This is a genomic window from Brevibacterium yomogidense, from assembly GCF_016107685.1.
GTDB classification, from domain to species: Bacteria; Actinomycetota; Actinomycetes; order Actinomycetales; family Brevibacteriaceae; genus Brevibacterium; species Brevibacterium yomogidense.
The window spans coordinates 1-112,884 of sequence record NZ_JABASY010000004.1 but is presented as its reverse complement, the minus strand read 5'-3'; the positions used below and the strand labels follow the sequence as shown (position 1 = coordinate 112,884).

Here is a 112,884-nt window from a genome sequence, read left to right as displayed (position 1 = left end):
CGCGGACGCAGAGGTCTTCGAGATCTTCCGGGGCGAGGAGGACAGGGTCGGACGAACCACAAGACGTCATGCCGGCCACGCTATCGGACCCTCTTCACCTCGCAGCCTGTGGTTTCACGAGATGACACAGGCAGCGATAGCGCAGTCGCCGATCGCACCCTGTTCCGCTCCCCTTCTGCTTCGCGATCGTTCGCGGGTGCTCACACGAGGGCGCAGCCGTTCAGGAGGGCGGCCGCACCTGCGACGTGGACTCCCGCGCCGGCGACGGTCATGGGGGCTGCGAACACCGCGAGCCCCGCAGTGGGCCACCGCCGAGGCCGTGCATCCGCGCCCAGCAGAGACCGCACCCTGGCGCTGGGGCCGGTTGCGTCCGAGGAGTGCCACGGACCGCTGCCCAGAGCGAACAGCACCCCGGCGGACGGCACGTCCGCTCCGGAATGGGAAGACGCCGCTGTTCCAGGACACGCGGCATCGTCCTGCAGCTTCACGAGTGCGCTCACCAGCGCCGTGGTGCCCGCCTCTCGCAATGCACCGGCATCGGCGTCGATCTCGAGGAGCTCGAGGATCATCCGCGTGCACGCGGCGAGGAACGGCACCCAGCGAAGCGGTGCGGTCACCCCTGTCGCGACTGCTGCGATGAGGTGGTGACGGTGGGCCAGGTGCACCGTTTCGTGTGCGACGACGGCGCGCAGCTCGTCCTCGTCGAGGAGTGAGAGGGCACCGCGCGACAGCGTGATGCCTCCACAGCGGGCCGGCAGTGCGAACACGAATGTTGCCGGGGAGTCGACGATGCGCACACGGACACCTGCGATCGTCACTGGCGTGCCCGCATCTGCCGCGGACCCCGACGCGCGGCAGACACGGGGACTCCGCACCAGGAGCTCTCGGAGGACCGACACCGCGATCGTGGCGAGCACCAGTGCGGAGGCTCCCAGCAGGACCGCACTGGGCACGCCCGCGTGCAGAGGTTGGGAGGAGAAGGGGTTGGCGGCGACGAGACACTGCTGGCACACCGCACCCGCAGCACCCGGGACGAGTGCCGGACCGGACACGGCCCACGCGATCGCTGGTCCCACAGCCGCCAGGCCGATGATCCAGGCGGCCGCGAGCGCACCGATCACTGCGATCGCCGCACGCGGATGCCCAGCGAGGTGTGGACGTGCCGCCGCGAGCACGACCGGACCGACGACGCCCATCACGATGAGGGCGACGAGCAGCAGGACTGCGAGCCCCAGCGCACCGGTCATGTCAGCGCCCCTGCCCTGGTTCGCGCGAACTGAGTTCGTTCGACACGGGTCTGTGCGTGCTGGGAGCTCCGTCGCCGGACTCCAGTAGGTCGTGTTCCTGTCCGCCGGGCTCCTGCGCATCGTTCCCGTGTCCGCCGGATTCCTGCGTGCGGAGGTAGTCCTTGAGGAGGTCGATGTCCTCAGCGGACATCGAATCCGCGAACCGCAGGATGGTGGCGGACCGATCCCGGCTGGCCTCCAGCACTCCTCCCATGACGGCGGCGTCGTGATCGGCACGGCTGAACAGCGGCTCGTACAGCGACGACCGGCCGTCGCGCCGCGTCCTCACGTACCGCTTCCGCTTGAGGTTCGACAGAACCGTCGCGATCGTCGTGTACGCGGGGTCGGTGGGCAGCAGGTCGATGACCTGCCGCACGGATCGTGCCCCGTGGTCCCAGAGGATCTCCAGCACCTGCCTCTCCAGCGGGCCCAGCGGCTTCGGTCCCCGAACTCTCAGCTCTTCCCCGTTCATCATGTCGCTCATGCTGTCGCGAGCATCCGTCCTCTTGTCTCCACTCACACCCTCCTGCCTCTTCACGCCCGCGCCTCCGACCGCTGCGGCACGGAACAGACGACGCGTCCCTGCAGTCGCCACAGCAGAGCGACCCCCGTGAGGCCGATCGCAAGTACCGCGAGGACCGGCTGCAGCGGGGCGAAGTAGGTGAGGGCTCCCGTGTAGCCCAGCGCCAGGAGCGCGATCTTGTTGCACACCGGGCAGCCCACCGCGAACCACGCGAGGACCGTCCCGACCGTTCCCAGGCCACCACCGCGTGCTTCCGTCACGCCGCCATCCGCCTCGGCCACGCCGTCATCCCCTTTCGTTGCGCCATCAGTGTCAGTCGCGTCACGCACGTAGGTCGCGGCGAGCATCCCGGTGAGGACCGCCATGAGGACGAGCACGGGGACGTCCCACCAGACCGGTGGCACGTCCCGTGCGAAGAGCGTGTTGGGGATGAGGACGGTCGCCACGCCGATGAGCACGCCCACGAGCACCGCCACACCAGCTGCCACCAGGGTCTGGCGGGTGGTCCACAGGCGCAGCCCCAGGAGCACTGCGTGCCCGTCGATCCTCCACACGTCGTCCCCTCTCGATCACGATGCAAGCGGTCATGAGGCATGCAGACCGGCAGCCTCGCACCTGGTACGCATCCTCGTTCGACTATGCATGTTAGTCGACTATGCGTCATAGTAGACACCGCGGCTCACGCGCCGCCCCACTCTCCGCTGTCCCACTCCCCCGAACCCTCCAAGGAGTCCTCCTTTGCCCGCACATGCTCCCCGCACCGGCATCGGTCGCTGGTGGATCCCCGTGACCGTCGTCCTCGCCGCCGCGGCCCTCATCCTCACGATCCTCGTGGTGAACAGCGGCTCCGATGACGACGGCGCGACCGCCTCGCCGGAAGGCGGCGGCACACAATCCGCGGAATCCGAGGGCTCCGGATCGCAGGCGCGCGACGCCGCATCGGAGGTGCAGGGCCCGGAGCAGGGCGCGTTCACGGAGGCGGAGACGCGCGACGAGGACGACGTCCAGGCGATCGGGCCGGTCGACGCCCCCGTCGCGCTCGTCGTCTTCTCCGACTACCAGTGCCCCTACTGCGCGGAGTGGTCCCAGGAGACGCTGCCCACGATGATGGAGTACGTCGAGGACGGCGACATGCGCATCGAGTGGAGGGACGTCAACGTGTTCGGCGACGCCTCGGAGCAGGCGGCGAAGGCCGCCCACGCCGCGGCCCTCCAGGATGCGTACTGGGAGTACCACGACGCACTCTTCGCGGACGGCGAGCACCGCCCGGAGAGCGGGCTCACCGCGGACGCACTCACGGACCTCGCGGACGACCTCGGGCTCGACACGGATCGGTTCCGTGAGGACATGGATTCCCAGGAGACGCAGGAGACGGTGGAGGCGTACGCGCAGACGGGCCTGGACCTGGGCGCGTTCTCCACCCCCACCTTCCTCGTGGGCGGCGAACCGATCGTCGGCGCCCAGCCCACGGACGTCTTCGTCGACGCCGTCGACACGGCACTCACCGCGCAGGGCTGAGTCTCCCGTGGACATCGGTTTCGTCAGCGCTTTCATCGGCGGCGTCCTCGCTCTGCTGAGCCCGTGCGCGGCGCTGCTCCTGCCCGCGTTCTTCGCCTCCACAGTGGGCGCGCGCACACGACTGCTGCTCCACGGTGCCGTCTTCTACGTCGGCATGCTCGTCGTGCTGGTCCCCCTGGGAATGGGCGCGGGCGCGCTGGGGTCCCTCTTCACCGCCTACCGGACCCAGATCGTCCTCGTCGCCGCCCTCGTGCTCATCGTGCTGGGGGTCGTCCAGTTCCTGGGGTTCGGCTTCGACCCTGCGAAACTGGTCCCCGGCGGGGACGCGGCACGCACTCGCACTGCGCAGGCGGGCGGCATGACGAAGACGTTCCTCCTGGGGGCGACCAGCGGCGTCGCCGGCATGTGCGCCGGCCCCATCCTCGGCGCCGTCCTCACTCTCGCGGCCGCACACGGCGACGTCGTCGGGTCCGCCGTCATGCTGGCGGTGTACGGCGCGGGCATGGTGGTGCCGCTGCTCGTGATCGCAGCGCTGTGGCAGCGGATCGGCGGACGTGGGCGGGCGCTGCTGCGCGGACGCGAGGTCACCGTCGCGGGTCTTCGCCTCCACACCGTGTCGATGGTCACCGGTGCGCTCATGATCGTCGTGGGGATCGTCTTCTGGACGACGAACGGGCTCGTGTCCGTCCCCTCGTTCGTGCCCACGGACCTCCTGGCGCGACTCCAGTCGTCCGACCTGCTCACGAGTACAGCGGCGGACATCGTGGCGGTCCTCGTCCTCGCCGCCGTCGCCCTCGCCCTCTGGTTCACGCACGACCGACGCCGGCAGCGCACGCGCACCGCCACGACCAGCCCGGAAGGAACACCCGATGACCTCCGCTGACACGCCCAGTCCCGGACGCCGCCGCGTCCGCACCGCGCTGGCCACCGCGATCACCGCCGCCGTCACGCTCACGGCCTGCACGACCGGCGCCGAGGCCCCGGAACAGACCGCGGACCAGGACACCGGGCAGGGCCCGGGGCAGGACTCAGGCCAGGACGCGGGCCAGGACGCGGCAGCCGTCGAGGGGCTGGACCGCGAACCGCACACCTCCGACGAGGAGCTGCCCGCTGCGGACACCTCGGATCTGCAGGTCCCCACCCAGTTCGACCAGCTCGTCACGGTCGAACCCGCCTGGGACCTGCCGGTGCAGCGTGGCGAGGACGTCTTCCTGTCCGCCCAGCAGACGGACAGCGCCCTCGTGTTCCACGCCGTCGATTCCACGGGAACGGTCCTGTGGACGGCGGAGCGGCCGCTGGCGTGCGCCGGTTTCGTCGTCACCCGGGACGCCGACGGAAGAGACCTCGCGGTCCTCACCGACGCCGAATCCTCCGACGACGACTCCTCCGACGACGACGCTTCCCACGAGGTCTCCGTCGTCACCGCCAGCGCCTACGACCTGCGCACCGGGGAACCCGCGTGGGGGCCCGTCGAGGTGCCCGGCCCGCACGTGGGCCCCGGACTCGTCTTCGAAGCACCCCCGGAGGGCTTCATGGGCGACTCGGGAAGCGCGGTCGCACTCGACCCGTCGACAGGAGCCGTGCTCGATGAGGGGTCCAGTCGCGTGCTCGGTGAGTACGACGGCACGATCGTGCGGGTCGGGGACGATGCGGTGACCGGCACCTCGGGCGCGGACGACGGGTGGGAGACACCGCTCGCGGAGTTCGACGGAGATGCCTCCTCACTGGAGGCCAACCCGGCAGTGGGCGCCGACGGGCTGGCACTGCTCGACACGGGCGACGGGGCGGGTCCGCTGCTCGACCTCGGCACCGGGGACGTGCTCGCCGACGACGTGCACGACGTCGCCCGCGACGCCGCATCGGGCACCACCGGCATCCTCGACGCGGACGGCCTCACGGTGCTCGACGGCGGCGGTGAGGAGCAGCTGGCGATGTCCGTGCGGGACGGGACGACACTCGAAGCCGTCGTGGGCGTCCTCGTCTACCTGCGCGATGGCAGCGCCGTCCGCGTCCACAACGGCATCACCGGGGGCATCGCCCAGGCGTACGCCCAGGACGGGACGGGCGCGGTCGCGGTCCCCCACCTCGTGACCGAAGCGGGCACGGGGACGCTCACCGCCGGCAGCCGCACCCTCCTCTCCACACAGCGCGTGGTCGAGGAGCAGGACTGACGAAGGCGGCCGGCCCCCTCCTTCTCAGGGAACCGACCGCCTTCGTCGTTCGTGGATGAGCCCCGCGGACGGCGCTCTCACACCTTCGTCACCTCTTGACGCGGACCACCATTGTCGGCGCTGCCGAATACGGCAGGACGGACTGCGAAGTCGACCCCAGGAGCAGGCCCGCGAAGCCGCCGCGGCCTCGGGAGCCGATCACCAGGATGTCGCACGTGTCCGACGCGCGGACCAGGACCTCCGCGGGCTGGCCGTCGAACAGCGTCCACCGCACGTCCAGGTCCGGGTGCTTCTCCTTGAGAGCCAGGCGGGCCGCTTCGAGCTTGTCGGTGCCCTCCTGGATGAGGCGGTCCAGATCGCCCTGGGACGGGATCCACTCCGGACCGATCACGGTCGTCGTGATGACCGCCTGGATGTGCAGCGGCGAGTTCCGTCGGACCGCGATGTGCGCGCCCTCCCACAGCGCCGGCGACTCCTTGCCCAGCGCGTCGACCCCCACGACCACCTGGCCGGAGTAGTCGATGCCCGGGACCGTGTCCGTCTCCTCCGTGCGCTCGATCGCACCGCCCACACTGCTGTGGACCGGACGGGACGAGCTGGGGCGCGCCTCGCGGTCCGACTCCGGCGTCCACCCGACGGGGACGACGATGGTGGGGCACGCCGAGTGCGCCGGCAGCGCCGACGACACCGTGCCCAGCAGCCGCCCGGCGAAGCCGCCCTTGCCGCGCGAGCCCACGACCGTGAGGCTCGCCTGCTTGGACTCCTCGACCAGCACGCCCGCCGCATCGCCGATCTCGATGATCGCCTCCACGGGAACGTCTGCGGCCTTCACCTCTGCCGCCGCCTCCTTGAGGATCGTCGTGACGGACGCACGGACCGCCGAATCGTCGATCGGGACGTAGGAGACGTCGATGGTCGCCGCGGCGACGCTCGGCACCGTGTAGGCGCCCACGATCCGGATCGAGCGCCCCAGCGACTTCGCCTCGCCGATCGCGAAGCGGAGGGCGTTGCGGCTGGCGTTGGATCCGTCGACACCGACGACGATCGCCTGAGGGTCCGCGACCTCCGTGTTCTGGTTGTCTGCCATCTCTCCTCCTCCGTTTCGCCGCACTGCGGGCGCCGCCGGTGCGTCGCCCGCTCTGCGTGCGGGGCCGTTGTGACTCACAGTACCGGCCTGTCAGCGGGGTGCGGGTCGTGCCGCCACCATGTGGCCGACCGACATTCGAATCGTGACACACACTGTAAAGCGAAACACTGGATGATCAGCAAGGATACTTGTAAACTGGTGGTTCGACCGAAGAAGGAGACATCATGGGTATCCTCGCTTTTCTACTTCTTGGACTCATCGCCGGCGCCATCGCGAAGGCGATCCTTCCGGGACGCCAGGGCGGTGGCTGGATCGGTGCGCTGATCTGCGGAGTCATCGGGGCGATCCTGGGTGGCTGGATCGGCGGCGCACTGTTCGGTGAGGGAGTCGACGCCTTCTTCTCACTGAGCTCGTGGCTGCTCGCGATCCTCGGTTCGCTCATCGTGCTGGTCGTGTGGGGCTTCATCTCCCGCGCGATGGCCAGGGACTGAGTCGCGGGCTCTGCCCGGGGCGCCTGTCGCGCGCCCCGCGGAAGCCGCCTGAACTGGGGCGCGTCGGTGCGGACTATGCACCGGCGCGCCTCTGTCATTCAGGCAGCCGTCGCCGAGGCGCTGGTCGCCTTCCGCGTGTCCGCTCCCCATCCGGAGCCCACGAGGAAGGGCCGCCACTCGTCGACCGGCTCCTCGAGCTCGCGCAGCCAGAACCGGCCCACCCGCGGAGGTGCCGGGGTGAACCGCAGCCTCCACCCCATCTCCTCGGGCGTGCGGTCGCTCTTGTCGCAGTTGCAGGAGCGGCAGCACGCGACGAGGTTGGTCCAGGAGTTCGCTCCGCCCCGCGACCGCGGCAGCACGTGGTCCACCGTCGTGGCGTGCCCGCCGCAGTACGCGCAGAGGTAACCGTCCCGTCGCAGGACCCCACGCCGGGACAGCAGGACCTTCCGTCCCCGCGGCGGCTTCACGTACCGGGTGAGGATGATGACCGATGGGCGGTCGAGAACCACGGACGCGCTGCGGATCGGTGCGGCCTCGTCCGCCTGCAGGACAGCGGCCTTGCCGGTGAGCACCAGGATGACCGCCCGTTTGAAGGACACGACGGACATCGGTTCGTAGCCGGCGTTGAGGACGAGGGTCTTCACGACACACCTCCGATGCTGCGCGGACGCGCGTGAATGACGGAACGGTGCCGCGCGTGAGCGCGGCACCGTTCCTTGGGGGTCTCTGCAGTGCTGAAGAGAGGGGATATCGCCTCTGGGCGTATCCCCTCGACAGGTATCGCGTGGGGGCGTATCTCTTCCGCGCCTGTCACGGCAGCGCGGATGGTCATGGGCACAGGCCGATCAGCGGACGCACGCACTCCTCGGAGTGGGCGCCCCGCCGGCATCGTCGCCGACCGTGGTCGTGATCGCTGGCCCATCACACCTCCTGGACTCACTGCCACAAGAGTAGGCCCAACTCGGCACGATATGGAATCGATCCGGATCGTGTCGTGAGGAGAGCGCATCAGTGAATGCAGAAAGCACCCGTGTCCCGTCCGGACCTGGTGGACGGTGTGCGAGTGCTTTCTGGAGGCGATGCCGATTCGGTTGCTCCGCGTCAGAGCGCGCGGCGCCGGATCGTGATCAGAGAACGCGGATGTAGGTGACGCTTCCCATCCACGAGTGGCTGCGGTACGAGGTGCCGGAGGACGGCGATCCTGCGTCGTACATCATGCCGTTGCCGGCGTAGATGCCCACGTGGCCGGGCTTGTACACGATGTCGCCCGGGCGTGCTTCCGAAGCGGAGACGACCGTGCCGGCGCTGCGCTGCCCACTGGAGTTGCGGGGCAGATTCACACCGACCTTGCTGAAGACGAAGGAGGTGTAGCCGGAGCAGTCCCAGCCGCTGGGGGTGGTCCCGCCGTACACGTAGGGCACGCCCGTGTACTGCTTGGCAACGGCGATGACCTGTTCGGCCTTCGAGCCGTCGGGCAGTGCGACGTCGCCGCCTGCCTTGGAGTCGTCCGACTTCGACGAGTCGGAGGAGTCCGAGTCCGACTCCGAGGATTCGGAGCTGGAACCCGAGTTCGAACCCGAGTCCGCGTTCGAGGACACGGCTTCCGGCGTGGGCTCCGGCTCAGGCTCCGGAGCCTTCGTCGCGGTGACGTTGGAGACGGAGGCGGAACCGACGACGGACGCGTCGTCCTCTTCTTCGTCTGCCTCCGGGATGACCGTCTTGGCCTGGTTCACGAAATCCGTGGTGGGCGTGTTGTCCGCCTCTGCGGTGACAGCCGCTGCTTCGTCTTCGCCCTGGCCCATGGCGGGCAGGGTCGCGGTGACGACAAGTCCGCCCGCTGCAGCGACGACCGCTGCGCGGCGACCGACGACGCCGTAGTTGGCGCTCAGCGCGTCGGTGAGTTCAGTGAGCGGGGTCTTCACGCGGGTATCTGCCGCGCGACGCCCATGCTTCTTCGTTGCCACGATGTCCTCTCCACTTCCTACAAGGTGTCGCACTGAGCTGGAGATGCCCCGTCCGTGTGGACTGTGCTGCCGGCTTCCCGGTTCCTCGCCGCCGCTCAGGTCCTGTCTCAATCCGTTCACGGGTGCGGCGTGCGGAACCCGGATCGGACCACCCCCTTCCGGGGGCGCCTCGACAACTGTAAACGATCGGCAACGCCATGTCACATTTGGATCACGGAACGTGTCTCAGCTGCCACGGAAAGCTCTCGCGAGATCGATATAACTGCAGGTGAGAGTCATGTTTCGTGAAATGTAACTGATGTAACGAGATTGTGTGTCAGCGTGTCACGAACACGAAAGCGGCGGTCTCGGACGGCAGATCCAGCAGGTCCGACGACCCTTCCGCGCGGATGCTGACGTAATCGCCGTCCGACTCCGCGTGCACGACCGTCCCCGGCATGATCCCGGTCTCCTGCAGCTGCGCCAGCAGCTCGATGTCGACCTGCAGGGGCTCTGCGAGCCACGAGATGGTCACGGTCTGCGCACCGCCGGACTTCACCGCGCGCGTGAGCGCGAGCGCCTCCGGGACTGCCGCCGCATCCGTCCCCAGCTCTTCGAGGGCGGGGATCGGGTTCCCGTAAGGGCTGGTCGTGTGCTCCGGGAGGATCGACAGCAGGCGCGTCTCGACCTGCTCGCTCATGACGTGCTCCCAGCGGCACGCCTCGTCGTGGACCAGCGACCAATCCAGTCCGATCACGTCCGCGAGAAGCCTTTCCGCAAGACGATGCTTGCGCATCACATGGGTCGCGAGTTCGCGTCCTTCGTCGGTGAGTTCCAGGTGCCGGTCCTCGTCGACCACCACCAGACCGTCGCGCTCCATCCGTGCGACCGTCTGCGAAACCGTCGGCCCGGAGTGCTCCAGGCGTTCGGCGATCCGCGCGCGCAACGGCACGATTCCCTGCTCCTCAAGCTCGATGATCGACTTGAGGTACATCTCTGTCGTGTCGATGAGGTCGTTCACGTCTCACGCTCTCTTCTCGCAGTTCCGACGAGTCGTCGGCAGTCCTCGCGTCCCCCTGTGACAAGGGCGGACGCACCCGCTTCCATTTTAGGCGGGAGCGCTCGGTTCGGGTACTCAGCTCACCCTGACCACCCCACCGCACGGACCGAGGGCCGCGACCGGAACACAGCATTCCCGACCGCAGGATCACCTCGCCACCGACCGGCCGGATCACCTCGCCCCTGATTGCGCGACCGCGCCCCTAGGGCTGCAGACGCACCGCCGACCACGCGCTCGCGTCGTCCAAGGGGGCCGGCCTGCCGTCACGGCTCGTGAGCAGGAACCTGTCGTGCATGCGGTTGAGCCGCCCCTGCCAGAACTCGATCTCGTACGGCTGGACGCGGTAGCCGCCCCAGTGCGGCGGTCGCGGGACCTCCTGGTCGGCCCACCGCGCCTCGAGGTCCTGCACGCGCGCGTCGAACTCGCCGCGCCCGCGGATGGGCTGCGACTGCTCCGATGCCGCCGCCCCGATCTGTGACCCGCGCGGGCGCAGCGCGAAGTAGTCGTCGGACTCCCGCCCGCTCACCTGCGTCGCCACCCCGCGTACACGCACCTGCCGCTGCATGTCGTGCCACGGGAAGACGAGCGCCACCAGGGGGTGCGCTGCGATCTGCCGCCCCTTCGCGGACAGGTAGTTCGTGTAGAAGACGAACCCGCGGGCATCGAAGCCCTTGAGCAGGACGATCCTGGCGGCGGGACCCGCATCGTCGTCGGTGGCCACCACCATCGCGTTGGGCTCCCCCAGAGCCTCACCCGCCTCTTCGTACCAGCGGGTGAAGATCCCGTGCGGGGTGTCGGCCGGGAGCTCCAGGTCCACGTCGTCGTACTCCACGCGCTGCCGCGCCAGGGCAGACATCGCATCCCGGGCGGCGCGAGGAGTCGCCTGCATCTTGTCGTCCATGGCACTCACGCTACTCCTCGCGCCCCGCACGCTGGGATCACAGCGCGCGGCCCCACATGCGCCCTTGTGAATTAATACCCCCCGGGGGTATAGTCGGTGTATCGACGAAGGAGATGTCCAGAGTGAGTTCCGAGCACACACAGCACGACGACCGGCGCCCCGTGAGCCATGAGGCCCATGGTGGTCACGGCGTTCATGCGGACCACGAAGAGCACAGCGGCCACGCCGGTCACCACGACCACGGCGGGCACGGTGGCCATGCTGGCCACGACCACGGCGACCACGTCGGTCAGTTCCGGCGACTGTTCTGGATCATGCTCGCACTGGCGATCCCGGTCGTGGGGTTCAACCCGATGTTCGCCGACCTGGTCGGCTACCCACTCCCACAGTCCGCTGCGGTGTGGTGGGTGTCGCCCCTCGTGGGGACGGTCATCTACGTCTGGGGCGGTCAGCCGTTCCTCACCGGTGCCGTGTCGGAGATCCGCTCCCGTCAGCCGGGGATGATGCTGCTCATCGGACTCGCCATCACGGTCGCGTTCCTCGCCTCCTGGGGTGCGACCCTCCGCATCCTCGATCACGGGCTGAACTTCTGGTGGGAGCTGGCCCTGCTGGTGGTCATCATGCTGCTGGGGCACTGGATCGAGATGCGGTCCCTGGCGCAGACCACCTCCGCGCTCGATTCCCTGGCCGCGCTCCTGCCCGATGAAGCGGAGAAGGTCGAGGGCGACGACGTCATCTCCATTGCACCCGGCGACCTGATGGTCGGGGATGTGGTGATCGTGCGGCCGGGCTCAGCCGTCCCGGCGGACGGTCGGATCATCGACGGCAGCGCGTCGATCGACGAATCGATGGTGACAGGGGAATCGCGAGCGGTGCGCCGCGAGGTCGGGGACCAGGTCGTCGCCGGCACCGTCGCCACCGATTCAGGGCTGCGGGTGGAGGTGACCGCCACGGGCGACGACACGGCTCTGGCCGGGATCCGAAAGCTCGTCTCCGATGCGCAGGAATCGTCGTCACGCGCACAGCGGATCGCGGATACCGCAGCCGCGTGGCTGTTCTGGTTCGCCTTGGGCGCGGCCCTGCTCACTGCCGTGGCGTGGACCCTGCTCGGGACACCGGAGGACGCCGTCGTGCGGACCATCACGGTGCTGGTCATCGCCTGCCCCCACGCCCTGGGGCTCGCGATCCCCCTGGTCGTGTCCATCGCCACCGAACGCGCCGCCCGCGCGGGTGTGCTGGTGAAGGACCGGCTCGCGCTGGAGTCCATGCGCACGGTCGATTCCGTGCTCTTCGACAAGACCGGCACGCTCACCCTGGGTGAGCCCACGGTCACGGGCGTGCACCCTGCAGAGGACCGTCGAGAGGACGAGGTGCTCGCCCTGGCGGCCGCCGCCGAGGCCGACAGCGAGCATCCGCTCGCCCGCGCGATCGTGAGAGCCGCGGAAGCACGCGATGTGGACGTCCCGCGCTCGGCCGACTTCTCCTCCTCGCCCGCCGTCGGCGTGAGAGCGACCGTCGACGGGACGGTCGTGGAGGTGGGCGGTCCCTACCTGCTGGACCAGCACGACCGGGAGGAACTCCCGATCGCGGATCAGTGGAGGAGTGAGGGTGCGATCATCCTGCACGTGCTCGCAGAGGGTCGGGTCATCGGCGCGCTGCGGTTGGCCGACGAGATCCGGCCGGAATCACATGACGCCGTCAACGCCCTGCACGCCGAAGGGGTCCAGGTCGTCATGATCACCGGCGACGCGCAGGCGGTGGCCGACACCGTCGCGGAGGACCTCGGAATCGACCGTGTCTATGCGGGCGTCCGACCGGAGGACAAGGCGGCCAAGGTCGCCGAGCTCCAGGGCGAGGGCAGGCGTGTCGCGATGGTCGGCGACGGCGTCAACGACGCTCCCGCACTGGCGCAGTCCGATGTCGGCATCGCGATCGGCGCCGGAACGGATGTGGCGATCGGATCGGCCGGTGTCATCCTCGCGAGCTCCGATCCCCGTGCGGTGCTGTCGGTCTTCGAGCTCTCCCGGGCCAGCTTCCGCAAGATGAAGCAGAACCTCTGGTGGGCCGCCGGCTACAACCTGCTCGCCGTTCCGCTGGCCGCCGGAGTGCTCGCTCCGATCGGGTTCGTCCTGCCGATGAGCATCGGAGCGATCCTCATGTCCGCGTCCACCGTCGTCGTCGCTCTCAACGCGCAGCTGCTGCGCCGGCTGGACCTCGCTCCTGCCGCACGCACCGCCGGAGCCCTCGGCACGGCGACGGGTTCCGGAGGGGCTGACCCCCTGAGAGTCTGACCCCCTGAGAGTCTGACGCCCTGAGGGCCTGACGGCTCTTGAGGAACAGCCGACGGGCCATTCGGCCCGCACGGCTGCTCCTCGAGACGCCCCTCAGCTCGGGCGGTGCGGCAGGTAGATCTCCTCGAACATCCGCTCGCCGAATTCGCTCAGGTCGACAGGATCGGTGGCGAAGTCCTCCGCGAACGCGGTGTAGTCGCCGGAGTCCACATGCCCCTCCTCTTCGGCGATCCCCGACCAGGTGTCGTATGCCTCGTCGAGTCGGGACGCGACGTCCTCACCGTCGAAGGCCGAGGACCCGACGGTCTCCTCCCGCAGGCCGTCGATGGCGTCTGCCAGCGCCGCGTTCGCGTCGTCGTCCAGCCGCGCGATGTCGCCGCCGTGCTCGTCGATCTTCCCGATGGCGTCCGCAGTGAACGCGACCGACGCCTCGAGGCTGCGCGCGTTGGACTCCGCGTAGGCGTCGAAGATGAGCTGCTGCGCTGCGAGCGGCAGGTTCGTGTAGCCGGGGCCGGCCACGACCGCCGTGGGGCTGCGCCCCCAGGCCGAGTCCTCCGGGAAGGTGACGTGCGGCGCCACTTCGAGGAATCCGTATTCCGAGCCGATGCGCAGACCTCCCAGAGTGCAGTCGATCGTGTTGCGCTGGAGCGCTTCGTAGGCCTCGACGAACTGCATCGACACCGGGGAGGCACCCAGGCCCTCCACGATCGCCAAGTCCGCGGCGGAGCCCACGCGGATCTGCTTGCCCTTGAAGTCGTCGAGGCTCGTCACCGGGTCGGTGCACATGAGGGCGTTGGACGTCTCGAACATGACCGGACGCAGGACGGTCACGCCCATGGCCTCGTAGTTGTCGATGATCTCCGGGGTGTTCCACGCGACGTCCATCATCGCCGCGGTCGTGGCGATCTCCGTGACATAGGGGCTCGCGGGCTTCGACGGTGCGAGGTTGATGAGCTCGTTGACCGCCTCGTACTTGCTGGGGGTGTAGATGGGGATCTCCACGCCGATGTCGATGCGACCATCAGCGACCGCCTCGGTCACGTCGTCGAACGCCGCCACGGCCTGCCCCCACACCGGTTCGAGCGTGATCGCACCGCCGGACACCTCGTGGACCCGATCGACGAAGAGCTGCTCCGCCTCCCCCGTGTGTCCCTGGCTCGACTGGGCACCGGGCTGGTAGGTGAGGGTGACGGGGTCCATGTCCGCCAGCGCCTCCTGATACTCCTCCGGCGATGCGCCGTAGTCCACCCCGGCACCAGCGCCGGCGTCGTTGCTGGACTGCGCTGCGGACCCGGCGCACCCGGCCAGTCCGGTGAGGGCTGCGACGCTCAGCACCGCAAGCGTCCGCGTCATCGGTCTCTTCACAGGATTCTCCACTCGTCTTTGAATGTGTGCGTACGGGTGCGAAGCCTCCCCAGCGCCCATGCTGTGAGTGATTCTCACCACGCCGAAAATCTACCACGCTTTATTGAACGTCCGATCAGTCGACCTTCTCCTCTCTTCCACTGTCACGCTCCGGGCGCCGCTCCCGGATCCCACGGCTGCACCCGCCCCGCGCGCGGCACCGCGCGCGTCGCATAGGATCGCCCCCGTGAGCACTGATACCGCAGACATCGTGATCCCCGACGACCTCAAGCCCACTGACGGACGGTTCGGCGCAGGGCCCTCCCGCGTGAGGCCCGAGCAGATGGCGGCCCTGTCCGCCGCCGGCCCCGCCCTCATGGGCACCTCCCACCGTCAGAAGCCGGTGAAGGAACTGGTGCGTCGCGTCCGGTCCGGTCTGGGCGAGCTCTTCTCCCTGCCGGACGGCTACGAGGTGATCCTGGGCAACGGCGGTTCCACCGCCTTCTGGGACGCCGCGGCCTTCGGTCTGGTCCGCAGCCGTGCCTCGCACGCCCAGTTCGGCGAGTTCGGCTCGAAGTTCGCGAAGGCGACGAAGGTCGCACCGTTCCTCGAGGACTCCCTCATCGTCGACGCCGCACCGGGCACGGCGGCCCTGCCGCGGGTGGATGCCTCCGCGGACGTCTACGCGTGGCCCCACAACGAGACGTCCACGGGTGTCGCGACGCAGATCCGGCGCCCCGAAGGCATCGCGGACGACGCGCTCGTCGTCATCGACGCGACGTCCGGTGCGGGAGGCCTGTCCGTCGACATCGGTGAGACGGACGTCTACTACTTCGCCCCGCAGAAGAATTTCGCCTCCGACGGCGGCCTGTGGGTCGCGGTCGTCTCTCCCCGTGCGATCGCACGGATCGAGGAGATCGCCGGTTCGGACCGCTGGATCCCCGAATCGCTCAACCTGCTGACGGCGCTCGAGAACTCCCGCAAGGACCAGACGTACAACACGCCTGCCGTCGCCACGCTCGTCCTCCTCGCGGAGCAGATCGAGTGGATGAACTCCCACGGCGGGCTCGCGTGGGCCGCGGCTCGCACAGCGGAATCCTCCGGGCTCGTGTACGCATGGGCGGAGGCCTCACCTGTCGCGACCCCGTACGTCGCGGACCCCGCAGATCGGTCGCAGGTCGTGTGCACGATCGACTTCGACGACACGGTCGAAGCGGCGCGCCTCGCCGCGGTGCTGCGCGCCAACGGGATCGTCGACGTCGAGCCGTACCGGAAGCTGGGCCGCAACCAGCTGCGCATCGCGACCTTCACGGCCGTCGATCCCGCGGACGTCCGCGCGCTGCTCGCCTGCATCGACCACGTCCTCGCGCAGTGGGGCACCACCGCCTCATGACACCGGCCCGGAGCTGAGTCTCAGGTCCGGGCCTTCGCCACCCGCACGGAAAGGGCCGGCCACTGCCAGCGAACTGGCGGTGGCCGGCCCTTTCGCGTGCTCCGGCTGGGCGCTGCGCCTCCTCAGACGGTGACGAAGTGGTGGATGACGGTGCCGGCGAAGACGGCAAGTGCCACGGCGGCGCAGCCGAACTCGATGAGGATGCCGATGCCGGCCGCCTTGAGTGCCGCCCAGCTGGAGTTCCACGCTTCGCGGGCGTCGCCCAGACGCTGCCATTCGGCGGCCCACAGGCCCACGACGAACCCCAGGAGCAGTCCGATGACGGGAACGACGAAGAAGCCGATGACGGCCAGCAGCCCACCGAACAGCAGTGACCGGTTGGGGATGCCGCGCTCCTTGAGCCTGCGGCCTGTGAGCACCCATCCGGCCGCCATCCCCAGCGCGACGAGGACGGTGATCGCGGCGAACGCGGTCCACCCCGTCCCCGTGCCGATGACGATGGCCCACACCAGTGCGGCGACCGCGATCGTGGCGGACCCCGGCAGGATCGGGACGACGATGCCGACGATGCCGACGAGCATCGCCAGTCCTGCGAGCACGGTGGCGATGATGTCTGGGGTCACGGGGAAGGGCTCCGATCGGATTGCCGTGAGAGGGGCGGTGGCCGTGCGGTGGGTGGTCGTCGCCGGAACGCACGCCGTGTGGTCGGTCGTTCGGGAGTCTACGGGGGTGGGCTGAGCGCTCCCAGCGGTCTGCGGGGACTCTCCCACAATGTGATGGAGATGTGACGTGCAAGTGAGTCTGACCGATCGGCCGAGCACGACCGTCCGTTCGGCCGAGGCCCCGGTGCTCCCGACCCGCGACGATCGACAGTGCACAGCCGTTGAGATCCGGAAGGACACCCCATGAAGAAGGTCATCATCGCACTCGTCGTCGCCTGCTCCCTCATCGCCGGAGCGATAGGCGTCGTCGTCATCGCGGAGTCGCGTGCCGGTGCAGAACTCGAGTCCCGGGTCACCGCTTTCCTCGACGACTGCGGCACCGCGCCGTCATCGATCGACGTCCGCGGCAGGCCCTATATCCTCTCCGCAGCGCAGGGACACGTCGACCTCACCTACGTGGACCTGGCTCCGGCGGCCGGGACGAACAAGGACCAGCTTCTCGTCCACCGGCTCGTCGACGGCGAAGCCGACCGCCTCACCCGCTTCGTCACGTTCGACTACCCCTCCTCGGATGCCACTCCCGACCCGAATCCCGACGGCTCCTACTCCGAGGTGGCCACTCTCGACGACAGGAAGGTGACGTTCTCCGCCGCGACCGATGACACCACCGTGCAGATGCTGGCCGATGGTCGCCCGGCTAGTGAGATCGACCTGCCGCAGCGCGCGTCAGTCCGGGGCGTCGCAGCCACCGATCAGGGAGTCCTCGTCGAAGTCGAGTACGCCTCGAGCAGCTGCCGCTGAGGCGCTGCGGGCGGAGCTAGGCTGAAGGCCCATGAGACGACTCCTCGCGTGGCTGTGGCTGATCCCGGTGCCCCTGGCATTCGGGCTCGACGTGCTCATCAGCACGGGATGGCTGTCGATTGCAGGCATCGTGCTCGCAGCGGCCGTGAGCCTGCCCGTCCTCATCCGCGTCCAGCGCGGACACACGCAGCCCCGTTCACTGCGGTGGGCCGCCCTCGGACTGCTCCTGGCCCTGGTCCCGGTGATCGCTGCGGACACGATGAGCCTCACGGCGCTGTGGCTGAGCCTCGTCACCCTCGCCATGCTCAGCCGCCTCGCCTCGGGTCCGGCGACGACCGCGCTCCTCGTGGTCCTCGCCGTCGCGAACGTCCTCGTCCCGGCTCTGCTGCCGGACGGTCTGCTCTTCGGCCTCGCATACACCACCCTGATCATCGCCGCCGTGTCGATCGGTCTGATGCTGCGCTTCACCGATCGCTCACTCGCCGAGAGGAAGGCCACGGCCGCAGAGGCGGAGCGCCGCCGCATCGCCACCGAACTCCACGACGTCATCGCCCACGAGGTGACCGGGATCGTCGTCCTCGCCCAGGCCGCCTCCCGCAGCGACAATGCGCAGCTGACCTCCACAGCGCTGCAGAAGATCGAAGAGTCCGGTGCGCGGGCCCTCGACGAGATCCGACGACTCGTGTCCGATCCCCTCAGGGAAGCCGCCTCCCGAACCCCGATCGCGACGAGCCCACAGGCGCTGCGCGACCGTGTCGAGGCCTACGGCGGGCAGGCGACGCTCTCGTTCGACACCGGTGACGTCGATGACGAGGCCGTGTGGCCGGCGCTCGACCGTGTGCTCGTCGAATCTCTCACGAATGTGCGCAGACATGCGGGACCCGACGCACCGGTGACCGTCAGCATCGTCACGCGCGACGATTCGCCGGGCACCCTGACGATGACCGTGACCAATGAGCGGGGATCCGGCGGGATCGGTGCCGGCAGCGGAACCGGGCTGAGCAGCCTCCGCACGCGGGTCGGCCACCTGGGCGGGACGATCGAAGCCGGACCCGCAGACGGCGGCTGGGTCGTCCGGACCGCGCTGCCGCTGACGACGAGGACGAGGGGAGACGAACAATGATCACAGTCGCCGTGGTGGACGACCAGGAGATGGTGCGGATGGGATTCTCCCTCATCCTCGACGCCGCAGACTCGATCCGAGTCATCGGACAGGCCGCCGACGGTGCCGAGGCGATCGACCTGGCCCGGCGGGAGAAGCCCGACGTCGTGCTCCTCGACATCCGCATGCCCCGCCTCGACGGGCTCGCCGCCCTGCCGAAGATCACGCCGTACTCGAAGGTCATCATGGTCACCACGTTCGACGATGACGACTACGTCGATGCCGCACTGCAGGGAGGTGCCAGCGGCTTCCTGCTCAAGGACGCCGGAGCGGACCTTCTCATCGCCGGGGTCAGGGCCGCGGCGAACGGCGACGCCCTCATCTCGCCGTCGCTGACCCTCGACCTGCTCAGACGGCGCAGCTCGACTCCGGCTCGTCAGGCCCATGCCGTGGAGAGGCTGAGTGCGCGGGAGGTCGAGGTGGCGAAGCTCGTCGCCGACGGGCGGACCAACCAGGAGATCTGTCAGGAGCTCTATATCTCTCTCGGCACCGTCAAGACGCATCTCGGCAGCATCCAGGGCCGCCTCGAGGCGCGCAACCGGGTCGAGATCGCCGCTCGGATGTGGGAATCGGGGGCGATGGATCGGCCGAATGGCTGACCCCCGCCGATGACTTTCGGCCCCACGGCCGATGGCACGGGCACCGTCAGAACGACACGATGGTTGTCATGAGCACACAGATGACACCTTCTCCTCACGCAGCCCCGCGCCGCCGCATCGTCGCCCTCGACGTCGTCCGCGGCTTCGCCCTGTGCGGGATCCTGCTGGTCAACCTGCCACCCATGATCCGACTGGGCGCCCTCGACGCCCAGGGGGATCCGCTGGCCTTCTTCAGGTTCTACGAGGACTTCGTGCAGAACCGCTTCTTCCCGATCTTCTCCTTCCTCTTCGGCATCGGGTTCGGACTGATGTGGCTTTCCGCCTCCGCACGCAGCCCGCGGCCTCGACTGGCGCTGCTCCGCCGCTTCCTGTTCCTCGCCGTGATCGGCATCCTCCACCAGCTGCTGCAGCCGGGCGAGGCCCTGCTGCCCTACGCCCTCGCCGGAATCGTCGTGCTCCTGCCGGCGACGTGGATCCCCGAGCGTCTGCTCGCGCCGATCGCCTCGGTCATCGGCGCTGTCCTCCTGGCGTTCGGCGTCCTCAGCGGGGGCGGCCCGGCCCTGATCCCGGGGCTGTTCCTGCTCGGCTTCGCCATCGGGTGGAGTGGGTTCGTCCGCTCGGTGCTGGACCATCCCGGCCGTCTGGCGCTGGTGGGTGGCGGGGCACTGGCCGTCTCGGTCATCGGCTTCGCGACGACCGACTACCTGACCCGTCAGATCAACCAGTGGATCAACGCGGGACTGGGGATCGCGATGGCGCTGGTCTACGTCGTGGTCATCCTCCTGCTACTGCGCACCCCCGTGAAGAAGCCGCTGCAGGCGGTGTTCTCCCCGCTGGGTCGGATGGCGTTGAGCAACTACGTCGGGGCCACGATCCTGATCATCGCCGTGAAGCTGTTCCTGCCGGACCTCAGCCGCTTCGACTCCCACGGCGGCTATGTCGCGGCACTGGTCGTCTGCCTGGGCATCCTCGCTCTGCAGGTGGTGGTCTCGCGACTGTGGCTGCACCGCTTCGGTCAGGGCCCGCTGGAGAAGCTGTGGCGCCGCGTCACATGGGGGCCCGCGGCACGGGCCACTCATCCGTCCACGCGTGAGTCGAGCCCAGCCATCGAGCGATGAGGCTACGCCGGTTCGCCCCTGCGCTTGCGCCCGTCGTAGCTCAACCGGATGAACCGCCGGGAGCGGCGGACGTAGTGGACACGCATGTTCTTCGCCGACACCATCCACAGCACGCCGATGAGGAACCCCACCGCGCCCGAGGCCGCCCCCACTCCCAGCGCCGCCCGCGGCCCCAGCAGGTCCGCGATCCATCCGGCGAACGGGGCTCCCAGCGGTGCCCCGCCCAGGAGCACCGCGGTGTAGATCGACATGACGCGGCCACGCACACCGGCCGGTGTCGTCGACTGCACGTACGCGTTCGCGGACGTGAGCATGGTGATGGCGGACAGCCCGATCGTCGTGAGCATGAGCGCGAACGTCCAGTAGTCCGGCATGACGGATGCCGCCGCGCACGCGGCGCCGAAGGCCCCGGCACCCCAGAAGATCACCCGCAGCCGGGGTCTGTCCCTGCGCGCAGCGAGCAGCGCCCCACTCAGTGAGCCGACCGCGAGGACGGAGTTGAGGAGGCCGAATGCACCCGCGTCACGGCCGAACTCCACACGCGCCATCGTCGCGGTGTAGATGCTGAAGTTGATGCCGAACGTGGATACGACGAACAGCACGGCCAGGACGACGAGGATGTCGGGCCGGGTGCGCAGGTAGCGGAAGCCGCCCATGACACCCCGGCCGGGGCCTCGGCGGAGGTGTGCGGCGGGTGAGTGCAGCGTCGAGCGGTCCAGGGACAGGAGGACGCTCACGGTCGCGGCGAACGCCAGCCCTGACAGCAGGAAGACCGTGGAGGCGCCGGCGGCCGCGGTGAGCACACCCGCGACGGCGGGGCCCAGCATGCGGGCGCTGTTGAAGGAGGCGGAGTTGAGGGAGACGGCGTTGGTGAGCAGCCGCTCCCCCACGAGTTCGGACACGAACGCCTGCCGGGCCGGTGCGTCGACCGTGGCGACGATCCCCAGCGCCAGCGCGAGCAGGTACACGTGCCACAGGGCGATGACGCCCGTGACCGTGAGGGTGAAGAGGATGAGCCCCATCGACCCCAGCAGGATCTGCGTGATGAGGAGCAGGCGGCGGCGCTGGAAGCGGTCCGCCAGGGAACCGGCGACGGGGAACAGGACCAGCTGCGGCCCCAGCTGCAGGGCCATGCAGATGCCCAGCGCGGTCGCGTCCTCGTCCGTGAGCTGGGTGAGGACGATCCAGTCCTGGGCCGTCCGCTGCATCCAGGTGCCCGTGTTGGACACCAGGGCGCCGCCGAACCATTTCCGGTAGTTCGGTTCGGCGAGCGACCGGAACATGGAGGTCATCCGCGGGAGTGCGCCTCCTCGGGCTGGCTCGCGAACTCCACGACATCCAACGATTCCGAGAAGTCGTCGATGACGGCCTGCGAGGGTGCGCTGGACCGCTGCTGCACGTCCGTCTCCGAATGCGCGCCGCAGCCTGCGTCCAGTGCGACGATGCGCCCGTCGAACGGGGCCCACTTGTTGGCGCACACACCGAACTTCGTGCGCATGCTGCCGGCGATCGGCAGGAGGAACCCGCACGTCGAGCACTGGCCGCGGGCCTGGCGGGCGAATTCGCCGCGAGGCCCGGCATCGGAGTTCTCCCACCGCTTCGCGGCGTTCTCGATGCCCTCGCGGGACAGGACGCGCGCGCGGCCCAGGCCGAACTCGTAGTTCGGGACCTGGTCGATGTCGTCGCCCGGGTGCACGTCGACCTGTTCGAGGCCCAGCTCCAGGTTCGGGTCGGAGTCCGCCTTCGGCAGGACGTCCTGCGGGCCCATGTCGCCGGGCTCCACCCGCTCGTCCCACGGCACCCAGGCGGGTGCCACGAGGGCGTCGGCGCCCGGCAGCAGCGCTGTTTCGCACACGGTCGCCTTCTTGGACCGGGGTGCGCGGGCCAGCACGGCCACCCAGTGCCACCCGCGGTAGGCGGGGTTCGTGCACGCGAAGCTGTGGGTGGCGAGTCGCGTGTCTTCGGCGACGGCACCCAGGTGGGAGCCCACCTCGGTCTCACCGGCGACCTCGACGATCGCGGCACGTGCGATGTCCACGGCATCCGCGAGCACGGTGTCGAGGACGGGGACGGCAGGCTTGCGAGGCTGCCGCTTCTCACGGGACGCAGGCGGCTGCGTCGCCGACACCTCGGCGGCATCGGTCCGTGTCGTCTTCTGCGGGGCCGTCGCTGCGGGCGGGGCCTCCGTCAGGGACGCCAGCCAGCGGTCGAACAGTCCGGACATCAGCCCTCCAGGTCGTCTGCGATTGCGCGGAGCACTTCCGCCACGCGGTGGGAGTGTCCACTGTCAGGGTACCGTCCACGCCGCAGTCCGTTCGACGTGTCGTCGAGCAGCTTGATGACGTCCTCGATCATCGCGGCGGTCTTCTCCGGGTTCCTGCGGATGCGGGCCGGGGGTTCCTGGATGTGGGCCTTGAGGACCTGCTTGCCCTTCCGGCCGTCGACGATGTCGAATTCCAGTTTGGTGCCGGGCTTCACCTCGGCGCCGTCGGGCAGGGCGGAGGAGTGGAGGAAGATCTGTTCGCCGTCCTCTGCCGTGACGAAGCCGAACCCCTTGCTGGCGTCGAACCACTTCACGCGTCCAGTGGGCATGTCGTTCCTTTCACGAAGGCGCGGGGCGCATTCGATTGATCGTGTGGGGCGGCCTCCTCTGTGAGGAGACCGCTGTCCTGAGAGGGGCGCGCCCGGTGGGCTGCGAACGACCTCTGTGGTGCTGCTGGGGTGGACCTGCTGAGAAGACCGCAGTGCTGCTGAGGCGTCCGGTCCTGCTGACGGTGCTGCCGTCGGTCCTGCTGTCCGCGCGGAGGTCAGGCCTCGACGCGCGGGTGCTTCAGACCGTGCTGCGGCTGCGGCGGAGGATGCTCTGCACCAGCACCGCCACCAGCAGGAGGAACGCGAGCGGCAGGAGGATCATTCCCGCCCAGGTGAACACCGGTGCCACCGTCGCGCCTGCCAGCCCGACGATGACGACGAGCGTGAGGCTCGCCAACCCGGCCACCGCGAGCACTGCCGCGATGATGCCGAGGACGGCACCCGGGGGTCTCTGCGTCTGTGCTGCCATCGGGCACCTCCTTCTCCTGCCGACCAAGAACCCCCACCATGATAGCCCCGACTACCATGGGGAGGATGCCCGAGTCGCCGTCCTTCGCCGCCTGGCTGCGCACCGCCCCGGAACCGTGGTTCCGGGCTTTCGCTGCGACCCGCGCCGATCTCCTCCGCACCGATGTGACGGATGTCGCACGGCTGGCCGTGCTCGCAGCCTCCCGTGCCGCAGTCGCCCGAGGTCTCGAATCCCTCGACGCCTCCGCGCTGCGGGTCGTCCACCGCGCCGCCGTCCTCGCCCGCGTCAACCCCGCCGTCGATCGTGAGGAGCTGCTCGACGCCGCACTCGGCGACGCCCCGCAGTCTGTTGCTGACCGGGAGACTGGTGCCGGTCGGACGTCCGCACCCGAGGCCGCACTCACCGCCGCGATCCACGCCGGCCTGCTCTGGCCGGCGGGCGGGGACGGGGACCCGGCCGAGGCCTCGGCGTACCGGGTGCAGCCGGAGGCCGGCGGGCTGCTGCCGGTCACCGCTGCCGAGCGTGCCCACTCCCCTCACTGGGCGACCGCGACGGATCCGCGTCCGCTGGCGACCTCCCCCGTGTCCGCCGCACTCCTGGAGAACGCGCAGGGTGCCGGTGCCGCGGCTGTGACCTCGCTGGCCCTCACGGTCGTCGCGGAGTTCGGGCGTCGAGAGGTCTCGCAGCTGGTGAGCGGCGGGGTCGGCAAGCGGGAGGCGCAGGCGCTGGCCCGTGCCGCGGGGACGGAGCCGGGGCGGTTCACGCTGCTGGTGGAACTCGCGTCGCACCTGGGGTGGCTGGCGACGACGCGGGACCCCGCGGACCCGCAGTGGAAGCCCACCGCGGAATTCGATACGGCAGCGGCCGCTCCCCGCGAACAGGTGTGGGCGGACCTCGTCACCGCCTGGCTCACGCATCCCGTGGACATCGCGCACGTCCTCGCCGGCACGACCCCTGCGGGCGAGCGCATCCACCTGCTGGGTCGCGACGATCACGCGCGGACCGCGTTCGGCGGCTTCCCGGCCTCGCGCCCGCAGATCCTCACGCTGCGGAAGCTGGTCCTCGTCGCGCTCCTGCGGGAGGGGCGGCCTGACGCACGGACCGGAGAAGGAGAGGCGAGCGCGCACGGCGCGGAGGCGAACGCTCCGCGAGCGGCCGCCGCTGGTACCGGTGCCGGAGGAGCCTCTGGCGCCGGCCGGGACGTCCACGACGACCAGCACACCGCCGGCCGTGCTGTGCGCACGCAGGACCTCGTCGGACTGCTGGGCTTCACCCACCCGCTGCTGTCCGCGGTGCGCACCGATGAGATCGACCAGGTGCTCGACGAAGCCGAGGCGTTCGGGCTCACGGCGTCCCCGCTGGGCTCCCCGGATGCGCACGCGCTCACCCCGTTCGGCCGCAGCCTGGCCACCTGGGTGGAGGAGCACGACGACCCGTTCGATGTGCTCGGTGTGCGGGACGGACTCGACGCGGGCCCACCGCTGCCACTGCGGGAAGCTGTGGCCGCGCTGCTGCCCCCGCTGGAGACCAGGGTGACCCTCCAGTCGGACCTGTCCGGGGTGGCGTTCGGCCCACTCGACCACGAGGTGCGGATGCGCCTGGAGCGGATCGCGGACATCGACACGCGAGGGCAGGGCAGCGTCTACCGCTTCACCGACGAATCCATCACGCGGGGCCTGCGGGCCGGGGAATCGGTCGAATCGATCCTCGCCACGCTGGCGGAGCTGTCCGAGACCGGCGTGCCGACGACGCTCGAGCACATGGTGAACGCCGCCGGCTCCCGCCTGCACCGGGTGCGTGTGGCGCGCGCCCGGTCCGTCATCGTCGTCGACGACCCGACGGATCTGGACGTCCTGCTGGACGATCCGGCGGCCGTTGCGATCGGTCTGCGGCGGCTGGCCGCCACCGTCGCGGTGGCCGACGCATCGTCGGACCGGGTGAGCGTCCTCCTCGAGACGGAGGACCGCCCCATCCTGCGGGTGGACCCCGGCGCCGAGGACGCCGTCGGCACCCGTGCCCCCGTCCCCGCACTCGCCTCCCCCACCACCACCCGCACCACCCGGGTGCCCGCGTCGCGGATCCCCGCCCACATCGACGCGCTCGTCACTCAGCGCGTGACGGGCTCCATGCGCCGAACATCCACGCAGGGGACGCGGGGCACGACGGCGCAGAGCGGCCGTGGCGCGGGCGGGGCGGGACAGACGGGAGCGGCAGGTGCTGCGGCCTCGGCGGGGATGACGGCGTCAGCGGGGATGGCGGCCTCGGCGGGGAATACCTCCGGCTCCGGCGCCGTTGGTCCGGATGCCGCGCAGAGCGCACTCGGTGACACGCAGTCGGTGCTCGCCGAACTGGGCGAGGCCGCAGCAGTCGCCGCGCCGGTCGACCTGGTGGTGACTACCTCGGACGGCACCCACCGCACCGTGCGGCTGGTGCCGCAGGTGGTGCAGGCGGGCCGGGTCATGGGACGCACCGATGCAGGGAAGGCCCTGCGGGTGTCCGTGTCGCGCATCGTGCAGGTGCGCCGGTCCGGTGGGCGCGGCTCAGGCGAGTAGGACGACGAAGGGGAACACCGCGGATGACGCGTGACGGACAGGGACATGTGGCCACGAGAGGACCCCTCATCGTGCAGTCCGACAGGACGGTGCTGCTGGAATCCGATCACCCCGACGCCGCCGAGGCAGCGATCGCCATCGCCCCCTTCGCCCAGCTGTCGAAGACACCCGAGCACGTCCACACCTACTCGATCACGCCGCTGGGACTGTGGAACGCCCGCGCATCCGGCCATGACGCGGAATCCGTCGTCGACGTGCTGCTCGACTACGCGAAGCACCCCGTGCCGCACGAGCTGCTGCTCGACATCGTCGACGTCATGGACCGATGGGGAGTCCTCACCCTCAACCGCTCCCCCGTCCACGGACTCGTTCTCGAGACGACGGACACGGACCTGCTCGACAGACTCCTGGAGCAGCCGGACATGGCGGGGAAGACCGGGACACGGATCGATGCCTCGACGGTGACGGTGCACCCGTCGGAGCGCGGCGAACTCAAGCACGTCCTCCTCCGCCTGGGGCACCCCGTCGCGGACCGCGCGGGCTACGTCGACGGCGAAGCACACGAGATCGCCCTCGCACACGAATCGCACGTGGAGGGGGCGCGCAACGGTGGCCCGGGGGACGGCGCGTCCGGTGACGGGGCCCCCGGTGACGCAAGCGGCGCCTCGGGCAGTGGGAACGGGGCCGGCACCTCCGGCGACGGGGGTGCGGGGACTGTGGGCGGCCTCGGGGGCGGTGCTGACAGCGACGGCAGCGGCACCGAGGGGCTGTCCTGGTCGCTGCGGCCGTACCAGCAGCGGGCCGTCGACACGTACCTGGCCGGCGAATCCGGTGTCGTCGTGCTGCCCTGCGGGGCGGGCAAGACGATCGTGGGGGCGGCGGCGATGGCGAAGGTGTCGACGACGACGCTCATCCTCGTGACGAACTCCGTGTCCGCGAAGCAGTGGAAGACGGAACTGCTGCGGCGGACCACGCTCACAGAGGACGAGATCGGCGAGTATTCGGGGACGGTCAAGGAGATCCGGCCGGTGACCATCGCGACCTACCAGGTGCTCACGACCCGCAGGAAGGGGTCCTACCTGCACCTCGAGCTGCTGGACGCGCGCGACTGGGGACTTGTCATCTACGACGAGGTGCACCTGCTGCCTGCGCCGGTGTTCCGGCTGACGGCGAGCCTGCAGGCCAGACGACGGCTGGGCCTCACCGCGACGCTGGTGCGGGAGGACGGCCGCGAGGACGAGGTGTTCTCCCTCATCGGGCCCAAGCAGTTCGAGGTGCCGTGGAAGGAGATCGAGCGCGACGGGTTCATCGCGTCCGCGACCTGCCACGAGGTGCGCGTGCCGCTCGCGGCGGACATGCGGCGGATCTACGGTTCGGCGGAAGGCGAGGACCGGTACCGTCTCGCAGCGACCGCCGACACGAAGGTGCCGATCGTCCGTGAGCTCGTCGCCGACCACCCGGAGTCGCAGATCCTCGTGATCGGGCAGTACATCGACCAGCTCGAAGAACTGGGTGCGGCACTGGACGCACCGGTGCTCACCGGGAAGACGCCGGAGAGCGAACGCGAACAGCTGTACGCGGACTTCCGTGCCGGCCGGGTGCGGGTGCTCGTCGTGTCGAAGGTCGCGAACTTCTCCGTCGACCTGCCCGAGGCGTCCGTCGCGATCCAGGTGTCCGGCGCGTTCGGCTCCCGCCAGGAGGAGGCCCAGCGACTGGGGCGGATCCTCAGGCCCAAGGCCCACGCGGAAGCCGCCACCTTCTACACCGTCGTCACCGCCGACACCGTCGACGAACGCTTCGCCGGCCACCGCCGCCGCTTCCTCACCGAACAGGGATACGCGTACACGATCGAAACACGGTGAAGGTGGGGGCGGCAGCTCGCTCTTCCGAGACGCGTGCCGTCGGCTTTTTCGAGAAGCGTGCCGTCGGCGGCACCCTTCGGTCAGCGGTCCAGTTGGAGGCGCACCCACGCGGTCCAGACCACGAGGACGGAAGCGAGAGCACACGCACCCGTGAGCGCAAGTTGCACCGGGGTCACAGCCGCGCCCCCTGACATCGCCCAGAGCGCGGGCGCCGCCAGAGGCATCCAACCTCCTGCGCCGATGAGCGCTCCCACCTGCGCGATGACCACCAGTGCAAGAGTGCTCCCGACAGCGGCCAGGACTGAGCGAGCGACGGTGGCGACCCATGCGACCGGGATCGCGATCGCGGCCGAGAGCATCGCCAGCGCCCAGAGCCGCCCCAGCGCAGCCCACGCATCACCGCTGGGCGGACCGTAGCCGAACAGAAGCCCGAGGATGAGGACACCCAGGGCGAGCGCAACGCTGACGAGGGACGCCCAGACCGCGTAGACGGCCAGCTTCGCGAGTGCGATGCGGCCACGGCTGATCGGCAGCGCGAAGAGACCCGTGATCGTGCCGTCGGTGAACTCGCGACCGAATATCCAGGCCAGGACGATCCCGAAGCAGAGGACAGCGACGACGGCGGTGATCTGTGCCGCGCCGGCCAACAGGCCTTCCCAGTCCAGTGCGGCAGCGGGCCCGGCCTGGGCGATGAGTTCGGCGTTCCCACCGGCGATTCCCCAGACGATCCCTCCGAGCAGAGCGAACATTCCGCCCACCACGGCGAGTGTGGCGACCACCCCGACGAGGGAGCGAGTGAGTTTGAGCGCCTCGACACGGATCGCAGCAATCATCGTGCGCTCTCCGCAGCGTCGCGCTGCTCATCGTCGTGGCGGATGCGCTCGAAGAAGACTCGTTCGAGATCGCTTCCCGCGGTATCGAGTTCCCCGATCAATCTGCCGGCATTCATGAGCAGCACACGATCAGCGATCCGCGAGACTTCGTCGAGGTGGTGGCTGCTGACCACGATCGCCGCGCCTTCCTGTGCGCGTCGGGTCAGCTCTTCGCGCAGCAGGATCACCGAGGCGGGATCGAGGGAGTTGCTCGGCTCATCGAGCACGATCACCCGAGGATCGTGCTGGAGCGCCGCAGCCAGACCGACACGCTGTCTGTTTCCCAGCGACAGGCGACGCACCCGGCAGTCCACGACCCCGCTGAGCTTCCAGGTCTGCACGGAGTCGTCCACACAGTCCGGTGCGCCGTGGAGCAGGCGGGAGATGTGCAGGTTCTGCCGCACCGTCAGCTCGGGATACGCCAACGGCACCTCTATCAGCGCGCCCACCTTCGCCCACAGGCGAACAGGCATCGCAGCCAGCGGGTGATCAAAGAGCCGTACGGTGCCGTGCTCGGGGCGGACCATTCCGAGCGCGAGGCGCATCAGAGTGGTCTTCCCCACCCCGTTCAACCCGATCAGCGCCACGATCTCGCCCGGCTCGACCCGGAACGTCAGGCCGGCGACACTTGCCCCTCCCCGGAACCTGAAGCCGACGTCTGCGAAGCTGAGCACGTCACTCACCTCCCAGCACGTCGAGCGCATCGTCCAGGGCACCGACGAGCGCTCCCGGCTCGCTGCGCGCCCAGCCCAGCAGCGCGGCACTGAGTCCGGAGATCATCGCGGTCGCAGCGACCTCTGCGGAGGCAGCGACGACACCGCGGCTGGTCAGTGCCTCGACCAGTGCAGCGACCGTCGCTTCGCTGTTGCGTTCGACTGCCCCGCGAAGACTGTCCGCCTCTGCGATGATCCGCAGACGGGCACGGAGCTCATGAGTTCCGTCGGCATCGACGTCAGCCCACGCCTGCCGGATGCCTGCAGCCAGCGCCTGCATCGGCGGCTCATCGATGGGCCGTGTCCGCACCGCCTCCGCCATCACCGGGTCGAAGGGGTCGGCCAGCAGCAAGGCCTCCTTGGACGGGAAATGCCGGAACAGGGTCATCTCGCTCACCCCGGCTCGCTCCGCGATCCGTGCTGTGGTCGTCGCGTCGTACCCATGAGCTGAGAAGAGCTCCACCGCAGCCCGACTCACCGCTTCATGCGTCCGATCCCATCGCCCCATAATCAAATGTTAGTTACTAACATAGTGAATGCAAGAAGTCCTCCTCGCCCGTATCCTTGCAAGCACACTGCGAGCCCTACGACCCGCACGCCGATGCGGCGAAAGAGGAGACCGACGTGAACGGTGAGGAACTGCACGACTTCGCACGGGAGAGTGCGCTGGAACTGCCCGGCGCCTCGGCGGAATGGCCGTTCGGACCGGAGTACGAGGTCTTCAAGGTCCGGGGCAAGGTGTTCCTCATGCTCACCCACGTCCCCGAGAACAGCACGGGCTACGGCGTGGACGACGAGTTGCGCGGCCAGGCGGTCATCACGCTCAAGGCGGACCCTCAGGACTCCGAAGCACTCCAGCAGGAGCATCCGCAGGTCACTCCGGGCTACCACATGAACAAGCGGCACTGGATCAGTGTGGCGACCGGCGGCGCCGTAGATGAGGGATTCGTGCGCGAACTCATCGCGGAGTCCTACCAGCTGGTCGTCGGTACGCTTCCGGTCAAACGGCGCCCCTTCGGGTGGGACTCCCCGTTCTGAGGCATGCACTGATCGCCCCCGGCTGACCACCCGCGGTCGACGACCCACCGATCTGAATCACCAGCTGCCGCCCCGCGGTCGACGACCCACCGTCTACTGGTTCGAGACGCCGTGCTCTGCGGGGTGGTCTCGAACCGGACGGCGGTGTGTCGCCGGGGGCTCGTCAGCCGAGGCCGCCGGATCACCCAGGGCCTCACCCGCAGGGCCCGGAAACCCTCTCGCGGGGTCACTCACACCACCCGTGCCCGACTCCTCCGCGCCACCCGCCTCCGACTCCTCCACCTCGACGATGGTGAGTGGCCCTGTGGCGGGGTCGGACAGCAGGACCGCACGCCGCTGGACGCGGCGCTCCTGCCGCACTTCGCCCCACTTGATGAAGACCACTCCCACCACGATCCCGATGCCGCCGTACATCTGGATGACGGACGGCAGTTCGGCGACGACCAGCCACGCGACGATGACGGAGAACGGCACTTCCGTGAGGTTCACGAACGAGCCCACGGTGGCACCGACCATCCGCAGCCCGAGGATCCCGCACACGTACGCCCCCACGGTCATGAAGACGATGACGAGGATCGGGACGACCCAGCTGTACGGCTCGGTTCCCAGATCGACGTCCCCGGTGGAGAAGTCCGCGGGGATGATGCCGGTGAGCAGGACAACGACGACGACGGTCGTGCCGACGATCATCCCCAGACCGGTGAGGGCGACGGGTGGGATGTCGACCTCGACCTTCGCGGACACCAGGAAGTAGCTGGCGAGGCACACCGCCGCGCCCAGCGCGAACACGACCCCGAGCGGCGACAGGGCGCTGCCCCCCGGGTCCAGGACCAGCATGAGCCCCACCAGCGACACCGCCATGCCGATGAAGGTGACGGTCGCCGGCCGGATGCGTGTGGTCGCCCACAGCCAGAACACGATGAGGAGCGGCGCGGTCATCTCCAGCAGCAGCGCGACGGCCACCGCCAGATGCTCGACGGCCAGGAAGTACAGGAGCTGCACGCCGGCCATCGACACGACGCCGTAGGACACGACCGTCCGCCACCCGCGCACCACTTCCCTCCAGCGCCCCCGCAGACCGATGACGGTCGGGACGAAGAGGACCAGCGCGCACCCCAGCAGGCGCAGCAGCACGACGGAGCCGGGAGTCCACCCTGCCGCGTACATCGCCTTCGCGAACGGGCCCGAGGCCGCGAAGAAGAACGCGGACAGCAGCACCAGGCCGAAGCCCATGACGGTGCGGTTCATGGCTCAGAGCTCCTTCGACGGTAGGGGCGGCACGGGACGATCGGGCGGGCCGACCCGCCAGGGGTGACGGTACTGCCGGGGATCACGGCGTGAGCGGGTTCTACTGGCGGTGCGACCGGGGACGCAGCTGAGGGGATGCGGCCCGGAGACGACGACACCGCAGTTTTCCTCCCATTGCACATGAGCACCAAGTCACGAGTCAAGTGCGTGACGGTCCTTACATGCGCGCTCGAATCATGTCATCATCGACGGCATGGCCCTCTCCGTCCACACGCAGTCGATCCTGCGACTCATCGCCCAGCTGGCGAATTCGGACATCGACGGCGAGACGATCTCCACGCAGTCCGATGTCCGAGCCCTCGCACAGGCCCACTCCTTCTCTCCGCCCATCCGCATCACCGGCTCGGATGTCACCGAACTCCGCTCACTGCGCACGCGGCTCCGCGCGGCACTCGTCGAGCAGAGCCCTCCCGGCGCGGTCGATTCCAGTGCCGGCACCATCACCGACTCCGACACGGTCACCGACTCCGACAGCGAGAAGTCCACCGGCGACTCTGCCCCACGCGACCTGCGCGCCTCACTCACTGCCAAGGCGGCGCAGCTGGCGAACGAGCTGTTCCGGGAGACGCACACACTGCCGCAGCTGCAGAAGCACGATCAGTGGGACTGGCACCTTCATGCGGTGCCGAACGAATCGGGGATCGCCGTGCGCGCGGCTGCCGACATCGCGATCGCCCTGGCGGACGTGGTCATCGACGATGAGGTGTCGCGATTCGGCACGTGCGCGGCAGAGGCCTGTGACGCGCTCTTCGTCGACCTGTCGCGCAACCGCTCGAAACGCTTCTGCGACCGCGGCAACTGCGCGAACCGCACCCACGTCGCCGCCTACCGCGCGCGCCTGACCGAAGAGGACGCACACGCCTCGTAGGACAGACGAGCCACCTGGAACTCACTGCGCAGTTTCCGATTTGAGTGCATCGTCTGTCACCGATGTCCTGAGGCAGAACTGTCACCGATGTCCAGCGACATAACAGGTCAGTGCACTGTCCACTCAGCCACGAAGATGCGCACTCAGCCGGATGACGGCCCACCCGCGCACCCACCCGCGCACTCACTGACATGCGCACTCACCCACCACCCGCCCGCGCACTCACCCACCACCTCTCCGAGGATTTCCGTATTCGTCCTGCTCGCCGCTCCGGTTCATCGTTACGCTGGAGACATGGCACTCCTCGGATTCGCAGCACTGCCGGCACTCCTCATGATCGCGGGGATCGTTCTGGCGATCGTCAGCAGCACCTGGTGGCTCGTGCTCGCGGGGGTGGGCCTGGCGCTGCTCGTCGTCGCCGTCGTCGACTTCGTCCAGCCGCGCAATTCGATCCTGCGCAACTTCCCGCTGCTGGGCCACGGCCGCTTCATGCTGGAAGAGCTGCGCCCCATGATCCAGCAGTACTTCATCGAGCGGAACTGGGACGGCAAGCCCTTCGACCGGGATGCCCGCGCCCTCGTCTACGACCGCGCGGACGGCCGCCCCTCTGTCAAGAGCTTCGGCACCGAACTGGAGGTGCGCCAGCCCGGCTACGAATACCTCACCCACGCGATCGCGCCAGCACCGGTCGCCACGGAGGAGCACCGCGTGCGGATCGGCGGCAGTGACTGCACTCAGCCGTACGACGCGAGCCTCTTCAACATCTCCGCCATGAGCTACGGCTCGCTGTCCGTCAACGCCGTGCGCGCGATGAGCGCCGGGGCGGCGAAGGGCGGGTTCCTCCACGAGACGGGGGAAGGCGGCCTCACCTCCTACCACCTGGACAGCGGCGCAGACATCATGTGGGAGTTCGGCAGCGGGTACTTCGGGTGCCGCACACCCGACGGCGACTTCTCCCCGGAGACCTTCCGCGAGAAGGCGCTGCTGCCGCAGGTGAAGATGATCAACGTGAAGCTGTCGCAGGGGGCGAAGCCCGGCCTGGGCGGCGTGCTCCCCGCACCCAAGGTGACGGAGGAGATCGCGCAGATCCGCGGGGTCCCCGCGTTCCAGGACTGCATCTCCCCTCCCGGGCACTCCGCGTTCACGACACCGCGCGAACTCATGCAGTTCATCGGGCAGCTGCGGACCCTGTCCGGCGGGAAGCCGGTGGGCTTCAAGCTGTGCATCGGCACACGGGTGGACGTCCTCGCCATGTGCAAGGCCATGCACGAGACGGGAATCCGCCCCGACTTCATCATCGTGGACGGCTCGGAAGGCGGGACCGGCGCGGCCCCGCTGGAGTACCAGGACCACATGGGCACCCCGCTCACGGAGGGTCTCCACATCCTGCACAACGCCCTGGTGGGCGCGAACCTGCGCCATGGGATCAAGCTGGGGGCCGCCGGCAAGATCGCGAGCGGCCACGACGTCGTGCGACGCCTCATCCAGGGCGCGGACTTCTGCATGTCCGCCCGCGGGATGATGATGGCCGTCGGCTGCATCCAGGCGCAGAAGTGCCACACGGACCACTGCCCCACCGGCGTCGCTACCCAGGACCCCCGCTTCTACCGTGGCCTCGACCCGGTGTCCAAGGGCGAGCGCGTCTACCGCTATCACCGCGCCACCGTCACGGAGGTCGCGCAGATGATCGCGACGCTGGGCGCACACGGTCCGGAGGATCTGTCCCGCACGATGCTGCGGAGACGCATCTCACAGACCGAGGTCGTCTCCTACGCGTCCCTCTACAACTGGCTCGAGCCGGGCGAGCTCCTCACACAGCCCCCACGCGGTTGGGCCTATGACTGGGACGCCGCGGATCCCGACCGCTTCGGCGCCGCACCGGTCCCCGTCACCCCCGCGGCAACCCCCTCGGGACGACAGTGATGGACGACACAAACGCATACAGCTTGGATCCAGGCGACTCCCAGACTCGGTCGTCACACTGAAAACATGACGACGCCACGACAGAACTCCACGCCCGACGTCGAAGCGACCCTCCTTGTGGTCGACGACGAACCGAATATCCGCGAACTCCTCTCGACCAGCCTCCGCTTCGCCGGCTTCGATGTCCTGTCGGCCGCGAACGGGACCGACGCACTCCGCATCGCGGAGCAGAAGGACCCGGACCTTCTCGTCCTCGACGTCATGCTCCCCGACATGGACGGCTTCGCGGTGACGCGCCGCCTGCGCCAGGCGGGCAAGCACATCCCCGTCGTGTTCCTCACCGCACGCGATGACACCTCCGACAAGATCACCGGCCTCACGGTGGGCGGCGACGACTACGTGACGAAGCCGTTCAGCCTCGAAGAGGTCGTCGCCCGCATCCGCGCCGTCCTCCGCCGCACGCACAGTGCGGAGGACGAGGAGTCGGCGGTCATCGAGGTCGGCGAACTCGAACTCGACGACGACACCCACGAGGTGCGCCGCGGCGGGATCCTCATCGACCTGTCCCCCACGGAGTTCAAGCTGCTCCGCTACCTCATGCTCAACGCGAACCGCGTGCTGTCGAAGTCGCAGATCCTCGACCACGTGTGGGAGTACGACTTCGGTGGGGACACCGGGATCGTCGAGTCGTACATCTCGTACCTGCGCCGCAAGATCGATGTCGCCCCGACGTCGGACGAGGCGGGCAACCCGATCGAGCTCGAGTGGACCCCGATGATCCAGACGAAGCGCGGTGTCGGCTACATGCTGCGCACCTCGGAATCCAAGTGACCACTTCGTCCCCGCGGGTGGCTGATCGCAGGACGGAGCGCACTGCTCGGTGATCCGACACATCAAGCGCCGCCGTCGCGTGATCTGGGAGGAGTGGTCGCTCACTGCGAAGCTCCTCACGATCATGATGACGCTCATGCTCGTCGTGCTGTCCGGCACGAGCGCCTGGGTGCTGGAGAATCTGCGGTCGAGCCTCATCGACCGCACGGATGCGCAGCTCATCCAGGCGTCAGAGGCGCTGGCGATCCAGGCGGCGGAGACCGTCCTCACCCCGTCTCCCCTCGCCAGTTCGGCGGATCGGTCGCCCACTGAGGACTCGCTGCGGCAGCTGTTGCCCGGCACCTATTACGTACAGTTCTACGACGGCGACGGCGACGAGGTGTACCGGCCGGTCGCCCCCATCGACGACAATCAGCCCCAGCTGCCGGTGATCGACGATCAGACGGTCTCGTCGCTGCGTGGGGTCCCGTTCACGACGGACGGGTCCGAATCGCAGTGGCGCGTGCGTGCCCTGCGGGTGGAGAACTCGCAGCTGCTCGTCGCGATCGCGGTGCCGTTCGATCAGGACATCGACGCGGTGGGCGAGCGCGCCCGCAACACGGTGCTGGGCATCGGGATGCTGGCGCTGGCCCTGGTCGCCGGGGTGGGCTATTTCGCGATCACGAACACGTTCCGCCCGCTGCACGACATCGAGAACACCGCGTCGAAGATCGCGCGCGGCGACCTCTCCCAGCGGGTGCCGACGTATCCGTCGAACACGGAGCTCGGCAGGCTGTCCGCAGCACTCAACACGATGCTCGGCCATATCGAGGACTCGTTCGACGGCCGCAAGCGGTCGGAGAAGCGGATCCGCCAGTTCGTGTCCGACGCCTCCCATGAGCTGAGGACGCCGCTCGTGACGATCCGTGGGTATGCGGAGCTGTACCGTCAGGGGGCTCTCACGGATCCGGACCAGGTGGGTCAGGCGATGCAGCGGATGGAGTCGGAGGCGAAGCGGATGACCGTCCTCGTCGAGGACCTGGTCCAGCTGGCGCGCATGGATGAGCGCCGTCCCACGGAGATCGGTCCGGTCGACATGACGCAGCTGGTGCGCGACGGCGCCGCGGATGCGGTCGCGCAGGCCCCCGACCGGGACATCAGCTTCATCGGCCTGGACGGGGAGGATGCACCGCAGACGCCCACCATCCTGGGTGCGGAGGCGCGTCTGCGGCAGGTCGTCGTCAATCTCGCCGGCAACGCGGTCCGCCACACGACGGAGGGCTCCGCGATCGAATTCGCGGTGGGCGTCGTCGGTGTCCCGCAGCAGGAGCAGGACGCGGCACCCGCTGCGGATGCCGGCCGTCCGGAGGAGAAGAAGAAGGACCGCCGGGGCTTCGTCGGCGTCCCGTCCTTCCTCCGGCTCCCCACACCCTGGAGTCCGAAGCCCGCCGCCGAGGCCCCCAAGACCCCCGCCGGACAGGACCGTCCGCAGGGGGACCCGTCGGCGCCCTCAAGCGCTTCGGGTCCCGCGGGCGCGGCCCCTCACCCCGGCACGACCGCACGGCCGGGTGCGGCCCGAGCGGGTGGGGCTGCGGCCTCGGCGACGGGGTCGACCATCGTCGGGGGCACGCCCGGCGACGAGCCGTCGCAGGCGATACCGGCGGGCGGACTCACGCACTCGAACCCGTTCGTCACGGGCCCACTCGAGCTGGGCGAGGACCTGTCCGACTTCCCGTACGGGCGGGTGCGGTTCGAGCTGCGCGACCACGGCGAGGGGATCGCCCCCGAACACATGCACCGGATCTTCGAGCGGTTCTACCGCCTCGACACGTCGCGCACGCGCGACACGGGCGGATCCGGTCTGGGCCTGTCGATCGTCAAGGCGATCGTCGAATCCCACTCGGGGACGATCACCGTGCACCACACACCCGGCGGCGGCGCGACCTTCCGTGTCGACCTGCCCGTCCCCGGACCGGATTCGGTCCGCCGACCCATTGCCCACGCTGCACCGCAGTCCACGTCTCGAAAGGACATCCCATGAGTCAGCCCACGGAACCGACGCGCCCTGCCACCCCGCGCGGTCCGGGGGATCCGGCTCCCGGTCGTCGTGTGAGCGACTCACGGCACACGTTCCCTCAGGACGCGCCGGCACCGCCGTCCGCGCCGCCTCCCTCGACAGCGTCCTCGTCCGGGACGGGGGGCCCCGCGTCATCCGAGGCGGGTTCGTCCGCGGCCGGGTCGTCCGCGGCCGGGTCGTCCGCGGCCGGGTCGTCGGCCGGGTCATCGGCTGCGGGGTCGCCGGTCGGATCGGCCGGCACCGGCGCGACCGGTGCCGGCCCGTCTGGCAGCGGTGCGACCGGGTCAGGTGCGACCGGGTCAGGTGCGACCGGGTCTGGTGCGTACGGGTCCGGTGTTAGCGAGTCCGGTTCCAGCGGGTCCGGGACGGGGCCGACCCCGGGTGATGGCGCTGGTCCGGACAGTGCGGCGCGCAGGCAGCCGCCCATCGTCCCGCAGATCGGCGCGGCCTCCGGTGCGAGCACTCCGGCCGTCGGCTCCAATCCCTACGGCCCCGCTGGTGCCCGCTACGTATCGGATGCGCCGCCACCGGCAGCGGGCCTCGCCACCGGGGCGATCCCGCGCGTGGCGGAAGTCCCACAGAGCGCCCCGCAGCAGCGTCCGGGCGACCCTCACGGCGGCGGGCACGCCGCTGCGGAATCGGAGTCCCACCCCGCCGCGCAGCACGCGCAGGCAGAAGGCGGACCCGCGACCGGCCCGATGCCGTCACCCACGACAGCTCATCATCCCGGTGGTGGCCAGCACGGTGGCGGCCAGTTCGGCACTGGCCACCCGGGCGGGGGCCAGCCCGGAGGAGGCCAGCCCGGAGGAGGCGCGCAGTCCGCCGGCTACCCCGCCGCGGGCGCCGCTGCCCACCCCGCGCAGAAGATCCGCCGCCGAGGCCCCGGCTGGGCCGCGCTCATCATCGCCGCTCTCCTCGCGGCGATCGTCGGTGCGACCGTGGGCGGCGGTAGTGCGTGGCTCCTGTCGAGTGACGTCTCACCCGTCGCCTCACAGCCGTCGGAGGACGCACCGCAGCAGTCGGACAGGTCGATCAGCAAGTCGACGGAGACTCCCGATTGGGCCCAGATCGCAGACCAGACCACCCCGGGCGTCGCCGCGATCCAGGTGGCGGTGGGCGGCGAAGTCTCCGGACTGGGCTCCGGTTTCGTCTACGACGACCAGGGCCATGTCGTCACGAACAACCACGTCGTCGCGCCCGCGGACACGGACGACGGCGAGGTCCAGGTCGTCCTGGCCGACGGCAGCATGATCGGCGCGACACTCGTGGGGCGCAACCCGGAGACCGACGTCGCAGTCCTCAAGCTCGACTCGCTTCCGGAGGACCTCACGCCGCTCCCCATCGGTGCGTCAGCAGACCTCTTCGTAGGAGATCCCGTCATGGCGCTGGGCAACCCCCTGGGGCTCGCGGACACCGTGACCACCGGGATCGTGTCCGCGCTGGATCGGCCCGTGTCGACGGAGAACATCGGCGACGTGAGCGAGCAGGAGGTCGCGATGACGATCACCAACGCCATCCAGACCGATGCCGCGATCAACCCCGGGAACTCCGGCGGTCCGCTGGTGAACGGCAACGGCGAGGTCGTCGGCATCAACTCCTCCGCCGCGACACTGTCCGACCCCACCTCCAGCGAGGCACAGAGCGGTTCGATCGGGATCGGCTTCGCGATCACCGTCGAACAGGCGACGACGATCGCGGACCAGCTCATCGAGACCGGTGAAGCGAAGCACCCACTGTTGGGCGTGACGATGGTGAATTCGACGGTCGACGCGCAGGGCGTCACCCGCGGGTCTGCGCGCGTCACGGCTGTGGAGGACGGCACCCCCGCCGCCGCAGCCGGGTTCCAGGAGGACGACGAGATCATCGCGATCGACGACAAGCCCGTGAACTCCGGCGTGTCCCTGCAGGCCTTCGTCCGGTCGTCCGTCTCCGGTGATCCGGTCGAATTCACCGTCGTGCGCGGCGGACGCGAGGAGACGCTGACGGCCACCCTCGAGATGCGCTGACGACTCCCGGTCACACGCACCGCACGTGCTCGATCGTCGTGCGGCCACGGGGCCTGTGGACACGTCATCCGTGTCCACAGGCCCCGCTGCTGTCCCTCCTCGCCCCCGCGCTGCCGCCAGCATGGGGGCGACGCCGACAGTCGGCGTCGCCCCCACCGTCGCCGCGGTGGGGGACGCTCCCCGAGGAGGCACCCTTGTCCCTGTTCCAAGTCGACGCCGATCGCGTGCTCGCCACCGCATCCACCGCCCAGACCCGCTCCGACGACATCGCCTCACTGGTCGATGCGCTCATGCAGGACCTCGCCTCGCTCGCAGACACGTGGCAGGGGTCAGCGGCCTCCAGCTTCCAATCCGCGGCGGAGGACTGGCGCGGTGTGCAGAAGACGGTCCACGACTCCCTGCGGTCCATCAACGAGGCGCTGCGCATGGCTGGACAGCAGTACCAGGAGGTCGAAGCCTCGAACACACGGATGTTCAACCCCTGAGTCATGGACGGGCCACGCAAATTGCCAGAGACACCGACTACTGTGGGATCGAAGAATTATTCGCGCTCGCACGCGGCTCCTCCGTCGCGGAGTTGCGGAACGTCAGAACGGAGACCCCACGCCCATGAGCATCTTCCAGCGCATCAAGACAATATTCGGCGCGAAGGCGGACAAGGCCCTCGACCGGATGGAGGATCCCAACCAGACACTCGACTACTCGTACAAGAAGCAGCTCGAGCTCCTCCAGAAGGTGCGTCGCGGCGTCGCGGATGTCGCCACCAGCCGCAAGCGGCTCGAACTGCAGATGGGGCAACTCGAGCAGCAGCAGAACAAGCTGCAGGGACAGGCGCAGAAAGCGCTGGAGATCAACCGCGAGGACCTCGCGCGTGAAGCCCTGAGCCGCAAGTCGGGCCTCTCCCAGCAGATCAACGACCTGCAGAGCCAGCACCAGAACCTCGTGCAGGAGGAGCAGAAGCTCACGACCGCCTCGCAGCGCCTCCAGGCGAAGGTCGACGCGTTCCGCACCCGCAAGGAGACCCTCAAGGCGACGTACAACGCCGCAGAGGCACAGACGAAGATCGGCGAAGCGTTCACCGGCATCTCCGAAGAGTTCGGCGACGTGGGCATGGCCATCCAGCGGGCGGAGGACAAGACCGCGGCGCTGCAGGCCCGTGCGGGTGCGGTCGACGAACTCATCGCGTCCGGGGCTCTCGACGACCTGTCCGGCACCCCGCAGGACGACATCGCCGCGCAGCTGGACTCCCTGTCGTCCGACCAGGACGTCGAGATCGAGCTGCAGCGGATGCGCGAATCCCTGCCCGGCGGATCCGCAGGCGCCCCGCGTGCCGCGCTGGAAGCGGAGGACGCCGTGGTGTCCGACGCGGACGACGCTCCTCAGACCGGTGAGCAGCAGCCGGGGCAGGGGGGTGGACAGGCATGATCATCCGCATCATGGGAGAAGGCCAGTTCGACCTGTCCGACGTGGAGCAGTCCGTGCTGCAGGGCTTCGACGACGAGGTGGAGCGCGCCGTGGAACAGGGCGATGAGACCACCGTGCGTGATGCCCTGAAGCGCCTGCACGACTTCATCACGGCCAAGGGCGCCGCCGTGCCGGACGACTACCTGGGCTCGTCCGACATCCTGGTGCCCGGTGAGGACGCGACTCTCGACGAGATCCGCGAAATGCTGAACGGCGACGGCTTCATCCCCAACGACTGATGACGCCCCTGGGCCGGGTCCGCAAGGATCCGGCCCCGCAGCGTTCCCCCCCCCTCGCCTCACCGAAAGGAGCCGCAGATGGCGCGCACGCGATTCCCCAAGGACGCAGGGCTGTCCGCCCGCATGGGCCTCACCATGTTCCTCAACGGACTGATCTACGTCGTGCTGGTCGCCGCGATCTGGTGGATCCTCGGCAGGAGCACGGGCGGGGTCATCCTCGCCATCGCCCTGTCCGTCGGCATCTTCTGGTTCCAGTGGTATTTCTCCGACTCCGTGGCGATCAAGGCGATGGGCGCCCGCGTCGTGACCCCACAACAGGCACCGGAGCTGCACAGCCTGGTCGATCGCCTGTGCCAGCAGGCCGATATGACGAAGCCCCGGGTCGCGTTCTCCGACACGATGGTCCCGAACGCGTTCGCGACCGGCCGCTCCCCCGAGCACTCCGTCATTGCCGTCACCCGCGGGCTGCTGAACGAGCTGGAGCCCAAAGAGGTCGAGGCGGTGCTCGCCCATGAGCTCTCCCACGTCGCCCACCGTGACGTGACGGTCATGACGGTCGCCGGCGTCACCGGCATCGTGGCGAGCCTCATGATGCGGACGTTCTTCTTCACCGGGGGGCGTTCGCGCGGCAACAACAACGGGGTGCCGATCCAGCTGCTCCTCATGCTCGTCGGCGTCGTCGTCTACGCACTGAGCTTCCTGCTCATCCGCGTCCTCTCCCGCTACCGGGAGCTCGCAGCCGACCGTGCTGCCGCCCTCCTCACCGGCAGCCCGTCGACCCTGGCGTCCGCACTCGTGAAGATCAGCGGACAGACGCAGAAGATACCGAAGCAGGACCTGCGAGAGACCGCCGGCGCCGCGCACCTGGCCTTCTTCAACCTGGGCGGCGCCTTCTCGACGCACCCCAGCCTGGAGAAGCGACTGGCACAGCTCGACAAGATCAGCAAGCAGCTCTCCACCGAATTCTGACCCCCACCGGGACCCCGTCCGCACCGCACGCGGGCGGGGGATTCCTCACCCCTCCACACGAAAGCCTCTCCGATGGGATTCTTCGACGCACTGCTCGGCCGCTCCAAGCCGAAGGAGCCCAACCTCGACGATCTCTTCGCCGTGCCACCCGCAGCGCTGACACTCGAGGCCCGCTCCGGCATCACCGCGACGGGTGTGGGCGCGGTCGCCTTCCGGGAGGTCGAGGGCGGTGCGTTCGACCGCGCGGAGCAGGAGGCGCGCGCCCTCATCTCCGCGGACCCGAACACGGACGTCACCCAGGTGAACGACGGGTACGGCTACACGTGGCAGGTCGTCCAGCAGCAGGCGGCGAGCACCCCCGACCTCGTGACGAGCCTCCATGCGGTGAACGCGGCTCTCGAAGCGCAGGGCTTCGGACCGATGCTCCTGTGCTCGACCGTGTACTTCCGCGCCCCCGACGGCAGGACGATCGCGCTCGTCTACCTCTACAAGCGGGGCACTTTCTACCCGTTCGTCCAGCGGGCCCGCCACCAGCGCGACAGCCCCTTCGAGATCCAGCTGCGCGGAGTGCTGGACGAGGATCTCCCCGTGGAGAAGGACATGTCGAAGTGGTCGCCCCTGTGGGACGCCCCCGGCATGGACCGCTGAGCGTAGCGGTGAGCCCGACTCAGCCGACGTCGTCGATCATGTTGAGTTCGCGTGTGCGCAGGACGACGACCGAATACACGTAGGTGACCACCACGGCCGCAGCGACCGCTCCCACCCGATGATCGGGGAGGGTCCACCAGGCGGCCGTGACGAGAACCGTTCGGGCGACCGCGTGGATGATCCCCATCGGATGCCGGATGATCCACGAGAAGACGATCCAGTGGAGCCCCAGACCGATCCCGAGTGTGAGAGGCACCAGCGTCGGTGCCTCGAACAGCAGCGTGAGATGGACCGCCCACAGGAGGTTCACCATGAGAACGCACATCGCCATGAGCGTGGCGAGAGGATTGGAGTTGCTGAGCAGCTTCTCGTGCAGCAGGCGGGCGAGCAGCATGCCGACCGGGAAGATCGCACCCGTGCCGATGATGAGCACGAAGGTCGCGACCCTCGGACTCAGGAAGAGGGAGACGACACCGACGGCGGCCCAGACGATCGCTCCTGCGAGAGGAAGAGCGAGAGACCTCCCTGCTTGAGCATCGAAATCGGCACGCAGCCGGTCAAGAGTCGTCGGCATCGCTCTGGAGGATCGTCACAGGAATACGGCTGTCATAGAGGTGCGGCTGTCATAGGGGTAAAGGCGTCGCAGCATGTGGAGCCACCGGTCAGCCCTTTCGCCTGACGACGGTGAACTGTTCGCCCGCGGCATCGACGAGGTCGCCCGGGCGGATCTTCGCGCCGCGGCGGGTCTCGACCTCATCATTGACGGTCACCGCTTCCGCCGCGAGCATGTCCTTCGCGTCCGCGCCCGTACCGGCCACACCGTGCAGCTTGAGCAGCTGACCGATCGTGATCGACTCGTCCCGGATCTCGATGCGCTCCAGATCGTCCGGAAGCCCGTCTGCCACTGTGCCTGTGTCCTCACCCTGCTGTGATGCCATCAGAAGTCGAGCCCTCCGAAGAATCCGCCGCCATCGCCGCCGAAGTCACCGAAACCGCCGCCCATGTCGCCACCCATGTCCCCGCCGGCACTGTCCATGCCGCCGTCCATGCTGCCGCCGTCCCAACCTCCTCCGAAGCCGCCGAACATCATGGCGCCCATGAGGACACCCGGCAGCAGCCCGGATCCGGCGTACGAATTGAAGTAGCCGCGATTGTATTCAGCGTATGCGGGGCCGGCTTCCCAATACGCGCGCCGCTGCAGACCGTTGCCCACGGGCACGGTCCGCACTGCGGGCTCGGCACCGCAGCTCACACGTTCTGCATCCGCCGCACACACGGGGACCGGACGGAGCTGCCCGCCCACGGGCGCCCAGTCGACGTCTTCGACGGACGGCCCGTGCTGGGGGTTGAAGAAGCAGGGGGGACGGCGGACCGGAAGTGGCTTGCCGTCGACGCGGGCGCGGACGCACTTGGCTGCATACCGTCCGTCTTCGATCGCCTCCGTCACGTGACTCACTTCGCTCGCGGCGGAGATGCGGTCCAGCAGGTCCTTCGCCCGGTCGTATGCATCGATCGCGCGGGAGTAGTCCTGACGTCCACCCTCATCGAGTTCGACTCCCCCCGTGACGACGTCCAGGTCCGCGACCTCTTCACCGAAGGCGACGACGTCCTCTTCGACCGTACGCTTCACCCGGTCGAGTTCCTCCGCCTGCTCCTCGAGCTCACGTGCCTTCTGGTTGCGGGATCCGCGGAAGAAGGCCGCGGCGATGGCCGCAAGAAGCAGGAGGAACACGAAGGTCATGCCGTCTCACCTTTCTGAGGGTGTGCGCATCGGCCGCCACCCCCGCGACGGGCGGTGCAGACCGGCGTCATTCCGTCGACAAGTATCCCAGCCCATCCTGTAAGTGCTCTGAGCGGGTCACGTGCCGACACCGTGCGGGAAGGGGCCTGAAGCGCCCCTGACCTGCCGGCACCGGGCCTCTGGTCTCACATCACGCCGATACCGCGCCCGATCGTGAGGAAGCCTCCCAGGAACGCGAGGACGAGCATGCCCGTGCGGGCCGCGTGCACCGGGATGATCTTCGACAGCCACTCCCCCAGCACCTGCCCTCCGACCAGAGCGCCGAGGATGAGCAGCCAGGTGCTCCCGTCGAGCACCGGCCACGCGTCGCGGTCGAACACGAGCTTCATGATGACAGAGCTCGCGGCCATGACGACGAACACCGGCTGGATCGTCGCGGCGAAGGTCCGCTGCTCCCACCGGGTCAGCAGCGCGAACGCCGACAGCGCGGGACCCCCCACACCGGCGGACGCGTTCATCACACCGGACGCCAGGCCTGCCGCGACGACGGTGCCTGCATTGCGTGAGACCGGCCGGGCGTACCGGTTGAGGATCAGGGAGCTCGTGAGCGACACGATGACGATCGCCCCGATGAAGACCTCCAGCGCGTGGGCAGGCATGAGCACCGCGAGCAGCGCACCCGGCACGGTCCCCACGGTCGCCGCCAGGATGAGGCCCCCCGCAAGCTTCCAGTTGACCTCCCTGTAGGTCCTCCACAGGACGATGACCGACGACGTGAACCCGCACAGGTTGACGAGCACGACGCCCGCCAGAGGATCGATGAGGAGGACGAGGAAGGGTCCGGAGACCAGCGCGAACCCCATCCCGGTGATGCGCTGCGCCAGAGCACCCACGAAGACGGCAAGAAGGATGAGGATGATGACGAGACCCATGCCCTCAGGCTAGACGCAGGCAACCAGCCCTGAGCATTCGCCCCTGACGGCCGTCTGCGCCGCTCAGCCTGCAGGTCTATGGTTCTTCTATGACGCAGGGTCCGATCTGGTCGCGCTTCCGCCTCGATCCACGAAGGCACACGTCGCTGCGCGCCTCCGACGAGGACCGCGACGTCGTCCGCGAGTGTCTGGGAGAGGCGTATGCGGACGGCAGGCTGGACCGCAGCGAGTTCGACGACCGTCTCACCGCCGTTGATGGATCGCGCTTCCTGGGCGATCTCCTGGAACCGCTGAGCGACCTCGTGCTGGACGCCCACCCGGCCGATCCCGCCTCAGAGCCTGAGGCCGCGCGGACCGCCCTGGAACCGCTGGAACCGCCCCCGCCCTCCACCCCCTCGGAGATCGAAGCCGCGGCCCGCGCACACCATGCGAAAGTCTTCCGCGCCAGCCTCAGCAGCTTCGTGGGTGCCAGCGCCATCACGACGCTCATCTGGCTCGCGACAGGTCTCTTCAGCGGTGGGTTCGCCGGCTTCTGGCCGATCTTCGTCATGCTGGGCACCGGGATCGGCGTCATCAGCACGGCCAGCAGGCGCAGTCAGATCATCGAGGAGCGCCGCCGGGCGCTCACCCGTCAGGCACGCGAGTACAAGGAGCTGGAAGGGCCGCAGCAGACACAGCACGACACGGGCTCGTTCCGCACTCAGCCGCCCCCTGCGTCCCGCGACGAGGATCGCCGTGACCTGCGCCGCCGCCGCTCCCGCAGGGACGACGAGCCCGGGGCTGACCACGAGCCCCCTTGAATCACCACTTGTGGATGACCACCTGCCCGAGGCCGACGAGATCCACTGACTGTCCCGCATGAATGACGACGGGCGGGAACGGCTCCTGTCGGAGTCGTTCCCGCCCGTCGTTCAGGCAGGTGTGCCGGCTGGGATCAGAAGCCCATGCCGCCCATGTCGCCCATGCCACCGGACGGATCAGCCATGGCGGCTGCCGGTTCCGGCTTGTCTGCGACAACCGCTTCGGTCGTGAGGAACAGGCCGGCGATCGACGCCGCGTTCTCCAGAGCCGAACGAGTCACCTTGACCGGGTCGTTGATGCCCGCCTCGAGCAGGTCCTCGTAGCCGCCGGTCGTGGCGTTGAGCCCGTGCCCGGCCGGCAGGCCGCGCACCTTCTCTGCCACGACGCCCGGCTCCAGGCCCGCGTTGAGAGCGATCTGCTTGAGCGGAGCATCGATGGCGACCTTGACGATCGCCGCACCCGTTGCTTCGTCACCCTCGAGCGACAGCGAGTCGAACGCGGTCTTGCCGGCCTGGATGAGTGCCACGCCGCCACCGGCGACGATGCCCTCGTCCACAGCGGCCTTCGCGTTGCGCACTGCGTCCTCGATGCGGTGCTTGCGCTCCTTGAGCTCGACCTCCGTCGCGGCACCGGCCTTGATGACGGCGACGCCGCCGGCCAGCTTCGCGAGGCGCTCCTGCAGCTTCTCACGGTCGTAGTCGGAGTCCGATGCCTCGATCTCCGCACGGATCTGCGACACGCGGCCCGCGATCTCCTCGGGGTCGCCTGCGCCTTCCACGATCGTCGTCTCGTCCTTCGTCACGACGACCTTGCGGGCCGTGCCGAGCAGGTCGAGGGACGCGTTCTCCAGCTTGAGACCGACCTCTTCCGCAATGACCTGGCCACCGGTGAGGATGGCGATGTCGGCCAGCTGCGCCTTGCGGCGATCACCGAAGCCCGGAGCCTTGACGGCCACGGACTTGAACGTGCCGCGGATCTTGTTGACGACCAGGACCGCCAGGGCCTCGCCCTCGACGTCCTCGGCGATGATGAACAGCGGCTTGCCCGACTGCTGCACCTTCTCGAGGATCGGGAGCAGGTCCTTCACGTTCGAGATCTTCGAGTTCACGATGAGGATGTGCGGATCCTCGAGGACCGTCTCCTGGCGCTCCGTGTCCGTCACGAAGTAGCCGGAGATGTAGCCCTTGTCGAAGCGCATGCCCTCCGTGAGCTCCAGCTCGAGGCCGAAGGTGTTCGACTCCTCGACGGTGACGACGCCTTCCTTGCCGACCTTGTCGATCGCTTCAGCGATGAGCTCGCCGATCGCCGGGTCGCCTGCGGAGATTCCCGCGGTGGCCGCGATCTGCTCCTTCGTCTCCACCTCTGTGGCGGAGTCCAGCAGCACGTCGGAGACGGCCTTGACGGCCTTCTCGATGCCGCGCTTGAGGCTCAGCGGATCCGCGCCGGCCGCCACGTTGCGGAGGCCTTCGCGCACGAGTGCCTGAGCGAGGACGGTGGCCGTGGTCGTTCCGTCACCTGCGACGTCGTCCGTCTTCTTGGCGACCTCCTTGACGAGCTCCGCACCGATCTTCTGGTACGGGTCGTCGAGTTCGATCTCCTTGGCGATGGACACGCCGTCGTTCGTGATCGTGGGTGCGCCCCACTTCTTCTCCAGCACGACGTTGCGGCCACGAGGGCCCAACGTCACCTTGACAGCATCGGCCAGCGTGTTGAGGCCGTCTTCGAGGCCGCGTCGGGCCTCTTCGTCGAATGCGATGAGCTTTGCCATATGGCTTGCTGCCTCCCTTTTCGGGGTGGATGTCCTCCTCGCGTCAACATGCCCGCGACGGCGGGGTCCCGTCCGCTGCTCCCTTCCGCAGAGGTCCGGAACCCTCAGTGTCGAGCGAGGATCACACCCTACTTTTAGCACTCGAGGCCTGAGAGTGCAAAAAAGTTCCGCCGCGGGCGAACAACCTCCCCCACGGCGGAACTGCGGAACTCCGGACGCCCTCCGGCGCCGTGCTCGTTCAGAGCGGCTTGACGGCCTCGGCCTGCGGACCCTTCTCACCCTGACCGACGGTGAACTCCACCGCCTGGCCCTCTTCGAGCGAACGGTAGCCGTCCATCTCGATGGCGGACCAGTGGACGAAGATCTCGCTCTCGTCCGCTGCTGCGGTGATGAAGCCGTAGCCCTTCTCCGCGTTGAACCACTTCACTGTTCCCTGGGCCATTCGTGCTGCTCCATTCACTGCCGTGCGACGACGGTCCTCCATTGACCGCCCCCGCTGTATGCCAGAGGTCAGCCTAGCCCCGAGCCTCGCGACCAGTCGACAAGCCCACTTGCCGTTACCGACTCGTTATAATTATCGTTCGATCAGCCTCGCCATCGGGGTGGCCGACCCGGTCGGATCAGCCGTCGGCACCTTCTTCGGGTGCGGCCGTCCCGCCTCCCGCATCCGGCGGGCCCTGCTCTGCGATGTCGGACGCGACAACGACGGTGAGGTCCGCGGAGAAGTCGCCCGACTCCTCGATCTGCTCGATCCCCAGCTCTTCGGCCAGCGCCGCGGCCTGCACCTCCTGGTCCGCCGTGGAGTAGTAGACGGTCGAGGACGGATCCGGCGTCTGGTAGTTGCCGACCTCGTCGACGATCCAGCCGTTCGCCTCCGTCGCCTCCGCGAACGCCGCTCCCGCGCCGGTCACCCCGGAGCCGTTGAACACGGCGACGACGACCGCCTCCCGGTCGACCGCCGCGACGGAATCGTCGGCATCCTCCGTCGGGTCCTCGTCAGGCGATTCCGTCTGCTCGACGGCCGGCGGCGCCACCTGCTCCTCCGGGTCAGAGAAGGAGGTGCGGATGATGTTGAAGACACCGACGACCAGGAGGATCGCGACGACGGCGACCACCGCGATGAGGACGTAGGCACCGCGCCTGCCGATCCCGTCGTCCCGCCGGTGGGCACCGCGGCGCCCGGTGGGTGGGAGCCGGTCGAATTCGTCTTCGGGGTATGTGGACACGTGTCGACTCCTCAGCGCGCGATGCGGGCGTCCGAACGGCTGCGCTGCCGGGAGTCACGGATTCGACGCAGCCGCTTGATGAGAATGGGATCGTGCGCGTACGCACGGGGATCGTCCAGGAGGACGGCCAGACGCTGGAAGTACGCTCCGGCACTCAGGTCGAAGCGTTCACGGATCGCGTGGTCCTTCGCACCGCCGTACGTGAACCACGTGCGCTCGAACTCGAGGATGGCGGCGTCGAGCTCCGCGAGCCCCTCGCCGCCCTCGTTCTGCGCGTCCTGCTCCTGCGTCTTCTCCGTCATGGACACCTCCCTCGCCGCAGAGTCTACCTGCGGACCTCACTGCTGCGGGGCCACCTCCCACCGCCGAGGCGCCGGTCACCCCGCAGGTGACCGGCGCCTCGGCGACATGCGGACGACCGTCAACGCAGCTTGACGTTCACCTGCTTGATCTGGGTGAAGCCCTCGAGCATCCCCTCGAGCGAGGCCTCACGGCCCAGACCGGACTGCTTGTAGCCGCCGTAGGACTGGCCGACCATCTGGCCGCCGCCCTGGTTGATCTGGACCCAGCCGGACTGGATGCGGTTGCCGGTCGAGATCGCGCGGTCGATGTCCTTGCTGAACACGAACGCGGCGAGGCCGAACTCGCTGTCGTTCGCCATGTCCACGACGTCGTCGACGTCCGACCACGGGATGACGGACAGCACCGGGCCGAAGATCTCCTCCTGGCTGGTCTGCCAGTCGTTGCGCGCCTTCGAGAAGATGATCGGGGCGTGGTAGTAGCCGGGCTCGCCCACCTCGAGTGACGTGCGGCCGTCGTAGGCGACCTCGACGCCCTCCATCGACTCACCGATCTCGATGTAGCTCTGGATGGTGTTCCACTGCTTCTCCGAGTTGACGGCACCGATGTCGCTCGCCTCGTCGCGCGGGTCGCCCACCGTCATCTTCGAGATGCGGTCGACGACCTTCGCGAGGAACGAATCGTAGATGTCCTCGTGGATGAAGAGGCGCGAGCCGGACGTGCAGGACTGCCCCTGGCGTGCGAAGCGGGTGGAGAGGACCACCTGGTCCGCGACCTCGTCCGTGTCCGAATCCGGGAAGACGACGGTGGGCGACTTGCCGCCCAGCTCCATCGACGTGTGCGCGAGGCGGCGCCCCGCGACCTCTGCCAGGTGGCGGCCCACCGGTGTCGAACCGGTGAAGGAGACCTTGGCGACGTCCGGGTGGACGGCCAGGCGCTCACCGATGACGGAGCCCTTGCCGGTGACGATGTTGAGCACGCCCGCCGGGAGGATGTCGCTGATGATGCGGCCCATCTCGAGGATCGTGAGCGGCGCATCCTCCGCGCACTTGAGCACCAGCGTGTTGCCGGCGGCCAGCGCGGCGGGGGTCTTGAAGCCCGCGATCATGAGCGGCGAGTTCCACGGGAGGATCCCCGCGACCACGCCCAGGGGCTCACGGCGGGTGTACTGCAGCTGGTCGTCGCCCGCGGGCAGGACCGTGCCCTTCACCTCACCGGCGACACCGCCCATGAAGCGAAAGAGGTCGACGAGCGTCTGCGCTTCGGGGCGCGCCTGCGTGCGCAGGGCGTTGCCCGTGTCCACCGCGGTGAGCTGTGCGAGGTCCTCGACCTTCGCCTCGAGTGCGTCCGCGGCCTTGAGGAGGAGCTTCTGGCGCTCCTTGAAGTGGAGGCCCGCCCAGCCGGGGAACGCCTTCTGCGCGGCTTCGACGGCGCGGTCCGCGTCCGCTTCCTTGCCGCGGGGGACCGTCGCGATGACCACGTTGCGGTCGATCGGGGTGATGACGTCCGACGTCTCGCCGTCGAGTGCATCGACCCACTCGCCGCCGATGAGCATCGGATAGTGCTTCTTCTCCGGGAACCCGGTCATTCCGCCTCCTTGAAAGCTTCGCGTGCGCATTCGACACTGAACCTGTTCGAGCATATCGACGTGCGCCCGCAGACGCGATCCCCTGTCGGTGCACAGGCCCGCACACCGCCTGTGCGGCCGAGCCCCGCGGACCGTGCGACAGAGCCCCACGGACCGCGCGGCCGCCGGTCGTCGTAGCCTGGGCGCATGAATCCTCCCGCACCGCTCGACACCCTCATCGCCCCCGACTGGGCGGAGGCGCTCGCCCCCGTCGAACCCGCGATCCGCCGCATGGGCGATTTCCTGCGGGAGGAGACGCGGGCGGGCAGAGACTACCTCCCCGCAGGTGGGGACGTCCTCGCCGCGTTCCGCGAACCCCTCGCCGAGGTCCGGGTCCTCGTCGTCGGCCAGGATCCCTATCCGACTCCAGGCCACCCGATCGGGCTGTCGTTCTCCGTCGCTCCGGACGTCCGCCCGCTCCCCCGCTCGCTCACGAACATCTATCGGGAGCTGCACGACGACCTCGGCGTCCCACCTGCGCCGCATGGCGATCTGCGCGCGTGGTCGCGGCAGGGGGTCATGCTCCTCAACCGCTGTCTCACGGTGTCGCCGGGAGCACCGGCGTCCCACCGGGGCCGCGGCTGGGAGGACGTGACGGACCGTGCGATCGAAGCCCTCGTGGAGAGGCGGACGCAGGAGGGCGCACCGCTCGTCGCGATCCTCTGGGGGCGGGACGCGCAGTCGCTCAAACCGCGACTGGAGGGGATCCCCTGCGTCGAATCCCCGCACCCGTCGCCGCTGTCCGCGTCCCGCGGGTTCTTCGGTTCGCGTCCCTTCTCCCGCACGAACGCACTGCTCGAGGAGATGGGGGCACCGCCGGTGGACTGGCGGCTGGACGCCTGAGACCCGGCTGGTCGCGACTTCCTACCGCTGAGCTCCGTCGTCGGGGGTGACGCGCTCGAAGGTCGCCGAATCCATCGTCTCCGCCTTGTCCACGGCTGTGTCGACCGCCTTCGCACGGCGCCCCTGTCCGTAGGGCATCCATGTCGCGAGGAACGTGCCGAACACGGCGCCCACGGCGAGTGCCGCATTCACCGTCACCGCGGTGAAGAGCGACGACAGCCCCTGCGAGAGGCCCACCGCCTCCTCCGGCTGCACGATGAGGTAGGCGGCGTTGAAGATGGAGAGTCCGGACAGCAGCGGGTAGATGCCGGGGACCACGAGGGCGATCGCGGGTGCCCCGAACCGGTGGGCGACGGGCCGGGCGAGCAGACCCACGAGCGTCGAGGACAGGAAGCTCGTGAGGATGCCGTTCACCCCCGCGACCAGGCAGGCGACCATGATCAAGAACCCTGCGAGCCCGATGACGGCGGCGGGGACGAGGAGGCGCTTCTGGGCCTGCATGCCGACCGCCCCGCCCGCGGCGACGAGCAGCGCCGCCACCATCGACAGCAGGGTCGTGAGGAACCGTGTGCCCGTCGCGGGCAGGATCACCTCGATCGTCCGCAGGCCCGCGGCCTCCCCGATCATGATGCCGGTCGCGATGCCCGTGACGATCGCGGCGAACGTGAGCCCCACGGTGATGACGCGTCCGGACGCGGTGAGGGGGAACTCCGTGAGCGCGTCCTGCACCGACGACACCAGTGCCATCGTGGGCAGCAGGAGGATGATGCCCGCGGCGACCAGGAACTGGGGTCTGGCGATGAGTTCGAGTGTCGCGGCGCCCATCCCCACCACCGTGATGACGGTCGCCTGGATGACGGTGATGAAGAACCCGGGCATCCCGGTCCTCCCCAGCACCGCACCGAAGCGCTGGTTCGCGATCGCGATGAGGAACCCCAGCAGTGAGGACACGAGCGATCCCCCGACCAGGTTGACGACACCCGCGACGAGGGCGCCCCACGCGATGTCGACCAGCCACTCGGGGTAGGGGCGCTTCTGCTTGCGGATCGCGTCGAGGCGCTCGCGTGCTCGCTCGTAGTCGATCCGGCCGTCGACGAGGTCCGTCACCAGCGCGTGGATCGCGGACAGCTTCGCGAAGTGCACGGAGTCCTCGCGGTTGACCCGCATGACGGTGAGCATCCGGCCCTCGGGGTCCGTGTAGTGGACCGTGAGGGAGTTCGACGTGAGGTCGATCTCCGCGGTCGACAGTCCGCACGCGGTGCACGTCGCAATTGCGGACACCTCGACGTCCTGCGACGACGCGCCGGCGCGCAGCATCATCTGCCCCATGTCGACCGCGAGGTCGAGGATCATCCGTGCCTCGTCCTCGCTCTTCGCCGTCGCCTGCACCGGTGCGGAGTACGGGGTGCCGCGCAGCACCGCGACGATCGGGATCGGCTGCGTCGTGGGCGCGGGGTCCTCGACGATCTTCGTCACCGCCCGCCGGGCGATCTGCTGGGCGGCGCGGGCTGCGTGGGCGGAGCCGGGCGGTCGTGTCCGCCCAAGCAGACCGCTCACCCGGGCGCGCCGCGAACCCCTCGACTCCGCGCCCGAGGTCCCGGTCCGGGGCACGGTCCCGGCCTCGGACTGCAGTCGGCCGGTGGTCGGCACGGTGCCCGGCTCCGACCGCGGCGCCGTCCCGACCTCGGATCGCGGTGGGGTGCCCACTTCCGACGGGGGCGGCTGTCCTCCGGTCGGCGCCGTCCCCGCTTCGGAACCGCTCCCCCGGGACGCTTCCGGGGTCGCTTCATCGGACCCTGCGACAGGTGCGGGGTCGAAGGGCCTCATCCTGGCGGATCGGCGGGGCCGGTCGTGCTGGGTCACTGGGTTCTGTCGCCTCCTGGCTCAGTCGTGCTGACAGTGGTCGCGGACGTGTGGGCGAGGAGCCCGACTGTACGGGCTGAGACTGGTCGTTCGGGCTGAGACCGGCCGTCCGGGTCGGGGTCGGGGATCGGACTGCGGCCCGGACGAGCGGGCAGTGGACTAGGCGGTGCGGCCGGGTTCCGCGATGCGGGTGGCGCCGAACGGGTCGGCGACGTCGCCCATACCGGTCCCGTCGTCGTAGCGGAAGACCTCACGGCCGTCGACGAACACGCGTGCGGCGCGGGCCTCCAGCTCCAACGGGTCCTGCGTCCACAGCGCGAAGTCCGCGTCGAGGCCCGGGGCCAGCGCACCGATCCGGTCGTCCAGTCCCAGCATCGCCGCGGGGTTGATCGTGAGGGACTCCAGCGCCACGGTCGGGTCCAGCCCCTCCTTGACCGCGAGCGACGCCTCGTGGATGAGGAAGTTGATGGGGATGACGGGGTGGTCCGTCGTGAGCGCGATGCGGACTCCCGCGTTGGCGAGCGCCGCCGGCGTCGCGAGCGTGCGGTTCCTCAGCTCGACCTTCGACCGGGCCGTCATGAGCGGCCCGACGATCACATCGATGCCCTTGTCCGCCAGGTATTCCGGGAGGATGTGACCCTCCGTGCCGTGGTTGACCACCAGGCGGTAGCCGAACTCCTCGGACAGGCGGACGGCCGTGGCGATGTCGTCGGCGCGATGGCAGTGCTGGTCCCAGATGAGGGTGCCGTCCAACACCGCGGCGAGCGTCTCCTTGCCGAGGTCGCGGTCGAACGGCTTCCCGTCCTCCTCCGCCTGCGCCCGGGCCGCGACATAGTTCTGCGCGGCGACGAACGCCTCCCGGATCGCGGCGGCGACACCCATGCGGACCGACGGCATGCGGCCCTTCTCCCCGTGGACCCGCTTCGGGTTCTCACCCAGCGCGGACTTCACGGACACGTCCTCACGGATCACCATCTCGTCGACGACCCGCCCCCACGTCTTCACAGCGGCGGTGCGACCGCCGATCGGGTTGCCGGAACCCGGCTTGATGACCGCACTCGTGACACCGCCGCGCAGCGCGTCCTTGAACCCCACCTCCGCCGGGTTGATCGCATCGAGTGCACGGAGCTTCGCCCCGTCCACGATCGTCATCTCGTTGGTGTCCTCGCCGGCCCAGCCCTCGCCGTCCTCGGCGACCCCCAGGTGACCGTGGGCCTCCACGAGGCCGGGGGTGAGGACCATCCCGGCCCCGTCGATGACGTCGACGTCCGACGGGACCGGGACCTCGGCGGCGGTGCCCACGGCCTCGATGCGGCCGGAGCGGACGATGAGCACGCCGTCTTCGACGGGAGCGACACGACGACCGGCGGCATCTGCGACGGGCAGGATGCGAGCACCGACCACTGCCAGATCACGCACGGCCGGAACGGGGACGGAACGATACACGGTGCCTCCAAAGAACGAATGGTGCGGGTTGTGGTCAACGGTAGCGGTTCCCGGAATAGGATGGCTCCTCACACTCACCCCACCAGGAGAGATCACAGTGACCGCCACCTTCAGAAGCTACGTCGCGATCGGCGACTCGTTCACGGAGGGCCTCATGGACTTCGCGGACGACCCCGAGCACTCCGACCCCGCCACCGATGGATTCCGAGGCTGGGCGGACCGGCTCGCGGAACAGCTCGTCACCTCGCCGGCGGGCTCCCCCGACCTCACCTACGCGAACCTCGCCATCCGCGGCAGACTCACCGACCAGGTGCTCTCCGAACAGCTGCCCCGCGCACTCGAACTGGCCCCGGACCTCGTGAGCATCTGCACCGGCGGCAACGACTGCCTGCGGCCGTACACGAACATCGACGACCTGGCGGACGAACTCGAGGCCGCCGTCGTGCAGCTGCGCGAAGCGGGGATCGCCGTCCTCATGGCGAACGGGTTCGACACCGAGACCGCCTCACCGCTCCTGCGGGCGGTGCGCCCACGCGTCGCCACCTACAACAGCCACCTGTGGACGATCGCGCAGCGGCACGGCTGCTACATGCTCGACCTGTGGGGCCTGCGCGAGCTCTACGCCACCCAGATGTGGGCGGACGACCGCATCCACCTGAGCGCCGCCGGTCACGAACTCGTGTCGCGACAGGCACTCGCGACACTCGAGGGCACGGCCGGCACACGACGCGGCTTCGCCATGCCGGAACGTCCCGGGCGCCCCGTGCGCCAGGCCGTCACGGAGGAGACCGCGTGGGTGCGCACCCACCTGGCGCCCTGGGTGTCGCGCCGGCTGCGCGGCGTGTCGAGCGGCGACGGCCTGGTCGCGAAGCTGCCGACCCTCACCCCGGTGTGCGGGGACGCCGATGCTGAGGTGCGCGGGGACGCCGACGCCGGGACGACGCCAAGCGCCTGAGCCTCAGGCTGCGCCCAGCAGGTCCTGCAGGGGCCCGGAGATGAAGTAGACGGCGAAGAGCACACTGGTGAGCAGCATGAGCGGGTGCACCTCGCGGAACTTGCCGCGGACCAGCTTGATGATGACGAAGGTGACGAAGCCCGCACCGATCCCGTTGGTGATCGAGTAGGAGAACGGCATCATGACGATCGTCATGTACGCCGGGATCGCGAGCTCGAGGTCCTTCCAGTCGATCTGCGTGATCTGCTGCATCATGAGGAAGCCCACGAGCACCAGCGTGGGCGCGGCGGCCTCCGTGGGGATGACCCCGGCGAGCGGTGCCAGGAGGATCGTCGCGAGGAACAGCACCCCGGTCACGACGTTCGCGAGCCCCGTCCGCGCACCGTCACCGGCGCCCACGGTCGACTCGATGAAGCCGGAGTTCGACGAGGTGCCGCCCATGCCGCCGCCGATCGCACCCAGCGCGTCCGCCACCATGATCCGCTTGCTGTGCGGGATCTCGCCGTTCTCGTCCTCGATGCCACCGGTCTTCGACACCGCCACCATCGTCCCCAGCAGGTCGAAGAAGTTCGCGAGCAGCATCGTGAACACCGCCAGGGCCGCCGCGACGATGCCGATGTGCTGCCAGGAGCCCAGGACGTTGAAGGAACCCAGGACGGACAGGTCGGGCAGCGTGAACCACTCTTGGTCGAGCGTCGGGACGGACAGTCCCCAGCCGTGCTCGTTCGCGATCTCCCCGTCGTCGCCGGTCTTCGGCCCGATGGCGAAGACCGCTTCGAGGACCAGCGCGATGACGGTCGCCCCGATGATCGACAGGAGGATCGCGCCGCGCACCCCGGACGCCCACATGACGAACAGGGCGAACAGTGCGATGAGGAAGATGATGAGCGGCCAGCCGGAGATGTAGCCGCCCATCCCCAGCTGGAACCCGGGCCCGCCCTCGTAGGAGATGAAGCCCGCGTTGATCATGCCGATCATCGCGATGAACAGGCCGATGCCCACACTGATCGCGGTCTTGAGCTGGGCGGGCACCGCGTTGAAGATCGCGGTGCGGAAGCCGGTGAGGACGAGGATGAGGAGGATGACGCCCTCGATGACGACCAGACCCATCGCGTCCGCCCACGTCATCCCCGGCAGTGCGACGATGCCGTAGGTGAGCAGCGCGGACAGCCCCAGGCTGGACGACACGGCCATCGGGAAGTTGCCCACGAGTCCCATGAGGATCGTGAGCAGCCCGGACACCAGGGAGGTCGCCGCCGCGACGGCCGCGAGGTTGGGGATGTCGCCGCCACCCAGGAATTCGCCCGCGGAATCCGCGACGGTCCCCAGGATCAGCGGGTTCAGGATGACGATGTACGCCATCGAGAAGAACGTCGCGACACCACCGCGGACCTCGCGGCCCACACTCGAGTTGCGGGTCGATATCTCGAAGAAGCGGTCGAGGAATCCGGGGCTGTTCGGGCTGTCCGAGGCGCGGACGCCGGATGAAGGCTGTGAACTCACCGCTCCATGCTAGCGTCCGCGGCCCGCGCGTCCATCGCCCCGGCTGCCGCTCCTCAGACGGTGAGGTCGCTGAAGTCGGTCCGGCCCGCCTCCACCAGTCGCACCAGGAGGTCCGCGGGCCTCCAGTACTCCCCGATCGTCTCCTGGAACTCACGCATGCGTGCGACGACGGTCTCCAGCCCCAGTGTCTGCGCGTAGTACATGGGTCCGCCCCGGAAGGCCGGGAAGTTGTAGCCGGCGATCCAGACGACGTCGACGTCGGACGCCCGCTGTGCGATCCCCTCGTCCAGCAGCTTCGCCCCTTCGTTCACGAGCGCCAGGACGCAGCGTTCGACGATCTCCTCGTCCGCGACCGTCCGCCGGGTGATCCCGGATTCCCTCGCGCACTCCTCGATGACCTCCTGGACGAAGGGATCGTCGTAGCGCGTGCGGTCCCCTTCGACGTACCGGTAGAAGCCGGCACCGGTCTTCTGCCCGTACCGGCCCGCCTCGTACAGCTTCGTCGCGACGTCCGACAGCGACGCGAGTTCGACGGGTGAGGCGGTCTCCCGGAAGGTGCGCCGGCCGGCCTCACCCACGTCGATCCCGGCCAGATCAGCCATGGCGAAGGGCCCCATCGCGAATCCGAAGCCCTCGATCGCCTCGTCGACCTGGCGGGGGCTCGCACCGTGTTCCAGCAGCTGCTCCGCCTCCCGGCGGTAGGGCGACAGCATGCGGTTGCCGATGAAGCCCTCCCCCACCTGCGACAGCACCGGCTGCTTGCCGATCCGCTGTGCGAGCGCCATCGACGTGGCAAGGACGTCGTCCGCAGTCTTCTCCCCCTGGACGACCTCCAGCAGCTTCATGATGTTCGCGGGGCTGAAGAAGTGCAGCCCGATGACGTCCTGCGGCCGCGTCGTCGCCTCCGCGATCCGGTCGACGTCCAGCCGGGACGTGTTCGTCGCGAGGATCGCCCCGTCCTTCATGACGGCGTCGAGCTGACCGAACACCTGCCGCTTGACGTCCAGGTCCTCGAAGACCGCTTCGATGACGATGTCCGCAGTCCCCGCGTCCGCCTGCACCGTGGTGAGCGTGATGCGCTGGGTGCGGGCGGACGCCTCGGCGTCGTCGATACGGCCCTTCTTCGCCGAGGACTCGTAGTTGGCCTCGATCCGTCCCCGCGCGCGGTCGATCGCCTCCTCCGTCGTGTCGACAACCGTGACGGGGACGCCCGCGTCCGCGAGCGCCATCGCGATGCCCGCGCCCATCGTCCCGGACCCGATGACGGCGGCGGACTCGATCGTGCGGACAGGGGTGTCGCGTGGGAGCGCCTCGATGCGGGTCGCAGTGCGCTCCGCGAAGAAGAGGTGGCGCAGCGCCTTCGACTCCGGCCCCTCGACGAGTTCCGTGAAGAGCGTCCGCTCCGCATCGAGGCCCTCCTCGATGGGCAGCCGTGTCGCGTTCTCCACCGCGTCGATCGAGGCGAGCTGGGCACGCGCGTTGCGGCGGTTGCGGCCCGCCTTCGCCCGTGCGGCGGCGAGATCGACCGCGGCGGCGTCCGGGACCTCGGCGTCGTCGAGCACAGGATGGACCGCGTCCGAGGCCGCCTTCGTCCGCACGAATTCCGTCCCGGCAGCGACGGGGTCGCCGTCGAAGAGCCCGTCGACGATTCCGTGGGCGGCGGCCTCCGCGGCTGTGAGGCGGGCACCCGCCTGAATGACCTCCAGTGCGGGGCCCGCCCCGATGAGCCGCGGCAGCCGCTGCGTGCCGCCACCCCCGGGGATGAGCCCCAGCGTCACCTCGGTCAGCCCGATCGTCGCCTCCTTCTCCGCCAGCCGATAGTGGGCGCCCAGCGCCAGCTCGAGGCCCCCGCCCAGCGCGAACCCGTGGATCGCGGCGACCACCGGAACGGGAAGCCGCACCAGGCGTGCGAGCACGTCCCGCAGTCGCGGCTCCGCGGATGCGGCGGGCGTGTTGAACTGGCGGACGTCGGCACCGCCGCAGAAGCCGCGGCCCTCACCGACCAGGACGACACCTGCCAGGCCGTCCGCGGCCTCGATGTCCGCGACGGCCGCGGCGAGGCCTTCGCGCACCCGGTCCGACAGGCCGTTGACCGGCGGGTTCGCAAGCGTCACGACGGCGACGTCGCCGTCCCTCTGCCAGGTGACCGCCGGGATGTCTGCAGGGGTGTTCGCGCTCATGCTGTGTCCTCTCATGCGTTCCGAACGGGCCGCACGGGTGCCAGGCACCCGCGCCCTCGTCCCATCGTCGCAGGGAGGCACGCACTCAGGCAGAGGCGTCCGGGAAGCGGTCCTCAGTCTTCATCATCGTCGTCGTCATCGTCGTCATCGTCTGCGTCGTCATAGTCATCGTCGTCGTCTGCGTCGTCGCAGTCCCACTCCCCGTCGTCCCACTCACAGACCTCATGGGAGTCGTCGGAACGGGATCCACCGCGAGATGCGGGAGCCGGTGCGTCCTTCTCTTCGAGCAGAGCGCTGCTCGAAGGGGCACCGTCCGGGTTCTTGCGGGTGACGGTGCCGTCCTCGGACTTGATGAAGACCTCGTTCCCCTCCACAGGTGACGGTGTGGGCTCCTCCGTCGGCTCACCCACACTGATCCCGGGCGCGGTGCTGCTGCTGTCGTCCGCCAGAGGGACCATCACGAAGGCGGCCGCCGCCACGAGGCCGGCGGCGCCGACCAGGACAGGCACCTGAACCTTCTTCATGTCGTCAACCTTCTCAGCCGCGGGTAAGGCGGCTGTGAAGCGGCGATGAGAGATCTCTCATCGCTCGGCCAGTCGGTAACCGGAGCCGCGGACCGTGACGATCACGTCGGCTCCCAACTTCTTGCGCAGGTACCCGACATACACGTCGACGACGTTGGACGCCCCGTCGTAGTCGTAGCCCCACACCCGCGACAGCAGCTGCTCGCGGCTGAGCACCTGCCCGGGATGCTCGAAGAACATGAGCGCCATCGAGTATTCGCGGGCGCTCAGCTCGATCCGGTGGGTCCCCGTGTCCGTCGCCGCTTCGATGGACCGCGTGCGCATGTTGAGGGTGAGCCCCCCGGAGACGAGCACGTCCTGGGACGGTTCCACGGGTGCGCTCCCGGCGCCCGCTGCGGGGCGGGCGCGCAGACGGATGCGCGCCAGCAGCTCCTCGAAGCGGAACGGCTTCGACAGGTAGTCGTCCGCACCCCCCTCCAGTCCGTGCACCGTGTCCTCGACGGAATCACGGGCGGTCACGATGATGACGGGGATGGTCGACCCGAGTTCGCGCAGGTTGCGGAGCACGGTGAAGCCGTCCATCCGGGGCAGGCCGACGTCGAGCACGAGCAGGTCGAAATCGCCGCTGCTCGCGTAGTCGAGTGCGGTGATCCCGTCGTCGACGACGGTGGGGGTGTACCCGCTGGCCTTGAGGCCGCGGGAGACGAACCGGGAGATGCGGGGCTCGTCCTCGGCGACGAGGATCCTCATGTGTGCCTCCGTGTCGGGGGGTGAGCAGGAGCCGGGGGTGCGTTCAGGGGTGGTGGTGAGGCCGGCCGGGGCGGCTGGGACCCGTGCGGGCTCGGAGACCCCGGTGGGTTCGGGGACCCGGGTGGTTGTGCGGTCCTCGGCGGACCCGGGGGTCGCGGGGGGAGCGGCGGTGCCGGGGACCGTGGAGGTGCGGGAGCCGCTGGCGGGGGCGACGACGGCACCGGGGGCACCTCGAACAGCGGGAGGATGAGAGAGAATTCCGACCCGATGCCGGGCTTCGAATCGACCTGCACACGGCCGCCGTGGCCCTCTGCGATCGCCTTGACGATCGACAGTCCCAGACCGCTGCCGTACGCGCTGCCGCTCGCGTCCACCTGCACGAACCGCTCGAAGATCGTGTCGATCCTGTCGGCGGGGATGCCGGTGCCCGCATCCCGCAGTGCGATGAGCACGCTGCGCGGTCCCGCCTCCGCGGCACCCGGCCGCGGCCTGCGACCGACCGAGGTGACCCGCAGCCTGATCCGCGAACCGTCCGCGCTGAAGCGCACCGCGTTCGCTGCCAGCTGCACGACGGCCTGGATGAGGCGGTCGCTGTCGGCCATGACGACGCCCTGCGCATCGGATTCGAGGACCCAGTCCCGGTCCCCGAGGTGCTCGATGCGGGCGAGGACGCGGGCTCCCAGCTGCGCGAGATCGACGGGGGCGGTGTGGATGAAATCGGGGCGACGCGCCTTGGCCAGCGTCGACAGGTCGCTCACCAGCTTGTCCATGCGCTCGACCTCTTCGAGCGCGATCTGCCGACTCTCCGCCACGTCGTCCGGATCGGCGAGGTCGGTCGTCTCCATGGTGCCGCGGATGATCGTGAGCGGTGTGCGCAGCTCGTGGCTCACGTCGCTCATGAAGCGGCGCTGTTCGACGAACCCCTCGTCGATCCGGTCGAGCATCGTGTTGAACGTTCGGGCCAGGGAGGCGACGTCGTCGTCGCCGTCCGGCACTGTCACGCGCATGTCGAGGTCGTCGGGGGTGATCGACTCCGTCGCCTCGCGCAGCTCGCCCAGCGGACGCATGAGGCGGCCGCTCACCAGGTGTCCGGCGACCGCGGCGACGATGAGCAGCGCGAGCGAGGTGCCGGCATAGACGCCCGCGGACCGCCAGACAGCGTCCCGCTGGACGGAGATCCGGTTCGCGACGACGAAGATCCCTTCGCGGTCGTCCCCCGCGACGGACACGGCCGCGACCGCCGCGCGATGGATCTCGCCGTCGACGGTGAGGTCCACGAACACGGTGCGGCCGGGCACGTAGGCGGCACGGATCTGCGCGAGGACGGCCTGCTCGGAAAGGGTGTAGGGGACGTCCTCCGGCTGGAAGCGCGGTGAACCGTCCACCAGGGCGATGACCGATTCGTACTCCCCGGGCGCCACGGACCCGGTCGCGGCGTGGAGGAGCTCCTCGAGCCCCAGGGGGGACTGCTCCATCGACTGCTGCGCCACGAGTGCGAGCTCGTCGATCTCCTGGCGGAGCTCCAGGTCGACCCGGTTCTCCAGCTCCTCGAACTGGGACGTGTAGGTCACCGTGCCCGCGGCCACCAGCCCGGCCGCCATGAAGGCGAGCATCATCGCGAGGACGCGGCCGCGCACCGTGCGGCGTCCGGGCAGCACGGCCGCCACCACTCCCGAGGCCGGCCGTCCCCCCGGGTCCGGCCGTGATCCCGGCGCCGGCCGTTCAGTCTGCTCAGCGGTGGAGCGGTGTCTGTTCCGCACCGTCGACGGACGCCGCGAACGCCTCGTCCCCCCGCTGTCATCCGTCATGCGCATCAGCATTGCCGATCGACCGTCGAACGACAACTTCGCAACACGCAGGAACACCGATGACAGGGTGCCGTGTGATGGACGACTCGACGCCGGCCGCAACCGGCGCCCCAACGCTCACGGGATCACATGTGTGCACGATGCGGCGCTGCGGGTGGGACGGGAGGATTCGGGCAGAGGAAAGGCCCCTCACCTGCACGGATGCGGGTGAGGGGCCTTTCGCTGGAGCCCCCTGCCGGATTCGAACCGGCGACCCTCTGTTTACAAGACAGATGCTCTGGCCAGCTGAGCTAAGGAGGCATACGGCGACCCAGTCTAATGCATCGGCGGGGCCGCCGCGACACGGCCTCAGCCCTGGCTGGAGGCGCGGATGAGGTCGGCGGCGAATGCCTCGCGGTCCGACCACTCGCCCGTGTACGGCTCCCCGTCGATCGTGATGTGCGGAGTGCCTTCCAGCCCTTCGTCGTTGAGCGCGTCCTGGGTGCTGCTCTCGACGTATCGGTCGAACCCGACGTTCGTGACGCAGTCACGCACCGTGGCGGAGTCCTCGACGTTCACGGCGGCGTCGAGGTCGACCCCGGCGGATTCCGCGATCGACAGGAGCTGGTCGTCCTCCATGCCCGTCTCGCCTTCACCCGGCTGCTGGGCGAAGAGTGCGAGGCTCACGTCGGGGATGAGGTCCGTCTGCCCGGAGTCCGCGATGCAGGAGATCATGTTGGACGACCGGGTCGAGTACTCGTTCCCGCCGGACATGCGGTCGAGGATCGCGACCGGCTCGTACTCGAAGATGATCGACCCCTCCTCCGCCAGGCGGGTGAGCGTGTCACCGTTCGTGTCCTCGAACGCCTTGCATCCGGGGCACTGGAAGTCGAGGTAGACCTTGACGACGGCGGCACCGTCGTCCGCGCCTGCCTCGGCTGCGGTCGGCAGCGCGGAGACGTCTGCGTCCTCCTCCTCGCCCTGCGGCTGGACGGCCTGGAGTCCGTCGTCACCCGCAGCGAACGCGACCGTGCCGGACACCATGTTCTGCGGGGGTGTCACAGGACGCGAGGACTGCCACACGAGAGTGCCGACGACCGCGATGACGGCGACGACGACCACGGCGATGCCCGTGTAGAGCACGGTCTTGACCGTCTTCTCCTTCTTCGCCTGTGCGGCAGCGATCTGTCGTGCCTGCGCCCTCGCGTTCGCGCGCCGGTCGTTGGCTGACGGGTGTTTCGCCATGGTCCCTCACGATTGTTGATGATTGAATCTTTACGGTTCGAGGTTACAGCGCCCCGGTCACACTCCGGGCTCCGGGAGGATGTCGAAGGGGTTCTCCGACAGCGGCCACCACACGGCTGATGCCCCGCCCAGCACGGTCGTGAACGCGAGTGCGGCCAGCACGGTGAGCGAGATCGCCCAGACCGCTTCCGCCCGCCCACTGCGCGCCAGGGGTGAGACGAGGACGCGTGATCCCAGCCGCAGGTTCTGCGATCCGGGGCCCAGCCACAGGACGACGCCGAACACCAGCGCCGCGCTCCACAGGCTCCACTCCTCGTTGCGTCCCGCGGGAACGATGCCGACGACGTCCAGCCAGGCGAGCACCGCGGCGGCCAGCGCGGCGACCGTCGGCAGGATGAGGCTGAAGAGGGTGGTGAAGACGGAGGCGAGCGCGGATCCGGGCGCACGGGCAGCGGCGGACCAGGCGGTGGCGGCCTGGGGCCCGTACTCGACGAATCTGCGCCTGCGCGCGGAGTGCAGCCGACCGGACGTGCGGGCGAGCACCTGCCACACGAGCATGAGAGCCGCCACGACGAACGGTCCCAGCGCGGTGAAGACGATCGCGAAGAGGTTGAGGGCGAGCAACAGCCACGGGGCACCCGGCAGCCGCCTGCCCTGGGCGGCGTACGGGGAGTACCCGGGGTCGGCGACCGGGCCTGCGTACCCGTAGGGCTGCATCTGCCCGTTCTGTCCCGGCTGACCCGGATGCCCGTGCTGGCCGGGGGCGTAGGGGCCGTCCGCGTAGGAGGCTCCCGCGTAGGCGTTCGGTGAGGCGCCGCGCCGCTGGCGCTCCGCTTCGTCGAGCGTGAGCGCACCGTAGGGGCGTTCGCCGGGCTGCTGCGGGTATGCGCCTGGCGGGCTTCCTGCCGCGGCCGGGGGTGGTGCCATCGCCGGCGCCGAGGCCGCAGCGGCCGCCGCCCCCGGCCCACCGTGGGGTCCGGCCGAGCCCTGCAGACCGCCGTGCTGCTGGGCGACGGCCGGCAGTCCCACCGCCGTCTGCGCGGGACCGTGGTGCGCGCGCGGCTGGCCGGGGTACACACCGCCGGCTCCCCCCGCGTCTGCGCGGGGGATCTGTGTGTGCGCACTGCCGCCCAGTTCCGGGACACGCCCGGATTCGATGTCGACGAGAGCCTGGAGGATCATCGCGCCGGACGGCCGGCGCTCCGGCTTGGGCTCCAGGCAGGCCCGCAGGAGCGGGACGAAGCGCGGGGGCACGTCCTCGAGGTCGGCCTTTCCCATCGCGACGCGACCCAGCACGGCCTCGAGGGGGCCGGAGCCGAAAGGGTTGCGTCCCGTCGCGGCGAACACCATGGTCGCCGCCCAGCCCCACCAGTCGGTCTTCTCGCTGGAGGGCTTGCCGTCCGCGATCTCCGGGCTGAGGTAGCCGGGTGTGCCCATGACGAGTCCGGTCGCGGTGACCTTCACCTCGTCCGCCACCTGGGCGATGCCGAAATCGATGACCATCGGCTCGCCGTCCATGATCATGACGTTCGCGGGCTTGAGGTCGCGGTGGATGACACCGGCGTCGTGCACCGCGTTGAGGGCGTCCAGCAGTGCGTGGCCGAAGTGGACGAGCTCGTCCTCCTGGAAGGGCCCGTGCTCCCGGACGTCGTCGGACAGTGTCGTGCCGTCGACGAATTCGGTGATGATGAAGGGACGGTCGGCCTCGAGTTCCGCGTCCAGCACTTCCGCGATCCGCGGATGCTTGATGCGTCGCAGGGTGCGGGTCTCCCGCGCCAGGCGGCGGCGGGCGGTGTCGTCACTGGAGATGTGCGGGTGGAGGACTTTGACGGCGACGGGGCTGTTCCCTCCGTCGATGCCCAGGTACACGACTCCCATGCCGCCCGACCCGAGCTCTTCGATGAGGCGGTATCCGCCCAGTTCCTCCGATTCCACGCGGCTAAGCTTAGGGGAGAGACCTGAATGTCCCCGGACGGGCCTTCCGACCGGGGGTCGGGACGGCCTTGCGCACTGCCGGCCGGGCCGCCCGAGGCAAGAACACTCCACGCGAGCGTGGAGGGAGGAGTCGACAGCATGACCACCGACGGGACCCACGACGAGGCCTTCGATTTCGTCGTCATCGCCAACCGGCTTCCCGTCGATCGGGACACCTCGACGAAGCCACCCACGTGGCGTGCCTCCCCGGGCGGGCTGGTCACGGCCGTCGCCCCCGTCATGCGATCCAACCGCGGGGCGTGGGTGGGCTGGGCCGGTGCGGCCGACCAGGAGTTCGACCCCTTCGACCTCGACGACATGCACCTGGTGCCGGTGCCGCTGAGCTCTCAGGAGATCGTGCGGTACTACGAAGGGTTCTCCAACGCGACCCTGTGGCCGCTCTACCACGACCTCATCGTCCATCCGGAGTACCACCGGACGTGGTGGGACGACTATGTGCGGGTGAATGAGAGGTTCGCGGAGCGGGCCGCCCGCATCGCCGCCCCCGGGGCGACCGTGTGGGTGCACGACTATCAGCTCCAGCTGGTTCCGGCGCTGTTGCGGGAAGCCCGCCCGGACCTCGCGATCGGGTTCTTCAACCACATCCCGTTCCCCGGCTGGGAGATCTTCGCGCAGCTGCCGTGGCGCTCGCAGATCCTCGAGGGCCTGCTGGGTGCGGACCTCATCGGGTTCCAGCGCCCCGCGGACGCGGCGAACTTCCGCCGTGCGGTGCGCATCAACCTCAAGCGGCCCACGAAGGACACCGCGATCACCGTTCCCACCGCGGACGGCGAGCGCGAATCGCACATCGCCCACGCCCGCGCGTTCCCCATCTCGATCGACACGGAGCAGCTCGACGAGCTGGCCCGGTCGGAGCGGATCATCGAGCGTGCTCGTGAGATCCGCTCGGAGCTGGGCGACCCGGAGGTGCTGCTGCTGGGCGTCGACCGGCTGGACTACACGAAGGGGATCCGGCACCGGATCAAGGCGTTCGGGGAGCTGCTCAACGACGGCAGCATCTCGCCGGGTGAGGCGACGCTCGTCCAGATCGCCACGCCCAGCCGCGAGCGGATCGAGCAGTACCGGCAGATCCGCGACGACGTGGAGCAGTCGGTGGGCCGCATCAACGGCGAGTACTCGACACTCGATCATCAGGCGGTCCACTACTTCCACCATTCCTATCCGCGCGACGAGATGGCGGCCTACTACCTGGCGGCCGACGTCATGCTGGTGACGGCTCTGCGCGACGGGATGAACCTCGTGGCGAAGGAGTACGTGGCATGCCGGACGGGCGATGACGGGGTGCTGGTGCTCAGCGAGTTCACCGGCGCTGCGGAGCAGCTCACGCAGGCGGTGACGGTCAATCCGTATGACATCACGGGGCTGAAGGCCCGCATCCTCACGGCTGTCCGCATGCCGGAGCCGGAGCGCCGCCGCCGTATGCGCGCGATGCGCCGGAAGCTGCGCACGGACGACGTCCGCCGCTGGTCGTCGGACTTCCTGGGCACGCTGCGGGGGATCGCCGCCGCCCGCCGGGGCACGGCACCGGCAGTGGTGCACAGTCCCGGGATCGTCACGCAGGCACCGGCTGCCGCCCCCACAGACGCGTCGGCCTCCGTCGTCTCCACCGCCGGCACTCCCTCGCTCCCACCCCACACCGACCACTCGCCTGACCCGGAGAACCACCCGTGACCCCTACCCTCCATCCTCCCGTCCTCGATCAGTCCGCACTGGACCTCACATCCCTCACGTCCGCGCGCACGCTGCTCGTCGCGCTGGACTTCGACGGGGTGATCGCCCCGCTGCAGGACGATCCGCGGACGTCGACCCCGCTGCCGGCCTCCGCGGAGGCGGTCGCGCAGATCGCCGCGCTGCCCCGCACCCCCGTCGGGTACATCTCCGGCCGCAACATGGCGGTGCTGCAGGACCTGTCGAAGGCACCGGCCAACGCGATCTTCATCGGCTCGCACGGTCTGGAGACGGACTTCTCCGCGCTCGGGCGCGCCGGCCTCGCGCCGTCGGGGACCGCCGCAGAGGCCCCGGTGACCACACCCTCCGCCGCCGAGGCCCCGGCCGCCACACCGGCAGATGCCGAGGCTCCGACGCACTCACCGTCCGACGCAGGCTTCTCGACTCCCCTCACGCAGGAGGAGGACGAGGCGCTCGCGGCGCTCGACGGCGCGCTCGACGACATCCGCTCGCGCACTCCCGCCGACGGGTTCGGTGAGCTGCGGGTCGAGAGGAAGCCGCTGGGCCGCACCGCGCACACCCGTGGGACCAGTCCGAACCGTGCGGAGTTCTTCCTCGCAGAACTCGACGCGGTCGCGGAGCGCATGCCCCACCTGCGCAGCTTCTCCGGGCACGCGATGACGGAGTTCGCCGTGCGGATGGAGACGAAGGGCCACGGACTGGCACGCATGATCGAGGCGACCGGTGCGGACGCCGTCGTCTTCTTGGGCGACGACACGACGGACGAGGACGCGTTCGCCTACCTCAACGAGCGCGACGACCTCGTGACCCTCCCCGTCAAGGTCGGCACGCAGGACACCTGCGCCCCGTTCCGGATCGCCGACCCGGATGCGGTGTCCGCGTTCCTCGCCCGACTGGCGGACGCACGCGCCACGAGCCTCCGCGGCTGAGCGCCCACCTCCGCGGCGGTGTGCGTCAGCGCTTGGTGACGGGACGGACGGAGGCGCGCAGGACAAGTTCCGGCACGACCCGGTAGTGGGCCGGTGCGGCCGGGACCTGGCCGGCGGCGCGCTGGGCGATGATCCGGCGCAGTTCGGACACGGCCGACTCCGCGAGCTGGGCCCAGTCGTACGTCACCTGCGACATCGGTGGATCCAGGACGTCCGCGTCCGGCAGATCGCCGACGGTGAGGATCGACAGGTCCTTGGGCATGTGGAGCCGCGCCTGTGCGGTCGCCTCGAGGAACCCCAGCGTGATCGCCGGTGACGAACTGATGGCGGCCGTGATGCCCTGGGACAGCAGCACTTCGGCCGCGTGGGCGCCCGCGTGCTGGCCCTCGCGGGAGAACTCGACGGGGGCCTCGGCGCGGGTGGCCGGCACGTGGAGGGTGTGGGCGACGGCCTGGCGGAACACGTTCGCCCGCGATTCCGCGGCGGAGTTCTGGACGACCGCGAACCCGATCCGGCGGTGACCCATGTGTGCGAGGTGACGCACCGCCGTCTCGATACCGCTCGACGCGTCCAGCACGAACTGCGGCAGACCGGAATGCGGCGCGTTGGAGATGCGGACGACGGGGATCCCCGCTGCCGCGAGCGCCTGCGACTCGCGGCCCGCGTCCGCACCGCCCAGCACGATCGCCCCGGCGACGCCCCGGGACGTGAACGCGGAGGTGGGGTCCAGCCCGTCACCGGCGGCCGCCGTCACCGCGACGTCGCCCAGCGCGAAGATCCGCCGGTTGAGGGCGAGCGCGAGCGTCCCGTACGGGTCGACGTCCGGGCCCACCAGCGTGTTCGACACGACGGCGATGAGGGCGGCGCCGCTCGGCGTCCCCGTCGCCGCGAGCGGCGGCTCCACCCCCAGGTTGCGCAGTGCGACGGACACTGCGCGGCGCGCCGATTCGGAGGCTTCGGGACGGTCGCGGAGCACGCGCGACACAGTGGACAGCGACAGGCCGGATGCCTCCGCGATCTGCCGCAGGGTCGGCCGGCTCATCGCAGGACCGCCGTCGTGGATCTGCGGGCGATCAGCATGGGCCGGAACGTGGGTGGGACGGCGGGGAGCCCGTCACCGGCCAGTCCCAGTGCTGTGCGGGCGCCCGCGGTGAGCGCTTCCGCCATGGAATCGGTGTCGAAGCCCAGCACCGTCGCGGGTGGGTGGGTGAAGCGGACCGTGAGGGAATCGCCCAGACCGACCGCGGACAGGTCGCGCGGCACCGCCAGCCCCCGCTGCCGGATGCCGTGGAACACGCCGTACAGCTGCAGGCCGGACTGGACGATGACGGCGGTGCAGGTGAGGTCCTTGAGCCTCAGTGCGGCATCGATGCCGCCGGAGAACGATTTGGGGACCGGCGCGATCCAGTCCCCGATCTGGTCGTTGAACCGGGCCATGGGGTGCTCCACGAGGAACCGCGCCTGCAGCTGATCCGCGAGCATGCCGGAATCGTTGCAGATCAGCCCGATCCGCCGGTGCCCGATCGCGGACAGGTGGTCGAACGCGAGTGACAGTCCGCCGGTGAGGTCGATGCGCGCGGCGACGAACTCGTTCGGGTACGGCTGCCGGTCGTCCGCGTGACCGGCCCCCGCGAACCGGACGACGGGCACACCCATCTCCAACGGGGTGAAGGTGGGGCTGAGGACCAGCGCGGCGCCGGCGTCGACCGTGGCCTCGACCTCGGAGAGGTCCGCGCCGATCGACGGGCTCGCGGTGACGATGCCGTGCCGCTGGAGGGCGGTGTCGACCCGGTTGAGGACATCGAGCTGCCAGTGCTCGGGCCGCGCGGGGGCGCACACCGCGACGAGGGGGTGCTCCGTGCGGCGCAGCAGGGTCGACCGGGTGTAGCCGAGATCGTCCATCGCCGCCCGCACCCGGCGGATCGTCGTCTCTGCGACGGGACCCCGCTCGTTGAGGACGCGCGACACCGTCGACAGGGAGACTCCTGCCCTCTGCGCGATGTCCTCGACCGTGACCGTCATACGGTCATCCTAGGACGCGGGCACGGATCGCCATGCGGACCGTTCTCGCATGCGGAGGCGAGGATGGCGGATGATCGGAGTGTCCACACCCCCGGACGCGTCCACCCCAGAAAGGCCCCTCTCGTGTCAGAGCTCCCGAACATCCCGTCCCTCTTCGACCTGTCCGACCGCACAGCGGTCGTGGTGGGATCCGCGTCCGGCCTGGGTCGCGCGACGGCGGTGGGCCTCGCGGACGCCGGCGCGCACGTCGTCTGCGCCGACCTCAACACGGACGGGGCGGAGGAGACCTCACGGATCATCGTGGATCGCGGAGGTCGCGCGGAGGCGGTCGCCCTCGACATCACGTCGACGGAGAACGTGGAGGCCGTCGCAGAGCGGTTCGCCGACGCGCACGTGCTCGTCATGACACCCGGCTTCAACGTGCGGAAGAAGATGGCGGAGACGACGGACGACGAATTCGATCGCGTCATCGACATCAACCTCAAGGGCACCTACCGGCTCATGCGGGCCTTCGGCACGCGGATGGCGGAGCGGGGCCGCGGCTCGATCGTCACGTTCGCGAGCTTCCGCGCGCTCGTCATCGAACCCGGGCAGGGCCTGTACGCCGCGGCGAAGGCGGGTGTCGTCCAGCTGACGAAGACGCTCGCCAGCGAACTGGGCGGCTCCGGCGTGCGCGTGAACTCGATCCTCCCGGGTCCGTTCGAGACGCCACTCACCGAGCAGATCAAGGCCGACCGCGAATGGTGGGACGCCTACGCGGAGAAGGGCACGCTGGGCCGGTGGGGTGTCCTCCACGAGATCGCGGGCCCGGTGCTGTTCCTCGCCTCCGACGCCTCGTCGTACGTGACCGGTCACTCCCTCCTGGTCGACGGCGGCTGGATGGCGCAGGACGGACGGTTCACGCCCCGCGTGTGAACCGCAGGGCGCTGTGACTCCGCAGGGCCCTGTGAGTGCACCGGGCGCTGCAGGTGTGCTCGCGGCGGGGACGCCGCCTACGCGAGCTCCAGGGTCGGGTGCAGCCGGGAGATCGTGAACATGCGTCTGCGGCGGCAGCCGATGATGGTGAGCCCCATGGCGAGTGCCCCGGTGAGGAGCAGCGCCCCCAGGTGCACCGCGAACATGCCCGTCACGCCTCCGGAGATGAGCATCCGGAGGCCGGCGACGGCGTGTGTCATCGGCATGATCGGTGACAGCCACTGGAGTGGCCCGGGCGCGGTCTCCACCGGGTAGGTGCCGCCGGCCGTCGCCAGCTGGACCATGAGGAGGACCAGGGCGACGAGTCGTCCCACCCCTCCCAGCCAGACCACGCACACCTGGTGGATCGCGGCGAACACCCCGGCGATGAGGATGCCGTAGGCGATCGTCGACGGCCATTTCGCCGCGTCGAAGCCCAGCAGGGCCGCGATGACGCCGAACAGCAGCAGGACCTGGCCGACCCCCAGCACGGCACCCGGCACGAAGCCGGACCATGCGACCCGGCGGGAGCTCGCCGGTGTGGCCAGTGACCGGGGCGGGATCGCGTTGAGCACCATGTAGGTGATCATGCCGCCGATCCACAGGGCCAGCGACAGGAAGAACGGGGCGAGGCCCTCACCGTAGTGACCCACCTCGTTCACCTTGTCGAGCTCGCCGTCGACCGGCAGGGCTGCCACGTCGCTGCGGATGTCGCGGTCCGCGTCGTCATAGGTGGGGATCTGCTCCACCCCGGAGGAGAGTCCGTCCGCGAGCTCACCGGAGCCGTCCGACAGCTGGACCGCCCCCTCCTGGAGCTCGCCCATGCCGTCATCGAGCTGGCGGGCACCCGCGAGGAGCTCGCCCGCCCCGTCGTCCAGCTGGATCGCTCCGTCTGCGAGCCGGTCCGCGCCGTCCTGAAGCTCCGTCCCGCCGTCAAGGAGGTCGCCGAGGCCGTCGTCCAGCTGACCGGCGCCGTCGGCGACCTGCTGGGCACCGTCGTCCAGGTCATGGACGCTGCCCCGCACGTCGTGCGCTGTGTCGACGGCCTCGTCGATCGAGTCCTGCAGATCGTCCGCCAGCCCCTGTGCGTCGTCGACGGCGGTTCCGGCCCTCTCTCCCGCCCGCTCGAGGTCGTCCCCCAGCCCGTCGGCGCTGTCCGCCAGTCGCTGGACGGTCAGATCGTCGGGGTAGCGTTCGGCGAGCTCGTCGAGGTCCTGCGCCATGCCTTCGCGCACCGACGCCGCGTCGTCCAGGTCGTCGCGGGCGCGGGACAGTCCGGAGTCCGCGTGGTCGAGGATGTCCTTCGCGCGGTCGGCGACGTCGTCGACCCGACCCACGACGGTGTCCGCACCGTCGGCGAGCTGTCCGGTGCCGTCTGCGACCCGTTCTGCCCCGTCGGCCAGCTGGCCGCTCGCATCGTGCGCGTCTCCCAGCCCGTCGACGAGCGTGCCTGCGCCCTGCGCGAGCTCCCCCGACCCGTCCCGGGCCTGCTCCGTGCCGTCCTTGAGGTCCTGCGTCCCGTCGACCAGCTCGCCGGCGCCGTCGACCAGCTGCCCGGCCCCCTCCTCCAGTTCCAGCGCCCCATCATGCAGTTCGGCAGCGCCGTCCGCGGCCTCGGCGATGTTCCCGTGGATGTCGTTGAACCCGATGTACACCTGATCGAGGTACTGCGCTGTGATGTCGGAGTTCAGGTTCGTGTTGAGCTTCTGCAGGATCGTGTTCGCGACCTGGCCGACGATGAAGCTGTAGGCGTCGTTCGTCTGGAGGGTGAGCCCCGCCCGCTCCGGATCGTCACCACCGGTCGAGGCGATGCGCGCGGAGAAGTCACTCGGGATGATGAGGGTGGCCGCGTAGTCACCGGAGGCCAGCCCGCTCGCCGCGTCGTCCACGTCTGTCTCGACCCAGGTGAAGCCGGCGTCGCCGTCCTCCGTGAGCGTCGTCGTGAGCTCATCGCCCACGTCGAGGCGGCCCGGATCGGCGTCCTCCGTGTCGTCTGCGCCCGCACCGCTGGGCGATTCCGCACCGGTGTCGAGGTTCACCACTGCCGCGTCGAGGCGGTCGAGGTTCTCCGTCGGCGCCCAGTTCGCGGTGAGATAGAGACCGGCGTAGAGCGTGGGGACGATGAGGATCGCGACGATGGCGGCCTTCGACAGCGTCGATCGGGTGAAGCGCGACATCTCCAGCCAGGGGAGCGTGAACATCAGTGGCGTCCTCCTCGAGGCTCGTCCTCCGCAGCGGCGGGTGGGTCCTCCGGAACGGTGGGCGGACCTTCCGCGGTGGGTGGGCCCTCCGGAGCAGCGGGTGGGTCCTCCGGAACGGCGGGCAGGTCCTCCGGAACGGTGGGTGGGTCCTCCGGAACGGCGGGCAGGCGACCGCTGCCGCGGAGGGTCACACGGACGATGCCGTCCTCATCGTCCCGGGCAGGGAGACCGCTGTCGTCCTCGCACGTGACGATCAGCGACAGCAGACGGTCGGGCAGCGCGCGGGCGACGGACTCCTGAGCCTCCCGCAGCAGCCGCCAGGCGTGCCGGCGGTCCGCGGGTTCACGGAGGAAATCGATGTTGTCGAGCGCGATGATCGCGGAGCCGTCCAGCCACGCGAGCAGGAGCTCGAGTTCGAACCGCTGCAGCTGGGTGAGATCGGCGACGAAGGCCTGCGCGGGGAGGTCCCTGCCGATGTCCGCAGTCTCGAGGGCGCGCTGCACACGGTCGCGTCCCACGACGGGCCGGTACCAGGGCTGGAGGCCGATCAGGCGTTCCGCGACGTGCTGCTCGACTGTGTAGTCCTTGTCGAGGTCGGTGATCCCCTCGACCCACGCCAGTGATGACTCGGACCGGATGCGCGCGTGCTCCGAGCGCACGTCCGCCCCGATCACCGTGCCGGAGCCCGCTGTGGCGCGCATCCTGCCCGTGAGGGTCAGCAGGAGCGCGGTCTTGCCGGAGCCCGCAGGGCCGACGACGACGAGGGTCCCACCCGGCTCGAGGGTGACGTCGAGCGGACCGAACACGGGGTCCGCGGCGCTCACCGCGAGCGCCTCCACGTCGATCACGGCCCCTTCATCGGCCGTCCATGAAGTCCTGCCCACTCTCCCGCTCCCCCTGATGCGCTCGCTGCTCGTGTCCGAGTCCTGTGGAACAGGACCGGCGCGGCCGGTACCTGTCGAGGCGAAACGCTACTAGGTCGTGTCGCTAAGTCCCTTACCGGGTTACGGAGAGGCAGAGCCCGGCCGGGGACGTGAATCTCGTCGAGCACGCAGGTGAGCATACTTGTGTCCGCGACCTGTCCGCCGGTGAGAACGAACGCAAGCGCCCGCGCCTGCCCGACGCAGGACGAGGTGGATCCGCCGACTAGGAAGCACTCCAATCAGCCCACACCGAATCCTCGCCTCTCAGCTCATCGTCTCCACTGTCTCGCTAGTGGGCAGAGCATTCATCGCTGCCTGCGCGGCCATGCTGCTGCTCGGAGCGCAGGGCCCACAGTCCGTCCTGCTCGTGGTCGCGACTTTCTGCCTGTCAGCCATCGCGATGCTGTCACTTGGCTCGATCATCGCTGCGCGCGCCTCGAGCGCCCAGAGCGCCAACGGCATCGGGATGCTGGTCTTCATCGCTTCGCTGTTCTTCGCCGGTGTCTGGACTCCCGGCCAGCTGATGAGCGAACCGCTGCGGCAGGTCGCCGGCCTCACGCCACTCGGCGCGGCCTCACAGTCACTGTCCGCCGCCTGGTACGGGCAGCCCTTTCCCGTGGTCCAGCTCCTCATCCTGATCGCCTGGACAATCCCTTGCGCCTACCTCGCCTACCGCACGTTCCGCTGGCGATGATGACCATCAAACACTCGATGCGTTGCCACTCAACGATGAAAAAGGTCTTGATCGCTCTGTATCGAGTGCGTGGACCTATGTTTTAAGCGACTTTGGGGATCGTGGCGAAGAAGCAGCGGCAGTACTCACGTTCTTCACGACCACCACGATCGTGCGAGATATCTGGCAAGATCCCCGCAACTGGGATATCCCGACCCGGAGCACTGATTCCAGTCCCCTTAGTAGCTGCGAGCTGTGGATCAGACGGAACTTAGGTGACTGAAGCGGATCACGGGCAAGCAATAGCAAATGAGAAGAATGAGTTCACCACCAGGAGGAGTGCCACAGTGAGAATGACACCATCGTCCGCTAAATCGAGTTCAGACAGCAACGCGATTCTTGGCGCAGGGCCACCCCTCGCGAACCGAGTGGCAGTCGGCGCGCTGCTCACGGCACTTGCTACCGGAGTCGTCGAGATGATCGCCCAGCTCTGGCCGCTCGATCGTCTAGGTAACAGCCTCGCGGCGGTCGCAATCCGCCTGCTGTTCTACGCCGCTGTCCTCGTCGCCATCGCTTTCTTCGCCCGCGGCCGCAACTGAGCGCGACTTGTCCTGCTATTCGGGCTCGGGGTGGTCGGCATGCTGTCCCTGCTCATCGACCCTGTGATGTGGATGCTTAGAGACCCGGATCTCGGGGCATTCCTCGCCGGAATGGACGCACAGCTTGCTGTGATCACCGGGAGCCGGATCGCCCATATCACAGCGGTGATTGTCGCTGTGGTCGCCATGATTGTTCCGACCACACGCCGGTACTACGCGAAGACGGCGGAAATGCCCCAGCGCTTCTAGAGCGCACCCCAGCACAAGCAGTGCTACCACTGCCCACTACAGCTGGAGTGTCCCGGACGTGCAGGAGCCTTTCATGTCGGCACGGAATGCCTCTTCCGCTCTTTCTCATCGAGCTATTGCCTGTGCCCGAAAACAAACCCTGAGGACCCGCTCATGTCCACCTCATACCTACCGCGCCGCGCAGCGCTGTCGATCGGTATCGCGCTCATCCGTTGGGCTCGCGGAACCACCCGAGCTTCATCGCGGGCACCTCCCGGAGCCCTGTTGACAGGTGTCGAACACTCGTCGAGTGTCACTGCCGAGCAGGCTCGTGGGACGGCGCGGCAGGCGGAGGCTCACGCCAAGGCCATTCGTCAGCACCACGTGGCCCGCCAAGTCGAGCGCGAACAAGAACAGGCGATGCGCCGCTACCTGACGCTGCCTCGCCAACTATGAGCCCTGTTGATCGGGCCTCGAGAGAATCAGCGCGTTACAGTTGCATGCCTGAGGTCTACGCGGGTGACGGCGATCTTCACGCGCCTTGGTTGGTCTCTCGGCACAGAGGTGGAAGTCTGTCGCGGGGATCCACGAATCGGCCTTCCGTCACCCCGCACTTAGTCTGAAGTCCTCCGCCCCTCCCTAAGTGGGGATCAACTCTCGTTTACTTCGCCAGCGAGAGCGCCATAGATGAGAGTGTCTGTCCACTCGCCTTTGCTCCACCAGTTCTGGCGCAAGTGTGCTTCAGCCTTCATACCGACTCGCTGCGCAAGCTTGGCCGAAGCACCATTGCGCGCGTCCATCTGTGCCGCCACACGGTGGAGTCGGTAGTGGGTGAACGCTGTCATCAGGACGGCGCGGACAGCCTCGCTCGCGAGCCCCTGCCCCTGACATTCGGGGTCGAGCACCCAGCCGATCTCGGCGACGGGATACTCAGGACTGGTCAGCCAGAGCGCGACATCCCCGATCACGGCTCCATCGCGCTCGATGACCAGCGCCAACTTCGTATCACCGTCATCGAGACCGGCATGCACGATTCGTTCGCTGACGTAACGAACAGCATCTGATTCTGACCACGGCTCATCGAGCAAGAACTGGGTAACATCCGCTCGACCGTAGATACGCTGGAGCGGCTGCGCGTCCTGGTGTTCATGCAGCCGCAGCCGAAGGCGTTCGGTAGTGAGCGGGAACAAGCTGGTCGTTTCGACCGGACGCCGGTAATGCAGCAGGACCGCGCTCTCACCAGAGGGCGCAGTGCCCCGCGTCTGCTCACCACGTACGTAGCCCGAGCGTTCGAGTACCTGCTGGGATGCGACGTTCGCCAGGACGGTCCGAGCTGTCACGCTGGTAAATCCACTCCTTCGAACGAACTCGGTCGCGAGCGCGAGGGCAGCTGCGGAGAGGTGTTCGCCGCGGCGGTCGGGATGTATCCAGAATCCCACCTCAATGGAGGTGTGAGTGGCCCCGAATAGCACCAGACTGCCAGCGAAGTCATCCGTGGATGGATCGGCGATGGTCAGCACGGCGAGGTCGCCTCGATCCAGACCTTCACGGATCGGTCCTTGCACCAGGGCCAGCACGGAGTCCTTGGTGTACTCCGACTCAGGCAAATGCCCGTACTCCCGCACGGCAGCATCATCGGTACCGGCAGCGTAAGCACTAGCGTCATCGGTGCGCATGGCTCGGAGCACGACCTGGTCGTTGCGGATCGGCAGCAGGGATGAATTCAACATGCCACTAAACTAACACTGTTCGGATAGAGTGGGCTCATGAGCTACTGGAACCATCGAAAGCCCGTCAAGCGCACGCGAGCAGTAGACGTGGCGCAGATTGCACACGCTGCGGCTCAGCTCCTCGATGAGGGAGGCCTGCATGCTCTCACCGTCAGGGGCGTTGCGGAGCGCCTCGATGTCGCTCCCTCCAGCCTGTACTCACGACTCTCCTCGAGCGATGACCTCTTCGACCTGGCCCTCGACCATGCGCTCGGTCATGACGCTGACCTGCAGGCGGCACGGAGTGAGGCGGCACTCCAGGGGTTGATGCTTGCGTACTTCCGGCATCTGGTCCGGCACCCCTGGGCTTGCCAGGTCATCGCCATGCGCGCGCCAAGGGGACCGAATTATCTGCAACTGTCCGAACGCATGTGCGCCCTGCTCATCAATCTCGGCTCGCCGGATCCCCTTGGAGACGCCTACGTGCTGTCGAACTTCGTCATCGGGAGTGCGACAACTGCGCCGATCACCGGTCACGAGCGCGAAACCTCGGTAGATGCGCGGTTAGCGCCGGAGTACGCCGCGTTGCACGGGAAGTACCGCGAGGACCCGGAGGCGGTTCTCACTTCCGGACTCAAGGCGCTGCTCTCCAGGTAGAGCCACCGCCAACATCGCCCAGACTCGACCACTCCGCGAGCTCGTGTGAAGAAAAAAGCACTCGAGCCGCCACCGTGCCCGCCTCCTAGCCATGCGCGAGCACCGAAGGGCCCTTCTCCCGCCGAAGCAGACCCGCCACTCATATCGCATGAGATCTCACCACAAGGTCTGCGAGCCCTCCCGTCCGCCCACCTATTCTTGTACCTGCCGTATAAGAAACAGCGCCGCTGGCCGGCCGCCTGCTTGCCACCTCAGCACAACCCTCGAAGTCCCTGAGCTCTCCCCTGCGCGCGTGCGTACAGGCAGTCCCGACCACACGAAGAGCTGCACCCGGCGCGTACGAACCAGCCATATCGCGTGACCAGCACAGCCGGTCGCTGCGCACATCCAAACTAGCCACCCCATGCATGCTGGCTCCGTGCAGCCAACACCTCACAGTCGGCGCACCCGGCAATATCCGGGGCGGATTCTTAGACCCCCCGGTCCCGCCCGCAGCAGGGGGCCTGGGCGGTGATCGGTTCGGGTTGCCGGTTGTTTTCCCCGTTGAGGTCGAGATCGCGCCGTTTGGCGATGCCGAGGCATTTCAGCCACCGGGAGACGGTGTGCACGCAGCACTGGTAGCCACGGATGAGCAGTTCGGTGTGAATACGGCGGGCGGAACGCGGCAGAAGGCATCGATCAGTTCGATCGCTTCGATCGATAGACGGGCTGCGGGTGCCCTGGAGCGGTCTTCGAGCCCTTCGGGGCCGCCTGCCCGGTAGCGTGGACCCATTTCGTCAGCGTTGAGCGGGCGATGTCTTCGGTGGCTACTTGGGCGATGGGTCGGCCATCGTCGATCACGTCGGTGACGAGACGGTGTCATCAGTGGGACGTCAGCGTGGACCATTGGAACGAGTCGCTTTTCTGCTGGATGGTTGCTTCGATACCACCCATCGTGCAGGCGCAGGGCCGGTTCCTTCACTCCCGGGTAGTGACTATAACGTCTTGACCAACAACACTAGGTCGCTACCGCGACTGCGAGGCGGAAGACGATCACTCCGTGGGACACGGCGTGAATCGCGGAAGCGCGGCCGCCCCGTCGGTCGCGTGGAACACGACAGCCACGGGGAGCCCGATCCGCAGGTCCGCTTCGTCGACGTCGACGATGTTCGTCATCATGCGCACACCCTCGTCGAGCTCGACGTACGCGAGCACGTAGGGGGTCGGGCCCGCGTAGGGGCCCAGCCCACCGCGACGCACCACCGTGAAGCTGTGGATCTGTCCCCGCCCGGACGCCTCCTCCCACGTGACGTCGAGCGTCCCGCAGTGCGGGCAGAACTCCCGCGGATACCAGGTGGGCTCGCTGCACGAATCGCATCGGGTGAACAGCAGCCGACCCTCAGTCGTCGCCTGCCAGAATCCCGCGGTGTCCACGTTGATGGGCGGCGTGGGCGCCGGCAGATCGCTGCCGACCCGACCCACGGTCGTCGCCTCGTTGCGCTTCTGAGTCATCACGCCTCCCGTCCGAGGATGAGTGTCGCGGAACCCATCCGGGTCCCCAATGAGCCTCCGGTGCCGTGGGCCAGTGCGATGTCGCAGTCGGGCACCTGCACCGCCGGGTGCGCTTCCCCGCGCAGTTGTCGGACGGCTTCGAGGATCTTCGTCATTCCCCCGCGGTTGACGGGGTGGTTGTTGCACAGACCGCCGCCGTCCGTGTTGAACGGCAGACCACCATCGGGGGCGCGCAGCGCGCCGGATGCGACGAACGCACCGCCCTGGCCCTTCTCGCAGAAGCCCAGGTCTTCGAGCGTTTCGACGACGGTGATGGTGAACGAGTCGTAGATCGAGGCGTAGTCGATGTCCGCGTGGGTGACCCCGGCCTCGGCGAAAGCGGGCGGACCGGACCACACGGCCCCGGTGTGGGTGAGGTCGATGCGGCCCGCGGCTGCGGTCTTGGGGGCCTCGCCGTGACCCAGGACGGCGACGGACTGGCGATTCAGCCGCTTCGCGACCTCCGGGCTCACGACGACGACCGCTCCCCCGCCGTCGGTGATGACGCAGCAGTCCAGGCGGTGCAGGGGGTCTGCGATGAGGGGCGAGCTGAGCACGTCCTCGACGGTGACGACCTTCTGCAGCAGCGCGTGGGGGTTGTGCTGGGCGTGGAGGGACGCGGCGACCTTCACCTCTGCGAGCTGCTCACTGGTCGTGCCGTACTCGTGCATGTGCCGCTGAGCGGCGAGCGCGTACATCGCTGGCGTCGTCGTGCCGAACACGTTCTCGAAGGCGTATTCGGGGGCGCGGTCGTTCATCGCGGAGAACGCGGGGCCCTGCAGCGGCAGGCCCGCGAGCGTCACGAGCGCGACCTCGCACTTGCCCGCCGCGATCGCCGCGGCCGCGTGCCCGATGTGCGCGACGTAGGAGGAGCCGCCGATGTCGGTCGAGTCGACGTACGTGAGGTTCAGCCCCATGTAGTCGGCCATCGACAGGGGGCCGAACCCGGGAGCGTCGCCGGCGCAGAAGTACGCGTCGACGTCTGCGAACGTGAGGCCCGCATCGGCAAGTGCGCCGGTGGCTACTTCCGCGTGCAGTCGGGGGATCGAGGTGTCGGGGATCTTGCGCAGAGGGTGTTCGAACGCCCCCGCGATCATCGCTTGGCCGCGGATGCTCACGTACCGGCTCCTAGTAATCGTTCGATCAGCATGGGAGCGATCGTAGCGCACACGAGACCAGGCTCAGTGCTGCGCGTCACGTGGCCCAGCGCTGCGCGCGACGACACGCGCGCATGCTCACACGTCAAAAGATCTGACACATGAGGGGGACGTGTTAAAAATTCGGCAAAAACTTAACACGTCCCACTGACGTGTCAACGGACTTCACACGTCGCCGCGCCGTCGCCCACGGGGTCACTCGGACCGCACCAGCACCTCAAAGAACTCGCTGTTGACGAACAGTGTCTCTCGGCCCACCCGGGCCTCACTCAGCAGCCCCGCACGGACGAGCGCATGCAGCCATGACGAAGCAGTCTGACGAGACACCTCGCAGCGCTCGACGACCGTAGCGATGCGGCAGTACGGCTGCTCGAACAGAACGTCGAGGAACCGCGCATCGCGCCCGCCATTGGTCGCAGCCCGCGCGCGCTCCCCGATGTCGTCCTGACACGCACGGATCGCTCCGATCTTCTTCGTCGTCGAGACCGCCGATTCCCGGACCACATCAAGCATGTACAGAATCCACTCCACCCATGCGCCCTCTGCCGTCACAGCACGCAGCAGGCGATAGTAATCGCTCTTTCGAGCGATGATCGCTCGCGACAAATACAGAATCGGATCGTGGAGCACTCCAGATTCGATCAGCATCAGGATGTTGATGACACGCCCCGTCCTTCCATTCCCGTCATGGAAGGGGTGTATCGCCTCGAACTGGTAGTGCGCCACCGCCATTCGCACCAGAGGATCGAGATCGTCATCGGCATGCACGAAACGCTCCCATGCAGCGAGCTTCTGGCGGATGACATCGGCACCTTCAGGCGGCGCGTACACCACCTCCCCAGTCGTGGGATTCGCGATCCGAGTGCCAGGGGTCGAGCGAACGTCCATCACTCGACCTTGAAGCTCCGTACATATTCGACCAGCGGCCTCACCCGTCAGCGGCCGATCACGAATCGCCGCGACCCCCGCGAACAAGGCACTCCGGTAGCGAAGAGCCTCCTTCGCCGCATGATCACCGCCGCCGAACTCAGCATGCTTGAAGAGCTCGTCCGCCGTCGTCACGATGTTCTCGATCTCAGAACTCGCCTGCGCCTCGAGCAGCGGTACAGCATGGATCAGCACATTGGGATTGGGCAGCAACTGCCCCGCCTGAGCGAGTGTTGCCAGCGCGGCCCGCGCCTCGATGGTTTCCTTCAGCACTGCCTTGGGCTCGAGGTCCACATCGACCGGCGGCAGCGGCGGCAGGTCGTTGTAGGGAACATCAGGACTCCAGCCCACGTGTGAAGCCTTTCGCCGCAACCAGAAGACATGTTAAAAATCTGTCCAGAACTTAACACGTCATCGAGGCGTGTCAATGATTGTGACATGTCCTCACGCTGCTCACCCTCGCTGCGGCGCTCATCTGCGCCATGGCGCCCTCGCGAACTACAAGTTCCCTCGCCAGCTACAACGCTGCTTTGCTGTAGCTGGCGAGGGAAGTCGCAGCTGGCAAGAACTGTCGTAGGTGGGGCGCCGGAACGCCTGCCCACACGCTCCGCCAGCCCGACTCCGCGCCGACCCAGCCGGCCCGCCCAGCACCCGCCGGCCAGACCCCACACTCAGCTGCGGCCGGCGCCCCTCACCCTGGCGATCTCGTACAGGCTCACTGCGGCGGCGACTCCCGCGTTCAGCGATTCGGTCGACGCGACGATCGGGATCGACACGATCTGGTCGCACGCTTCGCGGACCAGGCGGGACAGGCCCTTGCCCTCGGAGCCCACCACCAGGCAGACCGGCGCGTCCGCCAGTTCCAGTCCGGGCAGGGACACGTCGCCGTCCATGTCGAGGCCCAGCACGAACACGCCCTGCTTCTTGAGGTCCTGCAGGGTACGGACCAGGTTGACGACCTGGGCGACGGGGATGCGTGCGGCGGCACCCGCGGACGTCTTCCATGCGGCTGCGGTCATGGAAGCTGCGCGGCGTTCGGGCACGATGACGCCGTGTCCGCCGAACGCAGCGGTCGACCGCACGATCGCGCCCAGGTTGCGCGGGTCCGTGATGCCGTCGAGCGCCACCAGCAGCGGCGTCTCCAGCCGTCCGGCGGCACGCTTCAGCAGGTCGTTCGGGTCCGCGTACTCGTACGGGGGCACCTGCAGCGCGATGCTCTGGTGAATCGCGCCGTCCGTGAGCCGGTCCAGGTCCGCCTTGCTCGCCTCGAGCATGACGATGCCCCGTTCGGCTGCGATCGAGACCGCTTCCTTCATCCGGTCGTCGACGTCCGGACGTCCCACGACGTAGAGGGCCGTGGCGGGAACGCCTTCGCGCAGCGCTTCGAGGACGGCGTTGCGGCCGGCGACGGTGTCCTTGCCGGCCTCCTTCTTCCGCCGGTTCGACTGCTGCTTGCGCTGTTCCTTCTGCTTGTCGTGCTCGCTCTTGTACGCCTTGTGGTACGGCCGGTCCTCGGCCTTGGGCGTGGGGCCCTTGCCTTCGAGCTTGCGACGGCCGAGGCCGCCCGTGCCCTTCGTCGGGCCCTTCTTGGATTTGCGGACTGCTCCGCTGCGTGGCTTGGGTGGCATGGTGTCTCCTCTTCGGAGGGTTGGAGGAAAGTCAGCTGGTCGCCGGGTCAGTCCCGGGCCAGGTCGTAGCGGTATCCGTCCGGGGTGTCCTCGATGAGCACGCCCACGGCCCGCAGCTGGTCCCGCAGTGCGTCTGCGGTGGCGAAGTCCTTCGCCGCCTTGGCGTCGAGCCGCTGGCGTGCGACGAGGTCGACCAGCCCGTCGAGCGCCGTCCGCGCTGGATCGTCCCCGCCGGATGCGTCCGCTGCCGAGGCCCCGGTCGCCGCAGCCGCCCACGCCGGGTCGGTGGGATTCACACCCAGAATGTCGAGCATGAGTTCGACCTGCGCGAGCAGAGTCCCCAGACGGGCACGCCCGGTGTCGTCGAGGTCGTCGTTCTTCGCGGCGCCCACGAGCTGCGCCCCGTCCCGCACGGTGGAGAACACACTCGCCAGGGCGCGCGGGATCGACAGGTCGTCGTCCATCGCCTGGGCGAACTCGTCCGGCACGTCGGTGACGCGGTGGTGGTAGCCGACCGCGGCCTCGGGCACGGCGGGCGCGTCTGCGCCCAGCGCCTCCCGCGCCCGGGTGATGAAACCGGACAGCTTGTCGAACGCGGTCTGCTGCTTCTCCACCAGACTGGGGGTGAATTCGAGGACCGACCGGTAATGGGCGGTGGACAGGAAGTAGCGGAGGACGACGGTCGGGAACTGGTCGAAGAGATCGTGGGCGAACACGGAGTTGCCCAGCGACTTCGACATCTTGTCGCCGCCCACGTTGAGCAGTCCCGAATGCATCCAGATGCGCGCGAAGGCGTCGCCGGCGGCGTTCGACTGGGCCATCTCGTTCTCGTGATGCGGGAACCTCAGGTCGAGGCCGCCGCCGTGGATGTCGAACTCCGCGCCCAGGTACTTCGTGGACATGGCGGAGCACTCGATGTGCCAGCCGGGCCGACCGCGGCCCCACGGCGCGGGCCACGATGCGGTGTCCGGCTCCCCGGCCTTGTGGCCCTTCCACAGGGCGAAGTCGCGGACGTCGCGCTTGCCCCGGGGATCCGCGTCCGCGGCGTCCGACATGTCGTCGACGCTCTGGTGGGTGAGTGCGCCGTAGCGCGCCCACGACCGCACGTCGAAGTACACGTCGCCGGAGCCGTCGTCCGCGGTGTAGGCGTGACCTGCGTCGATGAGTCGCTGGATGAGCGCGACCATCTCCGGGATGTGCCCCGTCGCGCGCGGCTCGTAGCTGGGGGGCAGCACATTCATCGCGTCGTACGCGGCCGTGAACACCCGCTCGTAGTAGTAGGCGTGCGCCCACCACGTGCGATCCTCCTCGATGGACTTCGTGAGGATCTTGTCGTCGATGTCCGTCGTGTTGCGCACCAGCGTCACCCGCAGCCCCCGATACGTGAGCCACCGACGCAGCTGGTCGAAGACGACCGCGGAGCGCATGTGCCCGATGTGGGGGGCGCCCTGCACCGTGGCACCACAGACGTAGATCCCCACCTCGCCGTCGCGGACGGGGTCGAGGGGGATGAGATCGCCGGTGGCAGTGCTGTGCAGTCGTATCACGCCCGCAAGTCTACCGAGAGGACGACCCCACGGCCTCCCTGCGCGAACACATACAACATTTCGGGTGATCCACGCCACACTTCTGTCAGAACTCTCACAGATTACCCAGGAGTGTCTTAAACTGCGGTTCTCAGTGCAGTGACGCACTCGTACGAAAGGACCACCTCATGTCGTCGGCAACACAGGCGCCTCAGCGCCAGGTGTTCGTGAGCCGCACCGCCTTCATCATGGCCGCGATCGGATCCGCGATCGGCCTGGGGAACATCTGGCGCTTCCCCTACGTGGCCTATGAAAGCGGTGGCGGCGCGTTCATCATCCCCTACCTGGTCGCACTCCTCACCGCGGGCATCCCGCTCCTCTTCATGGTGTACGCGATCGGTCACCGCTCACGGTCGTCCGCCCCTCTGGCCTACCGCTCCCTCCATCGGGCAGCGGAGCCGATCGGCTGGTTCAAGACCGGCATCGCCACCTTCATCGGCATCTACTACGCCGTGATCGTCGCCTGGGCGATCTCCTTCACCGGCTTCTCGCTCACGCAGTCGTGGGGAGACGACCCCGAGGGCTTCTTCATCGGCGAGTACCTCCAGCAGAGCGGTGAGGCAGGGCTGTCCGGCACGTTCGTTCCGGGCGTGATGATCCCGCTGATCATCGTGTGGATCCTCTGCCTTGTCGTCCTCTTCGCCGGTGTGCAGGCCGGCATCGCGCGCTTCTCGAACGTCTTCGTGCCGCTGCTCGTCATCATCTTCGCGATCCTGGTGGTGCGCGCCCTGTTCCTCCCGGGTGCGATCGACGGCCTCGACGCGCTCTTCACACCGGACTGGGGCGCACTCGCGAACCCGACGGTGTGGATTGCCGCCTACGGCCAGATCTTCTTCTCGCTGTCGATCATGTTCGGCATCATGCTCACGTATGCGTCGTACCTCAAGCGGAAGACGAACCTCACGGGCTCCGGCCTGGTGGTGGGCTTCGCGAACTCCAGCTTCGAGATGCTCGCCGGTGTGGGCGTCTTCGCCGCACTGGGCTTCATGGCGCACACGGCGGGTGTGGGTGTCGACGAAGTGGTGAGCAACGGTGTGGGCCTCGCCTTCATCGCGTTCCCCACGATCATCAGCGAGATGCCCGGCGGTGCGATCTTCGGCGTGCTGTTCTTCCTGTCGCTGATCTTCGCGGGCCTCACGTCGCTCGTGTCGATCATCCAGGTGCCCATCTCCGCGATCGCGGACAAGACGGGCATCAGCGAGCGGACCTCCACCATCGTCGTGGGCGGTCTCATGGCGGTCGTGTCGATCCTCATCATGCCGACGGCCACGGGGCTGAGCGTCCTCGACACGATCGACGCGTTCACCAACAACCTGGGCATCGTGGGGGTGGCGCTCACCTCGGTCATCGCGGTCGGCTGGCTGCTGCTCGGCCTGCCGAAGCTGCGCGACCACCTGAACGGTGTGTCCTCGTTCAAGCTGGGACCGATCTGGATCATCTGCGTGTCCGTCATCACCCCTGTCGTGCTGGGCTTCATGCTGATCCAGCAGATGATGGTGTACGCGCAGGAAGGCTACGAGGGCTACCCGACGTGGCACCTGCTGATCTTCGGCTGGGGCCTCATCGCGGGCCTCGCGTACCTGTCGTTCCTCGTCAGCATCATTCCCTGGCCCGCGAAGAGCCTGGACCGCGTCGAGAAGGCGCGGGCCGAATTCGAGGCCCAGGCGGCTGCCGATGCCGGAACCACCGCACGCACTGCAGGAGGTGAGGAAGCATGAGCGCTTCGGCACTGATCATGATGATCATCTCGCTGGGCACCATCTGGGGCGGGCTCGTCTGGTCGATCCTGCACCTGCGTCGCCACCCGGACTCGACGTCGGGCGACGTCGACTGATCCTGTCCCCGGCTTCCCCGCCGGACGACCACCGCCGAGGCCCGGGCCGGGTGCCGCACCCACGGCACCCTGCCCGGGCCTCGGGCGTGGGAGGCGGGACCCACTGGGAAGTGGGGAGGACCACCGATAGGCTGGTCGTGTCCCACGCACCACGTCCCCGACGTGGAGTGTGCACGTGTGAAGTGCGCATCGTGGAGAGCGTTCGAAAGGAGCCTCATGCCGACAACGGTCAAGGGAGTCATCTCCCGTGCGAAGGGCGCTCCCGTGGAACTCGTCGACATCGTCATCCCGGACCCCGGTCCGGGTGAGGTCGTCGTCGACGTGAAGTCCTGCGGGGTCTGCCACACAGATTTCCACTACCGCGAGGGCGGGATCGGGGACGAGTACCCGTACCTGCTGGGGCACGAATCCGCCGGTGTCGTGTCCGAGGTGGGCGAAGGCGTCACAGAGGTCGCGGTCGGGGACTTCGTCGTCCTCAACTGGCGCGCGATCTGCGGCGACTGCCGCGCGTGCAAGCGCGGTGAGCCCTGGTACTGCTTCGACACGCACAACGCGACGCAGAAGATGACCCTGGCAGAGGACGGCACGGAGCTGTCGCCGGCCCTGGGCATCGGGTCGTTCGCGGAGAAGACGCTCGTCGCTGCGGGTCAGTGCACGAAGGTGCCGGAATCCGACCCGGCCGTCGTGGGCCTCCTGGGCTGCGGCGTCATGGCGGGCATCGGCGCCGCGATCAACACCGGCAATGTCACCCGCGGCAAGTCCGTCGCGGTCATCGGCTGCGGCGGGGTGGGCATGGCCTCGGTCGTCGGTTCGCGTCTGGCGGGTGCCGGCACGATCATTGCGATCGACCGTGACCCCCGGAAGCTCGAGTGGGCGCTGGAGCGCGGGGCGACACACACGATCGACTCGTCCGGTCTGGACGAGGACGGCGTGGTCGCGGCGGTGCAGGAGCTCACGAACGGGTTCGGCGCGGACGTCGTCATCGACGCGGTCGGTCGTCCGGAGACGTGGCGTCAGGCGTTCTACGCCCGCGACCTCGCCGGCACGGTCGTGCTGGTGGGCGTCCCGACGCCGGAGATGGAGCTGACGGTCCCGCTGGCGGACGTGTTCGGCCGTGGCGGCAGCCTCAAGTCCTCCTGGTACGGCGACTGCCTGCCGGACCGGGACTTCCCGATGCTCGTCGACCTGTACGAGCAGGGCAGGCTCCCGCTGGAGGGCTTCGTGTCGGAGCGGATCGGCATCGAGGACGTCGAGGAGGCGTTCGCGAAGATGGGTCGAGGAGAAGTATTGCGATCGGTGGTGGAGATTCCATGAGTGCACGTATTGAACGGATCGTCACGTCGGGCACGTTCTCCCTGGACGGGGGCACGTTCGACGTCGACAACAATGTCTGGATCATCGGTGACGACGAAGAAGTGATCGTCATCGACCCGGCGCACGACGCGCAGGCCGTCGCGGCGGCGGTGGGCGAGCGGAAGGTCAAGGCCATCCTGCTCACCCACGGTCACGACGATCACATCCGGGTGGTCTACGACGCGAAGGAGGCGCTGGGAGGCCCGGCGATCCACCTCAACTCGGACGACCGGGTGCTGTGGGACATGGTGTTCCCCGACCGCAGCCCGGACAAGGTCATCGAACCGGGTTCGGAGTACACGGTGGCCGGAGTGCACCTCAACGCACTCCACACACCGGGCCACTCCCCCGGCTCCATGTGCTTCTACGTGAGCGAATCGCTGCGGATCCCCGCGGACGTGCTCCCGGAGGGCGCCTCGGACTCCAGCCCCGTGCTGTTCTCCGGTGACACGCTCTTCCAGGGCGGGCCCGGTGCGACCGGCCGGTCGTACTCGAGCTTCGACACGATCATCCAGTCGATCTCGGAGACGCTCTTCGAGCTGCCCGGCCGCACCGTCGTCCTCACCGGCCACGGTGATGCGACGACGATCGGCACGGAGTCGCCCAACCTGCAGGAGTGGATCGACCGCGGGAACTGACCCGCATCGCGCCGCTGCGCACCTGTCGCCCCCGGTACCCGATCCTCTCGATCGGGTACCGGGGGCGACGTGCGCCAGGGGAGACCGGTCACGGGAAGTGCGGAAGGGACGTGCGTCCTTCCCCGCTGGTCAGCACGCACAGGGCTCTGAGTGTGCTCACCGGGCGCGCGGGTCCGCCCGTGCTCTGCGGACGTGTGGATCTGCCCTAGGATCGGGGCTGTGAACCAGCAGACAACCGGCGGCCTGCGTCCTTCGATGCGCCCCCGTCACCTCATCATGATGAGCCTGGGTTCCGCGATCGGTGCGGGCCTCTTCGTGGGATCCGGTGAAGGCATCGCCGCCGCGGGTCCCGCCGTGCTCGTGTCGTATGCGATCGCCGGCCTCATCGTCATCGCGGTCATGCGGATGCTCGGGGAGATGGTCGCCGCGGATCCCAACCCCGGCGCGTTCTCCTACTACGTGGGCAAGGCCCTGGGCCCGTCGTCCGCGTTCGCGGTGGGCTGGCTGTGGTGGATCACCCTCTGCCTGGTCGTCGCAGCGGAGGCGACGGCGGCGGCCCAGATCATGGCGGGCCTTGTCCCGCTCTTCGACCAGTGGGTCTACGCGCTGGCGTTCATGGTGCTCTTCACGTGGATCAACCTGTGGGGTGTGAAGAACTTCGGGGAGTTCGAGTTCTGGTTCTCCTTCATCAAGGTCGCCTTCGTGTTCCTGTTCCTCGCGCTGGGGGTCGCGTTCCTGCTGGGCTGGACTCCTGCGGAAAGCCCCGGTCTCACACATCTGACGGAGTCGTCGTTCATGCCCAACGGGCTGGGCGGTGTCGCGGCTGGGCTGCTGGTCGTCATCTTCGCTTTCGGCGGCATCGAGATCGTCGCGGTGGCGGCCGCGGAGACGGCGGAGCCGCAGAAGTCCATCAAGGCCGCCACACGGACGATCCTGTGGCGGATCCTGCTGTTCTACATGGGGTCCGTGGGCATCATGGTGCTGGCGCTGCCCTGGGACGACCCCGCGCTGGTGGAGAGCCCCTTCGTCGCGGTCCTCAATCAGGCGGGATTGCCGGCGCTGGCCGCGATCATCGGCCTGATCATCGTCGCCGCGCTCCTGAGCTCGCTGAACGCGAACGTCTACGGCGCGTCCCGCATGTTCTACTCGCTGGCGCAGCGCGGTATGGCGCCCCGCCGCCTGGGGACGCTCAACGAGCGTGCAGTGCCGACGGCCGGTGTGTGGATGTCCGTGGCGTTCGGGTTCGTCGCGGTGGGTCTCAACTACTTCTGGGCGGAGGAGGTGCTGGACCTGCTGCTCAACATCGTGGGCTCCACCCTCATCGTCACGTGGCTGTCCGCGATCGTCTCCCACCTCATCCTGCGCACCCGCGCGGAGAGGGCGGGAGAGAAGCTGCCACTCACCATGTGGCTCTTCCCGTACCTGTCGTGGGCGACACTGGTGGGTCTCGTCGCGATCATCGTCCTCGGATTCACAGTCGCGGACGTGCGCGGGCAGCTGCTGGCGACCTTCGGCCTGTTCGTCGCCCTGCTGATCGCCGGCCGTATCGCGACGCGGAGGGGCGCGCAGGTCGAGGACCACGTCGTGAGCTCACCCAAGCGCACGGGCGTGGATACCCAGCGCGGCACGCTGCCTGCGGAGCACGACGACACCGACTGATCTTTGCCGGTGAGATCGGGCCCATGAAACACTTTTGATTCTTCAGTCATCCATCGGCACGACGAGCGCGGTCGCGATCGCCGCTGCGCCCTCTCCCCTGCCGGTGAGCCCCAGCCCGTCCGACGTCGTCCCCGACACGGAGACCGGCGCACCCGCCGCTTCGCTCAGCACCCGCTGGGCCTCCGCGCGGCGCGTCCCGATCTTCGGCCGCACGCAGACGGCCTGCACGGACACGTTGCCGATCACGAACCCTGCGTCCCGGACCAGCCGGGCTGCCTCTGCCAACAGCACCGCGCCCGAGGCCCCCGCCAGTTCCGGCCGTCCCGTCCCGAAGTGCGCCCCCAGGTCCCCGATCCCCGCGGCGGCGAACAGCGCGTCGCAGCAGGCGTGGGCGACGACGTCCGCATCGGAGTGACCCTCCAGCCCCCTCTGCCCCTCCCACAGCAGCCCTGCCACCCACAGGGGACGGTCCGGATCCGTCGAGTACGCGTGGACGTCCACGCCGGTCCCCACACGGGGCAAGCGGTCCAGCGGTGACGGGGTTGTGTCGGTCATTCGGGGATCCTTCGTGAAGGCGAGTCGTAAACAAGCGAAGTGTCGTGGGGTGGGTCGTGGGGTGGGTCGTGGGGTGGCGTAGCGACCTGAGTCGACCCACCGTCATTCGTCGACGGCCGGTCGAGGTAAAGCTCCGCGATGCGCAGATCAATCGCATGAGTGATCTTGAGCGCCGCCTCGTCACCTGTCACCCCGACGACGGCGACATCGAGTCGCTCCACCAGGCCGGCGTCGTCGGTTGCTGCAGGGTCTGGGCTCCTGCACTGCAGGTCGTGCGCGGCGACGAGCACATCGCGCGTGAAACCCTGCGGGGTCTGCACCCTGCGCAGAGTGGAACGTTCCAGGTCTCCCACGACAGTCCCGTGATCCGTCGCGGTCTTCACGGTGTCGGTCACTGGCAGAACGGGGACGACCGCAGCGGCGCCGTCATCCAGTGCTTCGACGATGCGGTGGAAGACTCCGGCAGGGGTGAGGCATCGTGCCGCGTCGTGGACGAGTACACGGGCGGCGCTCGGAACGACGGCCAGCGCGGCCGCGACGGACACAACACGGTCCTCCCCACCGGCGACGACGAGGATCGGCACCGGCCGCGCGCTCACACGTGGCAGAGGTCCCCCCTGCGCGCTGGATGGCCCGTCCTCGGACTGGCCGACCGCACGCGGCACACGGTCGGCCCGGTCGGCTGCAGGCGGGGCAGCATCGGTCGGGTCGGCTGCGGATGATCCGAACACGGCCTCGGCGGCGGCCTCTGTCGCGGCAGCGGCAATCCGGCGTGCTTCGTCGACCAGCGCGGCGGGAGCAGCGATGACGATCACGTCGACGACTCCTGAGCGCACCGCGCCCTCGACGGCGTGTGCCAGCAGGGTGCGCCCCGCGAGCATGACGAACGCCTTGGGCCGGCCGGCGCCCAGACGCGTGCCCGCGCCGGCGGCGGGGATGATGAGCGCAGTCGACATGAGGTCAGGATACGACGGCGCAGATGCCGGACATGCTTCCCGGCGGCTCGACTGGGCTCAACCGTCCCAGTGTTCAACCGTCCCGGGCTCTAAGGTCTCCAGGCTCAGCTCTCTCGCGGCAGCAGCCAGAGTCCGTCGGCGCGGACCCGCACCTCGCCGTCGCAGAGGATCTGCGCCTCCATGAACTTCTTGCGGCCCTCAATGCGGCTGATCCGGCCCCTCACGGTGATCGGCTCGCCGATGGGGGTGCCCCCGTCGTAGTTCAGGGTGAGGGAGCGGGTCATGGACCTCTTCTCCGCCCCCATGCTCGCCGCATGCCCCAGGAGGTGGTCGATGAGGAGCGCGACGATCCCTCCGTGGACGCGGCCGGGCGGGCCCTGGTACTGCAGCGGAAGGGTGAGGTCGCAGCGGTACCAGTCGCCGTCCGGCACGATGCGCATGGGCGGTGCGATCGGGTTGCGCGCCGACGACCCCGGAGTGATGTCGTGCGGAATGTGGTTGGGGACCCGGTGAGGGGCGTCAAGAGTCGCGGCGTAGGGATCGGCAGCCGCAGCGGAGAGTCTGCCGGCGATGTCCGCGACCTGCTGGGCGAGTGTGTCCGTGTCGTCCTCGCTCACGAGGGCCGTGATGAGGTCGCGGGTGAGGCGGGTCGCGTGCTCCGTGAAGAGTGAGGGCGGGCCGATGATGGGCGCGTTGGCGACGGGCGGAACCGGTCCGTCGTTTTCAGCGGGCTCGAGCGCATCGGCCATGGATGGGGCGGGTGCGGCTGCCTTCGCGGGCGCCGCAGTGTCTGCCTTCGCGGATGCTGCAGTGTGAGGTGTGGAGTCGGGTGAGGGGGTCATCGTCGATCCTCGGTCGGGAGCAGGATTCTCATGCTCCCGTCTTACTCCGTCGGCGGGGACTCCGCACCTCTGTCTCGCGACCCGCGACCCGGCAGACTGCACTCCGCCGTGCGCACGGGGCGCGCGAACGGCCGACCACCCCGAAGGATGATCGGCCGTTGCGTACAGCTTTGTGTCTGTGGAACCGTCAGACGGTCAGGAAGCGAGGAGTTCCTCGAGCATTGCCTCTGCCTCTTCTTCTTCCTTCTTCTCCGCCAGTGCGAGTTCGGACACGAGCACCTGACGCGCCTTCGCGAGCATCCGCTTCTCACCGGTGGACAGTCCACGGTCCTGTTCACGGCGCCACAGGTCGCGCACGACCTCAGCAACCTTGATGACATCACCGGACTGGAACTTCTCCAGATTCGCCTTGTAGCGGCGTGACCAGTTCGTGGGCTCTTCCGTCACCTCTGCGCGGAGAACCTGGAAGACTTCTTCCAGCCCCTCCTCGCCGACGACGTCCCGGACCCCTACGAGGTCGCAGTTCTCCGCAGGAACCTCAATCACGAGGTCGCCATGGGACACTTGCAGTTTCAGATAGAGCTTCTCCACTCCCTTGATCGCGCGAGTCTTGATCTCCTGGACAGTCGCAGCCCCGTGATGGGGGTAGACGACGGTATCGCCGACCTGAAATGCCATATTCTGTGAACCCCTTTCGCAGTATCCAAGTCTAACATGTGACGCGCCGAGCAAATGATGCGGGGCACCCGGACAGAGTGATAGGGTCCGGCGCTTCTCACAATGCGGACGATCGACCAGACGCTCGGCCAGCAGTTTCCGACTCTGCGCGACGTCCGCGGCCGACGCCGGAACTCACTGTTCTGCCAGGGAAATCCGAGCGAGTTCTACGTTGGGTCGAAAGAGCGATAGGATGACGACGAAGTTCCGTGTCGTCGTACGTCCAAGGAGCCCGGATCGTGAAGAAGAGGACCGCGCGCCTGGCAGTGGCCGCAGCAGCGTTCGCAGCCATCGCACCCCTCACCGGTTGTGCCAATATGCTGTCGGCCGACCAGACCGCAGAATACGAATACCACGGAGGTGACGGCGCGTGGTCCACTGAGGACCTCGACGGCGTAGACGTCCGTGGCCTGCTCATCCTCCAGAGCGAGGAGGGCGATGCGCAGGTCTTCTACACGCTGATCAACGGCGCTGACGAACCGCGCAACGTGACGCTGGAGTTCGGGCCGGAGACCTACACCCACTCCCTGGACGCCGGCGAATCCTTCAGCCAGGACCCGGAGAACCCCGCGTCTGACGCGGAACCCGCGATCATCAGCGGCCTCGACGCGAAGCCCGGTCTGCTGTTCGACGTCGAGGTGAGCGTCGGCAGCACCTCCGAAACGATCACTGCGCAGGTGCTCGACGGCTCGATCCCCGACTACGCGCACCTCGTCCCCACGGGCGGCGCGTCGGACCCCGCAGCGGATCCGACCGACGGCATGACAGACCCTGCTGCGGAAGAAGGCGCCGAAGCCGGCACCGCAGTCGAAGGCTGACTCCGCACAACTCCCTCTGTGGTGAGTGCCGAAGGGGCTCGGAAGGATTCCTCCTTCCGAGCCCCTTCGCGATTCAGACCTCTGGAGGCCCGCTGCAGACCGAGCAGCCGCGCGGGCCACAGGCAGGTTCAGGCTTCGAACTTGTAGCCCAGCCCACGCACCGTGACGAGCAGCTGGGGCGATGATGGCTCTACCTCCACCTTCGCCCGCAGGCGCTTCACGTGGACGTCGAGGGTCTTCGTGTCACCCACGTAATCCTGACCCCAGATGCGGTCGATGAGCTGCCCACGGGTCATGACGCGCCCCGCGTTGCGCACGAGCATCTCGAGCAGCTCGAACTCCTTGAGCGGCAGCGACACCTCCTCACCACGGACCGAGGCGACGTGCCGGTCGACGTCGATGCGCACTCCCCCGGCCTCGATGACGGAATCGACGAGGTCCGTCTGCTCCGCGTTCCGGCGCAGGACCGCACGCACCCGCGCGAGCAGTTCCCGTGACGAGTACGGCTTCGTCACGTAGTCGTCCGCCCCGAGCTCCAGGCCCACGACCTTGTCGATCTCCGAATCCTTCGCCGTGAGCATGATGATCGGAACGCTCGACTTCGCACGCAGCTGCCGGCACACCTCCGTGCCGGAGGCGCCCGGCAGCATGAGGTCCAGCAGGACGAGGTCCGCCCCCGTACGGTCGAACTCGCTGATCGCGTCCAGCCCGTCCGCCGCGACGGTCACGTCGTACCCCTCCTTGTCCAGCAGGTACGACAGCGGGTCGGAGAACGACTCCTCGTCTTCGACAAGCAGAATGCGCGTCACAGTGCTCCTCTTCCTTGTGTGTACTCTCCGCTCGCGGAGGGTGCGGTGTCAGCGTGGGCCGCATCGTCCTCGGCGGAATCGATGAGAATCCCCTGGCGCGCCGCTTCCGCGAGACCCGGGGAGATGTCGTCCGTGTGGGCCAGTGGCAGGAGGATCGTGAACGTCGACCCCTGTCCCAGCCGGGACCACACACGCACATCGCCGCCGTGCGTGGCGACGATGTGCTTGACGATGCTGAGGCCCAGGCCCGTCCCGCCCGTCATGCGGGACCGCGCCGGGTCGACACGGTAGAAGCGTTCGAACACGCGCTCCGTGTCCTCCGTGCTCAGGCCGATGCCCTGGTCCGTCACGGCGATCGCCACGCGCTCGTCCTCGAGCTTGGCTCCCACCCCCACACGCGTCCCCTCGTTCGAGTAGTGGATGGCGTTGTCGATGAGGTTGCGCACCGCGTTGACGAGCAGTTCGGAGCTGCCTTCGATGTACCAGTCGCCGCCGTGCAGGACGGACAGCTGGATGTTCTTGGAATCCGCGACCGTGCGGGCGCGGTCCACGGCCTCTTCGACGATTCGGGCGACGGGGACGCGCTCGGGACTCGCGGGGACCTCGTGGTCCTGGACGCGTGAGAGGTCGATGATCTCCTTGACCAGCTGGGTGAGGCGGCCCGACTCCTTCTGCATCCTCGACCCGAACCGTGCGACGGCCTCGGGGTCGTCGGCGAAGTCCGTGATGGCCTCTGCCAGCAGCGACATCGCGCCGATGGGTGTCTTGAGTTCGTGGGAGACGTTCGCGATGAAGTCACGGCGGACCGCATCGACGCGGCGCGCCTCCGTCTGGTCGTCGCACAGGACGAGGACGAACGCGGGCCCCAGCGCGGCGACGCGCGCGTGAAGGGAGCGGGGTGGCGCAGTGGAGCCGATCGCATGCTCGAACTCGACTTCCTCGATGAGGCCGCGCACACGCACACGCTCGATGACGTCTGAGAGGGTGTCGGACACGACCGCATGCCCGCGCACCAGACCGAAGGTGTACGCGGCGGGTGACGCCTTCACCACGTCATCGCCGGCGTCGACGACGATGGCGGCGCTGGGCAGGACGGCGAGCACCTCCGCGATGCCGTCGGGAAGTTCATTGTCGGAATGAAGGTCCGAGGCGTTGCGGCTGCGTTCGGAGAAGCGGAAGGCGAGGATCCCGGCGATGCCGAGTCCCAGCCCCACGGTTCCCGTGAGCACGGCGACGATGAGCAGGTCCACGTTCTCCAGCCTAGACGGCCCGCGCGCGGCGACCGCTCGAATACGGCCCCGGCACTAGAATGTGGCTGAAGGTTCACTTACTGGTCAGGAGCGGTTCACGCTTCGATGCGAGGGTTGCCAATGGATCTGTGCCCTCCCCGGCGCGAAGACCCTGTGGAAAGGAATACCCGGAATGCGCGAAGTCTTCCAGAATGAACTCGACTCACTCGCCGACATGCTCGTCAAGATGACAGAGAAGGTCAGCGTCGCCATGGAGAAGTCCAAGGAGGCACTGCGCACGAACGACCTCGAGCTCGCCGAGGAGGTCATCGCCGGTGACATCGAGATCGACCGCCTCCAGCTCGAGCTCGACAAGTCGGCCGGCGAGATCCTCGCACTGCAGGCCCCGGTCGCGCGTGATCTGCGCGTCGTCATCTCCTCGCTGCGGATGAGCGCGTCGATCGAGCGGATGGGCGACCTCGCCCGTCACGTCGCGCAGCAGGTGCGGATCCGGTTCCCCGAATCGGCTGTGCCGGAAGGGTTCGAGCAGATCTTCACCGACATGACGACGGCCGCCGTGCGGATCTCGCACGCGATCCACGAACTCGTGTCGGAGCCGGGCCTGGAAGCGGTCCCCACGATCGACGACCTCGACGAGACGATCGACACCCTGCACCTGGCGGTGTTCACGAAGATCGCCGGTTCCAGCCTCAATCCGTCGCAGGTCGCGGACGTGACGCTGCTGTCGCGCTACCTCGAGCGGTTCGGCGACCACGCGGTGTCCGTCGCCCAGCGCATCGAGTACCTGCTCACGGGCTCCTGGAAGTCGGAGCTCATCCCCGGCGACGACGCGCAGTGACGAAGTGGTGAGTGGCGCGCTCACGCGCCTTCACACATGACGTGTGGAGCCCCTTCCCAGTGATCCGGGGAGGGGCTCCACACGTTGAGGGGTTCCATGCTTGCGTCGCGAGGATTCCGAAGTCGTCGAGTTCAGCGCGCGTATGCCCGACGGTGGTGCATGTGAGCGCGCGGGTCGACGGTTGAGTGCGCGATTCCTTCGTTGAGTGGACAGTGCACTGACCAGTACGGTGCTGAAAACGATGCACTCAAAAACGAAAGTGCGCACTCAACCGCTGAGCGCTCTCTGACGTCTCGGAGCACGCCTCACGGGGCGCCCCCGAAGTTCGCACGACCAATCGCTGCACGCGAAGAGGCGGGGACCTCTCGGTCCCCGCCTCTCACCACGTGAAATGCGGGGCTGGGCTCACCAACCCAGTGCCGACACTCACCGTCCCTGGTTCGCCACCGCGCCGATCGCCGCGTCCGCAGCTTCGGGGTCCAGGTAGCGGCCCTTGCCGCCCACCGGCTGGAAGTCCTCGTCCAGTTCGTAGTGCAGCGGGATGCCAGTGGGGACGTTCAGCCCTGTGATGTCGTCGTCGGAGATGCCCTCGAGGTGCTTGATGAGGCCGCGCAGCGAGTTGCCGTGTGCGGCGACCAGCACGGTGCGGCCCCGCTGCAGGTCCGGGACGATCGCGTCGTACCAGTAGGGCAGCAGACGCACGATGACGTCGGAGAGGCATTCCGTCCGCGGCAGTGCGGCGCCCAGGTTCGCGTAGCGGGCCTCCCCCGCCTGCGACCATTCGGACGCGTCGTCCAGCGGCGGCGGCGGAGTGCTGAAGGAGCGTCGCCACTCCATGAACTGCTCCTCGCCGTACTCGTCCCGGATCTCCTTCTTGTTCTTCCCCTGGAGCGCACCGTAGTGACGCTCGTTGAGGCGCCACGACCGCACCGTCTCGATCCATGACCGGTCCGCCGCCTCCAGCGTGATCTGCGCGGTGAGGATCGCCCGCTTCAGCAGCGACGTGTGAAGGACGTCCGGCAGGAGGTCGTGTTCGTGCAGGAGTTCACCCGCACGCACGCCCTCCGTGCGGCCCTTGTCCGTCAGCGGGACGTCGACCCACCCGGTGAAGAGGTTCTTCTGGTTCCATTCGCTCTCCCCGTGGCGGAGAAGCACAAGGTTGTACGTCATGCTCTCATTCTGGCATGAGCGGACAGCCCGTCTCACAGTGCGTACACGAGTTCCACGACCCCACTCGCAAACGAGCGCGCACGCTGCAGCGTCAGGTCCAGCTTCACGTCCGGCCAGAAGCGCAGTCCGCCGCCCACCGCGATCGGGTGGACCCAGTAGTGCGCGACGTCGACGAGCCCGTGCCGCAGTGCGTGCGCCGCCAGTGTGGGTCCCTCGATCGTCACATCCCCGTCCGCCGCCTCGACGATCGCCCGCACCTCGTCGGGGTCGAACGCGCGTCGCAGCTGCGTGTTCCTCGTCCACACGTTGTCCAACGTCGTCGAGTACACGACCTTGTCCGCCTGCTGCCAGATCGTCGCGAACTCCGCGGATTCCGGCGACTGCCCGGCCGCACCGGGGTCGGTCTCCCACACGTGCATGAGCTCGTAGATCCGCCGACCGTAGAGGTACGTGCCCGCCCGCGCGGTGGCCTCATTGATCGCGGCGAGCACTTCCTCGTCCGGCTCCGACCACCGGAACTCACCGTCCGCGTCCTCCACGAAGCCGTCCGCGGACACGTTCATCGAGTACACCAGTCGCCCCATCGCGACTCCCTCCTCACATCACCGCACGTTCGCTGCCGTGTCATCCCCGCTCACTGCGTGCTCCAGCGGTGTTCGGTCCCCGGCGCGACCTACTCGTGCGTTCAGTCAGCGCCGCTCACTCATCGTGTCGGTGGTCCTCGCCGTCCGGCCCACCGGTCGTGTCGGTGAACGTCCCGATGAACTCGTTGTCGTCACCGGAGACCAGGTGCTCGAACGCCGCGAGGTTCTTCGTCGACTCCCCGCGGGCCAGCCGCCACGCCCATTCCCGCTTCATGCTCGTGAGGAATCCGAGCACCAGCAGTTCGTTGAACGACTTGTCCGCGATCGCGAGGAACCGGCCCAGGTAGGCGTCGAGCACGTCCTCCGCACCGTCAACGGCGAACACTTCTGGCGGCAGGCTCGCGTTGAGGTAGACGTCGTCGTAGCCGTCGACGGAGAACGACAGTCCGCCCAGTCGCCCGTTCTGCTGCAGGAGCCATTGGAAGAACCGCTCCCGGTTCTCGTCCGGCTTCCGCACGACGAACGCCTGGAAGTCGACCGTGTGCGCGCCGGAGCGGATCGACACGTTCGTCTTGAGCTTCTTCTCCCCCGGCAGGATGACGACGGCCTGTTCGTCACTCACCGACTCGAGTTCGACCTCATTTTCTGCGGCCCAGCGCCGGACCAGTCCGATGACGTCGTCCGCCGAGGTCGCACCCGGCCCTGACGCACCCGTTCCGGCCGTCGTGTGGTTGCCACTCGTGGTGTCACTCATGTGCTTCCCCTTCCGTCGCGGCCCGCCTGTCCCGGCGGGATGCCAGCTCCGTGAGCACCTCCAGCATGCCTGCTTCGGCTGTCTCCCAGCTGAGTTCTCCGCGCAGCTCGATCGCCCCGGCCGCCAGCCGCGCCCGCTGGGCGGGGTCCGCCAGCAGCGCCGCGATGGTGTCCGCCCACGTGTACGGGCTGCGGTCGGCGATGAGCACCCCCGATTCCCCCGGCCGCACGATGTGGGCGAGCCCGCCCACCTGGGAGGCGAGGACGGGGGTGCCGCTGGCGACGGCCTCGGCGGCGACGAAGCCGAACGATTCGGACCGCGACGGGACGACGACGAGGTCCGCCGCCCGGTACCAGTCGGCGAGCACCCGGGCCGGGACGGGGTCCCGGAACTCGATGAGGGAACCCGCCGCCGAGGCCGCAGCCAGTTCCTGCATGCCCGCCGCGTCCGCTTCTCCCGAGGCCCCGCCCAGCATCACGATGCGGGTGCGGCCCGCGAGGACGGGTTCCGTCGCGGCGAACTGGGCCAGGGCGTCCAGGAGGATGTCCGTGCCCTTGACGTACTGCATGCGGCCCACGCCCAGCACGAGCAGGTCCGCGTCCTCCGCGCCGATCGCGCGGCGGGCGTCCTGGAGCGGGCCGGGACGGAACGTGTCCGTGTCGACGCCGGGTGGGACGACGCGGATGCGTCGGGGGTCGGCGTCCAGCAGCGCAGCCATGTCGCGCGCCTCGGACGCGGTGTTCGCGAGCAGGATGTCCGCGGTCGCGGCGATGCGGCGCTCTGCGGCCAGCCGTTCAGCGGGTTCACGCGCTTCCTCCAGGTCGCGGTCCTTCACGGCGGCGATCGTGTGGAAGGACATCGCGAGCGCAGGATCGCGCGTGGGTGTGAGATCCCGCAGTTCGCAGGCGACGAGCCCGGACACCCAGTAGTGGGCCCAGATGACGTCCGCGTCGCGCAGCAGGGCGCCCAGCTCGTCGTCCGCGGCGATCCTGCGGGCGATCTGGGCGGCCTCGCCACCCATCTCGTCCTTCGTCGTCGCGTCGACCGCCAGGGTGTGGAGGCGGACGCCCTCACCGAGTTCCACGGCATCCGTCCGGCCGGCCGCTGCGGGATCCGCCGTGAGGATGTCGACGGAGTGCCCCGCGCGCACCAGTTGGGCCGCCGTGTGGGACACGTAGACGTTGAGCCCACCGGCGTCCCCGGTACCGGGCTGCGCCGCCGGCGAGGTGTGGAGGGAGAGGACGACGATTCTCACGGCCGAAGTCTATCCGGCGCTGCAGCTATCGCGTGCTGCGGACGACCCGCTTCGCGAAGCGTCGTGCCCGTGAGCGACGCAGACGGTGGCTGGGCGACCCGGGCTGCGGCTCGAGGCCCACCTGCCGGGCAACGCGGGTGAGGTGGGAGCGGTAGCGGTCCGCGGCCTCGGGCACGGAGAGGTCGAAGGTGTCCGTGAGCGTGCAGAGGAACTCGTCGGCGCTCAGCAGTGCGTAGCCGCGGGCCGCGGTGCGGATCGGTGCGAAAGCGTGGATGTCGTCGGTGACCAGCACGTCCACGTCCAGGGCGAGCGCGGCCTCGTCGAGGTGCGCATCGTCGGGATCGAGGACGTGCGGGCGGGGGCCCGTGGGAGGAGCGGTGGGCGGCGCCTCGGCGGCGGTGGTGGCGGGCGGCTCGGTGAGTGGGGTGGCGGGCGGCGGCTCGGTGAGTGCGGCCTCAGCGGCGGGGTCGGATGGAGAGGACTGCGGTCGGGTGAGCGAGTCCATCCGCAGACGGGCGGCGAGCGTCGCCTGCGCGCGGGTCAGGCGCGGGTCGATGCGTCGCAGGGCGGGCCGCAGCTCCCAGCCGATGGCCTGCGTGACGAACAGCTGGGGCCGGTGCTCGGCGGCGACGCCTTCGGTGAGTGCGAGCATCCACAGCCACAGCGGTTCGGGCGCCAGGACACTCGCGTCGACGAGGACGCGGCGGAGACGGAGCGCATCCGGGGCGGTGGGGCCGGATCCGGTGGGGGCTTGGCCGGTGCTGGCAGAACCAGCGCAGGCCGGCTCAGGCGCTGCCGTGGGGTCAGTCATTGAAGAACTCGTTGAGGATCTCGCGGATGCGGGCGCGGCCTCGCCAGAGGATCGACCCGGGCGGCAGGATCTCCAACCTCGCCTGCGGGAACGCGTCGGCATAGTCGCGGGCGACCTCGACGGGGTGGGACGGGTCGTCCTCGTGGGTGAGGACGAGGACGTCGCCGGTGAAGTGCTGGGCGGCCTCGGGGCTGTCGACGGCGATCTTCGCTGCGAGGCCGACCCCGTCGGACAGGTCCGTGTCCAGGAGAGCGTCGACCTTCTGGCGGGCCCAGGCGCGGGCGGGCTCGAGGGCTTGGACCTCGGCGGGTTCGCGGGAGAGGAAGTAGTCGACGATTCCGTCGCGGTCGCCGCCGGCCAGCAGTGCGCGGAGGCGAGCGAGGCTGTCGTCGATCGCTTGAGCCAGCGCCGGGGAGAAGCCGGCCCAGGAGGCGGGCAGCACGAACGCGACCTTCTCCAGCGCTGCGGCGTGCGGATCGCCGGAGGTGAGGAGGCGGGCCAGGCCACCGGCGCTCATGGAGACGCCCAGCGCCCGGGTCGCCTGCGTCCGGGCGAGCATCTCGGACAGCTGGGAGGCGATGGTGCCGTAGTCCCAACCGGCGCCCGGTGAAAGCCGGCCGCCGTGACCTCCCAGGTGGACGAGCGCCCGCGTCCCGTCGATGCCCGCGGCGAACGGGCGCGTGTCACGGATCTGACCGGAGAAGCCGTGGGCGAACAGCGTGACCGGCTCACCCGTGCCGAACCGGGAGATCCAGTGCGAGTCCGCGCCGGGGTGATTGCGGTCAGTGGCGGATGTGGGCGACGTGGACGGTGCCGAGCGATCCGTCGGTGAGGGGTGGGCCGTCATGGTCACCCAGAGTACTCAGGGCAAGGAGAAAGAGATGACGTCAGGGAGACGCGAGGGAGACACCGCTCGTTCCCGCGCCGCGACCGTGCGGACACTCGGAACTTCGCTGACGACACACCGCCGACTGGTTCGAGAGCACCCCGCAGACAACGGTGGCTCGAACCAGTCGGCGGTGTGTGGCGCGGAGGCCGCGTGCAGCTCCCCTGCGAACGCAACTTCCCACCTACTTCCCACTCAACTTCCCACAGTGGGAGATTAAGTGGGAAGCTCAGCGTCAACTGACGGAGGAGGGCGGATGGGCTACGTCGTCGAAAGACCTGGCGTCTACCTGTCCCGGGTCGCAGAAGGCCCCGGCGAGGACCACTCACTCGGCGAGCGCCTCGTCCCCGATCTTGCGCGTGTGCACGTGGAGGGCTGGCGGCAGGCTTACGGGTCGCTCCTTCCGGAGCGGTTCTACGACGATGATGCGCGGGCAGCGCGCGTGCGCATGTGGACGGCGCTCCTCGCGGATGAGCAGGCTCAGGACCGGGTGCGCATCGCCACGACGGGTACAGGTGACACCGCGCCCGGCACCGGTGACGCCGTCACAGGCCCAGATGACGTCGTGGGGTTCAGCATCCACGGGCCAGCACGGGACGACGACCGTCACGGCATCGAACTGTTCGCGCTGTACATCCTGGAGGAGCATTACGGACGCGGCGTGGGGCAGCGGCTGCTCGACGAAGCGATCGGCTCAGAGCCTGCCTGCCTGTGGGTGGCAGCAGAGAACCACCGCGCGATCCGGTTCTACGAGAAGAACGGGTTCCAGCCGGACGGCACCAGGAAGAGCGACCCCGACATCGACGGCCTGGAAGAGATCCGAATGGCACGCGGATAGTCGTGGTTCTGGACAGTCGCGGACTCGGCCAACGGCAGACCCCCACAGTCGCGAGCCGCGATACTCACCGACCTGGACAGCCGCCGGCCCAGCCAGCTGCCGGCCCCGCAGGCCGTCTGCTCAGACAGCCGTGAGCTCTCCTGGGCGCGGATCAGCGGCGACGGCGGCGCGGGTCGACCAGGCGCAGCGCCGGGCGCACGTCCACCCAGTACACGGCGGCGGCGACGAACGCGATGATCGTGATGAACATCGGCATCGCACTGAGTGGCGGCAGTCCCAGGAAGCTCACGAGCACCGCGCCGCCCATCATGAGCGTCCAGAACTTCTTCGTCCGCTTGTCGGCAGCACGGTACATCTCGTCCGAGAACATGAGGGAGGAGATGAGACCGACCAGTGCGAACACGAAGATCCCCGTGACGAGGACGAGGAAGATGGTGCTCTGAATGGATCCGATGGCCTGCATGCCCTCCAGCGTAACGGGTGAGGCTGAAGCCGCACTTCAGGCTGAAGCCTCCTCCACGACCGTCCGGAGCCTCCGCCCGCGACGGTCCGCAGCCGCGGCCCTCTACCACCCGAAGCCGGTCGCGCGGACCACGGCGCACACCACCATCCCGATGAGCACGCACACGAGCATGGGCACCCGCAGCATGCCCGCCGTCATGCCGGCCGCCACGCCCAGCACTCGGCCGGTGTCCGCGACTTCCTGCCCGTCGAAGAAGCCACCCGTCACCGCGACCGCCAGCACGAGCACGACGACCGCGCGGTCCATCCACAGACGCGCACCGGTGGCCTCCGTCGTCTCCTCTCCTCCTGCTCGCGCTCGCGCACCCAGGCGCACTCCCAGCAGCCGCATGACGTAGGTGCCGCCGGCCAGCCCGGCGAGCGCGAGGAAGAACGGGATCGTCTCCATCTCAGCTCTCCTTCCCGCGCTTGCGCGCACTGAGGAACCCGGCGGCCGGCAGCAGTGCCAGCAGCGCGACGACGGAGGCGAGTCCCAGCGGTGCGACCGGGGTGAGGGCGAGCGCCAGCACCGCCCCGCCCGCAGCGGTCACCCCCAGGAAGCGGTCCTTCAGGTCGCCCGCCACCAGGCAGAAGAGGAGGATCGGCAGCGCGGTGTCGAGCCCCAGTCTGTCCGCGTCGATCACCGCACCCAACAGCTGTCCGAGCGCGGCACCGCCCACCCACGCGACGAAGAGGAGGATCGCCGAGATGGAGAACCGCGACCACTTCTCCCGGTCGGTGCGACCTGCACGTCCGAACGCCGTGGTCTCGTCGTTGGCCAGATGTGCGGCGAGGTAGGTGCGCCAGCCCGCCGGCGCGTACTGGCCGATACTCAGGCCGAACGCGAAGTTGCGCGCGTTGACGAGCAGCCCGCCCATGACCGCGAAGATCGGCAGTCCGCCGGCCGCGATGACTCCCACGAAGGTGAGTTCCGCCGCTCCCCCGGTCGCCACGGCCGCGAGCAGCACCGTCTGCCACAGTGGGAAGCCCGCCGCGTGGGCGATCGCACCGTAGGACAGCGCCACGAGCAGGATCATGACGCCCATGGCGGTGGCGTCCCGCCACACGGAACCTGGAACGCCCTTCAATGCGTGCATGCGCCCATCGTGCCCGCGCCATTCGCGTTCCGTCAACCGAACGACAGGACTTTATGCAGAACGACCGGTATGCTGAGGCCATGGACGGAGGAACGGACAGCCAGAGCGATCAGGGCAGCCACGACACCCGTCCCGTGGATACGCCGATGGACCGCCTGGCCCACGCGCTCCGGCGCGAACGGGAGCGGCAGGGCATCAGCCTGTCGGAGACCGCCAAGCGCGCCGGCATCGGCAAGTCGACGCTTTCGCAGCTGGAGAGCGCCAGCGGGAATCCCAGCGTGGAGACCCTCTGGGCGCTCGCGACGGCGCTGGACGTCCAGCTGGCGCAGCTGCTGACATCGGATCGTCCGCCGCTGTCGGTCATCCGCCGAGGTGAGGCGATGCCCCTGCCGTCCACGAGCGCGGACTACTCCGCCGCGTTGCTGAGCGCCTGCCCACCGCACGCGCGCCGCGACGTCTACCTCATCCATCAGGAGCCGGGCGCTCCCCGCATCGCGCAGCCGCACCCCGCCGGCACGGTCGAGCACATCATCGTGTCCACTGGCCGGCTGCGCCTCACGGTCGATGGCGATTCGATCGACGCGGGGCCCGGCGACTACATCCGTCACGCCGGCGACACCGTCCACATCTATGAGGCGCTCGCACCAGATACGACGATCGTCTGCCTCGTCGAGTCCACCTGAGCACGATGGCCCGTCAGCGCGGTGAGGAGACCCCACACCACCGCCGAGGTCCCCTCACCTCAGTCGTCCCGCCGCCCGTCGGTCTCGTCCCCGGGTTCCGACCCCGACTCGTCGCGCGTCGGCTGGTCGGCCCCGCCCTCGGCGGAGCCGACCTGGTCGGCTCGGCCCACGTCAGGGCCAACCTCGTCGGCCCGGCCCACCCCGGCGGACGGGTCGGCGATGACGGGGAGGGAGGCGGCCTCGGGCCCGGGATCCGCAGCCGCAGTGCCCCGAGGAGCCGTGTCTGTGCCGGCTCCGCCCGAACCCGTCCCGCCCGGACCGGGCGCCCTGGCTCCGGGCTCGTCCCGACGAGCCGTACCCGAACCGGACCCGTCCGCACTCGCCGTACCCCGGCCGGTCACGCCGGCGGGCACCTCGGCCACGTCGGACGTCTCCAGGCCCACCTCGTCTCGGACAGTCGCGCCCGACGCATCCGCCTCACGGTCCCGGTCCCCCTCACCCCGGTCGACGACGCGCAGCGTGCCCGTCTCCGGTTCGACCTCGAGGTTCGGAAGGGCGGCGTTCGCCTCTGCCGCGGATGCTCCGGCCGCCTGGATGAGGTCGACGACCAGCGGGCGCAGGAGCAGCAGCATCGTGGTCTGCTCGATGTCCTCCTGCATGGCGGGGGTGGGGCGCAGGGTGCCGGCGATGGTCGTGAGCCTCTGTTCCGCCTCTGCGCGGTCCCGACCTTCCCGCAGCGCGGCCCGCAGCACCCAGGCGGCGTCCGCCATCCCCTCCGCCACATCGGCGAGCAGCGGATCGGAAGCCCCGTTCTCCGACACGGACACGGCCCGCCGCAGCACGACCCGGATCATGCGCATCGACCGGTCCGCGAACTCGCAGGCGCGCGCCAGACGCGTCACCTCCGCGACATAGCGACGGGACCGCGCATTGATGCGTGCGGCCTCCTCCGCGATCCGCAGTGCAGCCCGCCAGGAATCGACGTACTGCTGGGAGTCCCGCGCACGGGACAGCGCACGCCGGGCCGCCTGCGGATCCTCGCGGCGCAGCGCGTCACTGGCCTCGCGCAGGAGGATCGTGATCTCCTCCAGCAGGTTCGCGGCCTGGTTGCGGGGACGCTTGCGGGCGTCGGACGGTGTGATGAACGCCAGCAGCACCGCCGTCGACGCCCCGACGACCGCGTCGATCGTCCGGGTGAACGTGCCTTCGGTGAGCGCGGCGGGGACCGTGACGATGTAGATCGACTGGACACCCAGCTGGGTGACGAAGATGGCTCCCGAATTCATGAACATGCCCAGACACACGGCAGAGAACAGCATGACCGCCAACTGCCAGAGCCCACTGCCGAAGACGTGGACGAACAGGTCGCCGAACAGGACGCCCAGCACCGCGCCGAACCCGATCTCCATCGACCTGCGCAGCCGCCGGTCCAGCATCGGCCCGATCCCCACGACCGCTGCGACCGCCGCGAAGAACGGCGCGGTGTGGCCCAGCACGTACACGCAGAAGCCGTAGGCGAACGTCGCGGCGACCGTCAGCTGGAGGACCTGGCTGATGTTCAGCCGCAGCCGGCGGGTGCCCATGCGCACGCGGTTGCGCACCACCAGCTCCGCCGTAGCGCTCCACCTGCGCAATCGCCCCTTCTCAGCCACCCTTCCACTCTATCCATCGGAGCGGATCGTGGGCAGAGGTTCCGGGTTGCGGCGGACAGCTGGGCGACAGAAGTTCCGCGCGACGACGGGCGGGTCGTGGGCAGAGGTTCCGGGTGACGGCTCGCGGGCGGTGTGACATGCTTTCCGCACGGGGGCAGATGAGGAGACACACGGAGCCGTGACTACTATGACGACCAACCTGACCAGGGTCGAAGCTCAGACGCGCAGCGCCCTGCTCACCGTCGACCACTACGCGGTCGACCTGGATCTGTCCGGCGCGGCGGACCCGGACGTCGCGTCGTTCGGCAGCCGCACGACCGTCGACATGACGGCGCGGGGCGACGGCGTCACATTCATCGACCTCATCGCCGCCTCGGTCCGCAGTGTCTCGATCAACGGGGTCGCGCTGCGTCCCGACGAGGTGTTCGACGGCGCACGCGTCCGCTTCCCCGTCCGGAAGGGCGCGAACCGTCTCATCGTCCTCGCGGACGCGGAGTATTCGCGCTCCGGCGAGGGCATGCACCGCTTCGTCGACCCGGCAGACGGGCTCACCTACCTCTACACCCAGTACGAGCCGACGGATGCCCGTCGGGTCGCCGCGGTCTTCGACCAGCCGGATCTCAAGGCCTCCTACACCTTCCAGGTGCTCGCCCCGGCGGAGTGGACGGTGCTCAGCAACACCGCCGCGGTCTCCACGACGGACCTCACCGCCGAGGCCGCCGGCACCCACCCGGACCACGGCCCCGTCCGTCTCCACCGGTTCGCCCCCACCCACCCCGTGTCCTCCTACCTCACGTGTGTGTGCGCGGGCCCGTACGCGTCCGTGACGGGTGAGCACCGGGTGGAGCGCACCGGCGAGGTGATCCCGCTGGGCGTCCACGTGCGGCAGTCGCTCGCCGCCCACGTGGACGCGGAGGACATCATGCGGGTCACCGGGCAGGGCCTCGACTTCTTCCACGGCATCTTCGATCAGCCCTATGTATGGGGGAAGTACGACCAGATCTTCGTGCCGGAGTACAACCTGGGGGCGATGGAGAACCCCGGCCTCGTGACGTTCACGGACCACTACATCCACCGTGACCGGGCGACGCGGGCCGAACGGGAGTCCCGCGCCAACACGATCCTCCACGAGATGGCGCACATGTGGTTCGGCGACCTCGTGACGATGGCGTGGTGGGACGACCTGTGGCTCAAGGAGTCGTTCGCGGACTACATGGGCGGGCACGCGCTGGCGTCGGCCACCGAGTACTCCGACGGCTGGGTGAGCTTCGCCCTTCGCCGCAAGGACTGGGCGTACCGCCAGGACCAGTACCCGACCTCGCACCCGATCGTCGCGGACATCCCCGACGTGGAGGCCGCGAAGCTCAACTTCGACGGCATCACCTACGCGAAGGGCGCCTCCGTCCTCAAGGCGCTCGTCGAGTACGTGGGGGAGGAGGCTTTCCTCGCGGGCTCCAACGCGTACTTCGCCGCCCACGCATTCGGCAACGCCCGGCTGGAGGACTTCCTCGCCGCCCTCGACGACGCCGCACCGGACCGCGACGTGCGCGCATGGGCCGCCGCCTGGTTGCAGACCCGCGGCACCTCCGAGCTGACACTCGAGATCGAGACCTCCCCCGCTGCAGCGGCCCCGGACGTCGAGACTCCGGACGGCGGGGTGCGTGCGGACAGCAACGGCTCCGAGGCCGGGGAAGCCGACAGCTCGGCCACCGTCTCGGACTTCCCCGCCGCGGAAGAGACGCCGTCCGGGTCCAGCGATCCCGAGGAGTCAGAGACAACTGAGGGTGCCGACGCCGCTGTTCCGACCGGAGCGGACGTCATCACCTCGGCCCGTCTGGTCCAGCGCGACGGGTTCGCTCCCGCCGGTGGCGCCGGGACCCTGCGACCGCACCGCCTGACACTCGCCGCGTTCGACGTCGTCTCCGACACGGAACCGGCGCCGACCGACGGCGCCTCCACTGACGGTGGCGCGACCGCGGGCGGTGACGACCGCCTCGGCGACAAGCCCGCGGCCGGCGACGCACCAGCGGGTCGTGACGTGCCAACGGCCGGCGACGCACCAGCGGGTGGTGGCCACGGCCTCGGCGGCGGTTCCGACCACGACCGTCTGCGTCTCACGCGGACGTGGGACGTCGAGGTGACCGGGGAGTCGGCGGAGCTGCCACAGCTCGTGGGGATGCCCAGGCCAGCACTGCTCCTGCTGAACCACGGCGATCAGGACTACGCGAAGGTGCGGCTGGACGCCGTGTCGGAGCTGACCGCGGTCGAGCGCGTCGCGGACCTGGAGCCGCTCGACCGGGCGGTCGTCATCTCGTCCTTCGCGAACGGCGTCCGCGACGGTGTCATGCCCGTGCCCGCTTACCTGCAGGCGGCGACCGGCGTACTGACGACGGAGGACCACCCGGGGATCCTCGCCTCCGTCATGGCGACCCTCAGCACGGCGCTGGACCAGTGGGTGTCCGACACGGAACGGATCGACGCGGTCACCGCGGTGCTCGACGCGGTACTCGACACGCTCGGAGACACGCCGGCAGGATCGGACCGCCAGCTGAGCCTCGCCCGCTTCGCCCTGGGCCTCACATCGCGCACCGCTGGAGCGCGCGGCTCCGACCGGTCCGTCGCCCGAGGCCGCCATTTCGCGAACCATGTGCTCGCCACCCCGCCCGGCCGGGCACTCACCGACGGCGCGGGCGGCCTGGTCGTCGACCACGCGCTGCGGTGGATGGCGCTGCGGGCACTCGTCGTCCTGGGCTGGGCGGACATCGAGCACATCGACACCGAGGCCGTACTGGACCGCACCGGCTCCGGCGCCGTCAACGCGGCGATGGTCCGCGCATCCCGCCCCCTGTCGATCGCGCGGCACACCGCATGGAACGAAGCCACACGGGACACCACGCTCAGCAACGACATGCTGTCCGCACGGATCAGCGGGATCAACGCACCCGTCCCCCACCCCATGCTCGAGGACTGCGTGGACGACTACTTCGCGCAGCTCACAGAGTTCTGGTCCACACGCCCCATCGAGATCTCCCGCCGACTGGTCGTCGGTCTCTACCCCGACTGGTCGGCTCGACCCCGCCGCGTGGTGTCACGCACGGAGGACTGGTTGCGCGAACACGCTGACGCCCCCGCCGCACAGCGGAGGCTGCTCGTCGAAGCACTCGACGACCTCAACCGGACAATCCGGCTGCGCGAGGGGAACTCGGGGGCGGATGCATCGGAGTCGGGCGAGCCTCAGAGGCAGCCGAGCGGCTCGGAGACGGCGAGCGCCTCCGAGCACCGTAACGCGACTCCGAGCTAGCGGCGCGACTCGGAGGTAGCGGGGCGACTCAGAGGTAGCGGCGGGCCTCGACGAACTGGTTGCCGGAGTCCCACGACTTCCAGTTGACGACCTCGACGGACTTCGACGCGTTCGGTGCGTGGATCATCTTGCCGCCACCCACGTAGATGCCGACGTGGTGAGCACGGCCCTTCCCGCCGGATGCGAAGAAGAGGAGATCGCCCTTCGAGAGGTCGGAGCGCTTGACCGCCTTGCCCTGCTTCTGCTGATCGCCCGCGTCACGAGCGAGGTCGATGTCGTGCGCGCGGAACACCGTGTAGGTGAAGCCGGAGCAGTCGAAGCCGTAGGAGCTCGTACCGCCCCACAGGTAGCGCAGCCCGTCGAACTCCTCAGCCGTCTTCACGAGGTCAGCAGGCTCGGGGTCAGCGGCGGTGATGTCGTGATCCGGGTCCTCGACGCGCACGTCCGCGTAGTCGATCCAGGCGGCACCGCCACCGGGCAGTGCGACGCGGACGTCCTCGACGTCCTGGGCGATGAGCGGCAGCTCGACGTTGATCGTCGCATCCGGGACCTCGTCACCGGGCAGCTCTGCGAACTGGAGGTGCTCGAGCTCCGCGAAGCGGGTCGTGACGACAGCGGTGGGCTGGTCGTCGCGGAGCTCCACGAACCGATCGTTCTCCACGATCTGCGAGACCGGCACCCAGCCGGGGTACCCGCGCTTCTCCTTGGGGCTCGACTGCTCCGCGACCGCGACCTTCGCCCACTTCCCCTGCACGTCGAGGACGTTGAGCTCCGCGCCGTAGGGGGCCTGCGTCTGCACGAGGCCGGTGAGACCGCGGCGGACCTCCGTCGACGACATGGCCTTGTTCCAGGCGTCCAGGTCGACGGGCGCCTTCGTGGCGGGTGCATCGACGGAGCGCGGCGAATCGGGGGACGTCCACACGGTCGCCGCGGTGACGTTGACGAAGGCCGTGTCGCCCTTCTCGAGTTTTCCGTCGGACGTGGCGCGCAGGGCGACACCGTCATCCGCACCGGCGGTCATGTCGGTCGCAGTGGTGGCGAGGGCAGGCTGTGCGATGAGCGCAGTCATGCACAGCCCGATGACAGGCAGAAGTGCTTTCGCTTTCACAGGATTCTCTTTTCGGTCAGCACCGGCCGCTGAGCGGTCGGTCCGGGTGCATGGGGGAAGACACCGTTTCACCTTCGAGGGTAGCGGCTGATCAGCCGCTGAGTAAACCTCCGGAGCATCTCGCACTCATCAGAGGTGGTCTTGTCACCCCGGTCGACGCCGCCGGAGGGTCCGGGTCCCCTACGGGTCACGACCAACAGGGCAGCGTGCTGACGAGATCGACGAGGCACCGCTTCCCGGTTCGAGGCACCGTCGCAGAGCACGGTGTGATGTCTCAGTACATAATTGACAACTAGGTCTCAAGACATAGTTGACAC

Annotated in this window: 108 protein-coding genes, 1 tRNA gene and 1 pseudogene (1 of these 110 only partly in view); 43 read left to right on the top strand and 67 right to left on the bottom strand. The window is 68.9% G+C overall.

What is annotated here, in order from left to right; genetic code table 11:
* The 4 genes from JFC09_RS11470 to JFC09_RS11455 all read right to left on the bottom strand — a co-directional run.
* On the bottom strand, nt 1–70 hold the 5' end (the start) of the coding sequence (locus tag JFC09_RS11470; protein WP_198394168.1) for an Ldh family oxidoreductase. The gene continues 947 nt to the left of window position 1, outside the view; 70 of the gene's 1,017 nt are visible here — the first part of the coding sequence; the start codon lies at nt 68–70; its stop codon lies beyond the left edge, outside the window.
* Between the two features lie 130 nt (nt 71–200).
* A complete protein-coding gene (locus JFC09_RS11465; RefSeq protein WP_198394167.1) occupies nt 201–1,247 on the bottom strand; it encodes a M56 family metallopeptidase in 1,047 nt (348 codons plus the stop codon).
* Between the two features lies 1 nt (nt 1,248).
* Nucleotides 1,249–1,770: a BlaI/MecI/CopY family transcriptional regulator gene (locus tag JFC09_RS11460; protein WP_232483491.1), complete on the bottom strand. Its 522-nt coding sequence runs from the start codon at nt 1,768–1,770 to the stop codon at nt 1,249–1,251.
* A gap of 50 nt (nt 1,771–1,820) precedes the next feature.
* A complete protein-coding gene (locus JFC09_RS11455; protein ID WP_198394166.1) occupies nt 1,821–2,363 on the bottom strand; it encodes a hypothetical protein in 543 nt (180 codons plus the stop codon).
* 184 nt (nt 2,364–2,547) lie between these two features.
* Here JFC09_RS11455 and JFC09_RS11450 point away from each other — a divergent pair, with 184 nt between their 5' ends.
* From JFC09_RS11450 to JFC09_RS11440, 3 genes are read left to right on the top strand one after another with little or no spacing between them, the layout of a single operon-like run.
* The gene (locus JFC09_RS11450) at nt 2,548–3,327 is read left to right on the top strand and encodes a DsbA family protein (RefSeq protein ID WP_198394165.1); all 780 of its coding nucleotides are present in this window, start codon (nt 2,548–2,550) and stop codon (nt 3,325–3,327) included.
* Nucleotides 3,328–3,334: 7 nt separating this feature from the next.
* The gene (locus tag JFC09_RS11445; protein WP_198394164.1) at nt 3,335–4,210 is read left to right on the top strand and encodes a cytochrome c biogenesis CcdA family protein; all 876 of its coding nucleotides are present in this window, start codon (nt 3,335–3,337) and stop codon (nt 4,208–4,210) included.
* Nucleotides 4,197–5,498: a hypothetical protein gene (locus JFC09_RS11440; RefSeq protein WP_198394163.1), complete on the top strand. Its 1,302-nt coding sequence runs from the start codon at nt 4,197–4,199 to the stop codon at nt 5,496–5,498. Before JFC09_RS11445 ends, JFC09_RS11440 begins: the two co-directional genes overlap by 14 nt.
* An 88-nt stretch (nt 5,499–5,586) precedes the next feature.
* On the opposite strand, the gene JFC09_RS11435 is transcribed toward JFC09_RS11440, so the two are convergent.
* The gene (locus JFC09_RS11435) at nt 5,587–6,585 is read right to left on the bottom strand and encodes a universal stress protein (protein ID WP_198394162.1); all 999 of its coding nucleotides are present in this window, start codon (nt 6,583–6,585) and stop codon (nt 5,587–5,589) included.
* 224 nt (nt 6,586–6,809) lie between these two features.
* On the opposite strand from JFC09_RS11435, the gene JFC09_RS11430 reads away from it, so the two are divergent.
* On the top strand, nt 6,810–7,076 hold the full coding sequence (locus JFC09_RS11430; RefSeq protein WP_198394161.1) for a GlsB/YeaQ/YmgE family stress response membrane protein: 267 nt from the start codon (nt 6,810–6,812) through the stop codon (nt 7,074–7,076).
* 98 nt (nt 7,077–7,174) lie between these two features.
* On the opposite strand, the gene JFC09_RS11425 is transcribed toward JFC09_RS11430, so the two are convergent.
* From JFC09_RS11425 to pdxH, 4 genes are all read right to left on the bottom strand, one after another.
* Nucleotides 7,175–7,720 (bottom strand): HNH endonuclease, encoded by a 546-nt coding sequence (locus JFC09_RS11425; RefSeq protein WP_198394160.1) that lies wholly within the window; start codon nt 7,718–7,720, stop codon nt 7,175–7,177.
* 483 nt (nt 7,721–8,203) lie between these two features.
* The gene (locus tag JFC09_RS11420; protein ID WP_198394159.1) at nt 8,204–9,040 is read right to left on the bottom strand and encodes a C40 family peptidase; all 837 of its coding nucleotides are present in this window, start codon (nt 9,038–9,040) and stop codon (nt 8,204–8,206) included.
* 316 nt (nt 9,041–9,356) lie between these two features.
* The gene (locus JFC09_RS11415; protein ID WP_198394158.1) at nt 9,357–10,040 is read right to left on the bottom strand and encodes a metal-dependent transcriptional regulator; all 684 of its coding nucleotides are present in this window, start codon (nt 10,038–10,040) and stop codon (nt 9,357–9,359) included.
* 241 nt (nt 10,041–10,281) lie between these two features.
* The gene (gene pdxH, locus JFC09_RS11410) at nt 10,282–10,980 is read right to left on the bottom strand and encodes a pyridoxamine 5'-phosphate oxidase (RefSeq protein ID WP_198394324.1); all 699 of its coding nucleotides are present in this window, start codon (nt 10,978–10,980) and stop codon (nt 10,282–10,284) included.
* Nucleotides 10,981–11,093: 113 nt separating this feature from the next.
* Here pdxH and JFC09_RS11405 point away from each other — a divergent pair, with 113 nt between their 5' ends.
* Entirely contained in the window at nt 11,094–13,271 is a 2,178-nt protein-coding gene (locus tag JFC09_RS11405; protein WP_198394157.1) for a heavy metal translocating P-type ATPase, read from the top strand.
* Nucleotides 13,272–13,364: 93 nt separating this feature from the next.
* On the opposite strand, the gene JFC09_RS11400 is transcribed toward JFC09_RS11405, so the two are convergent.
* Nucleotides 13,365–14,636 carry a type 2 periplasmic-binding domain-containing protein gene (locus JFC09_RS11400; RefSeq protein WP_198394156.1) on the bottom strand — a complete coding sequence of 424 codons (1,272 nt, stop codon included), beginning with the start codon at nt 14,634–14,636 and terminating at the stop codon, nt 13,365–13,367.
* A gap of 226 nt (nt 14,637–14,862) precedes the next feature.
* Between JFC09_RS11400 and serC the strand changes: the two genes are divergently transcribed.
* Entirely contained in the window at nt 14,863–16,008 is a 1,146-nt protein-coding gene (gene serC, locus JFC09_RS11395; RefSeq protein WP_198394155.1) for a phosphoserine transaminase, read from the top strand.
* Nucleotides 16,009–16,130: 122 nt separating this feature from the next.
* Here serC and JFC09_RS11390 read toward each other — a convergent pair whose 3' ends face one another.
* The gene (locus JFC09_RS11390) at nt 16,131–16,631 is read right to left on the bottom strand and encodes a DUF456 domain-containing protein (protein ID WP_198394154.1); all 501 of its coding nucleotides are present in this window, start codon (nt 16,629–16,631) and stop codon (nt 16,131–16,133) included.
* A 282-nt stretch (nt 16,632–16,913) separates the two neighbouring features.
* Here JFC09_RS11390 and JFC09_RS11385 point away from each other — a divergent pair, with 282 nt between their 5' ends.
* From JFC09_RS11385 to JFC09_RS11370, 4 genes are all read left to right on the top strand, one after another.
* On the top strand, nt 16,914–17,471 hold the full coding sequence (locus tag JFC09_RS11385; RefSeq protein ID WP_198394153.1) for a hypothetical protein: 558 nt from the start codon (nt 16,914–16,916) through the stop codon (nt 17,469–17,471).
* A gap of 31 nt (nt 17,472–17,502) precedes the next feature.
* Nucleotides 17,503–18,594 (top strand): sensor histidine kinase, encoded by a 1,092-nt coding sequence (locus JFC09_RS11380; protein ID WP_198394152.1) that lies wholly within the window; start codon nt 17,503–17,505, stop codon nt 18,592–18,594.
* Nucleotides 18,591–19,232, top strand: a complete 642-nt coding sequence (locus tag JFC09_RS11375; RefSeq protein WP_198394151.1) for a response regulator transcription factor — start codon at nt 18,591–18,593, stop codon at nt 19,230–19,232. Before JFC09_RS11380 ends, JFC09_RS11375 begins: the two co-directional genes overlap by 4 nt.
* Before the next feature lie 68 nt (nt 19,233–19,300).
* Nucleotides 19,301–20,350, top strand: coding sequence for a DUF418 domain-containing protein (locus JFC09_RS11370; protein ID WP_232483490.1), 1,050 nt, complete (start codon nt 19,301–19,303; stop codon nt 20,348–20,350).
* Between the two features lie 2 nt (nt 20,351–20,352).
* On the opposite strand, the gene JFC09_RS11365 is transcribed toward JFC09_RS11370, so the two are convergent.
* The 4 genes from JFC09_RS11365 to JFC09_RS11350 all read right to left on the bottom strand — a co-directional run bounded on the left by JFC09_RS11365 (nt 20,353) and on the right by JFC09_RS11350 (nt 23,411).
* The gene (locus tag JFC09_RS11365) at nt 20,353–21,642 is read right to left on the bottom strand and encodes an MFS transporter (RefSeq protein WP_198394149.1); all 1,290 of its coding nucleotides are present in this window, start codon (nt 21,640–21,642) and stop codon (nt 20,353–20,355) included.
* A complete protein-coding gene (locus JFC09_RS11360; protein WP_198394148.1) occupies nt 21,639–22,574 on the bottom strand; it encodes a DUF3027 domain-containing protein in 936 nt (311 codons plus the stop codon). The genes JFC09_RS11365 and JFC09_RS11360 overlap by 4 nt, the downstream gene beginning before the upstream one ends.
* On the bottom strand, nt 22,574–22,942 hold the full coding sequence (locus tag JFC09_RS11355) for a cold-shock protein (RefSeq protein ID WP_198394147.1): 369 nt from the start codon (nt 22,940–22,942) through the stop codon (nt 22,574–22,576). Before JFC09_RS11355 ends, JFC09_RS11360 begins: the two co-directional genes overlap by 1 nt.
* 238 nt (nt 22,943–23,180) lie before the next feature.
* Entirely contained in the window at nt 23,181–23,411 is a 231-nt protein-coding gene (locus JFC09_RS11350; RefSeq protein ID WP_198394146.1) for a hypothetical protein, read from the bottom strand.
* A gap of 65 nt (nt 23,412–23,476) precedes the next feature.
* Between JFC09_RS11350 and JFC09_RS11345 the strand changes: the two genes are divergently transcribed.
* Together JFC09_RS11345 and JFC09_RS11340 are read left to right on the top strand one after the other, a co-directional pair.
* Nucleotides 23,477–25,963 carry a helicase-associated domain-containing protein gene (locus JFC09_RS11345; RefSeq protein ID WP_198394145.1) on the top strand — a complete coding sequence of 829 codons (2,487 nt, stop codon included), beginning with the start codon at nt 23,477–23,479 and terminating at the stop codon, nt 25,961–25,963.
* 23 nt (nt 25,964–25,986) lie between these two features.
* Nucleotides 25,987–27,825 (top strand): DNA repair helicase XPB, encoded by a 1,839-nt coding sequence (locus JFC09_RS11340; protein ID WP_198394144.1) that lies wholly within the window; start codon nt 25,987–25,989, stop codon nt 27,823–27,825.
* A gap of 80 nt (nt 27,826–27,905) precedes the next feature.
* On the opposite strand, the gene JFC09_RS11335 is transcribed toward JFC09_RS11340, so the two are convergent.
* From JFC09_RS11335 to JFC09_RS11325, 3 genes are read right to left on the bottom strand one after another with little or no spacing between them, the layout of a single operon-like run.
* Complete coding sequence (locus JFC09_RS11335; protein WP_198394143.1) at nt 27,906–28,658, bottom strand: ABC transporter permease; 753 nt, start codon at nt 28,656–28,658, stop codon at nt 27,906–27,908.
* Nucleotides 28,655–29,371 (bottom strand): ABC transporter ATP-binding protein, encoded by a 717-nt coding sequence (locus JFC09_RS11330; protein WP_332839748.1) that lies wholly within the window; start codon nt 29,369–29,371, stop codon nt 28,655–28,657. The genes JFC09_RS11335 and JFC09_RS11330 overlap by 4 nt, the downstream gene beginning before the upstream one ends.
* Nucleotide 29,372: 1 nt before the next feature.
* Nucleotides 29,373–29,873, bottom strand: coding sequence for a TetR/AcrR family transcriptional regulator (locus JFC09_RS11325; protein WP_198394141.1), 501 nt, complete (start codon nt 29,871–29,873; stop codon nt 29,373–29,375).
* A 161-nt stretch (nt 29,874–30,034) separates the two neighbouring features.
* Between JFC09_RS11325 and JFC09_RS11320 the strand changes: the two genes are divergently transcribed.
* Nucleotides 30,035–30,448 carry an MmcQ/YjbR family DNA-binding protein gene (locus JFC09_RS11320; RefSeq protein ID WP_198394140.1) on the top strand — a complete coding sequence of 138 codons (414 nt, stop codon included), beginning with the start codon at nt 30,035–30,037 and terminating at the stop codon, nt 30,446–30,448.
* Nucleotides 30,449–30,541: 93 nt separating this feature from the next.
* Here JFC09_RS11320 and JFC09_RS11315 read toward each other — a convergent pair whose 3' ends face one another.
* A complete protein-coding gene (locus JFC09_RS11315) occupies nt 30,542–31,696 on the bottom strand; it encodes an EamA family transporter (RefSeq protein WP_232483488.1) in 1,155 nt (384 codons plus the stop codon).
* Between the two features lie 253 nt (nt 31,697–31,949).
* On the opposite strand from JFC09_RS11315, the gene JFC09_RS11310 reads away from it, so the two are divergent.
* From JFC09_RS11310 to JFC09_RS11295, 4 genes are all read left to right on the top strand, one after another.
* Nucleotides 31,950–32,624 carry a CGNR zinc finger domain-containing protein gene (locus tag JFC09_RS11310; RefSeq protein WP_198394139.1) on the top strand — a complete coding sequence of 225 codons (675 nt, stop codon included), beginning with the start codon at nt 31,950–31,952 and terminating at the stop codon, nt 32,622–32,624.
* Nucleotides 32,625–32,918: 294 nt separating this feature from the next.
* Nucleotides 32,919–34,547: an FMN-binding glutamate synthase family protein gene (locus JFC09_RS11305; RefSeq protein ID WP_198394138.1), complete on the top strand. Its 1,629-nt coding sequence runs from the start codon at nt 32,919–32,921 to the stop codon at nt 34,545–34,547.
* 66 nt (nt 34,548–34,613) lie between these two features.
* On the top strand, nt 34,614–35,378 hold the full coding sequence (locus JFC09_RS11300; protein ID WP_198394137.1) for a response regulator transcription factor: 765 nt from the start codon (nt 34,614–34,616) through the stop codon (nt 35,376–35,378).
* 127 nt (nt 35,379–35,505) lie between these two features.
* Nucleotides 35,506–37,398 carry a sensor histidine kinase gene (locus JFC09_RS11295; protein WP_232483518.1) on the top strand — a complete coding sequence of 631 codons (1,893 nt, stop codon included), beginning with the start codon at nt 35,506–35,508 and terminating at the stop codon, nt 37,396–37,398.
* A gap of 94 nt (nt 37,399–37,492) precedes the next feature.
* Here the strand turns inward: JFC09_RS11295 and JFC09_RS11290 are convergent, their stop codons facing one another.
* Entirely contained in the window at nt 37,493–37,897 is a 405-nt protein-coding gene (locus tag JFC09_RS11290) for a hypothetical protein (RefSeq protein ID WP_198394135.1), read from the bottom strand.
* A 100-nt stretch (nt 37,898–37,997) separates the two neighbouring features.
* Here JFC09_RS11290 and JFC09_RS11285 point away from each other — a divergent pair, with 100 nt between their 5' ends.
* From JFC09_RS11285 to pspAB, 6 genes are all read left to right on the top strand, one after another.
* Nucleotides 37,998–39,440, top strand: a complete 1,443-nt coding sequence (locus tag JFC09_RS11285) for a S1C family serine protease (RefSeq protein WP_198394134.1) — start codon at nt 37,998–38,000, stop codon at nt 39,438–39,440.
* Between the two features lie 194 nt (nt 39,441–39,634).
* Nucleotides 39,635–39,925 carry a WXG100 family type VII secretion target gene (locus JFC09_RS11280; protein ID WP_198394133.1) on the top strand — a complete coding sequence of 97 codons (291 nt, stop codon included), beginning with the start codon at nt 39,635–39,637 and terminating at the stop codon, nt 39,923–39,925.
* A gap of 124 nt (nt 39,926–40,049) precedes the next feature.
* Nucleotides 40,050–40,865, top strand: coding sequence for a PspA/IM30 family protein (locus tag JFC09_RS11275; protein ID WP_198394132.1), 816 nt, complete (start codon nt 40,050–40,052; stop codon nt 40,863–40,865).
* A complete protein-coding gene (pspAA, locus tag JFC09_RS11270) occupies nt 40,862–41,143 on the top strand; it encodes a PspA-associated protein PspAA (protein WP_198394131.1) in 282 nt (93 codons plus the stop codon). The genes JFC09_RS11275 and pspAA overlap by 4 nt, the downstream gene beginning before the upstream one ends.
* Before the next feature lie 78 nt (nt 41,144–41,221).
* The gene (gene htpX / locus JFC09_RS11265) at nt 41,222–42,112 is read left to right on the top strand and encodes a zinc metalloprotease HtpX (RefSeq protein ID WP_198394130.1); all 891 of its coding nucleotides are present in this window, start codon (nt 41,222–41,224) and stop codon (nt 42,110–42,112) included.
* Nucleotides 42,113–42,184: 72 nt separating this feature from the next.
* Entirely contained in the window at nt 42,185–42,760 is a 576-nt protein-coding gene (pspAB, locus tag JFC09_RS11260; protein ID WP_198394129.1) for a PspA-associated protein PspAB, read from the top strand.
* Nucleotides 42,761–42,779: 19 nt separating this feature from the next.
* On the opposite strand, the gene JFC09_RS11255 is transcribed toward pspAB, so the two are convergent.
* From JFC09_RS11255 to JFC09_RS11240, 4 genes are all read right to left on the bottom strand, one after another.
* Entirely contained in the window at nt 42,780–43,334 is a 555-nt protein-coding gene (locus JFC09_RS11255; protein ID WP_198394128.1) for a DUF7010 family protein, read from the bottom strand.
* An 88-nt stretch (nt 43,335–43,422) separates the two neighbouring features.
* On the bottom strand, nt 43,423–43,698 hold the full coding sequence (locus JFC09_RS11250; RefSeq protein ID WP_198394127.1) for an RNA-binding S4 domain-containing protein: 276 nt from the start codon (nt 43,696–43,698) through the stop codon (nt 43,423–43,425).
* A complete protein-coding gene (locus tag JFC09_RS11245; RefSeq protein ID WP_198394126.1) occupies nt 43,698–44,501 on the bottom strand; it encodes a hypothetical protein in 804 nt (267 codons plus the stop codon). The genes JFC09_RS11250 and JFC09_RS11245 overlap by 1 nt, the downstream gene beginning before the upstream one ends.
* 185 nt (nt 44,502–44,686) lie before the next feature.
* A complete protein-coding gene (locus tag JFC09_RS11240; RefSeq protein ID WP_198394125.1) occupies nt 44,687–45,433 on the bottom strand; it encodes a sulfite exporter TauE/SafE family protein in 747 nt (248 codons plus the stop codon).
* 89 nt (nt 45,434–45,522) lie between these two features.
* Here JFC09_RS11240 and JFC09_RS11235 point away from each other — a divergent pair, with 89 nt between their 5' ends.
* Nucleotides 45,523–46,233 carry a DUF1707 SHOCT-like domain-containing protein gene (locus JFC09_RS11235; protein WP_198394124.1) on the top strand — a complete coding sequence of 237 codons (711 nt, stop codon included), beginning with the start codon at nt 45,523–45,525 and terminating at the stop codon, nt 46,231–46,233.
* A gap of 134 nt (nt 46,234–46,367) precedes the next feature.
* Here the strand turns inward: JFC09_RS11235 and groL are convergent, their stop codons facing one another.
* The 5 genes from groL to JFC09_RS11210 all read right to left on the bottom strand — a co-directional run bounded on the left by groL (nt 46,368) and on the right by JFC09_RS11210 (nt 51,116).
* On the bottom strand, nt 46,368–48,002 hold the full coding sequence (gene groL, locus JFC09_RS11230; protein WP_198394123.1) for a chaperonin GroEL: 1,635 nt from the start codon (nt 48,000–48,002) through the stop codon (nt 46,368–46,370).
* Between the two features lie 238 nt (nt 48,003–48,240).
* The gene (locus JFC09_RS11225; protein ID WP_198394122.1) at nt 48,241–48,444 is read right to left on the bottom strand and encodes a cold-shock protein; all 204 of its coding nucleotides are present in this window, start codon (nt 48,442–48,444) and stop codon (nt 48,241–48,243) included.
* Nucleotides 48,445–48,622: 178 nt separating this feature from the next.
* On the bottom strand, nt 48,623–49,228 hold the full coding sequence (locus JFC09_RS11220; RefSeq protein WP_198394121.1) for a LytR C-terminal domain-containing protein: 606 nt from the start codon (nt 49,226–49,228) through the stop codon (nt 48,623–48,625).
* A gap of 11 nt (nt 49,229–49,239) precedes the next feature.
* On the bottom strand, nt 49,240–49,530 hold the full coding sequence (locus JFC09_RS11215) for a DUF3263 domain-containing protein (protein WP_198394120.1): 291 nt from the start codon (nt 49,528–49,530) through the stop codon (nt 49,240–49,242).
* Between the two features lie 119 nt (nt 49,531–49,649).
* Complete coding sequence (locus tag JFC09_RS11210) at nt 49,650–51,116, bottom strand: aldehyde dehydrogenase family protein (RefSeq protein ID WP_198394119.1); 1,467 nt, start codon at nt 51,114–51,116, stop codon at nt 49,650–49,652.
* 186 nt (nt 51,117–51,302) lie between these two features.
* Between JFC09_RS11210 and JFC09_RS11205 the strand changes: the two genes are divergently transcribed.
* Nucleotides 51,303–51,998 (top strand): uracil-DNA glycosylase, encoded by a 696-nt coding sequence (locus JFC09_RS11205; RefSeq protein ID WP_198394118.1) that lies wholly within the window; start codon nt 51,303–51,305, stop codon nt 51,996–51,998.
* A 21-nt stretch (nt 51,999–52,019) separates the two neighbouring features.
* On the opposite strand, the gene JFC09_RS11200 is transcribed toward JFC09_RS11205, so the two are convergent.
* Both JFC09_RS11200 and JFC09_RS11195 read right to left on the bottom strand, forming a co-directional pair.
* Complete coding sequence (locus tag JFC09_RS11200) at nt 52,020–53,861, bottom strand: threonine/serine exporter family protein (protein WP_332839747.1); 1,842 nt, start codon at nt 53,859–53,861, stop codon at nt 52,020–52,022.
* A gap of 159 nt (nt 53,862–54,020) precedes the next feature.
* Nucleotides 54,021–55,307 (bottom strand): amidohydrolase, encoded by a 1,287-nt coding sequence (locus tag JFC09_RS11195; RefSeq protein WP_198394117.1) that lies wholly within the window; start codon nt 55,305–55,307, stop codon nt 54,021–54,023.
* A 97-nt stretch (nt 55,308–55,404) separates the two neighbouring features.
* Between JFC09_RS11195 and JFC09_RS11190 the strand changes: the two genes are divergently transcribed.
* Nucleotides 55,405–56,262, top strand: a complete 858-nt coding sequence (locus JFC09_RS11190) for an SGNH/GDSL hydrolase family protein (protein WP_332839746.1) — start codon at nt 55,405–55,407, stop codon at nt 56,260–56,262.
* A gap of 3 nt (nt 56,263–56,265) precedes the next feature.
* Here the strand turns inward: JFC09_RS11190 and JFC09_RS11185 are convergent, their stop codons facing one another.
* The 8 genes from JFC09_RS11185 to JFC09_RS11150 all read right to left on the bottom strand — a co-directional run bounded on the left by JFC09_RS11185 (nt 56,266) and on the right by JFC09_RS11150 (nt 66,186).
* Nucleotides 56,266–57,765: an NCS2 family permease gene (locus tag JFC09_RS11185; protein WP_198394116.1), complete on the bottom strand. Its 1,500-nt coding sequence runs from the start codon at nt 57,763–57,765 to the stop codon at nt 56,266–56,268.
* 53 nt (nt 57,766–57,818) lie between these two features.
* Nucleotides 57,819–59,945 (bottom strand): 3-hydroxyacyl-CoA dehydrogenase NAD-binding domain-containing protein, encoded by a 2,127-nt coding sequence (locus tag JFC09_RS11180; protein WP_198394115.1) that lies wholly within the window; start codon nt 59,943–59,945, stop codon nt 57,819–57,821.
* Nucleotides 59,946–60,058: 113 nt separating this feature from the next.
* Nucleotides 60,059–60,469 carry a hypothetical protein gene (locus tag JFC09_RS11175; protein WP_198394114.1) on the bottom strand — a complete coding sequence of 137 codons (411 nt, stop codon included), beginning with the start codon at nt 60,467–60,469 and terminating at the stop codon, nt 60,059–60,061.
* A gap of 57 nt (nt 60,470–60,526) precedes the next feature.
* Entirely contained in the window at nt 60,527–61,219 is a 693-nt protein-coding gene (locus JFC09_RS11170) for a response regulator transcription factor (protein ID WP_198394113.1), read from the bottom strand.
* Nucleotides 61,216–62,877 carry a sensor histidine kinase gene (locus tag JFC09_RS16710; protein WP_332839745.1) on the bottom strand — a complete coding sequence of 554 codons (1,662 nt, stop codon included), beginning with the start codon at nt 62,875–62,877 and terminating at the stop codon, nt 61,216–61,218. The genes JFC09_RS11170 and JFC09_RS16710 overlap by 4 nt, the downstream gene beginning before the upstream one ends.
* 373 nt (nt 62,878–63,250) lie before the next feature.
* Nucleotides 63,251–63,327, bottom strand: a tRNA-Thr gene (locus tag JFC09_RS11160).
* 48 nt (nt 63,328–63,375) lie between these two features.
* Nucleotides 63,376–64,251: a DsbA family protein gene (locus JFC09_RS11155; protein ID WP_198394112.1), complete on the bottom strand. Its 876-nt coding sequence runs from the start codon at nt 64,249–64,251 to the stop codon at nt 63,376–63,378.
* Nucleotides 64,252–64,308: 57 nt separating this feature from the next.
* Nucleotides 64,309–66,186, bottom strand: a complete 1,878-nt coding sequence (locus tag JFC09_RS11150) for a serine/threonine-protein kinase (RefSeq protein ID WP_198394111.1) — start codon at nt 66,184–66,186, stop codon at nt 64,309–64,311.
* 138 nt (nt 66,187–66,324) lie between these two features.
* Between JFC09_RS11150 and JFC09_RS11145 the strand changes: the two genes are divergently transcribed.
* Nucleotides 66,325–67,917, top strand: coding sequence for an alpha,alpha-trehalose-phosphate synthase (UDP-forming) (locus JFC09_RS11145; RefSeq protein WP_198394110.1), 1,593 nt, complete (start codon nt 66,325–66,327; stop codon nt 67,915–67,917).
* A complete protein-coding gene (locus JFC09_RS11140; protein WP_198394109.1) occupies nt 67,914–68,864 on the top strand; it encodes a trehalose-phosphatase in 951 nt (316 codons plus the stop codon). Before JFC09_RS11145 ends, JFC09_RS11140 begins: the two co-directional genes overlap by 4 nt.
* Nucleotides 68,865–68,889: 25 nt before the next feature.
* Here the strand turns inward: JFC09_RS11140 and JFC09_RS11135 are convergent, their stop codons facing one another.
* Both JFC09_RS11135 and JFC09_RS11130 read right to left on the bottom strand, forming a co-directional pair.
* Nucleotides 68,890–69,906, bottom strand: a complete 1,017-nt coding sequence (locus tag JFC09_RS11135) for a LacI family DNA-binding transcriptional regulator (RefSeq protein ID WP_198394108.1) — start codon at nt 69,904–69,906, stop codon at nt 68,890–68,892.
* Nucleotides 69,903–70,886: a LacI family DNA-binding transcriptional regulator gene (locus JFC09_RS11130; RefSeq protein ID WP_198394107.1), complete on the bottom strand. Its 984-nt coding sequence runs from the start codon at nt 70,884–70,886 to the stop codon at nt 69,903–69,905. The genes JFC09_RS11135 and JFC09_RS11130 overlap by 4 nt, the downstream gene beginning before the upstream one ends.
* A gap of 123 nt (nt 70,887–71,009) precedes the next feature.
* Between JFC09_RS11130 and JFC09_RS11125 the strand changes: the two genes are divergently transcribed.
* Entirely contained in the window at nt 71,010–71,801 is a 792-nt protein-coding gene (locus JFC09_RS11125) for an SDR family NAD(P)-dependent oxidoreductase (protein ID WP_198394106.1), read from the top strand.
* A 77-nt stretch (nt 71,802–71,878) separates the two neighbouring features.
* Here JFC09_RS11125 and JFC09_RS11120 read toward each other — a convergent pair whose 3' ends face one another.
* Nucleotides 71,879–74,041, bottom strand: a complete 2,163-nt coding sequence (locus JFC09_RS11120) for a YhgE/Pip domain-containing protein (protein WP_198394105.1) — start codon at nt 74,039–74,041, stop codon at nt 71,879–71,881.
* Complete coding sequence (locus tag JFC09_RS11115) at nt 74,041–74,925, bottom strand: ATP-binding cassette domain-containing protein (RefSeq protein WP_198394104.1); 885 nt, start codon at nt 74,923–74,925, stop codon at nt 74,041–74,043. The genes JFC09_RS11120 and JFC09_RS11115 overlap by 1 nt, the downstream gene beginning before the upstream one ends.
* 253 nt (nt 74,926–75,178) lie before the next feature.
* On the opposite strand from JFC09_RS11115, the gene JFC09_RS11110 reads away from it, so the two are divergent.
* The 3 genes from JFC09_RS11110 to JFC09_RS11100 all read left to right on the top strand — a co-directional run bounded on the left by JFC09_RS11110 (nt 75,179) and on the right by JFC09_RS11100 (nt 76,485).
* Nucleotides 75,179–75,658: an ABC transporter permease gene (locus JFC09_RS11110; RefSeq protein ID WP_198394319.1), complete on the top strand. Its 480-nt coding sequence runs from the start codon at nt 75,179–75,181 to the stop codon at nt 75,656–75,658.
* A 332-nt stretch (nt 75,659–75,990) separates the two neighbouring features.
* Nucleotides 75,991–76,236: a hypothetical protein gene (locus JFC09_RS11105; protein WP_198394103.1), complete on the top strand. Its 246-nt coding sequence runs from the start codon at nt 75,991–75,993 to the stop codon at nt 76,234–76,236.
* Between the two features lie 39 nt (nt 76,237–76,275).
* A complete protein-coding gene (locus tag JFC09_RS11100) occupies nt 76,276–76,485 on the top strand; it encodes a hypothetical protein (RefSeq protein WP_198394102.1) in 210 nt (69 codons plus the stop codon).
* Between the two features lie 629 nt (nt 76,486–77,114).
* Here JFC09_RS11100 and JFC09_RS11095 read toward each other — a convergent pair.
* Nucleotides 77,115–78,194: a GNAT family N-acetyltransferase gene (locus tag JFC09_RS11095; RefSeq protein ID WP_198394101.1), complete on the bottom strand. Its 1,080-nt coding sequence runs from the start codon at nt 78,192–78,194 to the stop codon at nt 77,115–77,117.
* Nucleotides 78,195–78,230: 36 nt separating this feature from the next.
* On the opposite strand from JFC09_RS11095, the gene JFC09_RS11090 reads away from it, so the two are divergent.
* Complete coding sequence (locus JFC09_RS11090; protein WP_198394100.1) at nt 78,231–78,830, top strand: TetR/AcrR family transcriptional regulator; 600 nt, start codon at nt 78,231–78,233, stop codon at nt 78,828–78,830.
* A 497-nt stretch (nt 78,831–79,327) separates the two neighbouring features.
* Here the strand turns inward: JFC09_RS11090 and JFC09_RS16470 are convergent.
* The 6 genes and pseudogenes from JFC09_RS16470 to cysS all read right to left on the bottom strand — a co-directional run.
* Nucleotides 79,328–79,670: pseudogene (locus JFC09_RS16470) on the bottom strand (helix-turn-helix domain-containing protein); the annotation flags it as partial.
* A gap of 192 nt (nt 79,671–79,862) precedes the next feature.
* On the bottom strand, nt 79,863–80,321 hold the full coding sequence (locus JFC09_RS11085) for a Zn-ribbon domain-containing OB-fold protein (protein ID WP_198394099.1): 459 nt from the start codon (nt 80,319–80,321) through the stop codon (nt 79,863–79,865).
* A complete protein-coding gene (locus JFC09_RS11080; protein ID WP_332839744.1) occupies nt 80,321–81,478 on the bottom strand; it encodes a thiolase domain-containing protein in 1,158 nt (385 codons plus the stop codon). The genes JFC09_RS11085 and JFC09_RS11080 overlap by 1 nt, the downstream gene beginning before the upstream one ends.
* A 234-nt stretch (nt 81,479–81,712) precedes the next feature.
* A complete protein-coding gene (locus JFC09_RS11075) occupies nt 81,713–82,795 on the bottom strand; it encodes a Fic family protein (protein ID WP_332839743.1) in 1,083 nt (360 codons plus the stop codon).
* 320 nt (nt 82,796–83,115) lie between these two features.
* Complete coding sequence (gene rlmB, locus JFC09_RS11070) at nt 83,116–84,072, bottom strand: 23S rRNA (guanosine(2251)-2'-O)-methyltransferase RlmB (protein ID WP_198394098.1); 957 nt, start codon at nt 84,070–84,072, stop codon at nt 83,116–83,118.
* 47 nt (nt 84,073–84,119) lie between these two features.
* Nucleotides 84,120–85,619, bottom strand: a complete 1,500-nt coding sequence (gene cysS, locus JFC09_RS11065) for a cysteine--tRNA ligase (RefSeq protein WP_198394097.1) — start codon at nt 85,617–85,619, stop codon at nt 84,120–84,122.
* Nucleotides 85,620–85,786: 167 nt separating this feature from the next.
* On the opposite strand from cysS, the gene JFC09_RS11060 reads away from it, so the two are divergent.
* From JFC09_RS11060 to JFC09_RS11040, 5 genes are all read left to right on the top strand, one after another.
* On the top strand, nt 85,787–87,376 hold the full coding sequence (locus JFC09_RS11060; RefSeq protein ID WP_198394096.1) for a sodium-dependent transporter: 1,590 nt from the start codon (nt 85,787–85,789) through the stop codon (nt 87,374–87,376).
* Nucleotides 87,373–87,492, top strand: a complete 120-nt coding sequence (locus JFC09_RS11055; RefSeq protein WP_198394095.1) for a methionine/alanine import family NSS transporter small subunit — start codon at nt 87,373–87,375, stop codon at nt 87,490–87,492. The genes JFC09_RS11060 and JFC09_RS11055 overlap by 4 nt, the downstream gene beginning before the upstream one ends.
* A 216-nt stretch (nt 87,493–87,708) precedes the next feature.
* Entirely contained in the window at nt 87,709–88,806 is a 1,098-nt protein-coding gene (locus JFC09_RS11050; RefSeq protein ID WP_198394094.1) for an S-(hydroxymethyl)mycothiol dehydrogenase, read from the top strand.
* Complete coding sequence (locus JFC09_RS11045) at nt 88,803–89,483, top strand: MBL fold metallo-hydrolase (RefSeq protein ID WP_198394093.1); 681 nt, start codon at nt 88,803–88,805, stop codon at nt 89,481–89,483. The genes JFC09_RS11050 and JFC09_RS11045 overlap by 4 nt, the downstream gene beginning before the upstream one ends.
* 255 nt (nt 89,484–89,738) lie before the next feature.
* A complete protein-coding gene (locus tag JFC09_RS11040) occupies nt 89,739–91,142 on the top strand; it encodes an amino acid permease (RefSeq protein ID WP_198394316.1) in 1,404 nt (467 codons plus the stop codon).
* Nucleotides 91,143–91,184: 42 nt separating this feature from the next.
* Here the strand turns inward: JFC09_RS11040 and ispF are convergent, their stop codons facing one another.
* From ispF to JFC09_RS11020, 4 genes are all read right to left on the bottom strand, one after another.
* The gene (ispF, locus tag JFC09_RS11035; RefSeq protein ID WP_198394092.1) at nt 91,185–91,697 is read right to left on the bottom strand and encodes a 2-C-methyl-D-erythritol 2,4-cyclodiphosphate synthase; all 513 of its coding nucleotides are present in this window, start codon (nt 91,695–91,697) and stop codon (nt 91,185–91,187) included.
* Nucleotides 91,694–92,653, bottom strand: a complete 960-nt coding sequence (locus JFC09_RS11030; RefSeq protein ID WP_198394091.1) for an IspD/TarI family cytidylyltransferase — start codon at nt 92,651–92,653, stop codon at nt 91,694–91,696. Before JFC09_RS11030 ends, ispF begins: the two co-directional genes overlap by 4 nt.
* Before the next feature lie 104 nt (nt 92,654–92,757).
* Complete coding sequence (locus JFC09_RS11025; RefSeq protein ID WP_198394090.1) at nt 92,758–93,495, bottom strand: PaaI family thioesterase; 738 nt, start codon at nt 93,493–93,495, stop codon at nt 92,758–92,760.
* Between the two features lie 195 nt (nt 93,496–93,690).
* A complete protein-coding gene (locus JFC09_RS11020; RefSeq protein ID WP_198394089.1) occupies nt 93,691–94,173 on the bottom strand; it encodes a CarD family transcriptional regulator in 483 nt (160 codons plus the stop codon).
* Nucleotides 94,174–94,451: 278 nt separating this feature from the next.
* Here JFC09_RS11020 and JFC09_RS11015 point away from each other — a divergent pair, with 278 nt between their 5' ends.
* Entirely contained in the window at nt 94,452–95,030 is a 579-nt protein-coding gene (locus tag JFC09_RS11015; protein WP_198394088.1) for a hypothetical protein, read from the top strand.
* Between the two features lie 128 nt (nt 95,031–95,158).
* Here JFC09_RS11015 and JFC09_RS11010 read toward each other — a convergent pair whose 3' ends face one another.
* Both JFC09_RS11010 and JFC09_RS11005 read right to left on the bottom strand, forming a co-directional pair.
* Entirely contained in the window at nt 95,159–95,839 is a 681-nt protein-coding gene (locus JFC09_RS11010; RefSeq protein WP_198394087.1) for a response regulator, read from the bottom strand.
* The gene (locus JFC09_RS11005) at nt 95,836–97,089 is read right to left on the bottom strand and encodes a sensor histidine kinase (RefSeq protein WP_198394086.1); all 1,254 of its coding nucleotides are present in this window, start codon (nt 97,087–97,089) and stop codon (nt 95,836–95,838) included. The genes JFC09_RS11010 and JFC09_RS11005 overlap by 4 nt, the downstream gene beginning before the upstream one ends.
* 172 nt (nt 97,090–97,261) lie before the next feature.
* On the opposite strand from JFC09_RS11005, the gene phoU reads away from it, so the two are divergent.
* Nucleotides 97,262–97,927 carry a phosphate signaling complex protein PhoU gene (gene phoU / locus JFC09_RS11000; protein WP_198394085.1) on the top strand — a complete coding sequence of 222 codons (666 nt, stop codon included), beginning with the start codon at nt 97,262–97,264 and terminating at the stop codon, nt 97,925–97,927.
* A 426-nt stretch (nt 97,928–98,353) separates the two neighbouring features.
* Here the strand turns inward: phoU and JFC09_RS10995 are convergent, their stop codons facing one another.
* The 6 genes from JFC09_RS10995 to JFC09_RS10970 all read right to left on the bottom strand — a co-directional run bounded on the left by JFC09_RS10995 (nt 98,354) and on the right by JFC09_RS10970 (nt 103,348).
* On the bottom strand, nt 98,354–99,097 hold the full coding sequence (locus JFC09_RS10995; protein ID WP_198394084.1) for a phosphoglyceromutase: 744 nt from the start codon (nt 99,095–99,097) through the stop codon (nt 98,354–98,356).
* A gap of 32 nt (nt 99,098–99,129) precedes the next feature.
* A complete protein-coding gene (locus tag JFC09_RS10990) occupies nt 99,130–99,681 on the bottom strand; it encodes a dihydrofolate reductase family protein (RefSeq protein ID WP_198394083.1) in 552 nt (183 codons plus the stop codon).
* Nucleotides 99,682–99,796: 115 nt separating this feature from the next.
* Nucleotides 99,797–100,435 carry a YbjN domain-containing protein gene (locus JFC09_RS10985; RefSeq protein WP_198394082.1) on the bottom strand — a complete coding sequence of 213 codons (639 nt, stop codon included), beginning with the start codon at nt 100,433–100,435 and terminating at the stop codon, nt 99,797–99,799.
* Nucleotides 100,428–101,690, bottom strand: coding sequence for a glycosyltransferase (locus JFC09_RS10980; protein ID WP_198394081.1), 1,263 nt, complete (start codon nt 101,688–101,690; stop codon nt 100,428–100,430). Before JFC09_RS10980 ends, JFC09_RS10985 begins: the two co-directional genes overlap by 8 nt.
* 25 nt (nt 101,691–101,715) lie before the next feature.
* Nucleotides 101,716–102,501, bottom strand: coding sequence for a PIN domain-containing protein (locus JFC09_RS10975; protein WP_198394080.1), 786 nt, complete (start codon nt 102,499–102,501; stop codon nt 101,716–101,718).
* A complete protein-coding gene (locus JFC09_RS10970; protein WP_232483487.1) occupies nt 102,494–103,348 on the bottom strand; it encodes an alpha/beta fold hydrolase in 855 nt (284 codons plus the stop codon). The genes JFC09_RS10975 and JFC09_RS10970 overlap by 8 nt, the downstream gene beginning before the upstream one ends.
* A gap of 295 nt (nt 103,349–103,643) precedes the next feature.
* Between JFC09_RS10970 and JFC09_RS10965 the strand changes: the two genes are divergently transcribed.
* Nucleotides 103,644–104,225 carry a GNAT family N-acetyltransferase gene (locus tag JFC09_RS10965; protein ID WP_198394079.1) on the top strand — a complete coding sequence of 194 codons (582 nt, stop codon included), beginning with the start codon at nt 103,644–103,646 and terminating at the stop codon, nt 104,223–104,225.
* A gap of 151 nt (nt 104,226–104,376) precedes the next feature.
* Here JFC09_RS10965 and JFC09_RS10960 read toward each other — a convergent pair whose 3' ends face one another.
* The 3 genes from JFC09_RS10960 to JFC09_RS10950 all read right to left on the bottom strand — a co-directional run bounded on the left by JFC09_RS10960 (nt 104,377) and on the right by JFC09_RS10950 (nt 105,823).
* Entirely contained in the window at nt 104,377–104,688 is a 312-nt protein-coding gene (locus JFC09_RS10960) for a DUF2516 family protein (protein ID WP_198394078.1), read from the bottom strand.
* Between the two features lie 102 nt (nt 104,689–104,790).
* Entirely contained in the window at nt 104,791–105,135 is a 345-nt protein-coding gene (locus JFC09_RS10955; RefSeq protein WP_198394077.1) for an AzlD domain-containing protein, read from the bottom strand.
* A 1-nt stretch (nt 105,136) separates the two neighbouring features.
* A complete protein-coding gene (locus tag JFC09_RS10950; RefSeq protein WP_198394076.1) occupies nt 105,137–105,823 on the bottom strand; it encodes an AzlC family ABC transporter permease in 687 nt (228 codons plus the stop codon).
* Between the two features lie 80 nt (nt 105,824–105,903).
* Here JFC09_RS10950 and JFC09_RS10945 point away from each other — a divergent pair, with 80 nt between their 5' ends.
* A complete protein-coding gene (locus JFC09_RS10945; RefSeq protein ID WP_198394075.1) occupies nt 105,904–106,506 on the top strand; it encodes a helix-turn-helix domain-containing protein in 603 nt (200 codons plus the stop codon).
* A 59-nt stretch (nt 106,507–106,565) separates the two neighbouring features.
* Here JFC09_RS10945 and JFC09_RS10940 read toward each other — a convergent pair whose 3' ends face one another.
* Nucleotides 106,566–108,158, bottom strand: a complete 1,593-nt coding sequence (locus JFC09_RS10940) for an FUSC family protein (RefSeq protein WP_332839742.1) — start codon at nt 108,156–108,158, stop codon at nt 106,566–106,568.
* Between the two features lie 187 nt (nt 108,159–108,345).
* Between JFC09_RS10940 and pepN the strand changes: the two genes are divergently transcribed.
* Nucleotides 108,346–111,459, top strand: coding sequence for an aminopeptidase N (gene pepN / locus JFC09_RS16465; protein ID WP_232483486.1), 3,114 nt, complete (start codon nt 108,346–108,348; stop codon nt 111,457–111,459).
* A 28-nt stretch (nt 111,460–111,487) separates the two neighbouring features.
* Here the strand turns inward: pepN and JFC09_RS10925 are convergent, their stop codons facing one another.
* Entirely contained in the window at nt 111,488–112,528 is a 1,041-nt protein-coding gene (locus JFC09_RS10925) for a C40 family peptidase (RefSeq protein WP_232483485.1), read from the bottom strand.
* Nucleotides 112,529–112,884 lie beyond the last annotated feature (356 nt).

Excerpts from the sequence above, each read along its gene's own strand:
- JFC09_RS11465 (WP_198394167.1), bottom strand. The coding sequence starts at position 1,247 with ATGACCGGTGCGCTGGGGCTCGCAGTCCTGCTGCTCGTCGCCCTCATC.
- JFC09_RS11460 (WP_232483491.1), bottom strand. The coding sequence starts at position 1,770 with ATGAGCGACATGATGAACGGGGAAGAGCTGAGAGTTCGGGGACCGAAG.
- JFC09_RS11440 (WP_198394163.1), top strand. The coding sequence starts at position 4,197 with ATGACCTCCGCTGACACGCCCAGTCCCGGACGCCGCCGCGTCCGCACC.
- JFC09_RS11435 (WP_198394162.1), bottom strand. The coding sequence starts at position 6,585 with ATGGCAGACAACCAGAACACGGAGGTCGCGGACCCTCAGGCGATCGTC.
- JFC09_RS11430 (WP_198394161.1), top strand. The coding sequence starts at position 6,810 with ATGGGTATCCTCGCTTTTCTACTTCTTGGACTCATCGCCGGCGCCATC.
- pdxH (WP_198394324.1), bottom strand. The coding sequence starts at position 10,980 with ATGGACGACAAGATGCAGGCGACTCCTCGCGCCGCCCGGGATGCGATG.
- JFC09_RS11405 (WP_198394157.1), top strand. The coding sequence starts at position 11,094 with ATGTCCAGAGTGAGTTCCGAGCACACACAGCACGACGACCGGCGCCCC.
- JFC09_RS11385 (WP_198394153.1), top strand. The coding sequence starts at position 16,914 with ATGAAGAAGGTCATCATCGCACTCGTCGTCGCCTGCTCCCTCATCGCC.
- JFC09_RS11380 (WP_198394152.1), top strand. The coding sequence starts at position 17,503 with ATGAGACGACTCCTCGCGTGGCTGTGGCTGATCCCGGTGCCCCTGGCA.
- JFC09_RS11375 (WP_198394151.1), top strand. The coding sequence starts at position 18,591 with ATGATCACAGTCGCCGTGGTGGACGACCAGGAGATGGTGCGGATGGGA.
- JFC09_RS11370 (WP_232483490.1), top strand. The coding sequence starts at position 19,301 with ATGAGCACACAGATGACACCTTCTCCTCACGCAGCCCCGCGCCGCCGC.
- JFC09_RS11365 (WP_198394149.1), bottom strand. The coding sequence starts at position 21,642 with ATGACCTCCATGTTCCGGTCGCTCGCCGAACCGAACTACCGGAAATGG.
- JFC09_RS11360 (WP_198394148.1), bottom strand. The coding sequence starts at position 22,574 with ATGTCCGGACTGTTCGACCGCTGGCTGGCGTCCCTGACGGAGGCCCCG.
- JFC09_RS11355 (WP_198394147.1), bottom strand. The coding sequence starts at position 22,942 with ATGCCCACTGGACGCGTGAAGTGGTTCGACGCCAGCAAGGGGTTCGGC.
- JFC09_RS11350 (WP_198394146.1), bottom strand. The coding sequence starts at position 23,411 with ATGGCAGCACAGACGCAGAGACCCCCGGGTGCCGTCCTCGGCATCATC.
- JFC09_RS11345 (WP_198394145.1), top strand. The coding sequence starts at position 23,477 with ATGCCCGAGTCGCCGTCCTTCGCCGCCTGGCTGCGCACCGCCCCGGAA.
- JFC09_RS11340 (WP_198394144.1), top strand. The coding sequence starts at position 25,987 with ATGACGCGTGACGGACAGGGACATGTGGCCACGAGAGGACCCCTCATC.
- JFC09_RS11335 (WP_198394143.1), bottom strand. The coding sequence starts at position 28,658 with ATGATTGCTGCGATCCGTGTCGAGGCGCTCAAACTCACTCGCTCCCTC.
- JFC09_RS11315 (WP_232483488.1), bottom strand. The coding sequence starts at position 31,696 with ATGAACCGCACCGTCATGGGCTTCGGCCTGGTGCTGCTGTCCGCGTTC.
- JFC09_RS11310 (WP_198394139.1), top strand. The coding sequence starts at position 31,950 with ATGGCCCTCTCCGTCCACACGCAGTCGATCCTGCGACTCATCGCCCAG.
- JFC09_RS11305 (WP_198394138.1), top strand. The coding sequence starts at position 32,919 with ATGGCACTCCTCGGATTCGCAGCACTGCCGGCACTCCTCATGATCGCG.
- JFC09_RS11300 (WP_198394137.1), top strand. The coding sequence starts at position 34,614 with ATGACGACGCCACGACAGAACTCCACGCCCGACGTCGAAGCGACCCTC.
- JFC09_RS11295 (WP_232483518.1), top strand. The coding sequence starts at position 35,506 with ATGACGCTCATGCTCGTCGTGCTGTCCGGCACGAGCGCCTGGGTGCTG.
- JFC09_RS11275 (WP_198394132.1), top strand. The coding sequence starts at position 40,050 with ATGAGCATCTTCCAGCGCATCAAGACAATATTCGGCGCGAAGGCGGAC.
- pspAA (WP_198394131.1), top strand. The coding sequence starts at position 40,862 with ATGATCATCCGCATCATGGGAGAAGGCCAGTTCGACCTGTCCGACGTG.
- htpX (WP_198394130.1), top strand. The coding sequence starts at position 41,222 with ATGGCGCGCACGCGATTCCCCAAGGACGCAGGGCTGTCCGCCCGCATG.
- pspAB (WP_198394129.1), top strand. The coding sequence starts at position 42,185 with ATGGGATTCTTCGACGCACTGCTCGGCCGCTCCAAGCCGAAGGAGCCC.
- JFC09_RS11255 (WP_198394128.1), bottom strand. The coding sequence starts at position 43,334 with ATGCCGACGACTCTTGACCGGCTGCGTGCCGATTTCGATGCTCAAGCA.
- JFC09_RS11250 (WP_198394127.1), bottom strand. The coding sequence starts at position 43,698 with ATGGCATCACAGCAGGGTGAGGACACAGGCACAGTGGCAGACGGGCTT.
- JFC09_RS11245 (WP_198394126.1), bottom strand. The coding sequence starts at position 44,501 with ATGACCTTCGTGTTCCTCCTGCTTCTTGCGGCCATCGCCGCGGCCTTC.
- JFC09_RS11240 (WP_198394125.1), bottom strand. The coding sequence starts at position 45,433 with ATGGGTCTCGTCATCATCCTCATCCTTCTTGCCGTCTTCGTGGGTGCT.
- JFC09_RS11235 (WP_198394124.1), top strand. The coding sequence starts at position 45,523 with ATGACGCAGGGTCCGATCTGGTCGCGCTTCCGCCTCGATCCACGAAGG.
- groL (WP_198394123.1), bottom strand. The coding sequence starts at position 48,002 with ATGGCAAAGCTCATCGCATTCGACGAAGAGGCCCGACGCGGCCTCGAA.
- JFC09_RS11225 (WP_198394122.1), bottom strand. The coding sequence starts at position 48,444 with ATGGCCCAGGGAACAGTGAAGTGGTTCAACGCGGAGAAGGGCTACGGC.
- JFC09_RS11215 (WP_198394120.1), bottom strand. The coding sequence starts at position 49,530 with ATGACGGAGAAGACGCAGGAGCAGGACGCGCAGAACGAGGGCGGCGAG.
- JFC09_RS11210 (WP_198394119.1), bottom strand. The coding sequence starts at position 51,116 with ATGACCGGGTTCCCGGAGAAGAAGCACTATCCGATGCTCATCGGCGGC.
- JFC09_RS11205 (WP_198394118.1), top strand. The coding sequence starts at position 51,303 with ATGAATCCTCCCGCACCGCTCGACACCCTCATCGCCCCCGACTGGGCG.
- JFC09_RS11180 (WP_198394115.1), bottom strand. The coding sequence starts at position 59,945 with ATGAGCGCGAACACCCCTGCAGACATCCCGGCGGTCACCTGGCAGAGG.
- JFC09_RS11175 (WP_198394114.1), bottom strand. The coding sequence starts at position 60,469 with ATGAAGAAGGTTCAGGTGCCTGTCCTGGTCGGCGCCGCCGGCCTCGTG.
- JFC09_RS11170 (WP_198394113.1), bottom strand. The coding sequence starts at position 61,219 with ATGAGGATCCTCGTCGCCGAGGACGAGCCCCGCATCTCCCGGTTCGTC.
- JFC09_RS11155 (WP_198394112.1), bottom strand. The coding sequence starts at position 64,251 with ATGGCGAAACACCCGTCAGCCAACGACCGGCGCGCGAACGCGAGGGCG.
- JFC09_RS11145 (WP_198394110.1), top strand. The coding sequence starts at position 66,325 with ATGACCACCGACGGGACCCACGACGAGGCCTTCGATTTCGTCGTCATC.
- JFC09_RS11135 (WP_198394108.1), bottom strand. The coding sequence starts at position 69,906 with ATGAGCCGGCCGACCCTGCGGCAGATCGCGGAGGCATCCGGCCTGTCG.
- JFC09_RS11130 (WP_198394107.1), bottom strand. The coding sequence starts at position 70,886 with ATGACGGTCACGGTCGAGGACATCGCGCAGAGGGCAGGAGTCTCCCTG.
- JFC09_RS11120 (WP_198394105.1), bottom strand. The coding sequence starts at position 74,041 with ATGTTCACGCTCCCCTGGCTGGAGATGTCGCGCTTCACCCGATCGACG.
- JFC09_RS11105 (WP_198394103.1), top strand. The coding sequence starts at position 75,991 with ATGACACCATCGTCCGCTAAATCGAGTTCAGACAGCAACGCGATTCTT.
- JFC09_RS11100 (WP_198394102.1), top strand. The coding sequence starts at position 76,276 with ATGCTGTCCCTGCTCATCGACCCTGTGATGTGGATGCTTAGAGACCCG.
- JFC09_RS11095 (WP_198394101.1), bottom strand. The coding sequence starts at position 78,194 with ATGTTGAATTCATCCCTGCTGCCGATCCGCAACGACCAGGTCGTGCTC.
- JFC09_RS11090 (WP_198394100.1), top strand. The coding sequence starts at position 78,231 with ATGAGCTACTGGAACCATCGAAAGCCCGTCAAGCGCACGCGAGCAGTA.
- JFC09_RS11085 (WP_198394099.1), bottom strand. The coding sequence starts at position 80,321 with ATGACTCAGAAGCGCAACGAGGCGACGACCGTGGGTCGGGTCGGCAGC.
- rlmB (WP_198394098.1), bottom strand. The coding sequence starts at position 84,072 with ATGCCACCCAAGCCACGCAGCGGAGCAGTCCGCAAATCCAAGAAGGGC.
- JFC09_RS11060 (WP_198394096.1), top strand. The coding sequence starts at position 85,787 with ATGTCGTCGGCAACACAGGCGCCTCAGCGCCAGGTGTTCGTGAGCCGC.
- JFC09_RS11055 (WP_198394095.1), top strand. The coding sequence starts at position 87,373 with ATGAGCGCTTCGGCACTGATCATGATGATCATCTCGCTGGGCACCATC.
- JFC09_RS11050 (WP_198394094.1), top strand. The coding sequence starts at position 87,709 with ATGCCGACAACGGTCAAGGGAGTCATCTCCCGTGCGAAGGGCGCTCCC.
- JFC09_RS11045 (WP_198394093.1), top strand. The coding sequence starts at position 88,803 with ATGAGTGCACGTATTGAACGGATCGTCACGTCGGGCACGTTCTCCCTG.
- JFC09_RS11040 (WP_198394316.1), top strand. The coding sequence starts at position 89,739 with ATGCGCCCCCGTCACCTCATCATGATGAGCCTGGGTTCCGCGATCGGT.
- ispF (WP_198394092.1), bottom strand. The coding sequence starts at position 91,697 with ATGACCGACACAACCCCGTCACCGCTGGACCGCTTGCCCCGTGTGGGG.
- JFC09_RS11030 (WP_198394091.1), bottom strand. The coding sequence starts at position 92,653 with ATGTCGACTGCGCTCATCATCCCCGCCGCCGGCGCGGGCACGCGTCTG.
- JFC09_RS11025 (WP_198394090.1), bottom strand. The coding sequence starts at position 93,495 with ATGACCCCCTCACCCGACTCCACACCTCACACTGCAGCATCCGCGAAG.
- JFC09_RS11020 (WP_198394089.1), bottom strand. The coding sequence starts at position 94,173 with ATGGCATTTCAGGTCGGCGATACCGTCGTCTACCCCCATCACGGGGCT.
- phoU (WP_198394085.1), top strand. The coding sequence starts at position 97,262 with ATGCGCGAAGTCTTCCAGAATGAACTCGACTCACTCGCCGACATGCTC.
- JFC09_RS10995 (WP_198394084.1), bottom strand. The coding sequence starts at position 99,097 with ATGACGTACAACCTTGTGCTTCTCCGCCACGGGGAGAGCGAATGGAAC.
- JFC09_RS10990 (WP_198394083.1), bottom strand. The coding sequence starts at position 99,681 with ATGGGGCGACTGGTGTACTCGATGAACGTGTCCGCGGACGGCTTCGTG.
- JFC09_RS10985 (WP_198394082.1), bottom strand. The coding sequence starts at position 100,435 with ATGAGTGACACCACGAGTGGCAACCACACGACGGCCGGAACGGGTGCG.
- JFC09_RS10975 (WP_198394080.1), bottom strand. The coding sequence starts at position 102,501 with ATGACTGACCCCACGGCAGCGCCTGAGCCGGCCTGCGCTGGTTCTGCC.
- JFC09_RS10970 (WP_232483487.1), bottom strand. The coding sequence starts at position 103,348 with ATGACGGCCCACCCCTCACCGACGGATCGCTCGGCACCGTCCACGTCG.
- JFC09_RS10965 (WP_198394079.1), top strand. The coding sequence starts at position 103,644 with ATGGGCTACGTCGTCGAAAGACCTGGCGTCTACCTGTCCCGGGTCGCA.
- JFC09_RS10960 (WP_198394078.1), bottom strand. The coding sequence starts at position 104,688 with ATGCAGGCCATCGGATCCATTCAGAGCACCATCTTCCTCGTCCTCGTC.
- JFC09_RS10955 (WP_198394077.1), bottom strand. The coding sequence starts at position 105,135 with ATGGAGACGATCCCGTTCTTCCTCGCGCTCGCCGGGCTGGCCGGCGGC.
- JFC09_RS10950 (WP_198394076.1), bottom strand. The coding sequence starts at position 105,823 with ATGCACGCATTGAAGGGCGTTCCAGGTTCCGTGTGGCGGGACGCCACC.
- JFC09_RS10945 (WP_198394075.1), top strand. The coding sequence starts at position 105,904 with ATGGACGGAGGAACGGACAGCCAGAGCGATCAGGGCAGCCACGACACC.
- pepN (WP_232483486.1), top strand. The coding sequence starts at position 108,346 with ATGACGACCAACCTGACCAGGGTCGAAGCTCAGACGCGCAGCGCCCTG.
- JFC09_RS10925 (WP_232483485.1), bottom strand. The coding sequence starts at position 112,528 with ATGACTGCGCTCATCGCACAGCCTGCCCTCGCCACCACTGCGACCGAC.